The 115,343-nt window shown below is 57.3% G+C and carries 105 protein-coding genes and 5 tRNA genes (1 of these 110 running past the window's edge); 46 read left to right on the plus strand and 64 right to left on the minus strand.

The window, feature by feature from the left end:
- From tuf to M504_RS19270, 6 genes are all read right to left on the minus strand, one after another.
- The gene (gene tuf, locus M504_RS19240) at window positions 1-1,188 is read right to left on the minus strand and encodes an elongation factor Tu (RefSeq protein ID WP_047492748.1); all 1,188 of its coding nucleotides are present in this window, start codon (window positions 1,186-1,188) and stop codon (window positions 1-3) included.
- A gap of 128 nt (window positions 1,189-1,316) precedes the next feature.
- Window positions 1,317-1,625 (minus strand): hypothetical protein, encoded by a 309-nt coding sequence (locus M504_RS19245; protein ID WP_047497476.1) that lies wholly within the window; start codon window positions 1,623-1,625, stop codon window positions 1,317-1,319.
- 32 nt (window positions 1,626-1,657) lie between these two features.
- A tRNA-Gly gene (locus M504_RS19250) sits at window positions 1,658-1,732 on the minus strand.
- A gap of 40 nt (window positions 1,733-1,772) precedes the next feature.
- Window positions 1,773-1,847 (minus strand) — tRNA-Thr (locus tag M504_RS19255).
- Window positions 1,848-2,099: 252 nt separating this feature from the next.
- Window positions 2,100-2,186 (minus strand) — tRNA-Tyr (locus tag M504_RS19265).
- A gap of 35 nt (window positions 2,187-2,221) precedes the next feature.
- Window positions 2,222-2,297, minus strand: a tRNA-Thr gene (locus M504_RS19270).
- 279 nt (window positions 2,298-2,576) lie between these two features.
- Between M504_RS19270 and M504_RS19275 the strand changes: the two genes are divergently transcribed.
- The gene (locus M504_RS19275) at window positions 2,577-3,158 is read left to right on the plus strand and encodes a hypothetical protein (RefSeq protein WP_156994046.1); all 582 of its coding nucleotides are present in this window, start codon (window positions 2,577-2,579) and stop codon (window positions 3,156-3,158) included.
- A gap of 214 nt (window positions 3,159-3,372) precedes the next feature.
- A complete protein-coding gene (locus tag M504_RS19280) occupies window positions 3,373-4,146 on the plus strand; it encodes a hypothetical protein (RefSeq protein WP_047497481.1) in 774 nt (257 codons plus the stop codon).
- Between the two features lie 65 nt (window positions 4,147-4,211).
- Here the strand turns inward: M504_RS19280 and M504_RS19285 are convergent, their stop codons facing one another.
- On the minus strand, window positions 4,212-5,567 hold the full coding sequence (locus M504_RS19285) for a D-arabinono-1,4-lactone oxidase (protein ID WP_047497946.1): 1,356 nt from the start codon (window positions 5,565-5,567) through the stop codon (window positions 4,212-4,214).
- Between the two features lie 133 nt (window positions 5,568-5,700).
- Between M504_RS19285 and M504_RS19290 the strand changes: the two genes are divergently transcribed.
- Window positions 5,701-6,543 carry a hypothetical protein gene (locus M504_RS19290; RefSeq protein ID WP_156994048.1) on the plus strand — a complete coding sequence of 281 codons (843 nt, stop codon included), beginning with the start codon at window positions 5,701-5,703 and terminating at the stop codon, window positions 6,541-6,543.
- A gap of 108 nt (window positions 6,544-6,651) precedes the next feature.
- Complete coding sequence (locus tag M504_RS19295; RefSeq protein WP_052201083.1) at window positions 6,652-7,797, plus strand: acyltransferase; 1,146 nt, start codon at window positions 6,652-6,654, stop codon at window positions 7,795-7,797.
- On the opposite strand, the gene M504_RS19300 is transcribed toward M504_RS19295, so the two are convergent.
- Complete coding sequence (locus M504_RS19300; RefSeq protein WP_198137713.1) at window positions 7,794-8,414, minus strand: TetR/AcrR family transcriptional regulator; 621 nt, start codon at window positions 8,412-8,414, stop codon at window positions 7,794-7,796. The genes M504_RS19295 and M504_RS19300 overlap by 4 nt on opposite strands.
- Before the next feature lie 66 nt (window positions 8,415-8,480).
- Between M504_RS19300 and M504_RS19305 the strand changes: the two genes are divergently transcribed.
- The 9 genes from M504_RS19305 (at window position 8,481) to M504_RS19345 (ending at window position 18,647) form a co-directional block, all read left to right on the plus strand.
- A complete protein-coding gene (locus M504_RS19305; RefSeq protein ID WP_047497955.1) occupies window positions 8,481-9,053 on the plus strand; it encodes an isochorismatase family protein in 573 nt (190 codons plus the stop codon).
- Window positions 9,037-10,425: a DHA2 family efflux MFS transporter permease subunit gene (locus tag M504_RS19310; RefSeq protein WP_047497488.1), complete on the plus strand. Its 1,389-nt coding sequence runs from the start codon at window positions 9,037-9,039 to the stop codon at window positions 10,423-10,425. The genes M504_RS19305 and M504_RS19310 overlap by 17 nt, the downstream gene beginning before the upstream one ends.
- A gap of 42 nt (window positions 10,426-10,467) precedes the next feature.
- The gene (locus M504_RS19315) at window positions 10,468-11,439 is read left to right on the plus strand and encodes a hypothetical protein (protein ID WP_052201085.1); all 972 of its coding nucleotides are present in this window, start codon (window positions 10,468-10,470) and stop codon (window positions 11,437-11,439) included.
- A gap of 16 nt (window positions 11,440-11,455) precedes the next feature.
- Window positions 11,456-12,025, plus strand: a complete 570-nt coding sequence (locus tag M504_RS19320; protein WP_047497490.1) for a GNAT family N-acetyltransferase — start codon at window positions 11,456-11,458, stop codon at window positions 12,023-12,025.
- Between the two features lie 63 nt (window positions 12,026-12,088).
- On the plus strand, window positions 12,089-13,372 hold the full coding sequence (locus M504_RS19325) for a PQQ-dependent sugar dehydrogenase (protein ID WP_047497493.1): 1,284 nt from the start codon (window positions 12,089-12,091) through the stop codon (window positions 13,370-13,372).
- A gap of 152 nt (window positions 13,373-13,524) precedes the next feature.
- Complete coding sequence (locus tag M504_RS19330; protein ID WP_232296378.1) at window positions 13,525-14,514, plus strand: RNA polymerase sigma factor; 990 nt, start codon at window positions 13,525-13,527, stop codon at window positions 14,512-14,514.
- 45 nt (window positions 14,515-14,559) lie between these two features.
- The gene (locus M504_RS19335; protein ID WP_156994050.1) at window positions 14,560-15,363 is read left to right on the plus strand and encodes an anti-sigma factor; all 804 of its coding nucleotides are present in this window, start codon (window positions 14,560-14,562) and stop codon (window positions 15,361-15,363) included.
- Window positions 15,360-16,661: a hypothetical protein gene (locus M504_RS19340; RefSeq protein ID WP_047497497.1), complete on the plus strand. Its 1,302-nt coding sequence runs from the start codon at window positions 15,360-15,362 to the stop codon at window positions 16,659-16,661. Before M504_RS19335 ends, M504_RS19340 begins: the two co-directional genes overlap by 4 nt.
- Window positions 16,662-16,667: 6 nt before the next feature.
- Entirely contained in the window at window positions 16,668-18,647 is a 1,980-nt protein-coding gene (locus M504_RS19345) for a DUF4097 family beta strand repeat-containing protein (protein ID WP_047497499.1), read from the plus strand.
- A 73-nt stretch (window positions 18,648-18,720) separates the two neighbouring features.
- Here M504_RS19345 and ndk read toward each other — a convergent pair whose 3' ends face one another.
- The 4 genes from ndk to sucC form a co-directional block, all read right to left on the minus strand.
- On the minus strand, window positions 18,721-19,137 hold the full coding sequence (gene ndk, locus M504_RS19350) for a nucleoside-diphosphate kinase (protein ID WP_047497502.1): 417 nt from the start codon (window positions 19,135-19,137) through the stop codon (window positions 18,721-18,723).
- Window positions 19,138-19,194: 57 nt separating this feature from the next.
- The gene (locus M504_RS21580; protein ID WP_052201086.1) at window positions 19,195-20,532 is read right to left on the minus strand and encodes a nitrogen regulation protein NR(II); all 1,338 of its coding nucleotides are present in this window, start codon (window positions 20,530-20,532) and stop codon (window positions 19,195-19,197) included.
- A gap of 199 nt (window positions 20,533-20,731) precedes the next feature.
- The gene (sucD, locus tag M504_RS19365) at window positions 20,732-21,604 is read right to left on the minus strand and encodes a succinate--CoA ligase subunit alpha (RefSeq protein ID WP_047497509.1); all 873 of its coding nucleotides are present in this window, start codon (window positions 21,602-21,604) and stop codon (window positions 20,732-20,734) included.
- Window positions 21,604-22,782: an ADP-forming succinate--CoA ligase subunit beta gene (sucC, locus tag M504_RS19370; protein ID WP_047497512.1), complete on the minus strand. Its 1,179-nt coding sequence runs from the start codon at window positions 22,780-22,782 to the stop codon at window positions 21,604-21,606. The genes sucD and sucC overlap by 1 nt, the downstream gene beginning before the upstream one ends.
- 82 nt (window positions 22,783-22,864) lie before the next feature.
- Here sucC and trpD point away from each other — a divergent pair, with 82 nt between their 5' ends.
- Window positions 22,865-23,962 carry an anthranilate phosphoribosyltransferase gene (gene trpD, locus M504_RS19375; protein ID WP_369792923.1) on the plus strand — a complete coding sequence of 366 codons (1,098 nt, stop codon included), beginning with the start codon at window positions 22,865-22,867 and terminating at the stop codon, window positions 23,960-23,962.
- 56 nt (window positions 23,963-24,018) lie between these two features.
- Window positions 24,019-24,798 (plus strand): SDR family NAD(P)-dependent oxidoreductase, encoded by a 780-nt coding sequence (locus M504_RS19380; RefSeq protein ID WP_047497515.1) that lies wholly within the window; start codon window positions 24,019-24,021, stop codon window positions 24,796-24,798.
- Here the strand turns inward: M504_RS19380 and M504_RS21585 are convergent, their stop codons facing one another.
- Entirely contained in the window at window positions 24,799-26,181 is a 1,383-nt protein-coding gene (locus M504_RS21585) for a DUF805 domain-containing protein (protein WP_198137714.1), read from the minus strand.
- A 170-nt stretch (window positions 26,182-26,351) separates the two neighbouring features.
- Here M504_RS21585 and M504_RS19390 point away from each other — a divergent pair, with 170 nt between their 5' ends.
- Window positions 26,352-27,983, plus strand: a complete 1,632-nt coding sequence (locus tag M504_RS19390; protein WP_047497518.1) for an ABC-F family ATP-binding cassette domain-containing protein — start codon at window positions 26,352-26,354, stop codon at window positions 27,981-27,983.
- Window positions 27,984-28,059: 76 nt separating this feature from the next.
- On the opposite strand, the gene M504_RS19395 is transcribed toward M504_RS19390, so the two are convergent.
- Entirely contained in the window at window positions 28,060-29,184 is a 1,125-nt protein-coding gene (locus M504_RS19395; protein WP_084214580.1) for a glycoside hydrolase family 76 protein, read from the minus strand.
- 65 nt (window positions 29,185-29,249) lie between these two features.
- On the opposite strand from M504_RS19395, the gene M504_RS19400 reads away from it, so the two are divergent.
- From M504_RS19400 to M504_RS19410, 3 genes are all read left to right on the plus strand, one after another.
- Window positions 29,250-29,651, plus strand: coding sequence for a DUF2237 family protein (locus M504_RS19400; protein WP_047497521.1), 402 nt, complete (start codon window positions 29,250-29,252; stop codon window positions 29,649-29,651).
- A gap of 318 nt (window positions 29,652-29,969) precedes the next feature.
- Window positions 29,970-33,332, plus strand: a complete 3,363-nt coding sequence (locus M504_RS19405; RefSeq protein WP_232296379.1) for a TonB-dependent receptor — start codon at window positions 29,970-29,972, stop codon at window positions 33,330-33,332.
- Between the two features lie 272 nt (window positions 33,333-33,604).
- Window positions 33,605-35,845: an Ig-like domain-containing protein gene (locus M504_RS19410; protein WP_052201088.1), complete on the plus strand. Its 2,241-nt coding sequence runs from the start codon at window positions 33,605-33,607 to the stop codon at window positions 35,843-35,845.
- Between the two features lie 41 nt (window positions 35,846-35,886).
- Here the strand turns inward: M504_RS19410 and M504_RS19415 are convergent, their stop codons facing one another.
- From M504_RS19415 to M504_RS19425, 3 genes are all read right to left on the minus strand, one after another.
- Window positions 35,887-36,663 carry a methyltransferase domain-containing protein gene (locus M504_RS19415; protein WP_052201089.1) on the minus strand — a complete coding sequence of 259 codons (777 nt, stop codon included), beginning with the start codon at window positions 36,661-36,663 and terminating at the stop codon, window positions 35,887-35,889.
- Between the two features lie 85 nt (window positions 36,664-36,748).
- Entirely contained in the window at window positions 36,749-37,912 is a 1,164-nt protein-coding gene (locus M504_RS19420) for a hypothetical protein (RefSeq protein WP_047497525.1), read from the minus strand.
- 251 nt (window positions 37,913-38,163) lie between these two features.
- Window positions 38,164-39,267: an acyltransferase gene (locus M504_RS19425; RefSeq protein ID WP_047497528.1), complete on the minus strand. Its 1,104-nt coding sequence runs from the start codon at window positions 39,265-39,267 to the stop codon at window positions 38,164-38,166.
- A 186-nt stretch (window positions 39,268-39,453) separates the two neighbouring features.
- Between M504_RS19425 and M504_RS21590 the strand changes: the two genes are divergently transcribed.
- Window positions 39,454-40,581 carry a glycosyltransferase family 1 protein gene (locus tag M504_RS21590; RefSeq protein WP_198137715.1) on the plus strand — a complete coding sequence of 376 codons (1,128 nt, stop codon included), beginning with the start codon at window positions 39,454-39,456 and terminating at the stop codon, window positions 40,579-40,581.
- Here the strand turns inward: M504_RS21590 and M504_RS22675 are convergent.
- On the minus strand, window positions 40,578-41,060 hold the full coding sequence (locus tag M504_RS22675) for an acyltransferase (RefSeq protein WP_052201091.1): 483 nt from the start codon (window positions 41,058-41,060) through the stop codon (window positions 40,578-40,580). The genes M504_RS21590 and M504_RS22675 overlap by 4 nt on opposite strands.
- 261 nt (window positions 41,061-41,321) lie before the next feature.
- Between M504_RS22675 and M504_RS22185 the strand changes: the two genes are divergently transcribed.
- The gene (locus tag M504_RS22185; RefSeq protein ID WP_156994052.1) at window positions 41,322-43,169 is read left to right on the plus strand and encodes a hypothetical protein; all 1,848 of its coding nucleotides are present in this window, start codon (window positions 41,322-41,324) and stop codon (window positions 43,167-43,169) included.
- Here the strand turns inward: M504_RS22185 and M504_RS21930 are convergent.
- On the minus strand, window positions 43,056-44,291 hold the full coding sequence (locus tag M504_RS21930; protein WP_198137716.1) for an MraY family glycosyltransferase: 1,236 nt from the start codon (window positions 44,289-44,291) through the stop codon (window positions 43,056-43,058). The genes M504_RS22185 and M504_RS21930 overlap by 114 nt on opposite strands.
- Here M504_RS21930 and M504_RS22410 point away from each other — a divergent pair.
- Complete coding sequence (locus tag M504_RS22410; RefSeq protein ID WP_198137717.1) at window positions 44,277-44,501, plus strand: hypothetical protein; 225 nt, start codon at window positions 44,277-44,279, stop codon at window positions 44,499-44,501. The genes M504_RS21930 and M504_RS22410 overlap by 15 nt on opposite strands.
- Here M504_RS22410 and M504_RS19450 read toward each other — a convergent pair.
- The 18 genes from M504_RS19450 to M504_RS19535 all read right to left on the minus strand — a co-directional run bounded on the left by M504_RS19450 (window position 44,498) and on the right by M504_RS19535 (window position 64,982).
- Window positions 44,498-45,724, minus strand: coding sequence for a glycosyltransferase family 4 protein (locus M504_RS19450; RefSeq protein ID WP_047497537.1), 1,227 nt, complete (start codon window positions 45,722-45,724; stop codon window positions 44,498-44,500). The genes M504_RS22410 and M504_RS19450 overlap by 4 nt on opposite strands.
- Window positions 45,721-46,317 (minus strand): WcaF family extracellular polysaccharide biosynthesis acetyltransferase, encoded by a 597-nt coding sequence (locus M504_RS19455; protein ID WP_052201092.1) that lies wholly within the window; start codon window positions 46,315-46,317, stop codon window positions 45,721-45,723. Before M504_RS19455 ends, M504_RS19450 begins: the two co-directional genes overlap by 4 nt.
- Complete coding sequence (locus M504_RS21595; protein WP_052201093.1) at window positions 46,314-47,549, minus strand: glycosyltransferase; 1,236 nt, start codon at window positions 47,547-47,549, stop codon at window positions 46,314-46,316. Before M504_RS21595 ends, M504_RS19455 begins: the two co-directional genes overlap by 4 nt.
- Window positions 47,550-47,552: 3 nt before the next feature.
- Window positions 47,553-48,791, minus strand: a complete 1,239-nt coding sequence (locus M504_RS21600) for a glycosyltransferase (protein WP_052201094.1) — start codon at window positions 48,789-48,791, stop codon at window positions 47,553-47,555.
- Window positions 48,775-50,160, minus strand: a complete 1,386-nt coding sequence (locus M504_RS21605; protein WP_052201095.1) for an O-antigen polymerase — start codon at window positions 50,158-50,160, stop codon at window positions 48,775-48,777. Before M504_RS21605 ends, M504_RS21600 begins: the two co-directional genes overlap by 17 nt.
- Complete coding sequence (locus M504_RS21610; protein ID WP_052201096.1) at window positions 50,160-51,476, minus strand: glycosyltransferase family 4 protein; 1,317 nt, start codon at window positions 51,474-51,476, stop codon at window positions 50,160-50,162. Before M504_RS21610 ends, M504_RS21605 begins: the two co-directional genes overlap by 1 nt.
- Entirely contained in the window at window positions 51,473-53,086 is a 1,614-nt protein-coding gene (locus M504_RS19480; protein WP_047497539.1) for a lipopolysaccharide biosynthesis protein, read from the minus strand. The genes M504_RS21610 and M504_RS19480 overlap by 4 nt, the downstream gene beginning before the upstream one ends.
- Window positions 53,086-55,395: a polysaccharide biosynthesis tyrosine autokinase gene (locus M504_RS19485; protein ID WP_198137718.1), complete on the minus strand. Its 2,310-nt coding sequence runs from the start codon at window positions 55,393-55,395 to the stop codon at window positions 53,086-53,088. Before M504_RS19485 ends, M504_RS19480 begins: the two co-directional genes overlap by 1 nt.
- A gap of 39 nt (window positions 55,396-55,434) precedes the next feature.
- Window positions 55,435-56,394 (minus strand): polysaccharide biosynthesis/export family protein, encoded by a 960-nt coding sequence (locus M504_RS19490; protein ID WP_198137719.1) that lies wholly within the window; start codon window positions 56,392-56,394, stop codon window positions 55,435-55,437.
- A gap of 627 nt (window positions 56,395-57,021) precedes the next feature.
- Window positions 57,022-57,098: transfer RNA gene (locus M504_RS19495), tRNA-Arg, on the minus strand.
- A 15-nt stretch (window positions 57,099-57,113) separates the two neighbouring features.
- Window positions 57,114-57,389 carry a hypothetical protein gene (locus tag M504_RS19500; RefSeq protein WP_047497549.1) on the minus strand — a complete coding sequence of 92 codons (276 nt, stop codon included), beginning with the start codon at window positions 57,387-57,389 and terminating at the stop codon, window positions 57,114-57,116.
- Between the two features lie 2 nt (window positions 57,390-57,391).
- Window positions 57,392-58,936: an aminomethyl-transferring glycine dehydrogenase subunit GcvPB gene (gcvPB, locus tag M504_RS19505; RefSeq protein ID WP_047497552.1), complete on the minus strand. Its 1,545-nt coding sequence runs from the start codon at window positions 58,934-58,936 to the stop codon at window positions 57,392-57,394.
- Window positions 58,936-59,427, minus strand: coding sequence for an OsmC family protein (locus M504_RS19510; RefSeq protein WP_047497554.1), 492 nt, complete (start codon window positions 59,425-59,427; stop codon window positions 58,936-58,938). The genes gcvPB and M504_RS19510 overlap by 1 nt, the downstream gene beginning before the upstream one ends.
- 7 nt (window positions 59,428-59,434) lie before the next feature.
- Window positions 59,435-59,779, minus strand: a complete 345-nt coding sequence (locus M504_RS19515; RefSeq protein ID WP_047497557.1) for a hypothetical protein — start codon at window positions 59,777-59,779, stop codon at window positions 59,435-59,437.
- 11 nt (window positions 59,780-59,790) lie between these two features.
- A complete protein-coding gene (gcvPA, locus tag M504_RS19520; RefSeq protein ID WP_047497560.1) occupies window positions 59,791-61,122 on the minus strand; it encodes an aminomethyl-transferring glycine dehydrogenase subunit GcvPA in 1,332 nt (443 codons plus the stop codon).
- Between the two features lie 99 nt (window positions 61,123-61,221).
- The gene (gene gcvH, locus M504_RS19525; RefSeq protein WP_047497563.1) at window positions 61,222-61,608 is read right to left on the minus strand and encodes a glycine cleavage system protein GcvH; all 387 of its coding nucleotides are present in this window, start codon (window positions 61,606-61,608) and stop codon (window positions 61,222-61,224) included.
- A gap of 63 nt (window positions 61,609-61,671) precedes the next feature.
- Window positions 61,672-62,658 (minus strand): hypothetical protein, encoded by a 987-nt coding sequence (locus tag M504_RS19530; protein ID WP_156994056.1) that lies wholly within the window; start codon window positions 62,656-62,658, stop codon window positions 61,672-61,674.
- Window positions 62,659-62,738: 80 nt separating this feature from the next.
- A complete protein-coding gene (locus tag M504_RS19535) occupies window positions 62,739-64,982 on the minus strand; it encodes a GH92 family glycosyl hydrolase (protein ID WP_084214568.1) in 2,244 nt (747 codons plus the stop codon).
- Between the two features lie 104 nt (window positions 64,983-65,086).
- On the opposite strand from M504_RS19535, the gene M504_RS19540 reads away from it, so the two are divergent.
- The 7 genes from M504_RS19540 (at window position 65,087) to glgC (ending at window position 69,914) form a co-directional block, all read left to right on the plus strand.
- The gene (locus tag M504_RS19540) at window positions 65,087-66,070 is read left to right on the plus strand and encodes a VOC family protein (protein WP_047497566.1); all 984 of its coding nucleotides are present in this window, start codon (window positions 65,087-65,089) and stop codon (window positions 66,068-66,070) included.
- 33 nt (window positions 66,071-66,103) lie between these two features.
- Entirely contained in the window at window positions 66,104-66,757 is a 654-nt protein-coding gene (locus M504_RS19545; protein WP_047497571.1) for an alpha/beta hydrolase, read from the plus strand.
- Window positions 66,758-66,776: 19 nt separating this feature from the next.
- Window positions 66,777-67,268, plus strand: a complete 492-nt coding sequence (locus tag M504_RS19550; protein WP_047497574.1) for a MarR family winged helix-turn-helix transcriptional regulator — start codon at window positions 66,777-66,779, stop codon at window positions 67,266-67,268.
- Window positions 67,269-67,386: 118 nt separating this feature from the next.
- Window positions 67,387-67,851: a hypothetical protein gene (locus M504_RS22190; protein ID WP_156994058.1), complete on the plus strand. Its 465-nt coding sequence runs from the start codon at window positions 67,387-67,389 to the stop codon at window positions 67,849-67,851.
- A complete protein-coding gene (locus M504_RS19565; RefSeq protein ID WP_047497583.1) occupies window positions 67,851-68,090 on the plus strand; it encodes a hypothetical protein in 240 nt (79 codons plus the stop codon). Before M504_RS22190 ends, M504_RS19565 begins: the two co-directional genes overlap by 1 nt.
- 139 nt (window positions 68,091-68,229) lie before the next feature.
- Window positions 68,230-68,520, plus strand: coding sequence for a hypothetical protein (locus tag M504_RS19570; protein WP_047497585.1), 291 nt, complete (start codon window positions 68,230-68,232; stop codon window positions 68,518-68,520).
- Between the two features lie 140 nt (window positions 68,521-68,660).
- Window positions 68,661-69,914, plus strand: a complete 1,254-nt coding sequence (gene glgC, locus M504_RS19575; protein WP_047497588.1) for a glucose-1-phosphate adenylyltransferase — start codon at window positions 68,661-68,663, stop codon at window positions 69,912-69,914.
- A 68-nt stretch (window positions 69,915-69,982) separates the two neighbouring features.
- Here the strand turns inward: glgC and M504_RS19580 are convergent, their stop codons facing one another.
- Window positions 69,983-70,690 carry a hypothetical protein gene (locus M504_RS19580; RefSeq protein WP_047497590.1) on the minus strand — a complete coding sequence of 236 codons (708 nt, stop codon included), beginning with the start codon at window positions 70,688-70,690 and terminating at the stop codon, window positions 69,983-69,985.
- A gap of 192 nt (window positions 70,691-70,882) precedes the next feature.
- Here M504_RS19580 and M504_RS19585 point away from each other — a divergent pair, with 192 nt between their 5' ends.
- Both M504_RS19585 and M504_RS19590 read left to right on the plus strand, forming a co-directional pair.
- Window positions 70,883-71,095 carry a twin-arginine translocase TatA/TatE family subunit gene (locus tag M504_RS19585; protein ID WP_047498011.1) on the plus strand — a complete coding sequence of 71 codons (213 nt, stop codon included), beginning with the start codon at window positions 70,883-70,885 and terminating at the stop codon, window positions 71,093-71,095.
- A gap of 126 nt (window positions 71,096-71,221) precedes the next feature.
- A complete protein-coding gene (locus M504_RS19590; protein ID WP_047497593.1) occupies window positions 71,222-72,028 on the plus strand; it encodes a polyphosphate kinase 2 family protein in 807 nt (268 codons plus the stop codon).
- 6 nt (window positions 72,029-72,034) lie between these two features.
- Here M504_RS19590 and M504_RS19595 read toward each other — a convergent pair whose 3' ends face one another.
- A complete protein-coding gene (locus M504_RS19595; RefSeq protein ID WP_156994060.1) occupies window positions 72,035-72,889 on the minus strand; it encodes a hypothetical protein in 855 nt (284 codons plus the stop codon).
- Window positions 72,890-72,907: 18 nt separating this feature from the next.
- Here M504_RS19595 and gcvT point away from each other — a divergent pair, with 18 nt between their 5' ends.
- From gcvT to M504_RS21615, 4 genes are all read left to right on the plus strand, one after another.
- Complete coding sequence (gcvT, locus tag M504_RS19600; RefSeq protein ID WP_047497599.1) at window positions 72,908-74,059, plus strand: glycine cleavage system aminomethyltransferase GcvT; 1,152 nt, start codon at window positions 72,908-72,910, stop codon at window positions 74,057-74,059.
- Window positions 74,060-74,513: 454 nt separating this feature from the next.
- Complete coding sequence (locus M504_RS19605) at window positions 74,514-75,410, plus strand: phosphotransferase enzyme family protein (protein ID WP_198137720.1); 897 nt, start codon at window positions 74,514-74,516, stop codon at window positions 75,408-75,410.
- Between the two features lie 114 nt (window positions 75,411-75,524).
- Window positions 75,525-75,872 carry a PadR family transcriptional regulator gene (locus M504_RS19610; RefSeq protein WP_047497604.1) on the plus strand — a complete coding sequence of 116 codons (348 nt, stop codon included), beginning with the start codon at window positions 75,525-75,527 and terminating at the stop codon, window positions 75,870-75,872.
- Window positions 75,869-77,353 (plus strand): TIGR03435 family protein, encoded by a 1,485-nt coding sequence (locus tag M504_RS21615; RefSeq protein WP_052201097.1) that lies wholly within the window; start codon window positions 75,869-75,871, stop codon window positions 77,351-77,353. The genes M504_RS19610 and M504_RS21615 overlap by 4 nt, the downstream gene beginning before the upstream one ends.
- Window positions 77,354-77,378: 25 nt before the next feature.
- Here the strand turns inward: M504_RS21615 and M504_RS21620 are convergent, their stop codons facing one another.
- On the minus strand, window positions 77,379-78,134 hold the full coding sequence (locus M504_RS21620; RefSeq protein WP_084214581.1) for a TetR/AcrR family transcriptional regulator: 756 nt from the start codon (window positions 78,132-78,134) through the stop codon (window positions 77,379-77,381).
- Here M504_RS21620 and M504_RS19625 point away from each other — a divergent pair.
- Complete coding sequence (locus M504_RS19625) at window positions 78,080-79,246, plus strand: FAD-dependent monooxygenase (protein WP_047497607.1); 1,167 nt, start codon at window positions 78,080-78,082, stop codon at window positions 79,244-79,246. The two genes, M504_RS21620 and M504_RS19625, sit on opposite strands and share 55 nt — an antisense overlap.
- Window positions 79,247-79,308: 62 nt before the next feature.
- Here the strand turns inward: M504_RS19625 and M504_RS19630 are convergent, their stop codons facing one another.
- Window positions 79,309-80,136, minus strand: coding sequence for an oxidoreductase (locus M504_RS19630; RefSeq protein WP_047497609.1), 828 nt, complete (start codon window positions 80,134-80,136; stop codon window positions 79,309-79,311).
- A 102-nt stretch (window positions 80,137-80,238) separates the two neighbouring features.
- Here M504_RS19630 and M504_RS19635 point away from each other — a divergent pair, with 102 nt between their 5' ends.
- From M504_RS19635 to rfbC, 3 genes are all read left to right on the plus strand, one after another.
- Window positions 80,239-80,877, plus strand: coding sequence for a TetR/AcrR family transcriptional regulator (locus M504_RS19635; RefSeq protein WP_198137721.1), 639 nt, complete (start codon window positions 80,239-80,241; stop codon window positions 80,875-80,877).
- A 70-nt stretch (window positions 80,878-80,947) separates the two neighbouring features.
- Entirely contained in the window at window positions 80,948-81,487 is a 540-nt protein-coding gene (locus M504_RS19640) for a hypothetical protein (protein ID WP_047497612.1), read from the plus strand.
- A gap of 236 nt (window positions 81,488-81,723) precedes the next feature.
- Window positions 81,724-82,296, plus strand: a complete 573-nt coding sequence (gene rfbC / locus M504_RS19645) for a dTDP-4-dehydrorhamnose 3,5-epimerase (protein ID WP_047497615.1) — start codon at window positions 81,724-81,726, stop codon at window positions 82,294-82,296.
- Here rfbC and rfbD read toward each other — a convergent pair.
- From rfbD to M504_RS19670, 5 genes are all read right to left on the minus strand, one after another.
- On the minus strand, window positions 82,269-83,195 hold the full coding sequence (rfbD, locus tag M504_RS19650) for a dTDP-4-dehydrorhamnose reductase (protein WP_047497616.1): 927 nt from the start codon (window positions 83,193-83,195) through the stop codon (window positions 82,269-82,271). The two genes, rfbC and rfbD, sit on opposite strands and share 28 nt — an antisense overlap.
- Window positions 83,196-84,071, minus strand: coding sequence for a glucose-1-phosphate thymidylyltransferase RfbA (gene rfbA / locus M504_RS19655; protein ID WP_047497618.1), 876 nt, complete (start codon window positions 84,069-84,071; stop codon window positions 83,196-83,198).
- The gene (gene rfbB / locus M504_RS19660) at window positions 84,068-85,159 is read right to left on the minus strand and encodes a dTDP-glucose 4,6-dehydratase (RefSeq protein WP_047498021.1); all 1,092 of its coding nucleotides are present in this window, start codon (window positions 85,157-85,159) and stop codon (window positions 84,068-84,070) included. Before rfbB ends, rfbA begins: the two co-directional genes overlap by 4 nt.
- Window positions 85,160-85,290: 131 nt before the next feature.
- Complete coding sequence (locus M504_RS19665; RefSeq protein WP_047497620.1) at window positions 85,291-86,175, minus strand: DMT family transporter; 885 nt, start codon at window positions 86,173-86,175, stop codon at window positions 85,291-85,293.
- A 160-nt stretch (window positions 86,176-86,335) separates the two neighbouring features.
- A complete protein-coding gene (locus M504_RS19670; RefSeq protein ID WP_047497623.1) occupies window positions 86,336-87,661 on the minus strand; it encodes a VWA domain-containing protein in 1,326 nt (441 codons plus the stop codon).
- Window positions 87,662-87,815: 154 nt separating this feature from the next.
- Between M504_RS19670 and M504_RS19675 the strand changes: the two genes are divergently transcribed.
- From M504_RS19675 to M504_RS19685, 3 genes are all read left to right on the plus strand, one after another.
- Window positions 87,816-88,850, plus strand: coding sequence for a VWA domain-containing protein (locus tag M504_RS19675; RefSeq protein WP_047497627.1), 1,035 nt, complete (start codon window positions 87,816-87,818; stop codon window positions 88,848-88,850).
- Between the two features lie 129 nt (window positions 88,851-88,979).
- Window positions 88,980-90,146 carry a nitrogen regulation protein NR(II) gene (locus M504_RS19680; protein ID WP_232296380.1) on the plus strand — a complete coding sequence of 389 codons (1,167 nt, stop codon included), beginning with the start codon at window positions 88,980-88,982 and terminating at the stop codon, window positions 90,144-90,146.
- Window positions 90,143-90,592 carry a response regulator gene (locus M504_RS19685; RefSeq protein ID WP_052201101.1) on the plus strand — a complete coding sequence of 150 codons (450 nt, stop codon included), beginning with the start codon at window positions 90,143-90,145 and terminating at the stop codon, window positions 90,590-90,592. Before M504_RS19680 ends, M504_RS19685 begins: the two co-directional genes overlap by 4 nt.
- Before the next feature lie 10 nt (window positions 90,593-90,602).
- Here M504_RS19685 and M504_RS19690 read toward each other — a convergent pair whose 3' ends face one another.
- Genes M504_RS19690 through M504_RS19700 form a run of 3 tightly spaced genes read right to left on the minus strand, consistent with a single transcriptional unit; the run spans window position 90,603 to window position 95,311 of the window.
- A complete protein-coding gene (locus M504_RS19690) occupies window positions 90,603-91,802 on the minus strand; it encodes a hypothetical protein (RefSeq protein ID WP_047497630.1) in 1,200 nt (399 codons plus the stop codon).
- A 59-nt stretch (window positions 91,803-91,861) separates the two neighbouring features.
- A complete protein-coding gene (locus M504_RS19695) occupies window positions 91,862-92,563 on the minus strand; it encodes a HisA/HisF-related TIM barrel protein (RefSeq protein WP_047497632.1) in 702 nt (233 codons plus the stop codon).
- Window positions 92,564-92,602: 39 nt separating this feature from the next.
- The gene (locus M504_RS19700; protein ID WP_047497635.1) at window positions 92,603-95,311 is read right to left on the minus strand and encodes a glucosidase; all 2,709 of its coding nucleotides are present in this window, start codon (window positions 95,309-95,311) and stop codon (window positions 92,603-92,605) included.
- 140 nt (window positions 95,312-95,451) lie between these two features.
- Between M504_RS19700 and M504_RS19705 the strand changes: the two genes are divergently transcribed.
- Window positions 95,452-96,417: a glycoside hydrolase family 43 protein gene (locus M504_RS19705; RefSeq protein ID WP_047497637.1), complete on the plus strand. Its 966-nt coding sequence runs from the start codon at window positions 95,452-95,454 to the stop codon at window positions 96,415-96,417.
- 13 nt (window positions 96,418-96,430) lie between these two features.
- On the opposite strand, the gene hisF is transcribed toward M504_RS19705, so the two are convergent.
- The 9 genes from hisF to hisI all read right to left on the minus strand — a co-directional run bounded on the left by hisF (window position 96,431) and on the right by hisI (window position 103,643).
- Window positions 96,431-97,204: an imidazole glycerol phosphate synthase subunit HisF gene (hisF, locus tag M504_RS19710; RefSeq protein ID WP_047497640.1), complete on the minus strand. Its 774-nt coding sequence runs from the start codon at window positions 97,202-97,204 to the stop codon at window positions 96,431-96,433.
- Window positions 97,205-97,729, minus strand: a complete 525-nt coding sequence (locus M504_RS19715; RefSeq protein ID WP_047497642.1) for a YcxB family protein — start codon at window positions 97,727-97,729, stop codon at window positions 97,205-97,207.
- On the minus strand, window positions 97,730-98,338 hold the full coding sequence (gene hisH / locus M504_RS19720) for an imidazole glycerol phosphate synthase subunit HisH (RefSeq protein WP_047497644.1): 609 nt from the start codon (window positions 98,336-98,338) through the stop codon (window positions 97,730-97,732).
- A complete protein-coding gene (locus M504_RS19725; RefSeq protein ID WP_047497646.1) occupies window positions 98,335-98,757 on the minus strand; it encodes an Imm50 family immunity protein in 423 nt (140 codons plus the stop codon). Before M504_RS19725 ends, hisH begins: the two co-directional genes overlap by 4 nt.
- A 396-nt stretch (window positions 98,758-99,153) precedes the next feature.
- On the minus strand, window positions 99,154-99,843 hold the full coding sequence (gene hisB / locus M504_RS19735) for an imidazoleglycerol-phosphate dehydratase HisB (protein ID WP_084214573.1): 690 nt from the start codon (window positions 99,841-99,843) through the stop codon (window positions 99,154-99,156).
- Entirely contained in the window at window positions 99,836-100,963 is a 1,128-nt protein-coding gene (gene hisC, locus M504_RS19740) for a histidinol-phosphate transaminase (RefSeq protein ID WP_047497652.1), read from the minus strand. Before hisC ends, hisB begins: the two co-directional genes overlap by 8 nt.
- Window positions 100,960-102,225 carry a histidinol dehydrogenase gene (hisD, locus tag M504_RS19745; protein ID WP_047497655.1) on the minus strand — a complete coding sequence of 422 codons (1,266 nt, stop codon included), beginning with the start codon at window positions 102,223-102,225 and terminating at the stop codon, window positions 100,960-100,962. Before hisD ends, hisC begins: the two co-directional genes overlap by 4 nt.
- Window positions 102,226-102,376: 151 nt before the next feature.
- Window positions 102,377-103,252, minus strand: a complete 876-nt coding sequence (gene hisG / locus M504_RS19750; protein WP_047497658.1) for an ATP phosphoribosyltransferase — start codon at window positions 103,250-103,252, stop codon at window positions 102,377-102,379.
- 43 nt (window positions 103,253-103,295) lie between these two features.
- Window positions 103,296-103,643: a phosphoribosyl-AMP cyclohydrolase gene (gene hisI, locus M504_RS19755; RefSeq protein WP_047497661.1), complete on the minus strand. Its 348-nt coding sequence runs from the start codon at window positions 103,641-103,643 to the stop codon at window positions 103,296-103,298.
- A gap of 335 nt (window positions 103,644-103,978) precedes the next feature.
- On the opposite strand from hisI, the gene M504_RS19760 reads away from it, so the two are divergent.
- The gene (locus M504_RS19760; RefSeq protein WP_047497662.1) at window positions 103,979-104,302 is read left to right on the plus strand and encodes a helix-hairpin-helix domain-containing protein; all 324 of its coding nucleotides are present in this window, start codon (window positions 103,979-103,981) and stop codon (window positions 104,300-104,302) included.
- 63 nt (window positions 104,303-104,365) lie between these two features.
- On the opposite strand, the gene pgm is transcribed toward M504_RS19760, so the two are convergent.
- Window positions 104,366-106,030, minus strand: a complete 1,665-nt coding sequence (pgm, locus tag M504_RS19765) for a phosphoglucomutase (alpha-D-glucose-1,6-bisphosphate-dependent) (RefSeq protein ID WP_047497665.1) — start codon at window positions 106,028-106,030, stop codon at window positions 104,366-104,368.
- 251 nt (window positions 106,031-106,281) lie between these two features.
- Here pgm and M504_RS22680 point away from each other — a divergent pair, with 251 nt between their 5' ends.
- Window positions 106,282-110,244, plus strand: coding sequence for a DNRLRE domain-containing protein (locus M504_RS22680; protein ID WP_156994066.1), 3,963 nt, complete (start codon window positions 106,282-106,284; stop codon window positions 110,242-110,244).
- Between the two features lie 69 nt (window positions 110,245-110,313).
- On the opposite strand, the gene M504_RS19785 is transcribed toward M504_RS22680, so the two are convergent.
- From M504_RS19785 to M504_RS19805, 5 genes are all read right to left on the minus strand, one after another.
- Entirely contained in the window at window positions 110,314-110,514 is a 201-nt protein-coding gene (locus M504_RS19785; RefSeq protein WP_047497671.1) for a cold-shock protein, read from the minus strand.
- A 198-nt stretch (window positions 110,515-110,712) separates the two neighbouring features.
- Window positions 110,713-111,411 carry a (d)CMP kinase gene (gene cmk / locus M504_RS19790; RefSeq protein WP_047497673.1) on the minus strand — a complete coding sequence of 233 codons (699 nt, stop codon included), beginning with the start codon at window positions 111,409-111,411 and terminating at the stop codon, window positions 110,713-110,715.
- A gap of 42 nt (window positions 111,412-111,453) precedes the next feature.
- Entirely contained in the window at window positions 111,454-112,317 is an 864-nt protein-coding gene (locus tag M504_RS19795) for a hypothetical protein (RefSeq protein WP_047497676.1), read from the minus strand.
- 168 nt (window positions 112,318-112,485) lie between these two features.
- Window positions 112,486-113,622: a citrate synthase gene (locus M504_RS19800; protein ID WP_047497680.1), complete on the minus strand. Its 1,137-nt coding sequence runs from the start codon at window positions 113,620-113,622 to the stop codon at window positions 112,486-112,488.
- A 125-nt stretch (window positions 113,623-113,747) separates the two neighbouring features.
- A complete protein-coding gene (locus M504_RS19805) occupies window positions 113,748-114,767 on the minus strand; it encodes an FAD-binding oxidoreductase (protein WP_047497683.1) in 1,020 nt (339 codons plus the stop codon).
- A gap of 53 nt (window positions 114,768-114,820) precedes the next feature.
- Here M504_RS19805 and M504_RS19810 point away from each other — a divergent pair, with 53 nt between their 5' ends.
- A protein-coding gene (locus M504_RS19810) for a hypothetical protein (RefSeq protein WP_232296381.1) crosses the window boundary here: on the plus strand, window positions 114,821-115,343 show its 5' portion. Its footprint extends 323 nt past the window's final position; only the first 523 of its 846 coding nucleotides appear in the window; it begins with the start codon at window positions 114,821-114,823; its stop codon lies beyond the right edge, outside the window.

Genomic DNA, 115,343 nt, shown 5'->3' on the forward strand with positions numbered 1-115,343 from the left:
TTACTTAACGATTTCTGAGATAGCGCCAGCGCCTACGGTACGTCCACCCTCACGGATGGCGAAGCGCAGACCCTTTTCCATAGCAACCGGTGTGTGCAGCGTGATCTCGAGAGCCACGTTGTCGCCTGGCATCACCATCTCGGTGCCTTCCGGCAGCTTTGCCGAACCCGTTACGTCCGTCGTACGGAAGTAGAACTGGGGACGGTAGCCGTTGAAGAACGGGGTGTGACGGCCGCCTTCTTCCTTCGACAGAACGTACACTTCGCCCTTGAACACGGTGTGCGGCGTGATCGATCCCGGCTTCGCCAGAACCATGCCGCGCTCCACGTCGTCCTTCGCCGTACCACGCAGCAACAGACCTGCGTTGTCGCCAGCAAGACCTTCGTCCAGCTGCTTCTTGAACATTTCAACGCCGGTCACGGTCGTCGCCTGCGTATCGCGGAAGCCCACGATCTGTGCCGGCTCGCCAACCTTGATGCGACCACGCTCGATACGGCCCGTCACTACAGTTCCACGGCCCGAGATCGAGAAGATGTCTTCGATCGGCATCAGGAACGGCAGGTCGACCAGACGGTCAGGCTGCGGAACGTTGTCGTCCACGGCCTGCATCAACTCGTCGATCTTTGCTTCCCACTGAGCTTCGCCGTTCAGCGCGCCCAGAGCCGAGCCACGGATGACAGGAACGTCATCGCCAGGGAACTCGTACTTGCTGAGCAGTTCACGAACTTCCATCTCGACCAGGTCGATCAGTTCGGGATCTTCCACAGCATCGCACTTGTTCAGGAACACAACGATGTACGGCACGCCAACCTGACGAGCGAGCAGAACGTGCTCCTTCGTCTGGGGCATCGGGCCGTCGGTCGCTGCAACCACCAGGATCGCGCCGTCCATCTGCGCTGCGCCCGTGATCATGTTCTTGATGTAGTCAGCGTGGCCCGGGCAGTCAACGTGTGCATAGTGACGGTTCGCCGTCTCGTACTCCACGTGCGAGGTCGAGATCGTGATACCACGCTCGCGCTCTTCCGGTGCGTTATCAATCGTGTCAAACGAACGGAAGCTGTTCTTCGGGTTGTGCTTCGAAAGAACCTTCGTGATCGCCGCTGTCAACGTCGTCTTGCCGTGATCGATATGACCAATCGTGCCAACGTTTACGTGAGGCTTACTACGGTCAAATTTTTCCTTCGCCATTGCTCTCTTGCTCCTGAGTTGTAAGCCGTTTGCCAGGCGGCTCCAAAGATGGTTTCAGAACGTGGTGCGGGCTGCCGCACGGTGCGGCTCCAAGCCCAGGGAAACTTTTACGGGGATGTCCGTTGGCCTCAGTAGTAGGCGTAGACCTTCAGATACTTCTGGCGATAGGTCGGATCTACCTTCTCCAACGTGGAGAGGTAAAGCTCGCGAATCATGCCCTGGTCGCCGTTGTTCAGGCTGTTGTAGGCCTGTTCTGTGCCGGAACCCAGCTTGCCTGCGCGGAGAACATCTTCGAACTCGCGGATGCGCAGCTTCGAGCGATCGAGCGACTTGAGGAAGTCCGATACCTTTGCCGAAGAGAAAGAGTTGTCGATGGCCGATTTGACGGCGTCGAATGCCTGCTGGTTCTCGACTGCGATGGTTGCTTGCTCGTACATGCCGTGTCCTGGGGACTCCTACTTTAAAACTCTGGAGCGGGAGACCGGGATCGAACCGGCGACCAACAGCTTGGAAGGCTGTGACTCTACCACTGAGTTACTCCCGCGCCCTAAAGCTGTTAGCTGTTAGCTAATAGCTTTGCAATCTGGAGCTGATGGAGGGGATTGAACCCTCGACCTCTCCCTTACCAAGGGAGTGCTCTGCCACTGAGCTACATCAGCCCTACTTCGTTGAAGGCCGTTGGTCGCGCCCTCTTCGAACCGCGCTTTGCCTGCCCAAGAGCACGCGAAACGCGAAAAACCCTAACAACACCCACCCAAGGCTCCGGTATTTTCCGGGTTCCATGGTGAGCCAGACTCCGATGGCGGCTATTGCGATCACCCCAAGCGCGACGTACATTCGCTGCTGTGATCCCGGTCCGTCCATCTTCATCTTTCGAGGTTCTCATACATCTGAGATCCCCTTAAATCTTATGGTGCACAGGGAAGGATTCGAACCTTCGTAACGCGTTGCGTGGCAGATTTACAGTCTGCTGCCATTAACCACTCGGCCACCTGTGCACTTCGCCTGTTGTGTTGCCTGGGAATCGGGATGCTGGAGCTGACGAAGGGATTTGAACCCCCGACCCTCTGATTACAAATCAGATGCTCTACCGGCTGAGCTACGCCAGCCCATCTCTGCCGCCAGCCCACGCGAAGTGTACCGGCCCAAAACAAACGCACGCACAACAAACAACGCTGCCATGACCTGCGCAGCGCTGTCTTTGACTTTAGCACAAATTCCCGGGGTGGGGCGAGGGCGCGCTTGGAAGGCTTCTGAGAGGCAAAACGTGAAAAACGCCACGTGCTCCAGGGCTGATTTTTACGTTGTTGTGAGCGACATTTGTTTCCTTCGCGAAGTATTATTCCGCTGCTTCCCTGAAACCAATTTCCACGAGGATGAACCGTCCGATGAAACCTGTTGCTCTCCTGTCCGTACTAATGTTTGGCGCTACGGCGCTCTATGCGCAGCAACCGGCTGCTCCTGCGGCCCGTCCTGCTCCAGCTCCATTGCAGGTGCCGAATCCGCACTATGTTTCCGTGCCGATGCATATTGATGTGAATGCGCCGGTGGATAAGGTATGGTCGCGCATTGGCAAGTATTGCGACATTGGCGAATGGGGCATTCCCAATTGCAAGATTTTGTCGGGCGAAGGGGATTTCGGCACGGTGCGGTCGATTGGCAACGAAATCCTGGTGGCCAAGACACAGTACAGCTACACCTACACTCAGCCCGTGCGCGAAGGCGTGACGTACAACCTGTACCACGGCACGTTGGAGGCACGGGCGCTGACGCCGACGACCACGCGCATCTTCTACACGCTGCTGTTCGACAACAGCATGCTGGCGGACGACGCGGCGCGGGAGAAGGACATTGCGAATCGCACCGCGCGGTTTACGAAGATGCTGGGGAATATGAAGACGCTGTGCGAGGGCGGCACGCTACCTCCGGGATCATTGGCTGCACCGCCGGTCATCCCGTCGGCTAAATAGCAGTTTCGGAATCGTGTGCGTGCCGCTGAATGGAGGCACGCACCGGTTCCGGCGGACTGATACCTGGTGCCCGGGGAGACCGCTAAAAATCCGAAGAAACGGGCCAAATATTCATTGCACCGTGAAGACCTTGCGGCGTAGCATTCTCCAGAATTCTCAAAAGAAGTCCCTCCCGTTGCTTCGTCGTACTGATCGCTGTATGCAAGGAGCCTCAATGAAGAATTTTCTGGTTGTAACTCTCACTCTCCCACTCTTGGCCGCTCTCCCCGCACTCGCACAAGCCCCGCAAGCTGCCCCCGCAGATGGCATCACGATGGAAATGATGCCCATCACATCGGAACAGATGGCGACTTGCCGCGGACAAGCCAACTCTCAGTTGGCAACCGAGCAGGACACCCTACACAAACGCGAGCATCAGCAGGACAACGACAAGATGAAACAAGGCGCCGTCACTGGCGCGACGGGGATTGCTACAAGCGCAATCTCTCGCAGAGGCGGATGGTGGGGCTATGGGAACAACAATGGCGCCAACACAGCTGCGGCGACCGGCGCAACGCAACGCACTGATCGCAACAGCGACAACGTTGCCAGCACGACCGCTATGAGCCAGCAAGTCGGTACAGACGCCTACTCGCAATGTGTCGCCGGCATCAAGGGACCGGAGTATATCCACTTCCGCCAGACGGGAAAGATTGAAGCGTACACGGGTGCGCCCATGTCCGGAGCACCGCCGGCTCCCGTTGCCGCCGCTGCTACACCTGCGCCCGCGCCACCGGCAGTTGGTAAGTCGCCCGTGCAGGACGAAGGGGATGGGAAGCACTTCGTCCTCACCGCTCCCGGTCAGACGGAGGCGCGTGAGGTCACACGGATCGGCACGACCAACTCGTACCTGGAGGAAGTGTCGGGCGATAAGTACATCGTGATGCCGGACGGATCCGTCACGCGTATTGCCAACCACGCCGCCAAACCTGCAGCAACGAAGAAGTAACGATTACGCACTGTTTCGAATGAAGAAGCCCGGCATTTCGCCGGGCTTCTTTTTGCATCTCAGCCTCAGCCGAAGATGTTGCGATCCAGGTAGGCGTTGCGGAATTTTCCGTTGGGGTCCATCTCCTTGGCGAAGGCGCGGAAGTGGTCGAGTTCCGCGTATTGCTTGTGGAGATAGGTGGGGTCAGTGGTGAAGACCTTGCCCCAGTGAGGGCGTGTGCCAAACGGCTCAAGCGCTTTCTGGATGTCGGGCAGTACGTTCAGTACAGCTTCCGGTTCGGGCTTCCAGGTGAAGTGGATGGCGAGCGAATCACGCTGGTAGGCCATGCTCATGGGCAGGTCGTCTGCCGCGATCGAGCGCAGTTCTGTAATGAACAGATGCGGCGTGATGCGGTCGCGCAGTTTTTCGACGGCGCGGATTGCTTTGTAGCCATCGCTGCGGGCGACGAAGAATTCTGTTTGAATCTCTTCACCGCTGGAGGGCGTGAACTCCATCTTGAAGTGCGGCAGGCGCAGATACCACGGGCCGATGGTGCCCATTTGTTCGGTGCAGGCGTCCGCGGGATGGTCGTCGATGGGGTGCATTTTGCGTTTTTGCAGCGTCGCCCCGTAGAACATAGGCGGCATCTCTTTTTGTGCCGTTGCCTTGTCCTTGATCCACACCTGATTGACGCGGTTCTTCTGCCAGTCTGTGAAGAGTGAGACGGAGTAACCGGAAGCCATGATGGCTTCGAGGTTGTGCTCCAGTTCATTGAATGACAGGTTCTGATAGACGACCTGCGACATGTCGTAACGCGGCAGGATGTCGAGCGTAACTTTTGTGATGACGCCGATGGCTCCAAGGTGGACGATAGCGTAGCGGAAGCGGTCGCCATCGTGGTCGCGGGAGAGATGGACGATGCTGCCGTCGGCTTCGACGATTTCCAATGCACGGACGGCGGAGGAGAGGTTCTTATTGTGTACGCCGGAGCCGTGGGTTGCCGTGGCGATGGTGCCACCAACGGAGATGTGCGGTAGCGAGGCGAGGTTGGCGAGTGCGAATCCGGCTCTGTCGAGGGTGGGTGCGAGTTCGCCATAGGCAATGCCTGCGCCGACGGTGACGGTCTTCGCTGCTGCATCAATGAAGATGCCTTTCACTTCGCGCATGGAGATCTGTGCGGCGGTGGAATCGGCGATGTTGTTGAAGCAGTGGCGCGAACCAAGGCCTTTGAGCTTTGCGTTTGCCTTGACGATCTCCGGCACCTGCGCCGCGTCGGTGGGTGCGTAGACGCGGTTGGTGCTGTAATGCAGGTTCTTGGCCCAGTTGGTGCGCGGTACGGCAGCGTGATCGTTCATGGCATTTCCTTGTCCCATCATCCACCGTGTGGTGCCACCTGTGGCAAGCGCCATGGCTCCTGTTTGCAACAGTTCGCGTCGATTCATGCTCATGCTCCTTCGCGAAGACTGTATACACGGAGGGATTGGTGCGAGTCGAATTGGGACGGTCGTGTACCCGAATAGTGCGGGCGGATCGTCTCTATCTATGTCATTCTGCTTTGCGGAGTCCTTCATCCTGATGCGTCGTTTACTTCTTTCCGCTGTTTTTGTTGTTACGCCACTTTTGTATGCGCAGAGTGGCGTTGAGGGACCGTTGCCGCAATTGTCTGACGGCGGAAAGGTTGCGGCCAAGCAGCATAGTCCCGTGCTGACCAACGACGCCATTGTGAAGATGAGCAGGGCGGGGCTGGAGGACGGCATCATCCTTCAGACGGTGCGTTCGCAGCCGGGCGAGTACAAGACGGGGCCGGACGATCTTGTTGCGTTAAAGGACGCGGGAGTGTCGCAGGCGGTGATCTCTGCGATGTTGGGGAAGAATAGCGGACTGGATACACATCCGGTGGCGCCGGTGGAGGTGACTCCGCTGTCAGTGAATAGCGATGATCCGGGCGTGTATTTCAAGAATGCGCAGGGCCAGTGGGAACTGGTTGGGCCGGAGCTGGTGAAGTATCGCGATGGTGGTGCTTTGAAAAGCGTTCTGACCCACGACATCGTCAAGAAGGATGAGAACGGTGTTGTGACCGGGCCGAAGTCGCACCTGAAAATCTCACCCGGCACGGAGATGATGATCCTTGCGCCGAGCATGCAGGTGGATGCGGTGGAGTACGTGATCCTGCGCTTTCATGAGAAGAGCGACCGTCGTGAATTTCGTGTGAAGACAGGGAACGTCTTCCACGCAGAAACCAATGCGGACCGCGATACCGTGGACATTCCGATTCACAAGGTAAGTTCGCGTCTGTTTGGATTCACCGTGCCGCGCGATTTGCAGAAGGGTGAGTACGGCGTGCTTGCTCCCGGTTCCGCTGGTGCGCCAGGCATTGCGCACGCCGGGAAGATTTATACATTTTCTATTTCGGAATAGAATGGCCCGATTCCCACGACGAGGGAATCCAGTTTGCAACGTATTGCGCGTAACGAAAGTCGATTAGGCTGAAGTTGCTCTGGCACTGATCCGCGGCTGCCCTCACACATGACATCGAACGCCTCAATCTCCCGTCTGCATGGGCTGGATACGCTGCGCGCTTTTGCAGTGCTGGTGGTGGTGCTGTATCACTTGACCATCTTTGGCGAGTTGCCGCAGGCTTTATTGCCGGTGACGTACTACGGCTTCATGGGCGTGGACCTGTTCTTTGTGTTGAGCGGGTTCCTGATTGGGAGGCAGCTGCTGAAGCCGTATCCACGCGGGAAGCGGCCTTCGATTCGTGAGTTTTATCTGCGACGTGCGTATCGCATTCTGCCTGCGTATTTCGTGGTGGTGGCGCTGTACTTTCTAGTGCCTGCCTGGCGCGACTATCCGCAGTTGCCGTCGCTATGGAAGTTTCTTACGTTCACCATGAACTTCGGCTTCACATTCAGCACACGCGCGTTTTCTCATGCGTGGTCGCTGTGTGTGGAAGAGCACTTCTATTTGGTGTTGCCGTGGTTGGTGTTGCTGATGATGCGCAAACCGTCTGTGTCGAAAACCATTTCTCTGATTGCGTTTGTCGTCGCTGGTGGCATTGCACTGCGGTGGTGGTTGGTGCATCAGTATCCCGATGCGGTGTATGAACGTGTGTATTACCCCACGTATACGCGGTTAGATGGGTTGGTTGTGGGTGTGTGTCTTGCGTTGGTAAATGCATTCCGGCCTGAGTGGTGGAGGGCGTGGATGCGACGCGGGCACTTATTGTTTCTTGCTGGGATTGCTTGTGTTTCAGCAGTTATATGGATGTTTCGCGGACAGGATCTGGGGAGTGATTCGGGACCGGCGAAGTGGGGCGTGATTATTGGGTTTCCGCTGCTGTCACTGGGGCTTGGCATGGTGACTGCGTCTGCGATGAGTGAGAAGGGATGGCTTGCGCGTGTACGTGTTCCGGGGGCGGAGATGCTGGCCACGCTGGCCTTTGCACTGTACTTGACGCACAAGCCTGTGGCGCATTTTGTGATGTTGCATGTGCCGAGCATTGCAGAACCGCATGGGCCTGCATCGTGGCTGATGTATGCAGTGGTTTGCCTGGGAGCGGCAGTGGCGTTGCATGTTGTGGTGGAACGGCCTGCGATTTGGTTGCGTGATCGCTCATTACGAGAAAAGCCGAAGGAGTTGGATGCCGAGATGCGTGTCGATCCGGCGCTCTAATTCTGCTTTTCAGCGAAGACGCTTTTGAGATAGAGCGAGAGCACTGTCTTGAATTCAGTGACGACGCGGGGCCGGTCTGCGGTGGTGCTGTCCACGTAGAGCGTGACCATGCCTTTGGTGATTTGCAGCACGGTGTTCGCGCAAAGGTAGGCGCGTGCGTCATCGAGTTGCGGAGCGCAACGTTGCAAAGCTTTTTGCAGCACTACACGGAAGGCATGGCGTGTGGCGGGATCGCGACGGAAGCGCACGGGCGCTGCCTGCAATTGCCAATACGCTGGCTGCTTTGCAGTGAATTCGAGGAAGCTGTCCAGGAAGCGGTCCGCGAATTTCTTTGCGGAGGCTCCTGAAAGTTGCTCAAACTCAGGTTCCCAGTAGGCGCCCAGCGCATCAGCGTATTGCGCAGCTAAAGCGCGTGCCAGCGCGACTTTATCAGGGAAATAACTGTATAGCGCGCCGATGGAAGAACCGGCGCGTTCTGCCACCGCCGTCATGGTGGTGCCTTCGTATCCCTGCTCTACAAAGAGCGATTCGGCAGCGCCAAGAAACGCCTCCACGCGCTTTGTGGCGCGATCTTGCTGCGGGGCGCGGCGTACCGGGATTGACGAAGTTGAGGGCACCCTCATATTCTAGCAATAGCAAAATGTGAGGATGTCCTCATGTTTTGTGAATAGGAGATGACAGGCATGGCGGATAAGACACTTTCACTGGACGCGAAAAAGACGGCGCTGGTTCTGATTGATTTGCAGTACGCCATTGTGGGGCGCGATGTGCAGCCCCATGCGGCGAAGGATGTGGTGGAACGTTCGCGGCGCATGGCAGAGGCGTTGCGGTCGAAGGGCGGCACGGTGGTGTATGTACACGTGAACTTGCAGGACTTCATGCAGCCGCAGGCCGATGAGCCAACCCAGCTTCCGAAGGATATTCCGGCGATGGCCAGCGAGATTGTTCCTGAGGCCGGGAAGCAGGATGGTGACCTGGTGATTGCGAAGCGGCACTGGGGTGCATTTGCGCAGACGAACCTTGAGGCAGAGCTTCGTGCGCGCGGCGTGGAGACGATTGTGTTGGCGGGCATTGCAACGAACATCGGCGTGGAGTCGACGTTCCGGCAGGGCACTGGTCTGGGCTTCGCATTTGTTGTGGTGGAAGATGCGTGCGCCACGTTCAGCGCAGAGATGCAGGACTTTGCGTTTAAGAACATCTTTCCTCGTGCGGGGCTGGTGCGTTCGACGGATGAGGTGATTGCAGCCATTGTCTAGCGTCGTTACAGAACGCGCGGATACGGCGCTGATCTGGAAGGTGGGAGCGGTCGCCGTTATGGGATCGTTCCTGTCGCAGATGGATGCGACGGTGGTGAATGTTTCGCTGCCCACGCTGGTGCGGGATCTGCATAGCAACCTTTCTGTGATGCAGTGGGTGACGAGCGGCTATTTGCTGGCGTTGGCATTCATGTTGCCGCTGAATGGCTGGCTTGTGGACCGCATCGGTGCGCGGCGTTTGTACATGATTTGCCTGTCGACGTTCACAGTGTCCTCAGCGTTGTGTGCAGCCGCGTCGTCCGCGGAGATGTTAGTAGCGTTTCGCGTGCTGCAGGGGCTGAGCGGTGGGCTGTTGGCTCCGATGGCGCAGTTGATGATGGCGCGCGTGGCGGGCAAGAACATGGCACGCGTGATGGGCTATGCGACGTTGCCGATTTTGCTGGGGCCTCTGGTGGGGCCGGTGATTGCGGGCGCGATTCTGCAACATGCGTCGTGGCACTGGCTGTTTCTGGTGAATGTGCCGGTGGGTGTCGTTGCAGTGCTGTGCGCGATGTTCCTGTTGCCGAACGATGAGGCAGAGCGTAATCCGCGGTCGCTGGATCTGTTGGGATTAGCGATTCTTTCCCCGAGTATGGTGCTGTTTCTGTATGGCGCGGACCATGTGCGTGAACGCATGGGGTTGGCGTTATTGTTCGTAGCGACGTTGTGCTTTGTGTTGTTCGTGCGCCGTGCACGGCTTCGCGGAGACGATGCGCTGGTGGATCTGAAGCTATTTCACGGAACGTTTCGCGTCGCTGCGATGACACAGTTTCTATCGAACGGTGCGGTGTATTCGTTCCAGTTGCTGCTGCCATATCTGCTGGTGCGGCAGATGGGGTTGTCACCCGCGAAGGTGGGATGGTTGTTGGTGCCGCTTGGGCTGGGGATGCTGTTGGTGTATCCGTCGAACGGTTGGTTGCAGGAGCGATTCGGGATTCGCAGACTGGCGGTGGTCGGGGCTTCGATTGTTGCGTTGACGACGATTCCGTTTGTGTTGATGCCCATGCGCGGTTTGAGTATTCCTGTGCTGGTGGTTGCGCTGTTTTTGCGTGGCATGGGGCAAGGCGCGATCGGATTGCCTTCGATAACGGCAGCGTATCTTGCGGTGCCGCGCAGAGAGTTGCCAATGGCGACGACATCGATGAACATCGTGCAGCGACTGGGCGGGCCGACGCTCACAACGCTGTGCGCGACGTTGCTGGCATGGGGTATGGAACAGGGAACGCAACCTGTAGCGTTTGCCTGGGTGTTCGGGTTTCTTTGCTTGATCAATCTGGCAGTGGTGGCGGCCACGTTGCGCCTTCCATTGCGTGCTTCGCAAGCCGACGCATAGAAATACGGCGGAAACGTGCCGGTCGCGCTATTCTGCTGTGGAGTGGAACCGCGACGAAAACGCCGGCTGTATTCCCTGGGTATTCCCATTGCGCTGATTGTGGTGCTGATCGTGGCGCTGGTGCTGCGCTTTCATGCGCCGCCTGAGGTGGCGCGTCTGCTGCCGGAATCCGACGCGATTGTTTACATGAGTTTGAAGCCGGTGCGCGCGGCGACCCACTTCGATGAGAAACCCGTTACGCCTTCGCCGGAGTATGCGAAGTTTCTGGACGGCACCGGATTCCACTGGGAACACGATTTGGATCGCATTGCCGTGTCGCTGCATCGCATGCCCGATCCGAATGGGCCGAATGGCGTGGTGGCGTATACGGGCGTGATGGAAGGGCGCTTTGATTCGCGCAAGCTGACGGAGTATCTGCAGAAGAACAGTGTTGCGACGGAGAATTACGCCGGGCATACGGTGTACACCGTTCCCGGCAGTGAAGGCCGCGTGATGCGCGTGAGCGCGCTGGGATACGACATGGTTGTCGCGAGCAACATGCCCACGCCGGAACAGATTCATTCTGTGATTGATCGTTATGCAGGGGGAGCGTCACCGTTCTCGGGATCGTCACTGTTGTCGTTGCGATATCGTGAGGTGCCTTACTTCGCGCTGGCGTGGGGCATTGGTCATGTGGGTTTGCCGTTCAGCGATCGCGGCAATATCCAGGTGTTCGGTGTGACCTTGCCGATGAGCGAGGATACGGACTTCATCGCATCGCTTGCGTTCCGTGGCAGTTTGCAACTGCGGGTGGAGGAGCTTGCTGCTTCTGAGGCGGATGCGATGCAGACAGCGGCGAATCTGGCGACCATTCTGCAAATTGCGCGCGGATTCTCGCAGGGCACGGCGACGCCGCAGGATGCGGCGCTGCACCAGGCGTTTGCTTCGCTTTCGGTGGAGCAGAAGAAGAGTCGCGTGGTGATTACGGGCGATGTTTCGCGTTCGCTGCTGAGTGAAGCGGTGGGCGGGAAGTAATGCTTAGCGGACTGCGATGAGTGCTCGGTTTCACATCCGTGTCGCGACGCTGGAGGACATTCCTGCGCTACACCAGTTGATTGAAGCTTCTGTGCGGCAGTTGCAAACGAACGAGTACACCGCAGAGCAGAGGGATGGCGCTCTAGGGCATGTATTCGGAGTGGACACGCAACTGATCCAGGATCAGACGTACTTTGTGGCATGTCCCGCAGAACAGCCGACGGTGATTGCCGGGTGTGGTGGATGGAGCTTTCGCAAGACGTTGTTTGGAAGCGATCATGGACCGGGGAGGATCCCGGAGGTGCTTGATCCGACAGCCGATGCTGCAAAGATTCGCGCAATCTTTATCCATCCAGAATGGGCGCGACAGGGTTTGGGCTCCTTGATTCTGGAGCACTGCGAAAACGCTGCGCAGAACGCCGGATTTGGGCGATTTGAGATGGGTTCCACGCTGACGGGGGTGGCGCTGTATGCGCTGAAGGGATACCGGGAGGAAGAGCGCATCGAGGTGCCTCTCCCGAACGGCAGCCTGCTTCCGATTGTCCACATGGTGAAGCTTTTGAAGGGTGTCGAAACGACATCTTGAACAGCCGATTCATGGCGTTCGATTGCAGTTGCAAAATGTGTGCGCTGGGCATTTCATTTGGGCATGGACAACTTCCGTCGCGCCGCCGTTTTTTGTTCTGCTGTTTTGTTTGCCTCCACGCTTGCCGCCCAGACGAAGACAGGACAGACCGCCTTTGAAGATGCCGTGGATGAAAAGCCCGGCAATCGCATTCACATTACGCTGGCCGATTTGCCCGCGCCGCATCCGGATGAGACGGTTGCAAATGGGCCGCAGCTCGCCCCACGCAACGGAGCGATCCCGATTGCGAAACCCGGGTATCGCGTGGAACTGTACGCCGAGGGTGATTTCAAGACTCCGAGGCTGATTCGTACAGCTCCGAATGGCGATTTGTTCCTGGCAGATTCGGGGGCGGGATCGGTGATTGTGTTGCGTGGCGTGGGCGTAAATGGCCGGGCGGCACAGCGCGAGGTGTTCGCGACGGGCTTGAACAGGCCGTTTGGCATCAACTTCTGGCCTGCGGATAACCCCAAGTATGTGTATGTCGCGAACACGGATTCCGTGGTTCGTTTCCCGTATAAGAGCGGTGATCTGAAAGCCACGGGCGCGGCCGAGACCGTGGTGACGGGTATCCCTGCGGGCGGCGGCCACTGGACACGCGATGTAGTGTTTGCGAAGGATGGCCAGAGGATGTTTGTGTCTGTGGGGTCAGGGTCGAACGTGGATGATCCTGATACACATCCTGCGGAGAAGAATCGTGCGGATGTGCTGGAGTACAAACCGGATGGCACGTTTGTGAAGGTGTTTGCGTATGGCATTCGCAACTGCGTGGGCGAGGCCATTCAACCGGAAACGGGCGACCTGTGGTGCAGCGTAAATGAACGAGATTTGCTGGGCAATCACCTGGTGCCCGACTACATCACGCATGTGCAGGAGGGTGGGTTCTACGGCTGGCCTTGGTGGTACATGGGAGGCAAGCAGGATCCGCGCCATGCTGGGAAGCACCCGGAGCTGCAGGCTAAGGTGATTACACCGGATGTATTGATGCAGCCGCATAACGGCTCGCTGCAGATGACGTTTTATGAGGGCAAGAATGTACCGGGCATTGCGAAGGGCGACATCTTTGCAGCGGAGCATGGTTCATGGAATCGAAAGGAACGCACTGGATATGAAGTGGCTCGCATCTCGGTAAAAAACGGTAAGGCGCTCGGCGAGTATGAAGACTTTCTGACGGGCTTCACGACGCCCGATGGCAAGGTCTGGGGACGGCCTGTGGGCGTTGCGGTAGCAAAGGATAGTGCCATTATTGTGGTCGAAGATGGGGCGGATACGGTCTGGCGCGTCACGTGGGTGGGGAAACAGAACTAAATCCGTCTGAAATTCAAAGAAACACAGGATTTAGCAAAGAGTGGGACGGATGCTTCGGCGTTCGTCCCACTTTGGTGTCAGAGGCACATTTGCCTGTGAAAAAGAATGCTTCCGTGTGGAACTGAATCGCAACTCCTTGCGTACTGCATTTCATGGGTACGCTGTCCATTGCGATGACGCCGATGTTCCCCGGGATGACGGGCTGGAAGATGCCAGCTGCGCCCCGTTCGGCAAAAGTTCTGTCGCCACTGCCTGTGGTTGAAGCCCCGGTCGCTGCGGCTAAGGAAGTGAAAACGCCGAGGCGTGCGAAGAAGGATTCCGAGGCGAACATTGTTAGTCTGCGCGAGCGGGACCTGCCGGTGATCCGGGATCGCCGCGGTGTGTTAACGGATGTGCCTCTGGAGGCATCGGCAGCGAGCGACTCGCACGGTACACTGTCGCAACTGGCAGAGGGACAGAGTTTGCAGCGTACACCAGAGGAAAGCCGGAATCTGGAGCCGTGGAATGCGGCTGCGCCGTCTGCGCCCGTGATGGACGCGGCGAAGGCGCAGGAACTGGAGGCGTTGCACCGGCTGGTGTACGCGTGCCTGCGCGGCGATTCGTCTGCGTGGCAGCAGCTAGTTGTTGCGCAGCATCGCCGGGTGTACGGCATCTGCTATCGCTTTACGGGATCGCCCACGGATGCGGAAGACCTGACGCAGGATGTGTTCCTGAAGGTTTACAAGAATCTGCCGGGGTTTGATCCGGAAAAAGGCGCGTTTACAACGTGGTTGACCACGCTGACGCGAAACATGCTGGTGGACCACTTCCGCCGCACACGCCTGGATCGCGCCACGGATTCGCTGGACGAAAACCTGCACGACGAAGACGGCCCCACCATGGCGGAGCGTCTGGCCGACACGCGGCCTAACCAGATGGAGCAGGTGGCGCGGCAGGAGATGCGTGTTCGCATCCAGCATGCGCTGAAACAGCTTTCGCCGGAGTTGCGTGAGGCTGTCATTCTGCGCGATCTGCAGGACATGGATTATCGAGAGATTGCCGCGGTTCTGCGTGTGCCGGAGGGCACCGTAAAGAGCCGAATAAGCCGGGGTCGCGCAGAGTTGGCGCGCATGCTCGGACGCACAGAGAGGAAGGTGATGTAGGTGAGCGATGAGAAAGCCAATTCGACAGAGGGAGGAAAGAAGCGCATGAGCCGGCTCACCTGCACGCAGTGCGAGACGATGCTGCTTGACGCCGCGGACGGCGTTCTGCTGGCCGAAGACGATACGCATTTCCGCCTGCACTTGGCCGAATGCCCGTCGTGCGAAAAGCTCTACGAAGAAATTCGCAAGGGCGATGCATGGATGGACATGCTGAAGGAGGAAGAACCGGTTCCCCCAGCGAACATGGTGGCGCGCATCCTGATGCGGACCAGTGGCAATGAAGGTCTGGCCAGCGCGATGGCGGCACAGGTGGCGCATTCGGGGTCTCTGTTCGGGCATAGCCAGGGCGCAAAGGTTCTGCCCTTCCGTGCACCGGAACCCAAGAATGCATGGGCGCGCATGGTGCATACGGTGATGCAACCGCGCTTTGCCATGACGGCCGCGATGGCGTTCTTCTCCATTGCGCTGACTTTGAATCTGTTTGGCGTTCACGTTGGTGCGTTGCGTGCAAGCGACCTGAAGCCTTCTAGTCTTCGCCGCAGCTTCTGGAGCATGAACAGCCAGGTGGTGCGGTATTACGACAATCTTCGCGTGGTGTACGAGTTGGAATCGCGTGTGCGTGAGATGCAGCGAGATACCGACAGCGGAACGCAACGCGGTGTTACCAACCAACCGGAGAAGAAGGACGATTCGGAACAGCGTCCCGTACCCTCTGGACAGCCTCGCAGCAGTTCACCCTTTCCCAGACACGAACTGCACGTCGATTGGCACCACCCGCACTTCCAGGAAGTGCAGAGCAGCAGAGAGACTTCCGCAGTGGATCATCGCGGAAAAGGAGAGCAAGCATGAGCATCCAGGACAACAGCAATCAGCAGGGCTACACTGCGCCGGGTGCTTCCGCGGGTTACGACCCGCAGATGGGTACGCACGGTACGAATTATGACCCGGCAGGGGCAGTTCCTCCGCCTCAGCCACCCTATGCTTATCCTCCACCGCCGGGAACGCATATTCCTAATCCTCTGCTGGCGGGCCTGCTGGGATGCATCCCCGGTGTGGGCGCCATGTACAACGGCCAGTTTGCCAAGGGGTTGGCGCATATCGCGATCTTTGCGATCTTCGTCTCTCTGGCCAATCACGTCAGCGATATATTTGGGATTTTCGTTGCTGGCTGGATGGTCTACATGGCTTTTGAGTCTTACCAGACAGCACTGGCGCGCCGTGATGGTCGTCCGTTGCCAGATCCCTTCGGACTGAACAACATTGGCGAACGCTTTGGGTTTCAGCCGCACTCTCATCCTGACCTGAACCGTACGTGGTCGCAGACCGTGGGCCGTATGCCTGGTGCTGCACCGGCGATGGAAGAGACGCGCTACGATGCAGCGACCGGAGCTAGCTACTACTCACGTACGGATGCAGCTGGAAACACGAGCACCTACCAGGTAGATCCCGCGGGGAACGTGTATTCGCAGAGCTCGACGACGACCGCGCCGCCTGCTGGATACGCGCCTCCGCCTGCGGGTTATGCGCCGCCGTATGACCCGGCAGCGTATGGTGTGCCGCCTGTGCCTCCTCCGGCCTATGGCATGCCTCCCGTCCCTCCTGTTCCGCCGATGCCTATCGTGCCTCCGGCCAAGCAGATTCCTGCCGGTGCGTTCTGGCTCATTGGTCTTGGAATCTTTGCCCTGCTGGGTTCTTTGCGGCCGTTCTCTGGCCTGGAAGGCGAAGCGACCGGCGGCCTGTTCCTGATGGGGTTGGGTGCATTCCTGATCTATCGCCGTCACACGGCACTGCGGTACCTGTATCCCGAAGGTTCGCCCGAGCTGGAGTTCAGCAATGTCCGAGCCTATCGCGGAGCTGCCATTGTGTTTGTCGTCGGACTACTGGTTTTCCTGCAGGGACTGCATGTGTTGCATGGTCAGCTGTTTGGGGCGGTGTTCCTGATTGCGCTGGGTGGGCTCCTGCTGGTGGAACGTGTAACGCAGAGCCGCACCACGACGGGTTATCCGGGCTATCCCGGATATCCGGGACAGCCCGCTCCTCCCGTAACGGAGCCGGTTGCATCGAAGGATGAGCCGGTTTCGATTGTTCCGAAGTACACGCGGCCAGAGAATGATCTGCACATCGGCAACGATGAGGAAGGACGGTAAAGAGCCATGAGCACGACACCTCCAAACCAGCCTCCCTATCCTCCCAGCGGCGATCCGAACGCGCCGTTCGATCCCACTAACGTTAACGACCCACGCTATGATCCCAGCCGTGATCCGCGTTATGATCCACGCTGGCAGAAGGCGCAGCAGCGGTTTTATCGCGATCAGCAGCGGGTGGCCGATCGCCAGGGCCGAGCGCAGCAGAAAGCAGCGGCAGCGGCGTGGAAAATGCAGGCCCGTGTGCAGCGCGATCAGATAAAGATGTACTGGCGCGGTCAGCGGCGGACTTCGCTGATCGGACCGATACTGCTGATTACGATTGGTGTGATCTTCTTCCTGATTCACTCGGACAAGATCTCTGCCGTTGGCTTTTTTAACTGGTACGCACACTGGTGGCCGTTGCTGTTCATCGCGGTAGGTGTGTTGCGGCTGGCGGAGTGGGCCATTGATCGTGCCATGGCTCCTGCGGATGCACCGCCGATGCGTTACAGCATTGGTGGCGGTGTGATTTTCGTACTGGTGGTGCTGGCCTGTGTTGGCCTGGCAACACACACGTTACAGTGGCGCGCAGATAACAACGGCATGCAGTTCTTTGGCTTCAAGGGCGAAGGGATGGAACACTTCTTCGGACAGAAGCACGAGGAAGATGCAGCGCCGATGCTGCGGACGATTCAGGCCGGTGGATCGCTGTCGATCGTGAATCCGCGCGGCGATATCTCCGTCGCGGGAACGAGCGATGACGGGCAGATCCATCTCTCGGTACACAAGTCGGTTTACACCAATTCGGATAACGCGGCGTCGGATCGGATGCGCGATCTTTCGCCAGTGTTTGAAGGTGCGGACGACAACCTGACTCTGCGCGTTCCAACGGTGCAAGGCGGTACGGCTGATGTGACTCTGCTGGTGCCTCCCGCAACGCATCTCCTGCTGAACAGCACCCGTGGCGATGTTCATGTGACGAACATGAAGGCTCCGCTGGTGGTGACATCCGACAACGGCGACGTAGAAGTGGCCGCTATTACGGGACCAGTGCAGGTGCATGGGAATAATCGGCATCACGACATCGGCATACGCAGCGTTGCAGGTGATACCACTGTCGATGGCACGGGCAATGAAGTGACGTTGACCGACATTACGGGTAGCGCCACGATTCATGGTGACTTCTTTGGTGGATCGAATGTACAGCGTGTGAGCGGACCTGTTACCTACAAGAGCAGCCGTACCGATCTGAGCTTCGCGCGGCTGTACGGCAGCTTCTCCATTGATCGCGATGAAATTGAGGCGGACCAGGTGGTTGGGCCTGCGCTGGTTCAGACACGCAGCCGCAATGTGACTCTGGACAAGGTGTCCGGCGAACTGAAGGTAGTAAACAACCACGGTGATGTGCGGGTGGATACAGCGTTGCCAGTTGGTTTGATCACCATCGATAACCAGAATGGCTCTGTGACGCTGACCCTGCCGGATAAGGGCAAGTTCAACCTCCAAGCAGAGACCAGCGATGGTGACGTGCACAGCGAATTCGGTTCCACGAATTCGCCGGGTAAAGGCATTCTGACGGGCAATGTGAATGGTGGTGGACCGCAGGTGAGAATCAACACCTCGCACGGTGACATCTCCGTGAGCCGCAACACGACAGGCGGACTGACACCTCCACCTGCGCCGCAGAAGCTGTCGGGTGTGCCGATTCCTCCGACACCCCCGGATGCCATCACCATCCCCATGCCGGACGTCAATGCGATCACCGCAAATGCGTTGAAGCAGGCGGAGGATGCGCTTGCGGCCAGCCAGAAGTCGCTGGAGGATGCAAAGGACCTGACGCGCGAGCAGCGAGACCAGGCGCGGCGGGAGATGGAGCAGGCCCGGGAAAAGATGAAGGAAGCGCGCGAAAAGCAGAAGCAGGCCGATCAATTGTCGCGCGATGCTGCTCGAAGAGCGAAAGAGCAGGCCGACCAGATGGCACGCGAGGCTCGAAAGCAAGCACCGTAAGACTGTTGCGAATACAAACACTGAGGCCGCTCCGGATGGGAGCGGCCTCAGTGTTTGTACTGCGAAATGGAAACTACTTTACTTCGTAACCGGCGAAGAAGTAGCCGATTTCGAAGGCTGCGGTGTCCTCGGCATCGGAGCCGTGGATCGCGTTCTCTTCGATGGATGCGGCGAACTGCTTGCGGATGGTGCCTTCCTCGGCGTTGGCCGGGTTGGTGGCGCCCATCAGCTTGCGCAGGTCAGCAATTGCGTTGTCCTTCTCCAGAACCATGGGAAAGATGGGGCCGGAGGACATGAACTTGGTCAGGTCCTTAAAGAACGGACGCTCGCTGTGAACGTGATAGAAGCCCTGCGCCTGCTCGTCGGTCAGCGACATCTTCTTGATGGAGACGATCTTGAAACCAGCCTCTTCAATTTTGGCGAGGATGGCGCCGGTGTGACCCTTGCGGACGGCGTCCGGCTTGACGATGGAAAACGTGCGCTGCGACATGGTGCTCCCTAGGTGAGTTTTGATCTCAACCCTACGATTGTACCGTTTTTCGCAGAATCAGGCCGCTCGGGGCGCTCGTTCGTCCTCTAAGGGGCGCAGTTGGGAGTCCACGGCCTCTGGGATGAAGACGGAAAATGTTGTGCCACCATGTCTTCCGCCGCCGGTACGGGAACGTACGGCGATACGGCCACCCATTCGATTGGCGAGCGTGCTGGAAATCCATAGGCCCAGGCCGGAACCCTTAGCGCCCTTGGTGGTGTAGAAGGGGTCGAAGATATGGGCGGAGGTATGGCGTGGCATGCCATGCCCGGTATCGGAGACGAGAATTCGAATGCCAGGTTGCCCCGTTCGTTGATCTCGAGCAGGAGTGGTTCGAAGTGTCAGCGTGCCTCCCTCACTGCCCATGGCATCGATCGCATTGCCCACCAGATTGTTGAGAATCTGGCGCACATCGCCTTCCGCGCAACGAAATATGGGCGAGGGGCGGTGTCTGCGGCGAATCTGGATCCGGCGGTGATGGAGCCGACCCTGATGCAGGGACAAAACGGAGTCAATCAGGGTTTCCGGAATGATTTCGGTAGGTGAGGTTCCAGCGCGCTGAAAACGCAGCGTCTGTGACACGATCTGCGAAACACGCGCGAGTTCCGTCTCTGCCGTGCGCAGGTATTCATTTGATTCTGCGGATATGGACGGGTCATTCCGCACGAGATAGAGCAGATTGGTCACCGCTTCGAGCGGGTTGTTGATCTCGTGGGAGATGGAAGCCGCCAGACGGCCTACTGCGGCCAGCTTCTCCGATTGCAGAAGACGGTCCTCTGCAGCGCGCTGTTGCGCACGAAGCTGTTGCGTGGCGGCTCGTTCGGTGGCCACGGCGATCTCGCGTTGGTGCAGTTCTTTTTCGCGGGCCAGGTCGCGTTCAATGCGGGCGGCGGCGTCGCGTTGGCGCAACACTTCCACTTGCTCGTGCTGAGCGTGTTCCAGACGCTCCTGCAAATGACGCAGCGAACTACCATCTTGAATTGTGATCACGGTGCCTTCGCCGTTGGACAAAGGCAGGGCAGAGCCGAATACTGGGACGGGATCGCCCGATTTGGTCCACAGGACTTCATTCGCGTTGCGAGTCTCTTGCGCTGCTGAGGCACAATTCAGGAACGAACGGGAGCCGGGTTCATAGACATTCCCGCCTGCGTGACCGCCGTGCAAGAGGGAATGCAGATTCGCTCCGACGAGTTCGGGAATTTCATAGCCGAACATCCTTGCCGCAGCGGGATTGACATGGGTACAGATGCCTTTTGCGTCCATCGCAAAGACGCCAACTGTCACCTGCTGGAGAAGATCATTCGCCGTGGCATGTGGAATTTCCTGCGCGTTCTGTCGTCGTTCCGGACTTTCCATGTTGCCTCTCCACAGCAACGAAGCTCCCTCAAGCCACCCTGCTACCAACATGGATGCAAAACAAAGCAGTGTCGTCTTTTACGCATTCAGCGGTTTTTTTGGGGTAACACGGTTCTTTGAGGCGCTGAAAGAAGGACCTGAAACGGCAACAGGGGACGCTGTGTGGCGTCCCCTGTTAGGCAGCTTTGGTTAAGTAATTTTATTTTCCGAGCACCCGCGCCATGGTTTCGCCGATGTCGGCAGGCGATTTCACAACGTGGATGCCGGCAGCAGACATGGCTTCCATCTTGCTTTCCGCCGTGCCTTCGCCACCTGAGATGATGGCTCCGGCGTGGCCCATGCGGCGTCCCGGAGGCGCCGTCTGGCCTGCGATGAAGCCGACAACCGGCTTTTTCACGTGTGCCTTGATGTATTCAGCGGCGATCTCTTCGTTGGTGCCACCGATTTCGCCGATCATGACGATCGCCTCGGTATCGGGGTCGTCATTGAGCATCTTGATGGCGTCAATGTGCTTGGTGCCGATGATGGGATCGCCACCAATGCCGATGGCCGTGGACTGGCCGATGCCGCGCTGCGTGAGCTGGTGGACGGCTTCGTAGGTCAGCGTGCCAGAGCGGGAGACGATGCCCACGTGGCCTTGCTTGTGAATGCGGCCGGGCATGATGCCGATCTTGGCCATGCCGGGCGAAATGACGCCGGGGCAGTTCGGCCCGATGAGGATGGACTTCGAATCCTTCACTACCGTCCATGCCTTCACCATGTCCAGCACCGGAATGCCTTCGGTGATGCAGACGACCAGCGGGATTTCTGCTGCAACGGCTTCCATGATGCCGTCTGCTGCGAACGGCGGCGGCACGAAGATCATGGTGGCGTTTGCACCGGTTGCCTTCACGGCTTCTTCCACGGTGTTGAAGACGGGCCAGCCCTCGTGCGTGGTGCCGCCCTTACCCGGGGTTACGCCGCCGACGACCTTGGTGCCGTATTCCTGGCAGCCCTTTGCGTGATACGTGCCTTCGCGGCCCGTGATGCCCTGCACAATGAGGCGAGTTTCGTTGTTTACCAGTACTGCCATTACTTGCCTCCCTTTGCAGCTTCTACTGCGAGCTTTGCGGCTTCTGCCATCGTTGCGCCAACGGCATACTTCAGGCCGGACTCAGCGAGGATCTTGCGGCCTTCTTCGACGTTGGTACCTTCGAGGCGAAGGATTAGCGGCAAAGTGACGTTCAGGTTCTTCGCCGCGGCGACGACTGCCGTTGCCAGCACGTCGACGCGGAGGATGCCGCCGAAGATGTTGATGAAGATCGCCTTCACGTTCGGGTCGGCGAGCAGGATGGCGAAAGCAGCTTCAATTTGCTGCTGGTTTGCGCCGCCGCCTACGTCGAGGAAGTTGGCAGGCGATCCACCGCTGTACTGGATGATGTCCATCGTCGCCATGGCGAGACCGGCGCCGTTCACCATGCAGGCAATGGAGCCGTCGAGACGGATGTAGTTCAACGAATCCTTGCTGGCTTCCACTTCGAGTGGATCTTCTTCGCTGATGTCGCGGAGTTCCTTCAAATCCTTGTGGCGGAACATCGCGTTGTCGTCGAAGTTGATCTTGCAGTCGAGCGCGAGCAGCTTGCCGTCCTTGGTGGTGACGAACGGGTTGATCTCAAGCAGCGAGCAGTCCGTTTCCACGTAGGCCTTGTACAGGCCCATCATGAAGCTGACGGCCTGGTTGATCTGCGGACCCTCTAGGCCAAGCTTGAATGCCAGGTTGCGTGCCTGCCAGGGCTGGAGGCCGAGCGCTGGTTCGATCGCTTCCTTGTAAATGGCATCGGGATTCTCGTGTGCGACTTCCTCAATCTCCATGCCGCCTTCGCGCGATGCCATGAAGGTGAGCTTGCCGTTGCCGCGATCCAGCGTTACGCCGAGATACAGTTCGCGGTCGATGGCTGAACCCTGTTCGATGAGCAGGCGCTGCACCTTCTGGCCCTGTGGGCCGGTCTGGTGCGTGATGAGTTGCATGCCGAGGATGGCCTTGGAAGCCTCGTTGGCTGCGTCGATGTTCTTGGTGACCTTCACGCCGCCGCCCTTACCGCGGCCACCTGCGTGAATCTGCGCCTTCACCACTACTACTGGATTTCCCGCGCCAAACAGCGTCTTCGCGGCGCGGTCGGCATCTTCCAGCGTGGTGACCATTTCGCCCTCGGGGACGGGGACGCCGTACTTCCGCAGGATCTCTTTCGCCTGGTACTCGTGAATCTTCATGAACTTTAAACAGCTCCGGCGCGGCGTTTTGTACAAGACAAAGCGCTCTTGGTTGCAACACGGCTCATGGTAGCGGAGCGCGATGAACCGCGTAAATGGTTACCGCACGCGTGTTCGGTTATCGTTCATATGCAGTGATCTGCGACGATGGGAAGGCATGGGCGCGAAGGAATTGCTGGCGGAAGTTGTGGATAGTGGGGATGCGCTGAGTTTTGACGAGGCGCAGGAGCTGATGACGTCGTTGTTGCAGGGCAGATTGAGCTCGGACGAGATGACTGCGCTGCTGACGTCGCTGCATGATCGTGGCGAGACTGCCGCGGAGCTTGCCGGATTCAGTGCGGCGATGCGTGCTGCGGCGGTGTTGCTGCCGTTGACTGAGGCCGAACGCGAGCGCGCCGTGGATACATGCGGCACGGGCGGCGATGGCTCGGGGACGTTCAATATCTCTACGGCGGTGGCGCTGGTGGCGGCAGCGGCGGGCGTGACTGTGGCAAAACATGGCAACCGGGCGATCACGTCGCGCAGTGGATCGGCGGATGTTCTGCATGCGCTGGGTGTGGAGACGGAGCACACGCCGGAGTCGGCAGCGGAGTCATTGCGCGCTAACGGTTTTGCATTTCTGCTGGCGCCGCGGATGCATCCGGCGATGAAGGCAGTGGCGCCCGTTCGGAAGTCGTTGCCGTTTCGCACGGTATTCAACCTGCTTGGACCGATGTCGAATCCCGCCGGAACGACACGGCAGGTGCTGGGTGTGTACTCGCCGGAGACAGTGGACATGGTGGCGGAGGCGATGGCCTTTAGCGGTCACATGGAGCATGCGCTGATTGTGCACGGAGACGGCGGCCTAGATGAGTTTTCGCTGAGCGGCGAGAGTGTTGTCGCAGAAGTGCGTGGAGACCAGATTCGTCGTTACACGGTGACGCCGGAAGATGCCGGACTGCAACGCTCGCAGGATGCTCTGTTGGGCGGCGACGCAATCGAGAATGCGGCCATCCTGAGCAGCATCTTTGCTGGTGAGACAGGGCCTAGGCGCGACATTGTGCTTCTGAATGCGGCGGCTGTGTTGCTGGTGGCGGGAGTCGTGAAGAATCTGGCGCAGGGCGTGCGTCGTGCTGCGAGCGTGATTGATTGTGGTGATGTGACGGCGCTTGTGACACGGTTGAACGGCCGCACGCAATAGCCTGCGCACCCTTGGGATGTTTGGCTCCATCTAACGAATCGAAGAGGAGACAGCACATGGATCTGGGACTCAAAGGAAAGCGCGCCCTGGTTACGGGATCGACTGCGGGCATTGGACTGGCGATCGCGAAGGGTCTTGTGGCGGAAGGCGCGACGGTCTGGATCAACGGTCGCACGCAGGAACGTGTTGACGCTGCTCTGAAACAAATTTCCGGTGATGTCCATGGCGTTGCCGCCGACCTGAGCACGGTGGAAGGTACCCCGAAACTGTTTGCCGAGTTGCCGCAGGTGGATGTGCTGGTGAACAACCTTGGCATCTTTGAGACGAAGCCGTTTCTTGAGATTGATGACGCAGAGTGGATGCGTTTTCTGGATACGAATGTACTCAGCGGCGTGCGTGTGACGCGGCAGTACTTACCTGGCATGCTGGAACGCAAGTGGGGACGCGTGTTGTTTGTCTCCAGCGAAAGTGGTGTGCAGATTCCTCCAGAAATGGTGCACTACGGCGTGACGAAAGCGGCGCAGATTGCGTTGGCGCGCGGCATTGCAGAGACGATTCCAGCGAGCGGCGTGACGGTGAACAGTCTGCTGCCCGGCCCCACGGAGAGTGAAGGCGTCACCGCAATGATGGAGAAGATTGCGAAGGAAAAGGGCATCACCGTAGAGCAGGTGGAAAAGCAATTCATCGCGACGGACCGTCCTTCGAGCCTGAATAAGCGATTGGCCAAGGTAGAGGAAGTGGCCGCTATGGCTGTCTACCTTTGCAGTGAGCAGGCAAGTGGAACCAATGGTTCGCCAGTACGCGTGGACGGCGGTGTGGTGAAGAGCGCCTGGTAGCTACGGCGTTGTGGCCACGGTAGTGGCCACTTCAGCCTGTTGTTTCACATGCTGCAATACGCGCATATGAATGCGATGAATAATGGCATCAGACCATGGTCGCCAGTATGCCTGCGGCCAGAAGTAGTCCTGGTACCAGGTAGTGCCTTCCAATAGCGTCTGGTTGGCTGACAGCGCGACCAGACGGAACTGTCCGTGGTGTGAACGAAGGTAATTGCGCTCAATGTGCGGCGTGTGCAGAGGCCCCGCACCAAGCGTGATTTCGGCCATCGCGGCGGGCTGCTCTGCCACGTCAAATGCAAGCAGGTGATTGCGGTCCCACACTGTGATGGGTTCCACAAAGTCGCCCGTGGAGAAGCGACAACGACGCACCGCACCTACGCCCGTGCCGGTGATCGTTGCTCCGGTGGGATACGCGATGCCAGTGCGAAAGACCCATTCGTTGGGCGCTGGCAGCGGAGGGAATGCGACGACGTTGTCCCACACGCGGTCAACGGGAGCATTCACCACAATACTCGTGGTCACGGGTCGGATCCCCGGCTGCGGGGCCACCCCATGTTCCATCAGCATGAGCATTGGAAGAATGCCGACGCACAAAGACAGACTTCCAGTATGAGGCAGTAGTTTCTCTGCGCTGCGCAGCAGGCAGGCTCGAGCCACCATGGCGCCACCGACGGCGAGTGGAACGGCAAGCGGTACTGCCATGATCAGGCAAATCACGCCCTCCAGGCGAAACTGCAGCAGGCACGCACCCACAACCAGCACAGCGGTTGAAGCAACTCCCGAGGTCAGCGTCGATGAACGGACCTTGCGCGCATTCAGGAACCAGGAAGTTACAAAGCCGATGGCGAATGGCACGCCCAGGAACAGCCCCCACGCATACTGCGCCAGAAAACGAGCGGAGAACCACACCAGCACAATCCCCAGGCCAACAGCCAGGGTGAATCCCATCACGGGAGCGTTGGGGCGATAGACGAAAGCTTCGTCCTCTTCCGAGTCGTCCTCGCGTTGCGTAGGCGATAGACAGAGCGTAAGGAATAGCAGGAAGTTGGCGACGGGGATGAAGAACAGCGCCAGCAGCGCGGACGGCAGACCGGCATCGCGAAGACGGCGCAACGTGAGCGAAACGCCCGCCCAGAAGAACGGAATCGCAATCGCCCATAGAAGGGCGAACAGCGCTGGATGCAGATGCATCATGCTGACGCTGTTTACGGTCGACGCTGGCATCACATATGCGGTTATGTGCCAAGGCACGCCGAAATCCGCGGCCACTGCGGAATCAATGCCGTACTTGACCATCACCAGAAGCACTGCAGCTACGGCAAATGGCCGCCGCGCAACGGTTCCTCGGAAGGAGAACAGGAATCGCAGCCATGTCGTCATGCACGCCATCATCGCATGGCAACTTCGGTGGTTACAGTTACTCTTCGTAGCCCTGCGCAAACTGCTGCGCTAGTCCTTAGGCACCGACCCAAAATGGATATTTTGCACCAGAAGAAGGGCGGTGCGGGTAGGGTTTCGTTCGCTATTCGCCACATGAGAGAATTGAAGTGATGATCTCTGTCTCGAATGTCACGATGCGGTACGGCTCGAAGATTCTCTTTGAGGACGTTTCCACGCAGTTTATTGCAGGCCGTCGTTACGGCCTGACCGGTCCCAATGGCGCGGGTAAGTCGACCTTCATGAAGGTCCTTACTGGCGAACTGGAAGCGCAGAAGGGCACCGTTGTGCGTCCGCGCAAGCTTGGCGTGCTGAAGCAGGACCAGTATGCGTTCGACGCGTATCGCGTGATCGATACCGTTATCATGGGCAATGCGCCGCTGTGGGCCGCGTTGGAAGAGCGCGAGATCCTGTACAACAAGGCCGAACTGACCGACGACGACGGCATCCGCCTGGGCGAGTTGGAAGGCGTTGTTGGCGATGAGAACGGCTATGAAGCGGAGGCCGATGCGGCCATCCTGCTGCAGGGCCTGGACATTCCCAATGAAGTGCATGAGCGCAAGATGAGCGAGCTGCAGGGCGGCCAGAAGGTCCGCGTGTTGCTGGCGCAGGCGCTGTTCGGCGAACCAGATGCGCTACTGCTGGACGAACCGACGAACTATCTCGATCTCGAGTCGATCCACTGGCTGCAGGACTTTCTGCTGGCGTATCGCGGAACACTCATTACGATCTCGCACGATCGCCACTTCTTGAACGCGGTCTGCACGCACACGGCAGACATCGATTACCAAACGATCATCACCTACACCGGTGGCTATGACGACATGGTGATGCAGAAGGTCAGCGTTCGCACTCGCATTGAATCGCAGAATGAAGAGCGCGAGAAGAAGATTGCGCAGTTGAACGACTTCATCGCGCGATTCAGCGCTGGTACTCGGTCGTCGCAGGTGAATTCGCGTAAGAAGGAAGTGGAGCGTCTTGCCACGACGGACCTGGCGCGCTCTAACATTCAACGCCCGTTCATCCGCTTTGACATGCTGCGCCCCAGCGGTAAGCATGTGCTGGAAGTGGAAGGCGTGACACACACCTATGACACGCCTGCTCCCGATGGCACGTCAGGACCAGTGTTCAAACCATTCACGTCGCAGTTGATGCGTGGTGAAAAGGTAATCCTGATGGGCCGTAACGGTACCGGCAAAACGACACTTTTGAAATCGTTGCTGAGCGGCATGCCTGATCTGCAGGACAATGATTTCCCGCGCACGCAGGGCGAAGTGAAGTGGGGCCATGAAGCGCAGATTGGTTACTTTGCTCAGGACCATAAGGCTGCCATTCAACACGGAACCACAGTGTCAGAGTGGTTGCACGGCTTCGATCCGAAGAAGTCCACGGAAGAGATTCGCGGCATCCTGGGACAGATGTTGTTCCGCGGTGAAGAAGGTTTGAAGAAGACCGACGCACTCTCCGGTGGAGAGGCTGCACGTCTGCTGTTCTGCAAACTGATGATGCAGAAGCCGAACATCCTGATCCTGGATGAACCGACGAACCATCTCGACCTGGAAAGCATCAATGCGCTGAACCAGTCGCTGCAAAAGTACGAAGGCACTGTCCTGCTCGTCACGCATGATCAGGATCTGATTGAGGAAGTGGGCACGCGTATCTGGCACTTCGAGCATGGCCAGATCACCGATCACAAGGGGCCCTACGAGGAATATCAGCAGCAGCTGGCATTGGACGCGAAGTAGTTCTTTCGCAGCAGGAATGAAGCGGCCACTTTTCAGTGGCCGCTTTCTTTTTGCACGTTGTTTTCTAGCCAGTTTTCTATCGATCACTTGCGGCTGCTACGAGTGCGTCCAACGCGGAAACTTGTGTGCCTGCGTTGAGTTCTGTGGGAGGTCCGTTCCAGGCAACGCCAAGCTGATCCTTTTCGTTGCGCGCATGCTCCCATATGCTGGTTGCGTTGGTGGCAAAGAAGGCACGATAGCGGGGTTCGTGTAGCTCGTGATCGAGAATGCGTAGGTTGCGCACAAAGATGCCCTTGAACTGGTTCGCATCGGCTCTGCACTTGGGCTCGCAGGTGTCATGCAGGATGCCGTTGTTGTCGGTGAGATGCGTGAGCCCGGCATCGGCCAGAGTCCGTGCTTCGGTAAGTGCTGTGGCATCGTGCGTGGCGCGTGAGTACTCCGCTAGTGCTCCGAGTACAACGCCCTGGTTATACGTCCACACGTTGCGTTTGTTGTTGCGGCATGCGCCTGTTGACTTGTTGATCTCAAGGCCATCGTTCACCAGATGGTCGTCGTTGATCATGCCAGAGGACTGGAACCACGCCCACTCCTTCTTTGCCCATGCGAGTGCATCTGCACGATCTGTATGCGTCCCGCGACGTGCAAGCGACGCGCTAACGTCAAAGAAGAGTTCGTTCGCGATGGCATTCTTGTAGTGTCGCTTCTTGCTCCACCAGATGCCGCCACCACAGGTGTCGTCCCATCCGCCCTGCATGTCGTGAAAGATGGACTGCGCCATGGCGAGGTACTGTGGCTTGGATGTGAGGTCATAGGCGTCGATCCACGCGAGCGCCCACCAACCTTCGTCGTCATAGAACTCGTTCAGGAAACCGGTATTGCCGCTCATCTTTGCCAGTTCGCCGGTCTGTTCCGACTTGGGCACAACGATCTGAGCCTGCGTGAAGGTGTTGCTTACGATTGCTTCGTTCGCGTGAGGCAGGCCCGCGTGCATCGCATCCACCAACATGGTGATGGCGTTGGCAGAGTTCCACCATCCGGTGGTCTGATACAACCCCGTGCGTTGCACGTACCAGCGCTGCAGCGCCGTGATGCCGGCTTCTACGCGACGGATCGCTTCTTTGTGCGGGACGGATGGTTGCTGTGCCGAGAGCGAAACCGCGATAAGAGCGAGAGCAGCGAGAAGGAAGCGTCGCAGAAACATGCTCACAGTTGTACCGGCTGTGCGATGGCTCTGTCTCGCTCCTATACTGGAACAAGGAGTGTCGCATGTCTTTTGTGGAACCCGTCAAGGCGGAATCGAAGAACGTATTGGGCCAGCCGATGCAGACATGTGGCTGCGATCCCATGACCGGCTTCTACCGGGACGGATGCTGCGACACCGGTCCGGACGATGTTGGTGTGCACACCGTGTGCTGCGTGGTCACTGAGGAGTTCCTTGCCGCGTCCCAGCGCCTGGGCAACGACCTGAGCACTCCGATGCCGCAGTTTGGCTTTCCGGGCTTGAAGCCGGGCGATCGCTGGTGTGTATGCGCCGCACGTTGGTTGCAGGTTTTTGAGGCGGGTGCGGCATGCCCTGTAGTGCTGGAAGCGACGCACGAAAATACGCTGCGGATAGTTCCGTTTGAACTACTTTTGCAGCACGCTGTTATTCCGGATAAGTTGCATTAGTCGCGACGGCTGAAACAGCCGTAAGCCTATGATTTTTAGGAAATTCGTACATTCTGCCATAGAAGTACGGGTTTTCCTGCGACAACCTGCGTCCGTTCACTTTCTTTTCATAATTCGTGCTTGACATAGGGTGTAAGCCTGCTCGACCGTAGAAATATCACCCTAATTTGCGCTTTCGACTTACTTGAACGGAAGAAAATACTCGATCGAAGCGCAAAAAATCGCCGATGTACGGCGAAAGTTTTTGAACCCGCAGCCGCCTGAAGTGCCGCGGAGATTTGCAAGAAAGTTTGCAGGAGTCGCCAGTTGAAGAACAACATGGGAACAACGAAGCTCTGGGCCACGGCGGTACTCGCCTGTAGCCTCAGCGCCGCAACCGCATTTGCGCAGACAGCCGGTGTGGGTAACATCTCCGGTACTGTGACGGATTCGACCGGTGCCATTGTGCCGAATGCAGCCGTCACTGTCATCAACACCGACACTGGTGTTCGCCGTGATATCACGACCAACAGCAAGGGCGACTACCTGGTGCAGTTTTTGCAGCCCGGTAAGTACGAGGTCATCGCGACCGGCGTCGGCTTTGGCAAGGTAGACCGCAAGGACCTGGTAGTAAACGTCGGCCAGACGCTGACGGTGGACGCGGCGCTTGCTGCAGCCGGTACTTCCACTGAAGTTCAGGTGACGAGCGAAATGCCGATTCTGGACACGGAAAAGACCGAAGTGTCGCAGGTGGTGGACCAGAACCTGATCGGCAACCTGCCGGTGAACAGCCGTAACTGGAGCTCGTTCGTTCTGTTGACACCGAACGTGACGCCAGACGGCGGCAGCGGTCTGGTCAGCTTCCACGGCATCAGCGGCCTGTACAACCAGAACTACGTTGACGGTGGAAACAACAACCAGATGCTGTTCAGCGAAGCGCGTGGTCGCGCTTCGGGTGCTCCGTATGTTTACTCGGTTGACTCCATCAAGGAATTCCAGGCGAACACGTCGAACTACTCGGTTGAGTTCGGTCAGGCTGCCGGCGGACAGGTGAACGCCATCACCAAGAACGGCACCAACCAGATCCACGGTGACCTGTTCTACTACCTGCGCTATCCGTCGCTGAATGCTCTTGATCCGCAGACTAAGTGGACCGCTCTGTACAACACGACGAACACTTCCGCGAAGTCGTTCCTGTTGACGCAGCCTGTACACCAGCAGCACCAGTTCGGTGGTTCGGTGGGTGGACCGATTATCAAGGATCGCCTGTTCTACTTCTTCACCTATGATGGCTTCCGCCGTGTAGGTAAAGCGCTGTACTACAACAACAACACCATCACGCTGACCCCGACCGGCACCACCTCGTCGACGAACATCATTTCGCCGACCCAGTGCTCGCCCTTCATTACGGCGGCACAGTGCACTGCGGCGATCAACTTCGTGAACACCAACGCGTTTGGCGCGCCGACACGTTTCCAGAAGCAGAACCTGTTCTTCCCGCGTATTGACTGGCATATCTCGAAGCACAACGATATGTTTGTCAACTTCAACTGGGCGAACTTTGATTCGACTTACGGTTATTCGACCGCGAACACGTTCAGCGGTTCGTCGCCTTCGACCAACGCACCGACCAGCTATCACGAGCGCTTCCTGGTTGCTGGCCTGACCACGCAGGTAAGCGATCGCAGCGTGAACCAGATTCACTTCCAGCTCGGTCGCGATCTTGAAACCGCAGGTGCGAATGCTCCTGCTCCTTCGGTTGCGATCGGTACCTTCACTTACGGCATGCCGAATGCGCTTCCCCGTACCGCTGAGCCGGACGAAAAGCGCATGCAGATCACGGATGTGTTCTCCACCACGCGCGGCCGTCACACCTTCAAGTTCGGTGGCGACTTCAACCTGGTTCACGAGGTCATGATTAACCTCTTCCAGGGTGGCGGTGTTTACGCTTATTCCGGTTCGACGAATGCGGCAAACTTCGCGAACTACACCTCGGACGTGTTCCACGGTGTGGCAGGCAACACGGATCCGTATGCTGGTTATCACTTCACCACGTTGGTGCAGACCACTGACATCGTGAACAACGCTGCAAACGCTGGTAAGGATGACTTTTATTTCAAGATGTTCGATGCGTTTGTGGAAGATCAGTGGAAGATCACACCGACCTTCTCGCTGAACGCAGGCGTTCGCTGGGATCTTCAGGTTACGCCTCCGCCGATCAAGAACAACCCGAACTACGGCGCGCTTTCCACGTACTACTCGTCGACGATTAAGAATGTGAACCGCTGGTCGCCGCGAGTGGGCTTTGCATGGAACCCGCATCCTGGCACTGTGGTCCGCGGTGGTTACGGTCTGTTCTCCGGTCTGAACCAGGGTTCGACGTACTACGCGATGCGCGTGGAAAACGGCGTGATCCAGGTGAACTACAACTACAACGGTTGCGCCTCTACCTGCACCACTTCATCCGCTGCGGCAACAGGCATTCAGTTCCCGAACCTGCCGTTCACGCCTCCGGGGCCGGATATCTCCGGTCAGCTTCGTCCGTCCGGTGCGCCAGCTCCTGTTGTGGGTGGTTCACAGACGCTCGGTTCGCAGAGCTTCCACGGTCTCGATCCGAACTTCGTTCCGCCGCTCGCGCATGAAGCCAGTCTCTCCGTTGAACAGCAGCTCCCCGCTCACATGAGCCTCTCCGTGGGCTACGTGGGAACGCGCGGTATGCGTTTGCCGGTGTTCCTTGACGCAAACCTCGTAGGACAGACGCCGCATGGTCTTCGTTCCTTCCAGGTGAAGGATGCCAGCAACTCCACGACGCAGGTTCTGACGGTTCCTTACTACCTGGTCTCGGATCGTATTGTTCCGACGCTCACCTCGTACAACACGGGCTTCAGCGTTGCCAATACCTGGTACAACGGCCTGGGCGTGACGCTTCGCCGTCCTTTCCAGAATGGACTTGAAGTCCTGATGAACTACACCTGGTCGCACGCTACGGATACGGGTCAGGTTCAGGGATCGAACGGAACGTTCTATGGTGGCGACACCCCGTTGGATCCGAACAACGTGCGTCTGGAAAACGGCAACTCGGATATCGATATCCGCAACCGCATGACGCTCAGCTTCACCTACCAGCCGCGCATCTTCATGAGCAATGTCTGGGTGAAGCAGATTGTGGATGGCTTCCAGTTCTCCGGTACCGATACCGCGTCGGGCGGGCAGCCGATCTTCCTGGGTATGAGCGGTACCATCACTGGCGGTTCGGGCGGCAACATCTACGGTGGAGCGATGAGCTCCAGCTCGGGTGCAGCTACGACCGGACGTCCGCCGCAGATTGGACGTAACTCGATCTACGGACCGGGATACAACAACTTCGACTTCCGCATTACCCGCGATATCCCGATCTTCGAGCGGATGAAGCTGCAGCTCTCGGCTGAAGCCTTCAACCTGCTCAACCACAAGATCGTTACGGGTGTGAACTCGACCTACTCGCAGTTCATGGCACAGGGAGCCACCCCCACCACTCCCCGTACGGGTGGAACGACCTTCACTTGCCCGACTGTCGCAGTACCGACCGGTTCGACCGCAGCGGGTTGCATTATCCCGTTCGTCGGCTCGAACGATCCGAACAACTTTGGCGCTCAGTCCAGCACGGGTAACACGTTGTATGGACCGCGCCAGATGCAGTTCATTGCGAAGTTCACCTTCTAACTCAAACTCAGCATTGCAATAGAAAGCCCCGGACTCGTCCGGGGCTTTCTATTGCAGGATCTGACGGCCGCCTATGGTTGTACTTACAGATATGTACAGCCAAAATCCACATTTCATAGCTTCGTTGTAAACCAAATCAGATCTTGAAAACTAATATCCGTATCTTCACCTTCGGGAGACACGAGCGCAGTCCATGTCGTATAAATAACGCACTCCCCTGTTGTACTTTGTTTTTCCTGCCTTAGGCCACATTGAGGAGCTGTGCTCGTTCTGTGTTTAGTTTCAGACGGATCACTTGGTGTTTTGGGATTTTAGCGGTCGTAGCAAGCATCGGTTGTATCGCATTTCTGATTCGCGGATTCTTCGAAAAGCCGCGGCTCATTCATGTCTATCCCTTTGCTGACGAAGTCGGTGTTGAGCCGAATACTGCCATCACACTTGCCTTTAGCAAAGAGATGTCCCCCATAACAATAAGTACCGCCACGGTCACGTTGCGTGATGAACATGGCGCTGCAATCTCGGGCTCAGTCAGTTACGACGACACCGCACATACAGCCGTGTTTCTTCCCGATACAGCGCTCCATGAAGGCACGACCTATCGAGCGACTCTTCATGATGGCCAACAGGGGATTGTAGACAAATATGGACATTCGCTCACACAGGAAGTTCAATGGAGTTTCACCACTGGCATCCAGGGTCCTGCATCACTTTCTCAGGGACCAGGCGGTCCTCTCCTGCTCATCACAAGCCAGTCAAACGGATTCAGTCAGTACTACGCTGAAATCCTTCGTAATGAAGGTCTGAATGAGTTTGATACTGCAGACATCGCGGAACTTTCAGGGTCCGATCTTGCGCGACATGACGTTGCGATCGTGGGCGAAATGCCGGTCGATGATGGTCATGCCAAATTGCTCGCCGATTGGGTGAGAGGTGGCGGAAATTTAATTCTGATGCGCCCGTCGAAAAACGTAGCGGGAGAGTTTGGGTACAAGACACAACCAGCAGGGCCAAACGAGCCACTTCAACACGGGGGCTATTTAAAGATCGATTCGAACAAGCCTACTGGAGCAGGACTGGTACGGCAGGCGATCCAGTTCCACGGCGATGCGGATCAACTTGTTGCCGACAATGCAGATGTCTTTGCCACCCTGTACAAAGACGCAAAAACCGCGACGCAATTCCCGGCAGTTAGCTCTGTTCAGTTTGGAACAGGTAAAACCGTCGTATTCAGCTACGACCTGGCGAAATCCATCGTCTACACACGGCAAGGCAATCCAGACTGGTCCGGTCATGAACGAGACGGCCTACTGCCTATCAGGTCAAGCGACCTGTTTTACGGAGCGAGTGAAAGAGATCCTCAGCCAGACTGGGTGGATCCGGAGAATATAGCCATCCCGCAAGCGGACATGCAGCAGAGGCTGCTGGCCAATCTGATCATTACGCTCAATGCGAACAAGAAACCTCTTCCGCGCTTTTGGTACTTGCCGCGGGGGCTTAAGGCAGTGGTCGTCATGACGGGAGACGATCATGGACACGGTGGGACCGCGGGGCGCTTTCGCGACTATCAGCGGAAGAGTGCAAAAGGCTGTTCGTTGGAGAACTGGGAGTGCATCCGAGCGACCTCACATATCTTTGTCGGTTCCATCTCTTCAGAGCAGGCCGCTGATTTGGTGAAGCAGGGTTTTGAGATTGGCCTGCATGTCTACACGGCATGTACGGACTGGCCAACAAAAGTCGTGCGCGGGGAAGACGGCGTTGAAAGACATCTGGTCGATCGCGATTTCGCGGATGCCTTGTATTCCCAGCAACTCGAAGGCTTTGCAATGAAGTACCCCGGGGTTCCTGCACCGGTCAGCAATCGAACGGACTGCATTACCTGGGGCGATTATGATACGCAGCCCCAGGTGGAACTGGACCATCACATCCGGCTCGACACTAACTACTACTATTGGCCCGCCAAGTGGGTAAAAGATAAACCGGGTTTGTTTACCGGTTCTGGATTACCCATGCGCTTCACGCGCCGCGACGGGAGGTTGATTGACGTGTATCAAGCCGCAACGCAAATGACGGATGAATCCGGCCAGACCTATCCGTTCACTGTCGATGCCCTACTCGACAATGCCTTGAGAAGCCCAGAATACTTCGGCGTATTTATGGCGAACATGCACAACGATGAGAGGAAATCGCCCAGTGCAGATGCCATCATCTCCTCGGCACAAAAACGCCATGTTCCGGTGATCAATGCGGAGCAGTTGCTGACATGGCTCGATGGCCGGAACGCGTCACAATTCCGCGATATGAAGTGGTCCAATAACCAACTCTCTTTTTCCATCTGTGCAGGTATCGGAGGGAATGGTCTCGAAGCAATGTTGCCAATTCATTCCGGCGCTGGAGATCTAGCGTCCATTACTATCGATGGGCAGAATGCCAGCTGGGAAAAGCGAACTGTCGCCGGCCTCTCGTATGCATTCGTTCGGGCGCAACCGGGAACATTCGTCGTCAGGTATCACTAACGCCGGTCAATGTCTCTTCCCATGATTCGCCGTAACAAACGTTAGATCGTGGTTCCTTGGGATTCAATTCGATATAGCGAGCACGGATCGAGTGGCGCTGAAAGACCATCGTCTCGATCTTCTTCTGAAATGCCGATCTCTTCGCGGCATATCTTTTGAAAACGAGGGAATTCAGAGAAGACATCCTCATATTCCGGATAAAGATACAGCACATCAATGGGACCCGAAAATTTGTCGCTCTGATGGATGATGCTGTCGAGCAAAGCCTTAAGAACCGGACCCTGGAATGGGTTGTAGAGGTAGATCAAAACTGGTCCTGCAAGAAGCTGAGGAAGCAAGGATGGGCCATCGCCACAGAGAATAGAGACATCCATGGGAATGCTTTCTCGTTCCCTCCACCGTTGCACGTTCTCACTTGCTATCTCAGCGAGATTTGGCTGCAGTTCGATTCCAAAGATATCCCGGAATCCGAATTGCGATGCCAGTAGAATAGCCCGACCTTTGCCGCAACCGACATCGATAAAGCGGTACTGGGAGGCTGTTCGCTGGGTCGTCCGTTGCCAGAGTTCGAACGCATTGGTAAGACGCGATGGTGGTACGCCGAAGTAAGCGGTAATAAATTGATCGTTCTGATGCCCAGAGTGGAGGTCTCGACCGTCTACCAAGCCACTGGTATCTACGCCGTACTTTATGTCAAAGTCATGTTTCGCCTTTACATTTGGCGGCTGAGGCTTACCTAAGAGCCTTCGAAGAGGCCTTTTGACGGCCTCCAATATTCGGCGTGTTGTCGTCGGAGCGGCGGCATCGCTGGTCTTCATGCGGTAGGTCTCCTCACAGCGATCATGTATGCGGTGACATGTACAACTTCAGAGCAAAGAGTTTTTCGTAACTCGACCTATTCTGTTACCGCGAGGCTACAACAGCCCTGTTCTTCTCGACGGAAGATATAGAGTTTTCGTTTCCTTCAATGGAGGTGGAGTCTATCTTTGGTTGTGGCACTTCACCTGGCAAGAGGCTCAGCGATCTATCGTTGCCTATTAGCATCGCCTTCAGACGATTTGAGTCGGGAAGCAGCTTTGCCCAGAGCCGACGGATGAAGCTGAGTCTATACGGGGAACGCATCCATAGAAGATCTGTCACGGTCTCTCGTTGGAAGGCGTTCTGTATCGAGTGTGCCGTGCTGCCATTGAACTGCAACCACTTACAGCCCATTGCAATTTCGTGTTCCGTTTGAAAGTACCGCATGGCGGTGCCGATCGAGATAGAACCGAGGTCAATGCGATTCATCTGCCAATCAATGATGGTCGTGTCACCATAGCGGCGACCTCCAAGCAGGGATAACCATTCCCCGTTCGCTGCGCGCAAGCCACCAACAAAACCTCCCAGAGTATGAGCGCTGTGATATCGCCAGGAGGAGACCCAATCGGGGACCGGGTAGGCGCACACCTGGTTTATCTCGATGAGATTTTCTTCGGATATGTCGCAGTCTGGATAGAAAACCGCACCGAACTCCTTGATTGCGCGCCGAGCAAAGTTGCGAAGATTTCGCCGGCTCCTGGAACCCATCGACGCGAGCGTTTCATCCAACGAGCCCAGCAGTGGCAATGTCCTCCGTAGATCGCGATGGAGGACTGTGATGGGTGGCATGCCCGCAATACGTTCTCCTGTGCCATCAGAACGTGCGACGAGATATACGGCGCGTGCCTGCTTTTGCATTAAGAATGCTGCGGCCTTGCCGGCTGCTGCCGACTGGAGTTCTGGAGCCGCGAGCACGGTGAGATCGCCGTCAGGGTCCATTGGAACGAATATGCCAAGACCTAATTGTTGCCAACGATATTCGAGAATAATTACCGCAGCCGAGAGTTCATTTTCCTGGTCATAGAGCAGGACTGCGTGGGGGATCTTATTCCCGAAGTATGGGACTGTAAGCAGGAAACGCAATCGCGCTTCAATGTTTTCTTGCCCGCATTGACGCCCAATCTCTTCGAGGCGATGTGCAGCGTTCAGCAGGTCAGAAGATCCTGAAATTAGAACGCAGGTCGAGAGTGGTGCGAACTCGGGATTCATAAAGATGGCACCACCACGATGACTTTCAGCAGCAGAACATCTATTTCGAACCAATCAGCCAGGATGGAGCTAGATCCATATATACGCCCCAAATCTGTGTCAAGCCATCAATTTACCGAGCAGCATTTCATCCAGGGATCAGGATGTCAACCGGCGTGTGATGTGACAAACGCCGGAATTGATTTGTTATTGACCGCGTTTTATCTGATGAATGCAAAGCGATATGAGGCGTCTGTACGGGCGGGGACTATCTAGGGCGCGAAGGTCTCGATACGCTCGAACCGCCGTTTCAGCCGGAGGAAGGGTGTTTCGAAATAGCGGTACGAGATTGCGGCGACACCGAAGGTCAGTAGCAATGTCAGGGCCGAGCCGGCCAGACCGTGTACATGCGACGTTACCGCTGCCAGGACTGGTAGGTGAAACACGTATAGGCCGTACGAGATTCTTCCGAAATAGATGAAAGGGCGCGGAGATGGCAGTTGCTGAAAGGCGACGATCAACAGTCCACATGCGATGGCTACAAGAGCGTAACCACTGCATAGTGATGCCGCAGAATCCGCTTTGCTCCCCATGCTTTTCAAGTGGAAATGGCCCGCGGCCAGCATCCACCCACCAATGCAGGCGGCCACAACAAAGAGGCTGACTGGGACGCTCCATCGCGGTAGCGATCGATCCGCAAGTGCCAGCAGAATCCCAGTTGCAAACATTTCGAATTGGACAAAACTGTTGAACCAGATACTGACGTCCGGGTCTGCTTGTATATGTGCCAGATGGATCAAGGTCAGGTTGGACAGAAGAATTAAGATGCATGCAATCACCAGCATGCCGCGCAGTCCAAAGAATCTGCAGGATGCGGGAAAGAAGAGGTAGAACTGCTCCTCAATGGAGATGCTCCACAGATGCGACATGAGGATGGCACCGGGAATTACAAGGTTTCCCGCGAACAGAAGAGCTGCAATGAACCAGGTTTTCTGTTCGTGCAACACACTATGATGGAACGCCCGAGCGACACCGATGGAAAGGCCTAACAGATAGAGTGGCCATATACGCAGAATGCGGCGGACATAGAAGGCGCCCATATTGATGGAGCCGGTGGCCTCATGTTCTCGAGTCAGCAGCAGAGTGATGAGGTATGCACTCAGGACGAAGAACAGGCACAGTCCAAAGCCCATGGAGTCAGCGAATGTTTCGCGAGCGCTCCCTGAACCTGTGCGGGGAATTGCGTGGTGGATAAACACCGCGAGGAAGGCGAAGAAACGAACGACATCCAGTTGAGGCCGGTAAAACGCAGCCGCAGTTTTACGCGAAACGCTGCCTATCTCAACCTGGTCTTCCTGGACTAGATAAAGCGGCACCGCAGACTCCTATGACTCAATCCAATGACTGGTGGCGATCAGGGTAACGGGTGGCCGCAAGTCTACGTCACATGCCGTCAGCACGCAATGAATTTATGTGCCACACTCTCGCCGGCACGGAACGGCCAGTTATTGGGCGAGCCAAAGCTATAATGAGGTCGCTTCTTTTGCGCATCCGGGTGATTGGTGAACATCCTTTCCTACGTCCACCTGCGGAACATCTATCGGTCTACCGGTGTTGGGCGAGTTTCCCGTGAGCTTACAGAACGCCTGCATGCAACACCCGATGTCAATCTGCACGTCCTTGCGGATCCTGCGGACCACGCTCGAGTGATCCCGCTCGTCGGGGACCTGTGGCAATCGTACCAATACCACTTCTTCAAATCAGACACCTCTGCCCAGCAGTTGCGATGGGTGCTGACGAATCGACCCGCCGCCGAGCATTACTGGAGCGAGGTTGATCTGGTTCATTGCACGGCGGAGTCGTATGTGCCGGTACGCAAAGCGCGTCTCGTCGTCACCTGCCATGACGCGCAGCATTTCGAAGCCGGGGCTCATCGTCAGAGCGTATGGCTGATGAAGCAGCGTTTGAAATGGCGTCTGCTATTCGCTCGGCTCGAACGAGAAGTGGATATGCTCCAGATGATTTCCCATTTTGCTGCGGAACGAACAGCTCATTTTTTTCCGAATCTGAGAGACCGATTGTGCGTCGTGCCAAACGCTGCGTCGGACAGCTTTTTTGCGCCTGCGGATGAAGAGGGAAAGGCGATCCTGCATCAGCTTGGGGTAGTGGGCAAGCCATTTGTACTCGTGCCAGGAGGCTTGCAGTTTCGAAAAAATGCTGACCTGATCCTTGATGCGTGGCCAGCTATCGCGGCGGCTGTTCCTGACGTTGTCCTCGTCGTCATCAATCACGTTGACGAGACTTACCTCCCTCGAGCGAAAGTGCTTGGAGACCGGTGTGTGTTAGCTGGCTTCCAGGAAGAGCGACAGCTCGTGGCCCTGTACCAGGCCGCAACACTGGTATGGTTTCCAACGCTCTACGATGGCTTCGGCATGCCGGTGATCGAGGCAATGGCGAGCGGTACTCCTGTCATCAGCAGTGACACAACCGGCATACCGGAAGTTGCAGGCAACGCAGGTGTGCTCCTATCACCTGCCGATGCGGAAGCACACGTCCAAACCATCGTCGAACTGCTTCGCGATGAAAGCGCGCGGGCGGCGCTGGTGGAGCGGGGGCGTGTGCGTGCCGCGGACTTTACCTGGGATAAGTCGACGGCGAAGCTTCTGGCGGCATTCCGGTCGATTGTTTAGCTATTCACGTCTCGCGACTTGATGAACTGGGCTGGAACACCAGCCACGATTGTGTAGGAAGCAACAGATTTTGTAACGACCGATCCAGCGGCAACAATCGCTCCATCTCCAATGGAAACGCCTTTCAAGATGATGCAGTTCGCGCCAATCCAAACGTCTGTGCCGACCTGGATCGGCGACGAAATCTCCTCTTGAAGCTTCATAAGTTTGCCGGCTTGAATGCCATGGTTGTGATCGATGAAGCGACAACCGCTTGCAATCAGGCAGTTCGCACCGATGGAGATACCCTGGATTGCATTGAATTCGCATCCGCTGCCGACAAAGGTGCCATCCCCAAGGGAAATCGCTATACCCGGAGCGTGTGCCCCGGCCGCGTTGAAGTAAATCCCATGCTCGAGGCTAACGCGGCTTCCCAATGAAACACGGTGAGGCCACGTGACGAATATCTGCGACAGTCGTGCGTCTGCACCGATCGTCATCCCGAGAGTCTTCCAATACAGCCTGCGTACTGCACTTAGTACCTTTGGCCGCCAGTGCATCCGCAAATGAAAGAGCAACTTTTGTGATAGCACGAAACCCAAGACATTATTCCTTCGGAACTAAGTATTTGGACACTCGCTTGCTACGTGGTTCGGTAGGTTGCAGAGAGGCTGAACACGCAAATTAAAACAGTACCCTTTTCAGAAGGCTCCATCCTTGTCAATTTGGAATCAAATCGAAAAACAAGATCGGAACTGCTCATGCATTCTCCCCTTCGGATCACCCGCATTCGTCGGGCCATATGCGTTTCGCTGCTTGCCGCTTCGACTCTATGTCATGCACAACTGCTTGTTACATACGGGACGAAAGGGATTGATCGCCTCACGTACAACGGTGTTGTCCTTGCCGACACGAGTCGCTTCCAGCAGGAACGAATCCACATCGGACACATGAAGGTTACCGACCGCTCCGGTCACGTACTTACGACGGACGGTTGGGGTGAGAGTAACCAAGGAACGAACTGGGATGCCGCGTCGAAAACTGAAACCTACAACTTCCGATGGGGAACAATCAAGATACAGTTCTCACAAAAATCTGATGCTTTAGAAATCAATATCAGCGAATGGAATCGTCCAAACTCAGGCGTGATTTTGGACGGAGCATCGGTCTACCCACTTGCCTTGCACTTCCCGACACTGCCCCGCGGGTTCGTGAACGCCAGTTACCCCCAAGGTGGTTCGAATACATCGGCACCTTCCGTTACAGTCGCCGACTTCGGAGCAGGTCAGGTCGTGGACGTCGCACCCGATGCATCGAAGCCTCTGTACAGCATGTTATGGCCGACGGGAACCGGAGACGCTGCATACTCTGTGTTGATAAGCACGACAACGCCAGATAACCTGCCGGAATTTCTCCCACGACACGACCGGCCCGTCTTGCCAGGACAAACAGATTCTTTCCGGATCGCACTGCGTTTTGCGTCGCGCGGGGTCGCAACGAATACGCTGGCAGCCGATGCCTACTCCAACTGGTCGTTACAGTATCCCGCGACAATGAAGTGGACAGACCGACGCGTCATCGGCACCGCATACCTTGCGACTTCGCCAACAGCAGATCAACCGGACAGTGCTGATGGAGCCAATCCTCGTCACTACCTCGGCGCAGGCATGGATCTTCGCACGCCCGAGGGCCAGAGGCTCTTTCAATCGCGCATTCTGACGAAGGCCGCAGAGATTGTGCGCAATCTTAAGAAGCTGAGTGCCCAGGGAGTGATCACCTGGGATATCGAGGGACAGCAATATCCCCACAATACAAGTTATGTCTGCGCTCCAGATCAGATTGCAAAGGCCGCTCCAGAGATGGAGTCGGTCATAACGGATACTGCATCACGTTATGTCGGCAAGAAACTGGATGACGCATACTTCAGCATCCTTCGCGATGCGGGATTCCGGGTCGGTGTGTGCGTTCGCCCACAACGGTTTACCTTGTTGCCGGGAGGCAGTGCACAGCAGGTGCAATTGAGTGCGAAAGACGCGGAAGCGGACATGCTACGCAAGATTCGGTATGCGCACGATCGATGGGGCGCAACGTTGTTTTACCTGGATAGCACCGTCGAGCAGAACGGCCGTCCCCTGGACGCGGCGATGTTTCAACGCCTGGCGGCGGCCTTTCCGGATAGCCTCCTTATACCGGAGCAAAGCACGCCCAGACATTACGCCTACACTGCTCCGTTTAAGTCGTTTCTGTTTCACAACGAGACCGCGACTGACGCTGACGTCAGAAGCTACTACCCGAATGCATTCAGTTGCATCCTTGTGAACGATGCTGAGGCCAAACGTTTGTTGCAATCACGAGCGGCACTGGTCGCCGCCGTTGCGGCAGGAGATATCCTTATGGCCCACGCTGACTATTGGGACCCTGCCAACACAAGTATTGTCACCATGTACGAAGGCGCTGGACGATCGCGCGGCGCGCAAGATCACGATGTCAAACGGTTACGCAGCAGTGTCAAAAACGCGACCGGAAGGGGCGGTAGTCCGGTCCCACTTATCGAGTCCTCGCTGCAAGCGGTCGAGGGCAGCCATCATGATGTTGTTGCCTCCCAATAGATTTGAACGGCTTACGCGAAGATAACCGCATTCGCCCACCGGCAGCGTCATCCACCAATCCCGCTCATCAACCTGTTCCTGCAGAACCGCTTCAAAGTAATGATTTCTGAAGTACATTTCTGCCGTTGCAAACTCCAGCTTCTGGCATGAGTTCTTTACTAAATTCCAGCAATCATCGATGTCCTTCAAATTTGAGAGAGCTATCTCCAGTTCCCTGACATAGATCTCTTCATCAACCTGTCTCCGCATATGTCGAGACGAAAGTACCTCGCGTGCGGCTCGGAACTCAACATAGTCCAGGTAGCGTATGGCGACAAATATCAGAATGGCGAACGTGGCGATGACAACAATCCTGAAACCTCGCGGTGTGACATACGCCAGGAATGACAGCAAGGACGTAACCGCGCATACGGCATACAACAGAAGTGCCGCCGTTCTTGGATGATGTCCACGATCCTGCATTACATGATGAATATGTCCATGGTCCGGTGAAAAAAGCGGTTTGTGTCGAAGGTAACGACGTGCGACAGCAATGCAAACGTCAAGCAAGGGAAGAGCCAGAATACTAATGGGAGCGAACATTCCTAATGTCGGGCCGTCATGGTGTTGCCATGTAAGCGAGATCGCTCCGAGCATAAAGCCGATCGTTAGACTGCCGCAGTCACCAAGGAAAATCGACGCGGGATTGAAGTTGTAGAACAGGAACGCAAGAAGGGCACCCGCCAAAGGCATGGTTGCCACAACCAGGCCAACATTGTGTTGGTACAAACCAACAGCAAGTGTGGCAAATGCGCCCATCAGGCCAACGCCCGATGCTAAGCCGTCCATTCCATCAATGAGATTGATGGCATTTGTGCACACGACCAGCCAAAACGTGCAGATGATAATACTCAGCCAGGGATGGGGAAATGTTCCGAAGGCGAAGCTTTCGGGAGCGTGAATGTAACCAAGAACAGAGGCGGTCACACATCCAACCACCTGTCCGAAAAGCTTGACCAACGGCGTGAGGTCAAACAGGTCGTCGAGTAGCCCCACAAGAAAGATCAGAGCGGCCGGTGGTAACAGTACCTGCAGCAGGCTGTGATGCTGGATATGGATCTTCTCCCCGTGAAGATCGATCATCAGCATGAGTCCAATCGTGCAACCGTAGGCAAGCATGATCGCAACGCCGCCGACTCGAGGCGTGGGCAGCGTGTGCTGCTTGCGTGTTTCGTCGGGTTTGTCCACAAGATTGAAACGCAGCGCGATGTTCCTGCACAAGGGTGTGAACAGGAAGCAGAGAACGAAGCTTACGACACCGAGCAGAAGCGCAAGAGACATACTTTCTCCTAGGGGACGGAGATGGGGGGTACCTGTTCCGCGTACGCGTTATTTGCAGTGCTGTGTTGGTAAGACGTGGTTCCTATAAGCTGATCGATGATGCGAGCCGTGCCGAGAGGTCGATCAAACTCTCGTTCCAGGGCCAGCCGGCCATTCTTCCCGGCTGCTGAAATTTCGTCAGGATGTTCGGCCAGATGTTTAAGAAGGTTAACTAATCCCTCGACAGCGCCGTTGTCTATGTGCCATCCGCAGGCGTGACGGCGCACAATCGATGCTGGAGTCGCAGCTCCCGGACCCACAAACAAAATGGGACGACCAGCCGCGAGCAGGCCGTAGACTTTGCTGGGAACGACAGATCCACAGCAGGCCTCTCTTTGCGTCACGATGCCTATGTCGCCCGCGCTCAGGCTGGAACCAAGCTCGGCTCTCGGAACGTATCCTCGCAGTTCTACAGAGGCGATGTTTTCGGCTTGCAGGAATGATGCAAGCTCAGCGCGCCGCGAACCACCTCCAAGAAAGAGAAAACGAAAGCGTGCATCCTCGCGCAGCTTACGGATGGCTCCGATCAGGGTCTCCACGTCGTGTGCAAGTCCCAGGTTTCCTGAGTAGACCAGAAGCAGGGAATTGCCATCTGCCTTGCGTGCAGCTACAGCGATCTGTGTGCTATCAGCCCAATTCTGTACAACGGCGATCGCTTCGTTCGGGGTACCGCGGGCAAGCAAACGAGTACGCATGCATTCACCAAGCACAATGACCGAATCCGCATTTCTTCGGGACCAGTCCGCCACCACGCCTATAGCCCGATGACTTATTCCACCGACCTTGATGTAGCCAAGGTCAACGGCAACATCCGGATATACGTCCATCTCCCAGATACAGAAACGTGATCCCCTAAACATCTTGAGAAGTGTTCCCACCACGGAAAGAAGCGGAGGAGTGGTTAGGGTGAGTACAGTGTCGGGCTTAGGAACGCGGAATGCTTTCCACGTAGCGCCAATGTAAAAGGAGGCATACGAGAGCATGCGGCCAGCCGTAGACCGTGAAAAGTGAAAACCTCGTATCTGATGAATAACAACATCAGGTTTGGATTCCGGGTCTGTCTCGGCGTACGTTCCACCGCAAATAACATGTACTTCGTGACCAAGCACAACAAGGTCGCGCGCCACATCTGTTAACAGCTGGCTGGTCGCAGCGCTATCAGGCCAGAAGAACTGGTTCATCAAGAGCACTCTCATCCGGCAACCTCCTCCAGCACGCCGTTGCGCACAGGTTGTTCGCGGATCGTGCGATTGCGCACAAACATAGCTGGATTTCCTGCATAAATTTGCCAGCTTGGGATGCTCTTGCTGACAACACTTCCAGCGCCAGCTACAGCACCTTCATCGAGGATGACTCCGGGTAGAACTACGCTTCGAGCACCTGCCCATGCGCTATTACTCAATGTGACGGGAGCTACCATCAAGCCAAAATATGGATCGCGCCAGTCATGATTGCCAGTGCAGATATACACATCCTGAGAGAGGCAGACGTTGTTGCCTAACGTCACCGTTGTGAGATTGTCGATCCATGCACGTTCTCCGATCCAGCAGTGATCTCCAATTCGCAAATGCCACGGATACTTCACAACCACTTCGGAGTGGATGACGACGCCTTCTCCGACACAGGCTCCAAAGGTTCTCAGTAATATGGCGCGGAATCGTGACGATGGAAGTAGCGGAGAACGAAATAGCGGAAGTCCCACTAACATCCACGCTGCACGCCACAGGAAGGAGCGACCTGGTTCGTACCACGAATTGTCATATGACTTCAGATCAATGTGCTGACTCATACGACATCCTCGAGAAACTCGACACGGTCTGGACGGGGGCCACCATTGATCCATTGATAGAGCTGGCCCATGCAATCGGTAACTCTCTTCCAGCTGAAGTTCTGCTGGGCAAGGGCCTCTGCACGTGCGCTCATCACGGCGTATGTTTCATGCGAAATATTCAACGCAGCCGTTAGAGTCCGCGCTATGTCATCCACATCCGTCTTAACCTGCCATCCGGCACCGGCCTCCGTAACCTGCGGGAGATTGCATTGCTCGGAGATGATGACGGGCAAGCCGCAACCGAGTGCTTCCAGGGTCGCAACACTCAAGCCCTCGGAATGAGAGGGAAGTACGAAGTAGTCAGAGGCAGCAAGAGCACTCCACTTCGCAGAGCCTTTCAACATGTCGGTAAACAGAACGCGCGAGGAGATCTTCAACTCAACTGAAAGCCGCGCTACCTTGGCCACAGTTCCCTCTGAATCAGGTCCAGCTATGACCAGCACCACGTCTGGATGCTGGTCGGAGATCTTTGCCCACGCGTGCAGTAGGAGGTCCACTCCTTTTTTGTAATGAACGCGCCCCAGAAAAAGCAGGACACGCTTCCCTTTGATTCGAGGGAAACGAGCGCGGAAGAGAGAGGCGTCACAGCTTGCAGGGATGTCGATGCCGTTTGGGATAATTGCGATTGATCCCTTGAAGCCGAATCTTCTACAGTCCAGGGCTTCTGCGCGAGTCAATGCATGGACACAGGCCGCGCCGTCCAGATTCCGCCGTTCAAACAGCGCGGTGTAAACCAGTTTCTTACGGCGCTTATTCGCAAGCGCCCAAGGTTCCAGCATGCCGTGCGGGGAGATGACATACGGTGTCCGAGTGCGCCGTGCTACCAGGCATGCCGCAAGCGTACTTGCCTCCCACAAACCGTGGATATGAACTCCAATCGATCCTTTTACCGTGGTCTGGAAGCGACTGCGAAGATCGCTGTCAGTGAGCCATTTCGATCGGTTCGGCGGCCATAGTGTGAATGGGACATCAGAATGTAACTCGCGAATTTCTTCTGGCGAACTGAAGGAAGCGATACGCGCGTCATAACCCTCGCGTCTACGTAACTCCTCCGCAAGTTTTGGCACAGCAGCGCTCATACCGCCGAACCGAGGATCGACATGTGACAACACCTGCAACCACAGGCCTTTTGTTGTCGTCTCCTCCGTTGTTGGATTCGGAGCGATTGACACGCGTTCCATGGTCCGCATCGCTTAATCTCCGTTGATCCTGGTGGCCGCGCTCATGATGGTCACCACCTTCGCACTGCGTTCCGGACTGCGCGCAGATCCATCGGCGATGCCTACGATCTGCTGGCCGAAGTTTTGTGGTGTGTAGCGTTCGATGAGTGTGAGTGAAACCTGCCCCATGCGGTTTCGCTCTTGTTCGGAATAAGAGGACATCAGCAACAGTTGGTCAGTAAGAATGTCGGGATTCGACGGATCAAAGACAAAGCCATTTTGTCCGGGGCGAACCAGATCCTCCGAGCATCCACAACGTTTGGAAACAATGACCGGAAGATTGGCAGCCATTGCTTCATTCACAACAAGACCCCAGGGTTCGCGACTGCTCGGTAGAACGAACGTTGATGCAAAGGCGTATACAGGTAATAGCTCTCGCGCACTGCGGTGTCCAAGAAAGCAAACGCGATTTTTGTAGACGCTTGTTTCCAGGCGTTCCTTCAAGGCTGGACCATCTGGACCATCTCCCGCTATGACGAGTGACCACTTACCGCCGCAACTGCAATAGGCAAGCCAGGCATCCAGCAGACCGATAACATTCTTTTCAGGAGCCAGACGACCAACGAAGAGAAAGTAGTGATTGGGAAGTCCATGCTGTAACGGAGAAGAGTTCAGACGGATGTCTGACACTGATTCCTGAATGTGCCTGTTTCCAACCACATCGTAAAAGTGCACGATGCGCCGCTGCGAAAATCCAAGTTGTAACAGGTAGCGGTCATGCGCTGCTCCACCTGTCACCGCCCAATCAAACAACGAGCGAATCAGTAGAGACTTAAACTTCTCGCGCCATTCGTGGCGCACATGATCCGTCGCGGTGGTTTCGGTCATCAGCACGCTAATGCGTCCAGTTGTTTTGCACCATATCGCCGCGGCAATTGCAGGCACCGTGTAATATCCCGGAATCAAGACAAGCTTAGGTCCCAACTTCGAAAGCCGCCGAACCAACGCAATCGACAGGGAAACTTTACTGGCATCATGCCAACCCTTCGTGCTGCACAGAGTTTCGACAGGAAGCCCCTGAACACCTTCGCGAAAGTTGTAGCCCTTGTGAACACCTACTCCACCCACAAGCTCAATGCCGTGAACTTCTCCGTTTACACCGAATGCAGCCTGCAGCCCTTTGAATCGAGCCACGTGGTACGAATACCAGTCGATCCAGATGACGACAGCGCGGCATTTGCTAGCGTCGAATGCTTCAGCTTTCGTTTGCATGGCTGACCTCGAAATCCCGGGTGTTCTGTACAGTTCGCAAACGAAGGAAATGAACTACGGCGAAGTCGTTTCGCTTGTTCAGATGTTTCGCGGCGTGTGTTTCTGCATAGCGCCAAAGCATCCAGCTTGGAATTGATAAAAGAAGCGTTCGAAAGATAACGGCTTCCATGGTTTGCATTACGAGATAAATGGAGATGGCGTTAAGAATGATTGCCTGGCTTATCCAATAGCCGCCTTGGGTGACACTTTTCTTCCACACCCAGCCGTAGAACCATCCCAGGACGCCCATAAAGGGAACAGCGAACCACCAGACTTCAACCCAAAGGTCGGCCACGATTCCCGGAGCGGAGCCGTCTGCTCCCTTCCAGCCCAGGGCATCACCAAATCCTTCTCCCGTGCCGGCATTGTGCAGCAATTCAGGGATGCCAAAGTCCTCGTATTTATTGGGCCAAATCGCACTGGGAATTGGCCGCACCAGAATTTGCGCAAGGTAACGGCGCATCCAGAAGTAGTGTTCGCGCCGTTCGGAACTTAGTACTGTACCGCCGCCGTAAATCCACTCGTTACCTGTGTCCGGCGCTTCAACAATGTTGCTAACATCCGTTTTTACATCCAAATTCGAACCGATATAAATTGAGCTTCGGTTTGTTACGAGAAACAAAACAAGCCAGCCAAGGCAGACGCCGCCCACAGCCAACGCTACGACGGGAGGTCGCTTCTTCCGATTCACGTACCAACTCATGAAAACAAAGACTGCCAACTCGAAAGTCGGACCTCGTCTCGCCATGAGAACGGCAGAAGCCAACCACGGCACTCCAAATATCACCAACATGCAGTACGCGGGTATGCGAGGACCATTCGCACTCCGCGACAGTAGGGCCGTCATCACACCCAGCAGCAGAAGGAGGCTGCCATCGCGGATGTAGCCGCTATCGTCCCATCCCCCGGCATACGACGTGCTAAAGGCGTTAACGAAGCCGCCAACGTTGACAATGGTGATCGCCCAGCAAAGCAGACCTATCGAGCCAGAGATGAATCCGCCAAAGAGTAGACGCCTGGCGACGGTACGCGACGGCCTTCGCTCGATGTTTCTCCGGGGCACGGATCGCACACCCACAGACAAGCAACAGCCAACAAATGCCATCACGCCCAGCAGGTTCAGGGTACCGATGAACAGCAGTTGGTTACTGTCGAAGAAGCGCGATAGGCCGTCATTCTCGTAAAGTTTCCACGGCATCCACGTGTATAGAAATGCCATCATGGGACCGATGAGCACGAGCGGATGAAAAATGTCGTGGCTTCCATCCAACGCGCAGATGGTGCCGATGAGAGCAATTGCGCCGGTGGCAACGAGAAGAGCGACAAACATTATGCTGCCTCCTCGTATGCTGCATTGCTGGCCATAACGTCACGTACGCAGCGCACAACGCCTTCATGAAACCTCGACCACGGAAAGGTCTCTGCACATGACCGTGCCGCCAGTCGCATGGCTAATAATTCCTCGCGGTGGGTTAATGACCATGCAAGGCGCTCAGCGATTTGTTCGGGACTGCGTGGATCGACAACAAAACCCTCCACGCCGTTGTGAATAAGATCTGGCGCCGCGGTGTTGGTTGTGGACAGCACAGGAAGTCCACATGCAAGCGCCTCAAGCAATACTTGTCCAAAGCCTTCAGCAACGGATGGAAGCACGAACAAGTCTGCATCCTGATACGCCTTCACCAACTCTTCGGAACTTACGGATGCGCGAACTGTTACGCGGCGTGCTTCCTGCTTGAACAGCTCAAGACCATCAAGGACGCGACCGCAGACCGTAAGTTCGATTGGCGCATCAGGAAGGAGAGCGAGAGCCTCTAAGAGATACTTAATGCCCTTTCGTTGATTGATACGACCGACGAACAACAGACGTAGTGGTTTCGAGACATCACGCTTCAATGTGAGATCGGGCCGAAATTTCTCAAGGTCAATACCGTATTGCACTACCCGTACGGAATTCGCCTTTACGCCATGCATCAGCAGACTGCGTTTTGTGAACGAAGAAGCCGCCAGAGAAGTATGCGGCATCGTTGTTTCACGTACCAGTCGTTCGAAGTCCTCCGAGGGAAGATTTAGTTCCCATTCCTGTTGAAGCGAGTGAGCGCAATCAGGATGTGCCTCTAACTCAGCTTGCAACAAGGAGCGCATCGTTTCCGGATGAGGGTGCAGTTGAAATAAGATTCCTGCTCGTCCAGCAGCCCGAAACGCATCGAATGCGTAATAGCTATAGCTCAGCAGCTCCGCACCACGACGCGCAGCCGTATTGCCTGCGAGATGCCCCAGACGAGCGTCTGCCTTCCGCGTGAGCCAACGCCGCACATTGAAGGGCACAAAGCGGGCTTTATCCAAAAGAAAACCGCCGATGCCTGCACTGAGACATGTCTTGACTTGCGACTTCGGTAAGCCCGGCGCGCTGCGCTGCCTTAGAATCGCAAGCACCCGCTGCGGCAACAATGCAGCCAACATGCGACCGTACGTGGTCTCTTCAGACCAGAAGAAATCGGTGACCAGGCATTCCAACAATCCTGCTTTTGATAGTGCCAGTGCCACCTGATAGCGGTCTCGTGCGCCGTTATGTACAACGACGACTTTGCCAGATCTGACGCTGCTCGGCTCTACAGGGCCAGGAGTGATGGAGGAGGTCTTCATTGCCTGCCTCCTGCGGTGAAGAGAGGGAGGCGACGTAGGGAAAACAGGATTCGCTGGCGAAGACTTTGCAGCATCGCCTGGCTGGGTAGGCAGGCATGTTTCTTGCCGAGTCGGTACAGCAACACTGTGCAAATTACGACGATGCACAGCATCAGCAAGGACAAGGAAGCGCTGTTCGATGGGTGTGCGACCCGGATCGCGCTTAGTAGTGAAAGAAAGACAATCCCAGCAGTGCTCATGACGAACATCGAAAACATGCCAGGGGGAAGGCGATCGTGGCGTGAAAGTGCAATCAGCACTAACAATGCGATCAGAATATGTGCCGCAAGAAAGACTGCCATGGCCTCAGCAGCGTTGCCCCCATGCAACATAAGGGCCGTTCCGAGAAGCGCAGTCGTTATCGCCCATACTGTATTGAGTACAGCCGTCAGACGAATCGAAACAACGCTGAGGCGGGCTGACGGTGGTGCGTTTCCCATTTGAATGACTGCTACTCCCACCGCAATGCTGACCGCGAGTGCAGCGTTCGCGTAGACCGGCCCATACATCAGTCGCAAGAGAAGTGGAGCAATCACCATAGTGATCGCAGCCACTGCGAAGCTCACGCTCGTTGAGGCAAAAGTGCATACCATCATTACGCGTTGGGCCGTACCCGTTCCTTCGCCGGGTGTGGCCATCGCAGAGAAACTGCCCTCCGTTAATAGTGAGGGGATTAAGCCAATCAGGTTTCTTAGCTGGCTTGCGATGGAGAAGAAGCTGATTTGTACGAGAGTCGAGTCACCACGCGCCACCAGAGCGGTAACCCACCATCCTGCAACGTTTGCGCTAACGAGTCCCGAAAGTTGCACCAGGCCGTAGCTCCACACCTCACGCATCAGGGGGAAGAATGCGATGCCTCCCTGATGACCGGTAGGGGGTTGCAGGTGCAGCCGTGCCGCCATCACGCAGCACAAAAGAACAGCGCCGACGGTCACCGCTCCATGCGATGCCACCATGCTCTTGGCGTTCCCGGTCATGGCCATGGCTGGAATCAGTGCAAGCATGCCAAGTCCGACGAGCAGTGAGAGAACCGCAAGCGCGACCAGGCGTTGTTGCCCGACAAAGAATCCGCGTGCGCATTCCAGCAACACCATGCCCGCTGCAGTGATGCCCGCAATACGCAACAGCCCTGCCAGGTCAGCCCGATGCAAGAGAGTTGCGATAGGCGATGCGCCCAACGACAGTGCCAGTGCTGCCAAAGCAGCAGAGCAGAGTGAGATGGTAGCCATCACCTGCGCGAAGACACGATAGCTGCCGCCATCGTATGGATACTTTCCTGAAAAGCGTGTTGCAGTCGTGCCAATTCCGCCCGCCGCGTATACCGAAATGTTGTTTGCGGTCGTGATGCCTACCGAGTAAGCGCCGAAGGTTGCAGGTCCAGCAAAGCGCACTGCAAGTACGTTCGCTAGGAACGTCGCTCCACGCTCAATGAAGACTGCGGCGCTCAATATAGAAACGCCTTTTACGACGTGTTTCGCGACCTCCGCAGGAATCCCTTTGCGCGCTGCCGTAGGCAACGGCGTGAGCAGCTCTTCGCTAAGAAGGGGTTCCTCTGCGAGCGCATTCGGCATTAAGTAGTCGCCTCGCGATCTGCGCCTGTTCCGCTGTATTCGTAATAGCCTTTGTAGTACTGTCGCTGGCCTTCGCGCTTCGGATCGAAATCGTTCAGAATGCTGCCGGCGATCGTTACACGGTCACGCAGCAACATGTTGCGCACCGTGACGGCATTCGCTCGCTTGGTGACGCCTGAACGGAATACCAGTATGGTGCGGCTGGCGTGACCCGCGAGGATGCGCGCATCTGAGATGTGCAGCACCGGTGGTGAGTCAATCAGAACTACATCGAACGCATTGGATAGTTTTCCAAACAAAACATCCAATTGCGCGGAGTGAAGCAGGTCAGAGATGGATGCCTTACCGGTGCCGGACGGAATGAGAAAGAGGTTCTCGTAACTGGTTTGCTTACAGAACTGGTCCAGCTGCTCCTCGTGAGCTGCTACGCCATCGATCAACAGGTTCCTTAGTCCCTTGTTGTTGTCCACGCCGAGCATTTCATGTAAGCGTGGTTTACGAAGATCGCCATCTACCAGGGCTACACGTAGCTTTGCTTTGCTGAGAGCAATGCCAAGATTCGTTACAACTGTGGTTTTGCCTTCGCTTGCCTCTGGCGATGTGACAACAAAGACACGGGACCGTCGATCTGGTTGTGAGAGCAAAACCGAGAACGTGGTGTTCCGATATGCTTCCGCCACAAGTGCCTCATCCCGCCACACAGTACTGGTACCGCGAGGTGTAGCTCCGGTGCGAAGAGGCGCGAGAGAGAGGGAGAGCGCGTCCTGGAGAGCTGGTTTGTTGCGCGCAGCGAGTTCGAGTTCGGCGTGCGGCGAAGGAATCACGCCGAGTTCGTCCAATTTAATGAACCTGCCGATGTCACCGGGCAAGCGTAGCCGAGGTACTTGCCGTTCCAGAAAGAAGGCGATTGCGAGGCCGACGATAAGGCCGAGAAGCGCTCCAAAGACGGCGTTCATTCCACGCTGTGGATAGATGGAGAACTTGGGAATCCGTGCGGCATCGACGATGCGAATCGTAGACGCAGGCACGGCCGATGCAAAGCCGGCTTCCTTGGCACGCTGCAACAGCGTCTGATAGAGCTGCTGTTCCGATTGCACCTCACGCCGCAGTATTTCGATTTCGGAACTCTTCTCCAGGGTGGACGATACAGTGCCTTCCAGTGTGTGATAACTCGCTCCTAAGAGGTCTTCGCGATGTTTCGCAGCCTGGAATGCTTCCTGCAGTTTCGAGGTCGTGACACTTTTCTCATGTTCCATCGACCGCTGCGTCTCCGCGATCTGAGCATGCAAATGGATCATTTTAGGATTAGCGTCCGTGAGGTTTGACAAAGCCGCTTCCTGCGCCTGGAGGTCGGATAAGTGCGACTTCAGGGCCATGTAAGCTGGGCTATCTGGAGAGGCATCGGCAGAGCCGTCGCGCATCTCGGCCAGCTCCGCCTGTTTTTGCATGCGATCCGCCTGCGCTCGCACTAATTCCGTTTGTAACTCGTGCAGACGTTGTTCGCCCATAGCGTCGGCAGGGGAATTGAGAAGAAGGCCATTGCCACCAGTGGCAATCTCCAAGCGGTGTTGCGACTCTTCGGCCTTCTGTCGAATATCTGCAGCCTGTCGGACAAGCCAATCGCTGATGTGTTTGGCCTGCGTTCCCCTGCTTTCGAGATCGATCTCTTGAAACTCTGAAATCAGAGCATTGCAGTAACGTGCAGCGAACGCGGCATCCCAGGAGCCGCAGGTCACCTCGATTAACTGCGATATGCCAACAGGTTTAACCTTTACGTTTTTGGCCGTGTCCTCAATGAGATCGTCATAGGGGATCTCGCTGCCGGATCGCAGATGAAGCGCTCGTAACAAGCGTGATAGCAAATCGTTCTGCATGACAAGGTCAGGATGGCTCTCCCCCTTGAAAAGCGTCTGCACTCGTTCGGAAAGTGCCTCACTACTAAGTAACTTGATCTGTGTCTGGAGAAGTATGTCGCTTGGTAAAGTCGCGGTGGGCGCGACATTTTTAGCATCCATGAAGTCACTATTCATGGGCTGGATCTCAACGGAGGTACGCGCCTGGTACAGGGGCTGAGTCGTCAGGTGCAGAAGTATGCTGAGCGTTACTCCCGCAAGCATGATGCCAGCGATGAGCCAACGATGGCGCAATACCGTCTGAAGATACTCCGCCGGCATACTCGGTTGATGATGTTCCTCCGACTGAGAGTCGGGCGAATATGGATCATCCTCGGAATTGTGCCAGGAAAGGTCGCGGTTATGTTGCGACCTAAGACGTGTTTCGATTCCGCCTTCGCTGCGTCGTAGTTTCAAGTCTTCCCCCCGCCGCACACCCATGATTGAGAAAGCCAATCAGCGGTAAATCAGGACCCCGGTTGTGACCTGCAGGATCGCTTCTGCAGTTCTCCGCGCGCCGGACTTAACCGCGCTGTTGGGCACGAAGAGAATGTCATCTGCGAATAACATCGGATCGGCTTGCTTGCCGGCCAGTATCTGGCTGATGTTGACCGGAATTTCCTGTCGTTTCTCGCCGTTTGGGTTCACCAGGCGCAGGATCTTGGCATCCTGACTGCGAGCATTGGGAGACAAGCCTTCCGCAAGCGCCAACGCTTCAACCAGGGAAATGCTGCCACTGGAACGAAGCGGAAAGCCGCCAGCACGGTGTACGTTGCCGATCACATACACGAGGCTTCCCTTCGGAATCGAGACGATATCGCCTGCTCGAAGCGGAATGTTATTTTCAGGGGACTTGGACGCTAGAAGATCATCCAGAGACAAAGCGATGCTCGAATGACCGTCGGGCGTTACGATGGCACCCGGTAGCGGTAGTACACCAGACTTAGCATCTCTCGTAAGGATGACCTTGGGACCGGCGTCCGGCCGTATTCCACCTGCCTTCGTGATGGCAGAGACCACTGTTAGAGTCCCGGTAATTTGCTGCACGCTCGGCGAATTTACTTCACCCACCACCGATACCGTCCTGCTCTGGCTGCTGAGCACCGACACAGTGATCACGGGTTGGCGGACATATTTTGAGTAGCGCTCGATCAATCTGGCACGTAATCCGGCGATGGTCAGTCCATCTACCGGTACCAGGCCGACAAGGGGAAGATCGAGATTTCCGTCGGAAGCAATGCGGACATTGAGGTTACGGACCTCGTCCAGATCATCGACATTGACCTGAATTTGGTCTCCACTTGCGACGATCTCGGTGTTGCCATCGACTTTGCTGGTCTGATCAGCGGGAGGAGATGACTGTGGCGTAGAAGATTGACCCCATGCGCACATGGTCGTTGCAAGAATCCAGCTCACAAGAGAAGCGGCTCTCATAACGGACCTTGGGTCGGAATACGGCTTGATCAGCCCGCGTTCGACTATCTTGGGGATTGAAGTCCAGCCTGGGCAGGCAAATTGGGACAAGCAAGCGTTCGACCAATTGGTGCAGCGGCGCCAATAAACGACTCAATAGTTACGAAGTTCGATCAGGTCAACAGGAAAAACTGTCACGTTTTGCACAGCGCCATTTTTGTCCACTGTGCGATGAAAGTTAGAGAAAATGATCAAGAACGTTAATATGCAAGCTTTTGCATGATTTATGCAAAAGCTTGCATATTATTACCCTTTACTGTCCGGTATTGGTCATTACAAAAATGACGACAGTAACGGGCGTCGTGTATGTCCGCCCAGGAAGTCGCGCTGTTCATAGAATGCGTGCAAGGCCATCGGAGTCCGTTCTTATCAAAATCCCAAAACGAGGCAGGAAACTATCCGCTGTCACGGAGCAGGAAACCTATTTCTGCTTCAGACGGAACGGGAAGGTGGTAATCGAAATCGGCTCGATCCCAGGCGCTTAGGTGGGTTTGTTGGGTGAGGGGTGATGCAAACGAAAGATGCTCCACGAGCTGTACCTCTTAGGTCGGCGCGTGGAGCATAAATTTATGGTGCACCCGAGAAGATTCGAACTTCTGACCTACAGCTTCGGAGGCTGCCGCTCTATCCAGCTGAGCTACGGGTGCTCGAGTGCTAGTGTACTATCCCGCGGGCTGAGCGGCTTCTTTCTTCTTGCGGATCTCTTCCATGGAGGAGCCGATGAGTTCCTTGGCGTCGTTGATGCCACGCATGACGGCTTGAATGTCCAGCGCGGGAACCGTTGGATTGCGGTTTGAGGTGCAGTAGACGCCGTGCTGGCCCACGAGGGCCAGCGCGTCTGTCAGTACGTCCATGGCAACGGCCAAACGGCCACGCTCGACGCCCATCATGAACTCGTACTTTTCGAGTTCGTCTTTGTGATCCCAAAAGGCGGACATGGTTACCACTCCTTAGCGGCTGTGTCGGCCTCCACATCTTCCGGTGGGCCTTGCCAGCGGAGGATGGGCTTGCGGGCTGCGGCGGTTTCATCGAGGCGGCGGATGCGCGTAGTGTGCGGTGCAGTCTTTACCAGCTCAGGATTCTCAGCGGCTTCGCGTGCGATCTGCTGCAGCGCGTCGATCAGAAGGTCGAGTTCCTCGCGCGATTCGCTTTCGGTGGGCTCGATCATCATGGCGCCGCTCACGATCAGTGGGAAGCTAACCGTGTAGGCGTGGAAGCCGTAATCGATGAGACGCTTGCCCATGTCGCCAGTCTTAACGCCATTCTTCGCCTGCAGCTTGTCGCTGAACACAACCTCGTGCATTGACTTGGTCTTGTAGGGTAGATCGAAGACACCTTCAAGCTTGGCGCGGATGTAGTTCGCGTTGAGCACGGCATCTTCCGTGGTTAGGCGCAGACCGTCCGGACCATTGGCGAGCGTATAGGCGAGTGCGCGCACGAACATGCCGAAGTTGCCGTAGAACATGCGAACGCGACCGACGGTGTGCGGACGGTTGTATTCGAATGTGAGCGTGCCGTCTGCCTTCTCAACGACGATTGGCGCAGGCAGGAAGGGCTCAAGAATCGCCTTGCATGCAACCGGACCAGAGCCTGGGCCACCGCCCCCATGCGGAGTGGAGAAGGTCTTGTGCAGGTTCAGATGCATCACGTCAACGTCGAAGTCGCCGGGGCGAGTCTTGCCCACGAGCGCATTCATATTCGCACCGTCCATATAGAGCAACGCGCCCTTGGCATGGAGGATGTCCGCGATCTCCTTGATCTGCGATTCGAAGACGCCGATGGTCGAAGGGTTTGTGAGCATGAGCGCAGCGGTGTCTTCATCCACGGCGCGGCGCAGTTCGTCGAGGTCCACGCCACCATCGGCGTTCGACTTGAGGTTCTGGATCTGATAGCCGACGACGGCTGCTGTGGCAGGGTTCGTGCCGTGAGCGGAGTCGGGGATTAGTACCTTCTTGCGGGCGTTACCCTTGCTCTCGTGGTACGCGCGGATCATCAGGATGCCGGTGAATTCACCGTGTGCTCCGGCTGCGGGCTGCAGCGTGATGGCGTCCATACCGGTGATTTCAATGAGGCAGTCCTGCAACTGCTTCATAATGCCGAGCGTGCCCTGTGAGAGCGATTCCGGCTGGTAGGGATGCGCTTCCGCAATGCCTTCCAGGCGTGCAACGGCTTCGTTCACGCGACCGTTGTACTTCATGGTGCAGGAGCCGAGCGGGAACATGCCAAGGTCAATCGCGTAGTTCCACGTGGACAAACGGGTGAAGTGGCGAACGATTTCGATTTCGCTCAGCTCCGGCATCGAACCCAGGTTGTCCGTGCGGACTGCATCGCCGAGCAGGGATGCGGCATCGATTGCAGGAACATCAAGTGCATCGAGGCGATATGCCTTTTTGCCGGGCGAGCTCTTCTCAAAGATCAGGCCTTCGTTCTGGTTGACATGCGTGGTGGCCTTGCGCGGCGTACCAACAAAAGGTGTGTCTGCCATTAGGTGTCCCTCGAATCGTTTGCGGCGTGTGCGCTGGTCGCTTCACACGCAACGGGAAAGTTGACGGAGTTGGCGATAAAACAAAGTTCGTGCGCGCGATGATGCAGCGCGTCAGCTTGTGTAAGGTCGTGTCCTGCGGCGATGGTCACCTGCGGATGCAGCGTGACGGAGGTAAAGTGTCCGGAGCCGTCAGGATTCAACTGCATGGTGCCTTCGGCATTGTCGCTGTACGCAATGACGGAGATGCCTGCGTCGGCACACAGATGCAGATAGCTGAGCATGTGGCATGAGGACAACGACGCGAGCAACATATCCTCGGGGTTCCATTTGCTGGCTTCCCCGCGGAACGTCGCATCGGACGAGCCTGCGATAAGAGGCTTGCCCGACGCGCTCAGATCGTAAGAACGTGCGTAGTCGCGATACGACGAAGTGCCGGTGCCGCGATTGCCCGTCCAGGCGATGCTCGTGTTGTAGTGATGTTCGTTCTTCATAGATTGCCTAGAAGTCGAAAACCTCGCCGTCAATATTGCGGAACGAGCCAGCATCGGCGGCGTCCCGGTCCTCGTCCCGTAGGCTCAACGCCAACAGGGTGCCATTCTCAAACTCCACGGTGAGTGCCGTGTCGTCGTGGAACTGTGACTCGCTGACTGTTTCACCAATCAATGAGCACAGCGCATCGCGATAACCTGCCTGACCATGGCCCACGGAGATGCCATCGGCGTCCGCGACTTCAGGCCAGATGTACAACGTCAGCAAAGCGTCGTCCGCGAAGCGAAGTTGCAGGTGCTTCTCTACAAATTCCACGGCATACAGCTCTTCACCGTGCAGGCTGCTTAAATCCATGTTTTGTCCCGCTATACCTTTGCCAACGCTGTGGCAGCTGTATCGATGTCCTGACGCGTAGTGAGTTCCGTAGCGCACCACAGCGATGCGTTTTCACCGAGTTCGGGATACCACTTCGACAGAGGCAGACCGCCAATGATCTTCTCTTCCAGCAGTGCTGTGTTGGTAGTGTCTGCGGACTTCGGTGTGGTGACGACGAACTCGTTGAAGCGCGGTGCACCTGCAAATAGCAGCTTTGCTCCGTTCTTCTCCAGCGACTGCGCAGTGAAGTGTGCTTTGGCCAGGTTCTGCTCGGCGAGTTCCTGCAGGCCCTTGCCGTAGACGGTGAGGAAGACCGTGACCATCAGCGCGACGAGCGACTGGTTGGTGCAGATGTTGCTGGTGGCCTTCTCCCGGCGGATATGCTGTTCGCGCGTGGAGAGCGTCAACACAAAGCCACGATCGCCATTCTGGTCGACAGTTTGACCGCAGAGACGTCCGGGCATCTGGCGCAGGAACTTTTCCTTCGCTGCGATGACGCCGCAGTACGGGCCACCATAGCCCACGGGAACACCAAAGCTCTGCGCTTCCATGGAGACGATGTCGGCTTCCTTGGGCGGCTTCACGATGCCTAGCGAGACAGCCTCTGCAATGGAGACGATGAGCAGAGCACCCTTCGCGTGTGCGATTTCCGCGATCTTGGCAACGTCTTCAATGGTGCCGAAGAAGTTGGGCGATTGGATGAGCACGCAGGCGGTGTCGCTGGTGATGGCAGCATCCAGAGCGGTATAGTCCACGCGACCATCGGCGGTGTAACCCACTTCGGTCTGCGGGATACCTTGGTGCTGCGCGTACGTCGCGAGCACTTCGCGGTACTCGGGATGCACTGTACGTGCGATGACAGCGCCGTTACGACCGGTGACGCGCACGGCCATCATCACGGCTTCTGCTGCGCCCGTGCTGCCGTCGTACATGGAGGCGTTGGCCAAATCCATGCCGGTCAGTTCGCAGATCATGGTCTGGAACTCAAAGAGTGCCTGCAACGTGCCCTGCGCGATTTCTGGCTGATAGGGCGTGTAGCTGGTGAGGAATTCGCCGCGCGAAACGACTGTGTCAATCAGCACGGGGCGATAGTGGCGATAGGCTCCCGCGCCCAGGAACGACGCATATCCAGTGGCGTTCTGGTTGGCGAAGACCTTGAACGCTTCAATGACTTCGTGCTCAGAGTGCTGGCGGGGAACGTTCAGATCGCGCGTCAGGCGAAATTCTGCGGGGACGGAATCGAACAGGTCGTCGATGGAAGCCGCGCCAATCTCCTGGAGCATGGCGGCCCGGTCGGCGGGCGACTTAGGAAGGTAACGCATGGGAATGTTGCCTCGTCTGGTGTGGGTGCGGAGGGGCGGTGAGCAGAAAGTTCGCGGGCCGCTGCTAAGACGCTGCGGCCCCTTTCGAACAGAACTCGTTTAGTGCGTTTCTTCAGCTACGAAAGCTTCGTATGCAGCAGCGTCAAGAAGGCCGTCCAATTCGGATGCGTCCTTCAGTGTGAGCTTGATGAGCCAGGTGTTGTTCGCGTCTTCATTAATCTTTTCGGGTGCATTGGCAAGCTCTTCGTTTGCCGCGGTCACGGTGCCGGAAACGGGGGCATATACGTCGCTGACAGCCTTTACGCTTTCCACTGAACCGAAGGACGCCTTCTGGGTCAGTTCCGTCCCTGTTTTGGGCAGGTCTACGAAAACAATGTCGCCAAGCAGGCTTTGCGCGTGTTCGGTGATGCCCACGGTGGCTTCGTTGCCGTTGGCCTCAATCCACTCGTGTTCCTTGGTGTAGCGGTAGTTTGCCGGATAGCTCATGGCTTTGATTTTAAAGCCGCGACAACGCTCTGAGAGCGAATATCGCCGGGAAATTGGCTAACGTTAGCTTCCAAGTTTGGGTGAGCCTGCCTCGTCCGGGTGCGATGCCGTTTCGTTCGATGGTTGCGGCTGTACTTTCCAGTCGCCCACGGCAAACGCGGTGGCGGTGCGAGGCAGCTTGGCGCGTCCTCGGGTGAGGAAGTCTGCCGCGATGACGCCCGTGACCTCAGGTTGAAGAATGGCCAGTGGAATGAGGTATTTCTTACTCTTCACCAGCGATTCCGAGACGCCGTCGATATTCCTGCTGCGGGGCATATCACCGGGGACCTGGTGCATTTCGAAGGTTGTTGGATGAAGTTCAGGGTGTTTTTCCCCGAACTTCACCAGCGATTTGGCCGCCCCTTTGGGGGTTGTCATGCCGAAGTCGCCGAAGACGTTGCGATGAATGGCGCCGGGGTAATACGTGTTCAGCACCACGCGCGAGAAATCGGCGCAGTTGTGGAAAAACAGGTTGAAATGGCCTACGTTGCGCTTGTCGTTGAAGATAGCGATGAAACGGTCGTCCTGCTCCTGTGTGGAATGCACGGCGAAGCCAAAGATGGTGCGATCAAACAAAGAGCCGACAAGTTGTGGCCACTCACCACCAGGAGCATTGCCGTTCTTATCAGGAGGGGCCAGTTCCTGGAGATGCGCGCGCCAGTAAGCATCGCGAAGCTGCTGCACTTGTTCTTTGGTGACGCTGGCCGGGATTTGTGACGGATGCTCGACCCCATACAGGTAGGGGACGAGCGGCATGGCGATCCAGTCCTGATGGTGGATCTTGTGATACCTGCTGATGACCGAACCGTATTCACCGGGGCGGCAGCGGCGTAGCTGCGTGGGCGTCTCTGCGCAGATATCGCTGAGGAAGACCGCTGCATGGCCTGTCGGGTTGTACTTGCCGAACTCTCCGTAAGGCTGTTCCATGAGCAATGCAACGTCAGCGTGTGAAACCACGGAACAGGAGAGCGCAAAGAGAAGAGAAATGGCGGCAAAGAGACGTCGAATCATCGCAATGAAACGAGAATATCTTGCCGCCAGCAATCTTCATCCCAGAAAAATGTGTGCGTTGCTACACGTTTTTCATAGGGCTATCGCAATGCTTCCTCAGGGAGCGATGGACGCCATGAAGATGCCCACTTCGATGGCTGTGCACCCATCACAACGTGAAGTGTTGCGCCAGACTGAATCTGCTCCCATGTGATGACGGGCTTATCCAGCGGCTTGTCGTTCAGTGTGGCGGATTGGATGTACACGTTGCTGTGGCTGTTGTTGTCTGCGACGACGGTGAATGCCTTGCCGTTGGCGAGCTTCAAACTCATGCGGCCATACATGGGGCTGCCGATCATGTAATCGCCGCTGGCTGGGTTCACGGGGTACATGCCGAGCGCAGTGAAGAGATACCACGCAGACATCTGGCCGCAATCATCATCACCATCCAGACCTGCGGGCAGGTTGGCGTATTCCTTGTAGGCAATCTCGCGAACTTTGGCCTGTGTTTTCCACGGCTGGCCGGTGAAGTCGTAGAGGTAGCCGTAGTGGTGGCTGGGTTCGTTCTTGTGGACGTTGTGATTGCCCACGAAGTGTTGATCGAGTTGTTTGTTTGCGACTTCGGGTCCGCCCATGAGCTTCTCAACACCCGCAATGTCATGGAAGGGCGACCATGTGTATACCCATGCATCGCCTTCGGTCCATCCGGAGACGCTGCGGTTGCCATCAGTATCGCGGCTACCGCCAATCGGTGCCCACTTGCCGTCGGAAGTTTTGCCGCGCATCAGGTTGAGGCTCTTGTCGAATAGGTTGCGATCGTTCAGCGAACGCTTCAGGAAGAAGCGATAGTCGTCCATGCGGCCAAGTGCTTTGGCCACCTGCGCCACGCACCAGTCGTCGTAGCTGTCTTCCAGTGTGCGGCTGGTGGCTTCGTCGGTCTTATCCGTGGGAATGAAGCCAAGTTGCTTGTAGTAGGTCAGGCCCGCACGCGCTTCGTAAGGAGTGTGTTCTTCACGGTCCAGCCATCGACGCGTGGTGTCACCGTCGGGTGGTGACATGGCGTCTTTGTAGACGGCCTTCCATGCGAGTTCACGATCAAAGCCGTGGAAGCCTTTGCGCAATGCTTCTGCCACCATGCTGTCGGCGTGGGTGCCGATCATGATGTTCGTGTAACTGGGATTGGGCCACTTCGGCATCCATCCGCCTTCTTTGTAATCCTGCAAAAGCGCAGTGATCATGCCGTCGATGCGTTCCGGTGCGACGAGTGTCAGCAGGCTATGTTCTGCGCGGAAGGTGTCCCAGATGGAATAGTCGGTGTACGACGCGCCGTCATGAATGGTGTCGTCAAAAGCGCTGTAATAACGGCCATACTCGGAAAACGTGCGCGGATACAGCAGTGCGTGATATAGCGCGGTGTAGGCAGTGATGCGCTCATCCTGCGTAGCGCCTGCGATGGTTAGGTTACTTAATTTCTGCTGCCAGATGGTGTGAAGTTTCTGGCGTGTGGCAGCGAAGTTCCATGCGGGGATTTCTTTGGTGATGTTCTCGCGCGCCTGATCGATGCTGAGGAACGATGTGCCTACGCGAACTTCAATCACTGTGGGCGCGGACGTTTTCGCAAAGGTGACCGATGCGCCATGCGCGGCGGCTGTGTTCAGACCATAGGAATCGCCGCCGGTGGTGTGTTGGTGGAACTGCGCAACGAAGTAGCCGCTGAAGTTTGGCAGTGCAAAGGGCCCAAGATTGTTGTCGATGCGGTGCGGATTCTGACCGACGATTTCGCCTTTTGCAATGTCCACCGAGGCTTTGCCATTGATACCGGGACGTGATGCTTCCAACAAAACGCGTGGTTCCACGCCAGCAGGGAAGGTGAAGCGCAGGTATGCGCAGCGCTCGGATGCGGTCATCTCGGCATGGATGATCTTGCCGTCCTGCGTCTTCATGTCCACGCTGTAGAAGTCAGGGTGCGTGGTCTCATGCGCGTGATCGTAGGCAAGCGCGCGAGTTTCGGGCGTGGTCTTCAGCGCGCCGATCTCAGGCATCAGGGTGACGTAGCCGAAGTCGCCCATCCAGATGGCGGGCTGGTGTGTGCCCATGAAGCCCTGAATGGTCTTGTCGCCGTATTCGTATGAGGTGACGCTGAGGCGGTTCTGTCGCGTCTGCGCGGTCCAGTTCGTCATGCCAAAGGGCGTTGTCACGAAGGGCATGGTGCCACCGTAGCCGATGGGGCCGTTACCTGTGCCGATGAGCGGATTTACCTCATTAACGGGGTCTTTTTGTGCGACCGCACAGAGAGTGAAGAACAGCGACAGGCAGAAGACGAATCGTTTGCAAAACCAGACCATGGCGGAACGCTATCGTGTTCGCTATTGCGAGGGCAAATGGTGAGAAAGCGGTGGATGAATCTTTTTTTTCGATATCGAATCAATTATTGCGGAGGGTTAAGACAATGGCTAACGAACGGGCGAAGATCCAGGGATTGCATCATGTGACGGCGATTGCTTCCGATCCGCAGCGGAATCTGGATTTCTATACCCAGGTGCTGGGTTTGCGGTTGGTGAAGAAGACCGTTAATTTTGACGATCCGGGCACGTATCACTTTTATTTTGGCGATGATGCCGGTACGCCGGGAACGATCTTGACGTTCTTCCCCTGGCCGGGTGCGCGTCGTGGACTGGCAGGCGCGGGAGAAGTGACTCACACAGCGTTCTCTGTGCCGACAGCTTCCATCCCTTACTGGGAGAAGCGGCTTACGGATGAGGGTGTTCTGGTGGAACACACCGGCTTGCGCTTTAACGGTGTGGAGGACGTGCTGACGTTTGCCGATCCGGATGGCATGAAGCTGGAGATTGTGGGCCATGCCGATGCTCCTGTTGCAGCTAAGGCGCCCCGGTATGCGGACGTTCCTGAGGAGCACAGCATTCGTGGCTTCTTTGGCGTGACCATGCTGCATCGCAGCGAAAAGGCGACGGCGGATACGCTGGCGTGGATGGGCTTTGCGGAAATTGGCCGCGACGGCGACCGCATTCGTTACGCAGCGCCGGAAGGCGCGGCGCTGGGCAACCACATTGATGTGCTGGTGAACCCGAATGCCGGTTATGGACGCAGCGGTGCGGGGTCGGTGCACCACATCGCGTTCCGTACACCGAATGATGACTCGCAGCTTGCATGGAGAGAGGAGATCCTGAAGCATCTGCCGGTTACGACGGTGCAGGATCGCGACTACTTCCACTCCATCTATTTCCGCGAGCCGGGTGGTGTGTTGTTTGAGATGGCGACGGACGAGCCGGGCTTTGCGATCGACGAGCCGATCGAGACACTTGGCGAGGCGCTGCGTGTGCCAAAGATGCACCAGGGACTGCTTGACCAGATTGAACGCCGGTTGATCCCGGTGGAACTGAAGCAGTCGTCGAAGACGGTGGTGACGGCGTAAGGCCGTCATCCCCGCGAAGAAAGGAGATTACGAATGCAAGGACCGCATGATCTGAGTCCGGTTTACACGGCAGGCGAGCCTCTGAAGGAAGCCGCCGGAGTCGTTGTGCTGCTGCATGGCCGCGGCAGCAACGCGGGAGACATTCTTGGACTGTCACGCGCCTTTATGGATATGAAACTGGCATTCGTTGCGCCGCAAGCTGCGGGCAACGTCTGGTATCCGCAGCGATTCATTGCACCGCGCGAGATGAATGAGCCAGATCTTTCCTCGGCTCTAACAAAGGTGAAGCGCATTGTCGATGGACTTGTGGGCAGCGGCATTCCCACGGAGCGCATTGTCATCGCCGGCTTCTCGCAGGGAGCTTGCCTGGCGTCGGAGTTCGTTGCCTCCAACCCGGCGCGGTATGCCGGTTTGATCGCGTTCACGGGAGGCCTGATCGGGCCATTGGGAAGCGATCTGCATCACGATGGCGATCTGGCAGGCACACCCGCATTATTTTTATGCGGCGACCCTGATCCGCACATACCTTTTGTGCGTGTGGAAGAGTCTGTAGAAGAGCTGAAGCGTATGGGCGCGGAAGTTTCATTACATCGTTATCCCGGAAAACCGCACAACGTAAGCGCGGAAGAACTGGAGCAGGCGCGTATCCTTCTCCAGAAGGTTTTTTCGCAGAATTCAACGAACTAGCAGAAGATGGAGAGAGCGCATGCAAACGATGCACGAATCCGAAACGAGCGAAACGCATTTCACATCGGCGGCCAGCCTATGGCTCGTGATGATGAAGGCGTATCGTTCCATGGAAGCGTATATCGAAAGCACCGTTGCGGCGCAGGACATCGGTCTGAGCGACTTCATGATCATGGAGGCCCTGCTGCATAAGGGCCCCATGAGCATGTCGCAGATCGGTGACAAAGTGCTGTTGGCGAATCCTTCCATGACGGCTGCGGTCGACCGGTTGGAGAAGCTGGGGTACGTCTCGCGATGTAGCGGCGCGACGGACAAGCGTGTCCGCACCGTGGATCTGACCAAAGAGGGACGAAAGGTGATCCGCCGTATCTTCGCGCAGCATGAACTGGACTTGGAAGAGGTCATGGCTGGTGTTTGCGCAACGATGCGCGGCCCTGTGCGCGATGCTTTGAAGAAGATCGGGCTGGCCGCCAAGGCGAAGACCGTAGCACGTTCCTTAACAACGGACTGATTGTTTTCCAGTGCGTTCCCTTCGCAACACCCGGGTGTCGCAACATCCGGTGTGATCTCCGTACAATGTCTGTATGGATCGGGAACGTTTTGGACGTGTGCTTGGACGCGGAGCCCGGATGGCGGCGCGAACTGCCTTTGAGGCAGTCGATGCGGCTACTTCTCCGTCGCCGGCGACGCCATCACGCCCAGCTTCGCCACCGCGACCACAAGTGATTCCACCCCGCGCCGAGCCCGGGGAGCCACGGTCAGTCTCACGTCCTGTTGCTGCAGCGCGTCCCGATTTTGCCCATGCGGCTGCGGCTGCCAGGCAAGGTGTCGCAGCTGCCAAACAAGGTGTTGCAGCTGCCAAACAAGGTGTTGCAGCTCCGTTGAAACGTGCATCGCGTGCTCTGTGGCATGAACTCACGGGCAGTTTCTTCGCGCTGTTTGCGCTGTCATTTACTGCGGCCATGTGGAAGACGCGGCACAACGCTGTGAGCGCCGTTGCTGATGACCGTTATCGCTTCTATTTCTTCTGCGTATTGGCTGTGCTGTTCGGATACTTCAGTGTGAGCAGCTTCGTGCGGGCGCGGCGCGCCTAATGGAGACATCGCCTTCTGCTGCCGTGCATCTCATGGATGAAACCGCTGAATCTGATTTGGCGCGTCAAACTGGAGAGACGGGTAAGACCATGGTATTGAAGAAATCATTGTGGGCAATTGGTGGTATTTGCGCCGCTGCAGCAGGATGGATTGTCTTGGGACCGAAGCGCACACAAGCAGTGCAGGATCTGGCCCGCCAACTGGAAACTGCTTGGTCCGATCATCACACCGAGGCATGAAACGGACGACATTTCCTCACGCGATGCGTGATTGCGATGGGAGAGTTGCCCGCGTAAGGTAGAGAACACCGCTCTTGCACGATGGGCCTCTGGATGGGTTCAGGCCGCAATTGAGGACGGTAACGCAGGAGGAGGCGAGATGAACGGACGCATCAAGGAACTGATCCAGCAATTGGGCGAGGCCATTCACGAATCCGTCTCGGAGTCGGAACAGATATCCGGCGTGGTGCGGGAGATCCGTGAAGAGGGATTTGACGTCCTGCTGATGCTGGAGGCGACCATTGGCCTGAACGAAGTCAGTGACGATGAGGACACGGAAGACGTCGCTGAGCCTGGTGAAACGTTCACCCGGAACGATGTCTCGTTCCTGAAGTCGCTGCGCATTTCACTGCCGGACGAACCTGCCGACCCTGAAGAAAACGAATCGTAATCTCAACGCGTTATACTCCTGCCGCGGTTGCTGGATTCTGCATCGAAGGGATTATGGGTGACAGCTTTCGGCTTGCGCAGACAGGTTCTATCTGTCTAATGTTTCGCTGAAGCCTTTGAGGTTCGCCTGGGGATGAGTGAATGAAAGATACGCTTGGAGTACTGCTGGCCGGAGGCGCCGGCGAACGTCTTTTTCCGCTGACCAAGGAACGCGCAAAGCCTGCGGTGCCGTTCGGCGGACAATATCGCATCATCGACATCACGCTCTCAAACTGCATTAATAGTGACCTACGCAAGGTCTACATCATGACGCAGTACAAAGCGCTGAGCCTGAACCGCCACATCCGTGAGGGCTGGGGTTCGGTTGTGGCCAATGAGTTGGGCGAGTTCATTGAGATTCTGCCGCCCATGCAGCGCGTGAATAAGAGCTGGTATCAGGGCACAGCAGATGCGGTGTACCAGAACATTTATTCCATCGGCTCCGAACAGCCAAAGCACGTGATCATCCTCTCAGGCGACCACATCTACAAGATGAACTATGGCCTGATGATGGATCAGCATGTGCAAAGCGGCGCGGCTTGCACCATTGCTACCTTGCCGGTCGATCCGAACGAGGTTGCGGGTTTCGGTGTGGTGGAAGTGTCCAGCAGTGGCGAAGTCATCGGGTTCCAGGAGAAGCCGAAGAGCACCAATATCCGATCGCCGTTCAATCCGGAAAAGGTGGATGCCTCCATGGGCATCTACATCTTCAACACGGACGTGCTGCTGCCGGAGCTAATGGCCGATGCAGAGAAGACGGACTCCAAGCACGACTTTGGCCACAACATACTGCCAGGCTTGCTGGGGCGCTTCAAAGTGTCTGCGTACAACTTCGTGGACGAAAATCGTAAGGAAGCGCTGTACTGGCGCGACGTGGGTACGCTGGATTCTTACTATGAGGCGAATCTCGATATCGCTTCGGTAAGCCCTGTGTTCAATCTCTATGATCGCGATTGGCCAATGCGGACGCGACCCACGCAGTATCCACCGGCGAAGTTTGTCTTCGGCGAGATGGGGCGTACGGGAATGGCGGTTAATTCAGTGGGGTCTCCCGGGTGCGTTATCTCTGGTTCAGCCGTGAGGCAGAGCGTGCTTTCGCAGGATGTGCGCGTGAATTCGTTCTCGGATATCGATTCTTCGGTAATCTTCAACCATGTGAACATCGGTCGTCATTGCCGTATTCGTCGCGCGATCATTGATCGCGACGCACATATTCCCGATGGCACGGTTATCGGCTATGACGCAAATGAAGACCGTAAGAAGTATCACGTTACGCCGAGCGGTATTACGGTGGTGACACGCGACATCACTCCGTATGAAAACCCGGTAAGTCCGGAATTCATGCAGACGAGATAGTGCCGTGCTGAAAATGAACAAGAAAATGCCCGGAGACTCTCCGGGCATTCTTCTTTACTGAAAGTGGCTTAGCGATCGCCGAAGCGATACACCACACCGCCGGAGACGGAGACGAACTCGCGAAGTTCCGTGCCGAAGTGTTCCAACACAAGATCCGGCGAGACGCGGATGGCCCAGCGCGCCGAACGATTGAAGTCGATGCTGGCACCCACAACGCCGTTGAACGCGGTGCGGTTGGTATACAGGCCCGTGACGTTGAAGAATGTATCGGGCGTTACACCAGGGTTGCTGTGGTCAAAATTACCGCTGCTTGCGCCGGCCAACGCGTGGAAGTTAATGCCCGCGCGTTGATTTCCAATCCAGTGATACTGCGCACCACCCATGTAGATCATCTGCGATACGAACGGACGCGTCTGAATCTTCGGGTTGGTGGATTGCGCTGCCGGAAGGGCGGGCGTGGTGCCGCCATCCCAGCGAATATCGGCAGCAGCACCCCATTTTGGCGTGAGCCAGTAGGTGCCCATGACTTCGCCACCAGCCATGTTGTAACGCTTGGGAATGTTCTGTCCGGCCTGACCGTTCAGGTAGTTGAAGCCACCGAAGATTTCATATTTCTCGGTGTAGGTGACTGGAGGTGGTGGACGGAAGGTGTCCTGAGCCCGCGCAGTGGCGGCTGCGGCAAATCCGCAGAGGGCAGCAAGTCCAGCAATGACAACGTTACGGGCAGACACCAAGGACGGCCCGGCAGGACGCCGCCGGGGACGGGAAATAAGCATGTTCCTCCACTGCAGGCAGCCTCCAGGCGGTTCCGCGCGGTCGTACGGCGGCGGTGTGGGACTGCACCCATTCAGGATATACCGTCTGCCGTCGTTCCCGCTTCCGCAATCACGCCAGACACACCGGATTTGTGCGACAATGGGCTGGATCAGGTAACGCCATTGCGCGGCCTGCTTTCGGAGGTTTCTGCCATGCTCAATGACCTGTTCCAGCCCATGCACCTGCTGATCATCGGCCTTATCGTCGTCGTGTTTTTCGGTGGGAAGAAGCTGCCGGAACTAGGTAAGGGACTTGGCGAAGGTCTGAAGGGTTTCAAGGAAGGCCTGAAGGGCGTGACTGAAGATGTGAAGAACGACGCGCACATCGTGACGCCGGAGCCGAAGGAGCCTGCGACCAAGTCGTAGTCCGTTTCTATAGTTCGCGAAGAGGCACAGGACATATCCTGTGCCTCTTTCCTTTGCGACGACTTTCACCTTCTTCAGGAAAGCGGTATCGTGCATCGTACTGCTTATGAAAGGTGAATTTGCCCCTTGAAGATTAAGTCGCCCCATCTGGTAGTTCCCGGTAAGAAAGTCAGCCTGCAAAAGATTGATGCAGCGCAGACTGGCAAGCTCAAGTCGGAAGCCGACGCACAAACCTACCTACAACGCCATCGCAAAGACCTGGATCGGTTGCAGGAGGTGCTGTATGCCGGTGGGGAGCATGGTGTGTTGGTGGTGCTGCAGGGCATGGATACTGCGGGCAAGGATGGGACGATCCGTCACATCTTCTCAGGTATCAACCCGCAGGGATGTGATGTGACGGCGTTCAAGGTGCCAACTCCGCTGGAGGCAAAGCATGACTTCCTGTGGCGGTGCCACAATGCAGTACCGCCGCGCGGCATGATCGGTATCTTCAACCGATCGCACTATGAGGATGTATTGTCGCCGCGTGTGCACGGGCTGATGGATAAGAAGACGGCGCATGCTCACATGGAGCAGATCAACCGCTTCGAGGAGATGCTGACAGAGAATGGCATCGCTATCCTGAAGTTCTTCCTGCATATCTCTGAGGCGGAGCAGAAGCGGCGCTTGCAGGCGCGCATTGACGACAACAGCAAGCACTGGAAGCTATCCGCCGCTGACTTCGCAGAGCGTAAGTTCTGGCCGCAGTATCAAGACTGCTATGAGGACATTCTGCAGCGCACCAGTAAGAAGCACGCTCCGTGGTTCGTGATTCCGTCGGATAACAAGTGGTATCGCAACGTGGCGATCTCCGAGATCCTCGTAGAGACCATGAAGAGCATGAAGCTGCGCTATCCAAAAGCTACGGTCGATGTGTCGCAGCTAACGCTGTAGCTGCGATCAGCGCTTCTTTTTTCGTGTGTCGAGATTCTGACCGGGCGCAACTGTGTCACGGGCTGCCCCCTGCCCCCCGTCTACGGTGAAGTCGTAGGCCAGGGTGTTGCCGGGGGTTAGGGTCTTCTGGATCGGGAGCAGTGCGTACTCTCCCGGTGTCAAGGGGGCCTGCGGGGTGACACGGAGCCAGCCGTCGGGTAGGGACTCGGCGGTGGTGCAGATCACCGGGGCGGTGCATACGGTGGCGCTGTTGACGTCGGTGAACCTGGGGCGGGCGACGGTGCGGTGGCTGTCCGCGACGGGGGCGGAGAGTAGAGCCCATCCCGTTGGCGTGCCGCGTCCACTATCGCCGGAGTTCTCCGTACGGTCACTGGTATGGATGAAGAAGGCTGGTGTCGCGGAGTGCAGTGGTGTGTGCGACGTTGGTCCTTCCAGCGTGCCGCTGGTTGCTGTACCGGTGAGCGGTGTGTGGTGAATGGGGACGAGCACCTGCTTGCCATCGACCGTGTCCAACGCCCAGGGTACGTTGCCGTTGGGAATGCGGAGGCCCGGAGCGACAACGAGTTCCCCGTTCTGGACGCTATAGGAATCTGTGCGGGCTGCGGGAGCCGTTGTGGACGGATTGGATGGTGCCGCGGAACGGTCGGCCGTTTGCGCTACGGCGGCGCCAACCATCACCGGCAGCAGTATAGGGAGAGTGAGGCGCATCGCTGCCAGCATACGCTGCCACTGGTGTGAGAGGACACGATATATGCGGTAGTTACGTGGAATCGTGGAGTGTCCTGGCTCGGTTGCAGGCTGGATCGCGGTATCCTCGGAGATGGGTGTGACAGGCATAAGCACTGCCACCTTAGACCACATTTCCACTCCAGAGGATTCATGGCTGACACAACTTCCGCCGCATCGCTTCGCCGTACCGCACTGTTTGATACCCACAAGTCGCTGAAGGCCAAGATGGTGGACTTTGGTGGATGGGAGATGCCGGTGGAGTACAGCGGCCTAGTGGCCGAGCACAATGCCGTTCGTACCGCAGTGGGCGTGTTTGACGTGTCGCACATGGGCTGCATCCAGTTGCGTGGACCCGGTTCGCTGGACGCGGTGCAGAAGCTCCTGATGAACGATGCCAGCAAGCTGCAGATCGGGCAGGCGCATTACTCGGCGATGCTGACACCGGAAGGCACGTTTGTGGATGACGTTGTCCTGCACAAGCTGTCTGACAACGACTACCTGATCGTGATCAATGCCGGTACGCGTGAGAAGGACATCAACTGGGTGCGCAAGACGATCGGCTCCATGCCGAGCGTCCACATCAACGACTACAGCGACCTGTATACGCAGATTGCCATCCAGGGACCGAAGGCGCAGGAGACACTGCAGAAGCTGACTGACACCGATCTGTCGGTGATCAAGAACTACTGGTTTACGTGGGGCAAGGTTGCGGGGTTCTACAACGTGCTGATTGCTCGCACTGGTTATACGGGCGAAGACGGCTTCGAGATCTATGTGCCCAGCGATGTGGCTACCAGCGAGGCTGCGTGGAAGGCTGTGTTTGAGGCGGGTGCTGAGTTTGGCATTGTTCCCGCTGGTCTGGGCGCGCGCAATACGTTGCGTCTGGAGAGTGCGATGGCGCTGTACGGCCACGAGATCTCTGACGAGATCAGCGTGTTTGAGGCTGGTCTGAACCGTTACTGCAAGCTGGAGAAGGATGCTGACTTCATCGGCAAGTCGACGCTGCTGGCGCTGAGTGCGAATGCTCCGGCGAAGAAGCTGGTTGGTCTGGAGATGGTGGATCGCGGTATTGCTCGCGATGGTTATCCCGTGCGTTCGCTTGCGGGTGAACCGCTTGGCGTGGTGACGAGCGGATCGCCTTCTCCGACACTGAAGAAGAACATTGCACTGGCGTTTGTGCCTCCTGCGGAAGCTGAGCTGGGCAACGAGGTTGCGGTAGAGATTCGCGGGAGTCTGGTGAAGGCGAAGGTGATTCCGACGCCGTTCTATAAGCGGGTTCGCACGCCGAAGCCGACGGTTTAGGGACTGACGGGCGGGTGTGGGGTACCCCCTCCCCCTTGTTTTTGTAAAATCGTCTTTCTATTGGGTTTACGGTTTTGGTGTCGCTAAAATCGTCTGCCCATTGGAGTTAGAGGCAAAATCGTCTTTCTAAAGGGGTTAGAGCAGCGAATCCGCTTCAGTGATTCGCTGCTCTATTTCTATTTTAGAGAACCGAAGGAAATCACATGCCAACTGTATTTCCTTTGGTTTGTTCGGGTTGAGTGGTCATAGGGCTTGACAGGCTTTCGGTAACTTCTCAGCCATGGGCTGGTTCCAAAAGGAAGGGCCTGTTTTGGACTCCGGAACAAACAAACCACTCTGCCAGTCAAAGCAACGGGAATCTTTCAGGTGTGTGGACAGTTGTATGGTGAGTGGCGCGCGATCTGCAGCGGAGATTGTTCGAGATGTTCTGAGAAGACACTGGGAACTGGATGAGATGGCTGTAGCTTCCACGCAAGGTGTGAGCCGCGCCACCTGGAAGATAGGAACGGGATATTGGTTATCTCAAGCTGAGAGCGAGCGATACTCGGCCCTCGCGGAGAAGGCACGCTTCCTGGTGGCTTTTGGTCGATTCCTGAAAGATCAGTCCTGTTCTATTTCGGTTCCGGAATGTGGGAGGACGTTGGATGATCAGCCGCTGGTATTGGATAGCGGTTACGTTTGGGGTTTGACTCGCCACCTGCCGGGTGCTCATCCCAACGCACATGACCCGCGTATTTATCCGAAGATGATTGAGGGATTGGCGCGATTTCATCTTGCGTTGCGCGACTTTCAACAGACGCGCATGTTCGAGGTGCCTCCTGGAGTCTGCGAGAAGACGTGTCGATTGATTTCTCAAATGGAGTGTGAAAGGTTTGTACCTTTCACTTCCGATCCATTGGAAGAAGAGATCGTATGTTCTGCTGCAGAGTGGCTCACGGGCAGGCTTGCCAGCTTTGAATCGCTACCCAGGCAGATAGTACACGGCGATTTCACTCCGCAGAACGTGTTGTTTGGAGGAGACGGCAGAGACGTACTTTCCGCTGTTCTTGACTTCGAAGCCGTTGCTCTTGATCCGGTGCATGTAGACATCGGAAATGTCTGTTCGACCCTGCTTATGTGGTCAAACCTGGAAGATGTTGAAGAGCATATTGCTTCTGCGATGATGACTTACTTCCAGTTCACCGGCACTGCTCTTGATTTGGGAGAGATCCATACAGCGATGGTTGCGCGTTGGTTCTGCCATTACTGGGATTGGCGTGAGCGCTCTGCATTTGGTGAATTCGGCAGGGAAGTGGAACAACGCCTCTGCGCAAGGATTTCTGCAGTGCTTGCTTACGTCACAAACGACTGAAGAGCGCGCCTGTCTGAGCTTTTCAGGTAATTTGTTGTGCCAAAACTTTGTTGAGTAGCTATTTTCATAAAGTTCTTGACGTTGTCTGCTCATTTCTTCTAAATAAGAGAAGAAATGAGCGACCTTCTTTTGAATGCTCCGGACTTGATGATTCTCCTTGCGATTCTTCGTTTGGGTGAAGAGGCGTACGGCGTTCTACTGTGCGACGAGATTTCGTCGCTGACGGGGAAGAGCGCGGCGCTGGCCAGCATCTACAAGACGCTGGAACGGCTTGAGGCTGCGGGATTGATTGCCAGCCGTATGGGCCAGCCGAGCGCAGAGCGAGGAGGACGTGCGAAGCGCTTTGTGCGTGTGACAGATCAGGGGCTGCGTGCGATTGACCACACTCGAACGTCGCTGAATCAGCTTTGGCAGGATGTCCCTACGTTTGCCAATGGTGCGAAGACAAGAGGTGCGCGATGAAACAACAGACCATGTTGCGTGTTGCACTTTGGCTGGTGGAAGCGAGTTCTTCTGGTCCAGAGTCGGAGGGCTTTGCAGGCGATCTGATGGAGCTCTTCGCTGCGGGCCGAAGTGGGTGGTGGTGCCTGGGGCAGGCATTGCGCAGAACAGTTTCAACAGGTGAACAGCGTCTGCGGTCATTGCTGGCGCCGTTCTGGTTTGCTGTCGCGTTCGTTGCTTTGTACCCACTGTGGCAACGGCTCTATGCACCTGCCGTAACTCAGCTACTTACGCAGTATCGCGGAAGCTTTCAGTGGCCAGGTTCAGCGGTGCTTGAGCTTACTGCTGGCTTGCTTCCTGCCATGCTGTTCGTTTGGATGGGTGTTTTCGTTTACGGAGTGCTGCGGCATCGATCACTGAAGATGACTCCTGTGGTGGCGCTGCTATCGCTGAACATAGGAGCGTTCCTGCTTTTCATCTCCATGGTGATGCGACTACGAGCGATGCATAACGAGCTTCGCTTTCTTTCGCAGGCAGACTTTCTCTATCCGTTCGTACATGCACGCTTCAGTCTTCTTCTGTTGCTCAGTTTGTTTGGTGCCGTGGTGGTGTTGCCACGTGAACGTCGCACGATAGGCTCCAGTCGTTTGATTGCGCGGCTACTTTCGCGGTGCGGACTATTGCAGGTCGCACGAACTTTGGGACTTCTTACTCTGCTGGTACCTCAGGTCTGTGCGCAGGGTGTGCGACCTGAAGCGACTCCAAGGCTCATGGGCACGGATGGCAAGCCCATTGAGTTCGATGTGGTCTCCGTCAGGCCCAACCACACGGGCGCTGTGCGAATGGACATAGGCTCGCCTCCGATGAGCGATGCGCTGAGCATTACCAACATGCCGCCGGAGAACATCATTCAATGGGCCTTTGGTATTTTTCTGAGCGATCAGATCGATGGTCTTCCTGACTGGACGCGGCAGGAGCGATATGACGTCGAGGCAAAAGTAAGTGATGCGGACCTAGCTGCTTTTCGCAAAGTGGTTGATCCCATCCAGCGCGCACCCATGCTGCAAAAGATTCTGATTGATCGCTTTGGTATGAAGTTTCACTACGAGACAAGGGATCTCTCCGTCTACGCGTTGACCGTGGGTAAGAACGGATCCCGCCTTACTGAGATTCAACCCGCTATTGGTCCGAACGGTATGAAGGAAGGCGGAGGCAGACAACGAGGACATGGCTCGTATACAAGCATGGGCCAGCCGATGAAGCCGTTCATCAACGAACTTACTGTTCAACTGAAGAGCCCTGTCGTGGACCGTACTGGTCTCACTGGTTTTTATAACTACACGCTGCACTGGACACCGGATGATGGAACTCCAGCAGCAGCGGAGGATGGCCCATCACTTTTTACGGCAGTGCAAGAGCAGCTTGGTTTGAAGCTGGAACGTGTGAAAGCTCCTGTGCAGGTGCTTGTGATCGACCATATTGAGCGACCGTCGTCCAATTGAGCTTGTATGAGCGAATCACTCATCCTCACTTTTGAAGGTTGAACAGGTTTTGAAGAATGTTCCGAACAAGCGTGTTCACGAAGTCCCACTGCTGAAGGTTTTTTGAAAGTTGGGATGTGGAGTGAACCGCAGCATTGATGGCTGAGATTGCGACCCATGTTCGTATCGGGTCGAGTTCCGGAACAGATGCTGTTCCCTTTGTTTGAATCTCTTGTGTGGCACTCTGCGCCGATCCTAATAAGTTCAAGCGTTCGAGGTTTTGATAGACCACGCCTCTGACCTGAGACTCTTCTCGATGGATGGAGATAAGGGCCTCGGTTAGTTCTTCTACAAGAGCGTCTTTCTTCTGTCGGCTTCGCGCGGAGTTTACGAAGATTCGACCGAAGAGTTCTGCATCCTGTTGCATGAAGTTGAGTGAGAGATCGGCGAGGATTGAATCTTTGTTTGGGTAGTACTTGTATAGGGTTCCGATGCTGATGCCAGTCTTCTTCGCAATGTGGTTTGTGGATACTTCGCCGAGGGGCTTTCGATTCAAAAGGTGAGTAGTTGCCTTGAGGATGTCGTGCCTTGTATGCCTGGAACGGTCTTGTTGGGGCGTCTTTCTTGGGCGAATTGTCTTTTTCATTTGTCTCTCAAGGGCTTTCTGAAAGCGAGCAGTAAAGGCGAGTGATTGCTCGCTATTCTTACTAGAATTGAAGCATGAATGCTGTGAGAGTCCAAGATGAAATGACGACGGAATGTGATGTGCTGATTCAGGGTGCTGGTATTGGCGGTTTGGCATTGGGCATCGCTCTGCAGCAACGTGGTTATCGCGTGAGGATTGTGGAGCGCGCAGGCGCACTGTCGGAGGTGGGAGCGGGCATTTGGATGGCAGCCAATGCGATGCAGGTTTTCGCGCAGCTTGGCTTTGCAGAAAAGATCGTTGCAGCGGGTTGGCCTGTGAAGTTGCTGCGGCTTCAGGATTCGAAGTCTGGCGACATTCAGGTGACGGATATGTCGCAGATCGCGCATGAATATGGCTTCGAAACGATTGCGCTGCATCGTGGTGTGCTGCAGCGTGTGTTGTTGGAGCAGCTTCAGGAGGACTCCGTTCGTTTCAATTGCGAAGTGTCCTCAGTAATTCAAAGTGGTGATGGAGTTGTTGCGAAGCTGTCTGATGGTTCGTCGTGTACAGCAGCGGTGTTGATTGGAGCGGATGGATTGCATTCGCAGATTCGTTCGATGGCCGGACTGGATGGGGAGAAGCGATATTCGGGGTCGTCTTCGTATCGCGCTATTGCACGTGGCGCACATGTATTGCCTGTTGGAGCGGAGCACGATGCGTATGAGGTTTGGGCGAGTGGATGTCGTGTTGGTTTTTCGAAGATCAATGCGGATGACTACTACTGGTACATGACGTTCGATTCACCTGCAGGTGAACCTTCGTCCGCGAGTGAGAGGAAGGCTCATGCAGAGATGTTGTTTCGAACTCATTTTCCGCAATGGATATCGCTGCTTGACAGTACCCGAGCAGAAGATATTTTGCGGACGGACATCGGTGATTTGAAGCCTCTATTGCGGTGGTCTTCCGGACGCATTGGATTGGTGGGCGATGCAGCGCATGCGGCTACGCCTAACCTTGGACAAGGCGGAGCGATGGCGGTGGAAGACGCGTTGGCGTTGGCCGAGGCGTTCAGGAAATTTGGGTTGAACGAAAGTGCGTTGAGCCGTTTTGAACAACTGCGGCGAAAGAAGGTGGATTGGACTGTGTCTACATCATGGTCGATCGGGAAGATCTGTCATGTTGGGAATCCGCTGTTCCGCTTTCTGCGCAACGTCGCGTTGAGGAAGACACCGGCGAGCGTTACGCAGAAGCAGGTGCAGCGGATGTATCGGCTTGAATCTTATTCGTGATGCGGGCCTGCGAATCGATAGCGAAGCAGGCCCGCGATTCTGTTGGTGCGATCAGTGATCGATCAGAAGTCTGTGGATAGGGAAAGGTCTTTGTAGAGTGCCGTTTGTTCTGTGACGAAGGCGTTCTTTTTCTCAATGCGTGCGAGGGTATCGCTTCCCAATGGCATGCGAACGGGCGGCTCGTTCATGTTGGCAAGCGTTAGGAGTGCTTGCGCTAGCTTTGCCGGGTCGCCGGGTTGTTGTCCGTTGTGTCCACCTGCAAAGTCGCGCATCTGTCCGACGGTTTCGGCGTAATCGCTGATTCGAGTTTTGGTTTCGATCAAAGAGCTGGCATCGAGAAAATTTGTGCGGAAGAATCCTGGCTCTACGACGGTGACGTGGATGCCCAGTGGCTTTAGTTCGGCGTGCATCGCCTCTGAGATGCCTTCCAACGCGAACTTCGTTGAACCGTAAATACCCCAGCCTTGAAAGCCTGCGTAGCCACCGATGGATGAAATGTTCATGATGTGTCCGGCATGGCGTGCGCGCATGCCTGGCAGCACGGCGCGGACTACGTTCAACAAACCGAAGACGTTCGTGCGATAGACGCCTTCCACTTCTTCAGCACTGCTTTCTTCAACCGCGCCGAGCAGACCATAGCCAGCGTTGTTCACGAGTACATCGATCCGACCGAACTTCGCTAGTGCTTTGCTGACGGCGGCTTTAACCTGCTCTTCATTCGTGACGTCGAGGGCTACTTTCAGAAGATTTTCCGGTGCTCCGAGATAGTCCAACGCTTCGGTCTTGCGAGCTGTGGCGACGAGGGTGTCGCCTGCTGCCAGGATCGCTTTTGCGATTTCTGCACCTAATCCGCGGGAAGCACCCGTAACGAGCCATACTTTGCCATTCATCACATCCTCCTATAACGAAACATATTGTCTCGTTATTCCTTTGGGATATACGATACATTTGGTTCCGTAATGGATGCAGGAAAATTTTCGATGGAGAAAATCTTGTCTACTTCCACAGAAACAGTGTCTCGCCGCGGAAGGCCGAGGAGCGATGAAGCGCATCAGGCGATCCTGAAAGCGGCTCTGGAAGAGGTATTTGAGGTTGGATTTCGGGCGCTTGGCGTGGATGTGATTGCCGCCAAGGCTGGCGTGGGCAAAGCTACGATCTATCGCCGGTGGCCCAATAAAGCGGCAGTTGTGATGGATGCCTTTCTGGCTGAGGTGGGGCCGGGAACCGGATTTCCGCGTGCACCTCGTGCGGTGGACCGCATCCGGATGCAGATGGAGGCCCAGTCGAAAGCTTTTCGGAGCAAGTATGGGGTACTCATTAAATCGTTGCTGGGCGAGGCGCAGTTTGATCCAGAACTTGCGGAAGCTTTTCGGGAGCGGTGGATTATGCCGAGGCGGCGTATGGCTCGTGAGGTGCTCGAGGAAGCGATTCAGCAAGGGGATCTCCGGGCCGACATCGATATCGACGCTGCCATTGACATGCTTTATGCGCCGATTTATTACCGGCTGCAAATGGGGACTGGTCCTATCACGGAGCAGTATGTGGGTGGGGTATTTGAGCAGGTGATGTCCGGGCTGAGGAGTAGCGAGAAGACATCCACTGTTCGATTGAAACGGTCACCAGTGTCGTGAGATGACGTCGCGAGGTAAAGCGAGGTGGTGGCTATACTGCGGCTACTTCTGCTGCTCCTGGACTTTTCCCATGACTGTTGTTTCGCGTGCCTTGCTTGCTGCCAGCCTTGTGGTTGTTCCCGTTCTCGCGTGTGCCGAGAGCCATAACCCTGCCGATTATCCGTTGCGTTTGCATATCTTTGGGCGCAACCAGACGACGTTCTACCAAAATCGGCAAGCAGAAGAGTCGAAGGGCGAAGGCCGCGCGAATCTGTTTGAAAATGGCGAACCGCAGGGAATGGACTTTCAGTTTGAGTGCGATAAGCGGTTGCAGGTGTCGTCGGGGTACGAGACGTTTCCGGCGAAGTGGAAGAAGCCGAACCAGGAGCTGGTAGTGTTGCTACCGCAGTTCGGGAAACCGGGCAGCTATGACACCTGCAGATTCAAGGTGGAGATGAAGGACTTTTCGTATTTCATGCACGATGGGCGAATGGGTTCGGAGCCAACGGCCGTGTTTAAGCAGTGGATGGTGAAGCATGAATATGATCCGGAGCATGGGAAGAATACCCCTGTTGCCACTGCGCCGGCGGCGGCTGGAGGGCCTGCTCCCGCTGGAGCTTCTCAGCCTTAATTTCTTTTGATCGAGATGGTTCCCACAAAATAAGCCCATTGCTTTCTGGGAGATAGGTGAAGTCTGTAGTGAGATCAGCGGAGCTGTTGCTGCTTTGAAGTCATCGTCAATGCCACGTTAGAGCTAGGGTAGTAAAATAAAGGCGAAGGTGGGCTTCTCCAGATCGTTGCTACCAGCGCGCGTTTGCTGGTTTATGCAATCTTGACTGCCCTTCGATCTTTTGGGAGCTCTCATTCGTGCAGGTTTTCGATACTCCGTTGTCTGAAGTGAAGTTGGTACGCCCGGACGTTCACGGAGACGACCGCGGCTGGTTTGCCGAAATTTTCAGTACGCGCACTTTTGCGGAGCATGGCCTGCCAACCCGCTTTGTCCAGGATAATCAATCGTATTCGCGACACGGTGTTCTACGCGGATTGCACTTTCAACTGGGCAACGAGCAGGGCAAGCTGGTTCGTGCCGCTTCTGGCCACATCTGGGATGTGGCTGTGGATCTGCGGCCGGGATCGCCACAGTTCGGTCAGTGGGCGGGATTCCATCTGACGGGTGAAGTGATTGAGTATCTCTGGATCCCTGAAGGGTTCGGACACGGGTTCGTGGTTCTATCTGAATCCGCGAGCGTGATGTACAAGGTCACGAACCTGTATGACTCCAAGATGGAGCGTGCCGTGCGCTGGGATGATCCTACGCTCGGGATTGAGTGGCCGATTGATGGTTTTGAGCCACAGCTCTCCGCGCGTGATGTTGCGGCCCCGCTGTTGAAAGATGCTGAATTGCCGATTGCCTACAAGGAACCCGTCACGCGTAGCTGATCGTATTCCGAGATGACCTGAGCGAGTGACTCGCGCCAATCGGGCATCTGGAAGGCGAGTTTTGTCGCCAGCAGGGAACAGTTCATGCGCGAGTTCGCTGGACGCTTTGCGGGGGTCGGATACGCTTCGGTTGGCACCGGATGCAGTGTTGCGAACTTCACGTTCGGTTCGTAGTGCGCAGCCTGTCGAAGTATTTCTTCGGCGAAGCCAAACCAGGTTGTCTCTCCACCGTTGCAAGCGTGATAGTGACCGCCCAGGTGACGCACAGCGTCTTCTGCGTTTGAACCTGCTTTGTCGATGACGAATAGCGCCAGTCGCGCCAGGTCGCGTGCCCATGTGGGAGCGCCAAACTGGTCAGCGACGATGCTCATAGATTCTCGTTCGCGGGCCACACGCAGGATGGTGCGGAAGAAGTTCTTGCCGGTTGCGCCATAGACCCAGCTTGTTCGAAAGATCATGTACGCAGCGCCGCTGTTTGCGAGGGCCTGTTCGCCTTCCAGTTTTGTGCGCCCGTACGTGCTCAATGGGCCGGTTGCATCCGTCTCTACCCACGGTTTCAGGCCGTCGCCGGCGAAGACATAATCCGTTGAAAAATGGATCACCGGGATATGCAGGATTGCAGCTTCTTCGCCGAGAACGCCCGGCGCGACTGCGTTGATGGCCTCCGCGAGTTCGACTTCCGATTCGGCTTTGTCGACTGCGGTGTACGCCGCGGCGTTGATGATCCACGCTGGCCGATGCTTGCGCACATACGCGCGGATCGCATCGGGTGATGCAAGGTTCATCTCTGTGCTGGTTGGCGCGAGGATTGATTGATTGCGGAGACGGAGGAGGCTGACGACCTCGCCGCCTACCTGACCGGACGCGCCTGTGACAAGAATGGGTGCAGCAGAGGTCACCTAGTAGAACCGCTCTTTCAGGATGCGACGGAGATAGACGGCATACGAACTTTTGCCGATCTTCTGAGCCAGTGCGTCCAGTTGCTCGCTGGTGATCCATTTTTTACGCCACGCAATCTCTTCCGGGCATGCGATCTTGAGGCCCTGGCGACGTTCGATTGCGTGGATGAAGTTTGAAGCTTCCAGGAGGGAATCGTGCGTTCCGGTATCGAGCCATGCGATGCCACGGCCCAGGATTTCAACCTGGAGCTGACCCTTTTCGAGATACCAGCAATTAACATCGGTGATCTCAAGTTCGCCGCGAGGCGAGGGCTTCACACTCTCCGCTGCCTCGATGATCTGGGAATCGTAGAAGTAGAGTCCGGTGACAGCGTAGTTGGATTTCGGATGTTCCGGTTTTTCTTCGAGAGAGATGGCGCGTCGTTGATTGTCGAACTCAACGACACCATAACGCTCAGGGTCGCTGACCGGGTACGCGAATACCGTGGCGCCTTGCTGGCGCTTGGAGGCTTCCATCAGAGTCGGCTGTATATCGTGACCGAAGAAGAGATTGTCGCCGAGAACGAGGCAGCAGCTATCTCCATCAAGAAACTCGCGACCGATAAGGAATGCCTGCGCGAGACCGTCTGGCGAAGGCTGCACAGCATATTGAATGGAGATGCCCCATTGCGAACCGTCACCAAGAAGGTGCTCGAAACGAGGTGTGTCCATGGGCGTCGAGATCAACAGGATCTCGCGAATGCCCGCGAGCATGAGGGTCGACAGCGGATAGTAAACCATCGGCTTGTCGTAAATCGGAAGTAGCTGCTTGGAGACTGGCAGCGTTACGGGGTGGAGACGCGTCCCAGAACCCCCAGCGAGAATGATGCCTTTCACTTCTGTACCTCACGAGCGGAGTAGTTCTGCTCGATCCACTTTCTGTAGTCGCCGCTCGTCACGCCATGGACCCAGTCCTGATTTGCGAGGTACCACTCTACCGTCTTTCGGAGGCCACTTTCAAAACTTTCTGCGGGCTTCCAACCGAGTTCCGTTTCGATCTTTGTCGCGTCGATCGCGTAGCGACGATCATGTCCTGGGCGGTCCTGCACGTGTGTGATCAGCTTGCTGTGCGGGACGTTCTGCGAATCGGGTAAGAGTTCGTCGAGCAACGCACAGATGGTCTTCACCACGTCGATATTGGCGCGTTGGTTGCAGCCGCCGACGTTGTAGGTTTCACCCGGCTTGCCGCGTTCCAGTACTGCGCGAATGGCGGAGCAATGATCCTTTACGAAGAGCCAGTCGCGAACCTGCAGGCCATCGCCATAGACAGGCAGGGGCTTGCCTGCCATCGCGTTCAGCAGGATCAGCGGAATCAGCTTTTCCGGGAAGTGGTAAGGCCCGTAGTTGTTCGAGCAATTGGTGATTGTCGTCGGGAGGCCGTAGGTGTGATGCCATGCACGAACGAGATGATCACTCGCTGCTTTGGACGCAGCGTAGGGGCTGTTTGGAGCGTACTGCGTGGTCTCTGAGAATGCCGGGTCATTGGGTTGCAGCGTCCCGTATACCTCATCGGTCGAGATGTGATGGAAGCGGAATGCGGAACGCTCTTCGCCGGTGAGCGTTTCGTAAAATTCGCGCGCCGCGTTCAGGAGCTGATGTGTGCCACCGATATTGGTGTCAAAGAATACTTTTGGGCCAAGAATCGAACGATCGACGTGGCTTTCAGCAGCGAAGTGAATGACGGCTTGAAAACGATGCTCCCCAAAGAGGCGTTTCAACAGGTCGGCATCGCAGATATCGCCGTGAACGAACGTGTAGTTGGGATTGTCCTTCAACGACTCAAGAGTCAGCGGATTACCGGCATACGTCAGCTTGTCGAGATTGACGAGAGGTGTTCCAACGGTTTCGAACCAGTCGAGTACAAAGTTGGCACCGATAAAACCCGCGCCACCTGTTACCAGCACGGGGGCTTTCTGAAAACTCATACCAACCATCTTATCTTTTGAGCGGCTCTCTCTTGAGTTTTCTGAGTGCCGTTTCCGTGAGCGAATATCCCACGATGAAACTGCGGCAGCTTCTGTGTCTTTCTGTCGGATATTGGCTCTGTTTCGCGACGCTAGATCGTAATCAGCGCGACGGCGGGCAGGGCGAGGAGCATGCCGATGCGCTGGCGACGGGACGTTTTCTCGTGTAGCAGCCAGGCTGCAAGCAGGATGGTTCCTGCGGGGTAGATGGAGGCGAGAACTGCTGCTACGTCGAGGCGTCCGGCGCGGGTGGCGGCCAGGTAGCTGAGGTTGCCACCGGTGTCGAGCAGCGATCCTCCGAGGATGTAAAGCAGCGTCTTGCGATGGCGTGGATCGGGATGGCCCTTTTCGCGGAATCCGACTGCCAGAAGCAAGAGCGAGATGGCCAGTGCGGTGGTGGATGAGCCGATGCGGGCCGACGCCATGCCCCACAGAACGCCCGATTGCCCTGCGAACTTCAGGGCCACGAAGTACATGCCGAACCCGATGCCGCCGAGGATGGAAAGCACCATCGCCTGGCGGGAGGCGGTGTGTGTGGGATCGCTGGTGGTTGCGATCATCCAGATGGCTGCACCGGCGAGGAGGAAGCCGACGAGGCGTGGCAAGCCGGGTGCGCCGTCGAGAAAGGCGGAGACAACGGCGGGGACGATGGCGCAGAGGAGTCCGCTGACGGCGGCTGCCGAGCCCATGTGACCAGTGGACAGCGCGATGTAAAAGGCCACCAGCGAGACGGATGCGATGACTCCGCCACCGATACCCCACCATAGGGTTGTGCCGGTGGGGAAGGGGTTGCCCTGCAAAGTGGCCAGGGTGGCGACGACGGCGAGGCTGACGAGATGGCCGATGAAGACGACCAACAGTGCTCCGCGGACGGTGCTGCCCGCGCGGCGAACGGCGATGGAGCCGGCGAAATCGCCACCACCCCACAGGGCTGCGGCAAGCAGTCCGAAGGCCGCATTTGCCCCTAGGAAGGTCATACTTGATGTTACCCTCTGGGCTTCCTTATGGGTTCCTGATGGCTTTTTGCTGTGCTGGAGGAGTTTGACCGCTGTTGTCTTCGCGGAATGATGATGGCGGATTCTCCTGAGAGAATCCGCCATCGTATGTTCTGAATTGTTTTGTTGCTTTCCCGATTCGTTATTTCTGCGGAGTGGTGGTGGTGCCGCCGGTTCGCATCATGTTTTCTGCGGTGGGGTAATAGCCCTTCTTGGCGACGATATTGAGGTCGGGGCGCGTTACGCGGACTTCCACGGTGCGGAATTTGCCGTCGGTGATGGCCTCGTGGGAGTAGTAGCCGACGGTGTATTGCAGACGGATGTCTTCGGCAACCTTGGCGAAGCTTTCCTCAATGCCCTTGCGGCTCCACTGCGAGACGGCTTCGCCGCCTGTTGCCGTAGCGTACTGTGGCAGGACGTTTTCACGCATTGTGTAGGGGATGTGGTACTTGTCGAGCCAGCCAACATAGGGGGTGGCGGAGTCGCCGACGACCGTGGAGTAGATCGCGATCTTGTTGGTCTGCAGGAACTGAACTACGTCCTTGAACTTGGTTTTGGAGCCGTACTCCTTGCCGTCGCTGACGACATAGATGATGCGGCGGCGCTCGCCGGGACGCTTGGCGAGGGACTTGGCGGCTTCAAAGATGGCGTCGTTGAGCGGGTGCTGTTCCTTGGGCGGCGCCTGGAAGGTGGATGCGGAGTTGCGCACCGGTGCGGTGTTGGGGTCGAACTGGTGGCCGTTGATGTTGGTGGTCTGGGACAGCGGGCCCATGGGCGAAGCGAGGTAGGCTTCGCGGCCGGTGGACTTGGCACGGTCGATGGCGGCGAGGGCGCGGTTGCTTTGCGCGCCGGTGTACTCGGTGACCATCTTGGTGCTGTTGTTGTAGGTGAAGATTGCCATTTCGTCGTAGGGCGTGAAGGCTCCCTTGACAGCCCCGAGGGCGTCGTTGACTCGCTGCATCACGTCAAAAGGCAGTGACTGGTCGACGACGAAGGCAATTGATAGCGGGAAAGGATCGCTGGCGAAGTATTGGAGTTGCTGGCGGATGCCGTTTTCGTAGACGCGGATCTCGCGCCAATCGATTGCGGGAACCAGCTTGCCGGACTTGTCCTTCACCGTGAAGGGAATCTGGACGAAGTTGACGTTTGCATGGATGGTCTGGACGCGACCACCGGGGCCGAGTTCGGCCTTGATGTCCGGAGCGGCCTGGTCGGCTTCGGGGACTTCGTTCTTATGCTGTGAGCTCGGAAGCGACGAACCGGGAACCACGCCGCCGTTGCCACCGTCGTCAGTGCTGGTGCTGGTGGTAATGCCCTTACCGGGTGTAACGCCAGCGGCTTCAGGAATGACGTTGGGACGCGGGCCGTCGGGGATTGCCTGCTGCTGACCCGCCTGTGCGCCTGCTACCGTAACCAGACCCGCCGCCAGACCTGTTGCCAACACCGCTGCCAATCCAAGCTTTACCAAGACAAAACTCCTTCAATTCGAACGCAACTGTCCCACCAAGAGTATCAGCCGAGGGTTTGGCGGCGGAATCTGGCGGTTCCTTTCTGTTGGACGCAATGGAGGGCTGCATCGTTGTCGTAGACTTCAGGGCGTGGTGTACCGTCCAATACTTCGTATGCGCTTTTCTGCTCTCGCCTTAGCTGCCGTGATGTCGCTTGCCGCCTCTGCATGGGCGCAGGATGCTCCTTCGCCCATGGGGCCACCACCGGCGAGCTCGGCTCCGAAGCAGGAAGAAGTGGTTGCCGATGGGCAAACGCTGAAGGTTCAGGTGAACCTGGTGAACACCTACTTCTCCGCGCGCGATAAGGGCGGGTTCCTGACCGGGCTGCACAAGGATGATTGCTCGCTGAGCGAGAACAACGATCCGCAGGTGATCAAGAATTTCACGCAGGAAAAGAAGCTGCCGCTGACGATCGGCATTTTGCTGGACACGAGCGGATCGCAGCAGAATGTGTTGCCACTGGAACAGGAGAGCGGCGCAACGTTTCTGAAGGATGTGCTGACGCCGAAGGATGAGGCGTTTCTGATTTCGTTCGACATCAACGTAGACCTGCTGGCGGACTACACGAACAGTCCGGCTGCTCTACGCAGGGCGATGAACAAGGCGCAGATCAATACGGGGGCTGGCACCGGGTCTGTCACGGGCAACAGCACGCCGAAGGGCACGCTGCTGTATGACGCCGTGTACCTGGCGACGCACGAGAAGCTTCACGATGAAGCTGGGCGCAAGGTCATTGTGATGTTGACCGATGGCGGTGATCAGGGCAGCCAGGTGAAGTTGAAGGAAGCCATTGAAGCGGCGCAGAAGGCGAACACGATTATCTATGTGATCCTGATCAGCGATTCCGGCGGGTTTGGCTTTGGTATGGGCGGGCCGATGTATTCGGTGGGCAATCCTGCAGGCGACATGGACAAGTTGACCAAGGAAACCGGTGGTCGCGTGATCAACGTGGGACACAACGGTAAGAAGCTGGATGATGCCTTTGCGCAGATCAGTGATGAACTGCGGACGCAGTACCTGATCAGCTATACACCGAAGAACCAGAAGTTCGACGGGACCTTCCGAAACATTGCCATCTCGTGCGGTAAGGATGTGAAGATCCAGGCACGCAAGGGCTACTACGCAATGGCGGATTCAAACACCGAATAACTGATAGCTGGTCTGAAAAGGTAGTGCATCCTTTTTTGCGTTAGCGCTATCTTAGGTGGAAACGCTCATAAGTTTTTCCCCGGGGAAGATGCGGTCCAAGGTGTACTTTGTGACCGCCAGGTCTAAGTAGTGACGCAGGACAACGAACGAAGAGAGAAGTCTTCCGGCCATCCGATGCCGGGTGATGCGGCGCAGGCGAATTCGTTGCTGGCGGCGATTGTGGAGTCGTCGGACGACGCCATTATCAGCAAAGATCTGGACGGCACCATTACAAGTTGGAACGCCGCCGCACAACGCATCTTCGGCTACACCCCAGAGGAAATTGTAGGCAAGTCCATCCTGACGTTGATTCCCCCGGATCTTCAGGATGAAGAAAAGACCATCATTGCCCGGTTGCGGAAGGGCGAACGCGTGGAGCACTTTGAGACGACGCGCGTCGCGAAGTCTGGCAAGCTACTGTCGCTGTCGCTGACGATTTCGCCGGTACGGGATGCAAGTGGCCAGGTGGTGGGCGCTTCGAAGATTGCTCGGGACATCTCTGAGCGGCAGGAATTTGAGCGACGGCTGGTGGAGACGGAAAAGATTGTCGCCACGGGGCGCATGGCTGCAACGATCGCGCACGAGATCAACAATCCCCTGGAAGCTGTGGTGAACCTGATCTACCTGGCACGGTTGAGTCCTACCGTGAATGAACAGGTACGCGAGTATCTGCGGCTGGCGGAGCAGGAGATTGAGCGCGTGTCGCTGATTGCGCGGCAGACGCTGGGGTATTTCCGGGAGACGGCCGTGCCGGTGGATTTTCCGGTGAGCGTTCTGCTGGATGAAGTTCTGACGGTATACGGTGCGAAGCTGGCCTACAGCGGCATTGACGTGCATCGTGACTATCATCCGGCGCAGCCGCTGATGATGCGCAAGGGCGAATTGACGCAGTTGTTCTCAAACCTGGTGGCGAATGCGATTGATGCCATGCCGGAGGGCGGCGATCTTTCAGTCACGGTTGGGCCTGAGGGTGTGTCGCCTGCGCATGGTGTGCGCGTGCAGATGGCAGACACGGGCACGGGTATTTCTTCGGAATTGTTGGAAAAGATCTTCGAGCCGTTCTTCACGACGAAGGAACAGCGTGGTACCGGTATAGGATTGTGGCTCTCGCGGCAGTTTGTGGAGGATCACCGCGGTAGTATTGCTGTGACCAGCAAGACAGATTCCGAAGATCATGGCACCACGTTCCACATTTTTCTGCCGTATGAGAATGGCTTGACGCAGACGACTGTGGCCGGTGAGAGAGGCAATGCATGAGTACCCTTCGCCTTCAGGGCGATTCGGCGTTTCCCCCGCCGCCGCATGATGCGGTTGCACAATTTGGTGAACGTTCCGCTCCGCGCAGACGGCGTGTACTGGTGGTGGATGACGAACGGTTGATCGTGGATACCGTGGTGCAGATCCTGAATATCCATGGCTATGACGCGTTTGGTGCGTACTCCGCGAACGACGCGATGAAGCTGGCTGAAAGCTTTCTGCCAGACTTCCTGCTGTCTGACGTGATGATGCCGGGCACGAATGGCATTGAACTGGCCGTAGCGGTGCAGGAGATGCTGCCCGAAGTGCGGGTGTTACTGTTCTCGGGACAGGCAGGTACCAGCCAGTTGATCGAAAACCGTAACCTGCCGTTTGCGCTGGAAGCGAAGCCAATTCATCCGGACAAGTTGATCAAGACGCTGGAGAATCTGGGACGTCGCCGGTAAGTTGCTCGCCTTAGGGTGCGGACGCTTTCTGTAGAAGTATCTCCGCCTGCTGCTGCGGGTTGAGCCAGGCCGGTGTGCCGGTGCCGAACCATGTGACGCGGTTTGCGCTATCCAAAAAAACAAATAAGGAACCGCCGTCGGTAGCGAAGTTCTCCAGCAGTGGCGCGGATGTGTACTGCGCGTGGATGACTGGTTCGTGCGGGTCTCGTTTTGCGCTTGTTAGGGGCGGCGTTCCGATCAAGACCAGGGATGCCTGTTGCCCCGGAGCGAGACGGGTGCGGAGTGAGTCAACCGCAAGCGAGAGCGCGGGAACGTCTGCTGCAGTGGCGTTTTCGATCACCAGTAGCGTGGACTTGGTGCTGGATGGTGGGCGATGCGGCATGGGTGGATACGTGCCGCGCGTGATGGCAAACGCAGGTGCTGTTTGCGAGAGCCATTCGTAACGAGTGCGTGCGCGTTGTGCGGTGTACTGATCCGTTGTGGATAGCGGTGCGGACCTCTGCGCGATGCTTTCCAGTAGTAGTGATTTTTGCGTTTGCTCTTCATCCTTGCGACCGGCAGCGTGCAGAAGCGCGAGCGTGTGCCATGCTTCTGCTTCGCTGATGCCGGGAGTGAGCGTGGTGTTCTTTCCGGCCACTGCGGTGAGCAGGTCGGGCTGGCGAAGCATGGCTGCGGTGATGCCCTGTTCGGGGCGCATGATTTCCAACGCGTTGATGGCGTAGGTGAAGATGCCGTCCGTCTCTGCGGTGTAGGGGAGGCGCTTGTGCATCTCCTGAAGTTCGTCGATGGCGCGGGCGACCTGTTGCAGATTCAGGTCGGCCTGCAGCAGCAGAGCGAAGCCTGCGACGAGATGTTGCGAGTTCGCAGGCAAAGCCTCTCTGCGTGTGTACCAGCGTGCCGCGGAGTATGTGCCATCCCAGTCGCGACCAAGAGCGCAGAGGCGTGCGAGAGCGAGTTCTTCATCGCCTTCGTGCGCGGTGTGTTCAATGCGGTTGCAGTCGTCTTTGGCTTGGACCACCGTGGTCTGGAACGCGGCGAGTTCCACCTCAGACCAGTTCGCCATGTCGGAACGGATGCGATCAAAGAGGGTAAGAGAATCGGAGAGAACGGTGCTGGGCGGCAGGTCGTTGCGTGTGACCGGTGTGGTCTGCTGACCATGCAACGTTGCTGTGACGAGAAACGCGGCGGTCATCCACGCGGAAAAACGCATGGCAGGATTGCACCTGCTCCGCACGGATGTGTCAACCGCGGCGGAGCAGGTGCGTGCGACTAAGCTTCCATGGCTCCGCTGTAGACGGCCATGCCTGCTACGGCGTCCACGCCCATGGCGTCGAGGTCGTCGACTTCCTTCTTTTCCTTGATGCCACCGGCGACGATCAACTGCTTTGCTGTGCAGGCGCGCAGAATGCCGGCGATGTCCATGGGGAAGCCGGACATGGTGCCTTCGGTGTCGACGTGCGTGTAGAGGAAGGCGGTGCAGTCGTTCTCAAGCCACGTGACGGCTTCCTCGGGTGTGAGGTCGACGCTTTCCTTCCAGCCCTTCACTGCGACCTTGCCGTGCTTGGTGTCGACGGAGAAGACGAGCTGATCTTCGCCGAGTGTCTTGTTGAGCGACTCTGCGAAGTTGAGGTTCATTACGGGGTGGCGCTTGCGGTCGGCCTCGTTGTCGCCACCGAAGAGCGTGGAGCCGTAGATGACGCGCTTGGCGCCAAGGTCGAGCATGCGCTGGCCGTCTTCTGCGGTGCGAAGGCCGCCGCCCACCTGGCAGATGAGCTTCGATGTGAACTGCTGGATGAGTGCGCGGTTGTCGCCCTGGCGCATGGCGGCGTCGAGGTCGATCAGTTGCACGAGCGGGTACTTGGAGAAGCGGTCGATCCAGTAATCGAAGTCGTCAAAGGCGAGCTTGAGTTTTTCACCCTGGACAAGCTGGACGATCTGTCCGTTCATGAGGTCGATAGATGGAATGAGCATGACTCTTCTAGTGTCGCAGCTTTGCGGTGGTGACCGCCACTATTGGGCGCGGTTCCGTAGGGCTCGGCGTGTGTACAGGCCGTGGATGAGCGTGGCGGCGAGCGCGGTCCAGCCGGTCTGGTGCGATGCTCCGACGCCGCGGCCTGTGTCGCCGTCGAAGTACTCGCTGAACAGAATGAGGTTCTTCCAGTGGGGATCGTCAGCGTAACGATGTTCGCGACCGTGGCTGGGGCGATAGCCATCCTTGTCCGGAAGGAAGAGATTCACCATGCGGCGGGAGATGTCCTCCGAGATTTCTACGAAGGTCTTTTGTTCGCCGCTGCCGGTGGGGTATTCCATGGTGAAGCTGTCGCCGTAGACGAGGTAATAACGCTCGAGCGCGGTGATGAGCAGCATGTTCATGGGGAACCATACGGGGCCGCGCCAGTTGCTGTTGCCGCCGAACATGCCGCTGTCGCCCTCCGCGGGAACGTAGCGTACGGTGAAGCGTTGGCCGTGGATTTCCGTCTCGAAGGGATGTTCGAGGTGATGACGCGAAAGGCCACGGATGCCGTGTGGCGAAAGGAATTCTGACTCGTCGAAGACGCGGCGGAGGATGCGTTCCATGCGGTCGCGCGGAGCGATGGCGATCCAGCGCGAGTTGTCGATTTCAGGATTGCCGCTCTTCGCGGTGGTCACGAAGTTCTTGAGTTCGGTCTTGTAGTCGAGGAACCAGTCGAGGCGCTTTTTGAAATCGTTCAGGCCTTTGACGGTGCCTTTCTTCAGGATGCAAACGGCGTAGAGCGGTGCGATGCCGACGAGGCTGCGTGCCTTGAGTGCGGTGGAGTTGCTGCCGTCGGTTCTTTCGAGGCGGTCGAAGTAGAAGCCTTCTTCCTCATCCCACAGGCCGTTGCCGCTGCTGGAGTTGATGGCATCGATGATGGAGATGTAGTGCTCGAAGAACTTGTTTGCAATGTCTTCGTATGCGGTGGAGCGGCGGTGCGCAAGTTCGAGCGCCATGGTGAGCATGACGGAGCAGTAGAGACCCATCCATGCTGTGCCATCGGCCTGGTGCAGGAGGGTGTCCTGTGGCAGCGGGATGGAACGGTCGAAGACGCCGATGTTGTCGAGGCCGAGGAAGCCACCGCCGAAGAGGTTGCGGCCGGACTGGTCGTTGCGATTGACCCACCAAGTGAAGTTGAGCAACAGCTTTTGGAACGCGCGTTCGAGGAACTCAATGTCGCCTTCGTTGTTCTTATCAATGCCGAGGCGATAGACGTGCCATACGGCCCATGCATGCACGGGCGGATTGACGTCGCCGAATGCGAACTCGTATGCGGGCATTTGCCCGTTGGGGTGCATGTACCACTCGCGCAGCAGGAGCAACAGTTGGTTCTTTGCGAACTCCGGATCGATCTGCGCCATGGGAATCATGTGGAATGCGGTGTCCCATGCGGCGAACCATGGGTACTCCCACTTGTCGGGCATGGAGAGAACGTCGCGGCAGAAGAGGTGCCGCCACTCCGCAGACTTTTTACTGCGTGGCGGTGGCGCGACTTGTGTGGAGTCACCGCTCATCCACTGCTGCGCGATGAAGTAATAAAACTGCTTGCACCACAGCAGTCCCGCGTATGCCTGGCGCGAGACGTTGCGCTCTTCCTTGGTGGCCTGGAGCGGAATGTGTGTTCCATAAAAATCGTTTGCTTCTGCGATGCGCTGGTCGAAGATGGCTGCGGCCTGTTCGGCTTCAATTCGCGGTGGGTGCGGCATGTCTGCTGTGGGCAGGCGGACAAGGCGCAGGTAGACGTTGCGGCTTTCACCTGCGGGGATGGTGTCTTTGAAGAGCAGCGCGCAGCGTGTGCCCTCTGTGTGTTTCACAGCGTTGGCGTCACCGTGGACGATGAAACGATCGAAGCCGTCTTTGCTGTAATGCGGCTCGCCCTTGTAGTTGGGATCGAGGCGGAAGAAGTTGGTGTCGTTCTCCGTGAAGAGCAGCTCAGCGGGTGTGAGTTGGCTGCCGGTGAGCGCGTAAAAGTTATATGTCCCCAGCATCTTGTGGACGGCGCGGACGCCTGTCTCTGCGCGCTTGCGAATGATGGGGCGCGTTTTGCCGGTGGCTTCAAGATTGCGCCATGACCAGTTGTTGCGAAGGGTCAACGTTGGCAGCATGTAGAGCGGTGCAGCGTCAGGGCCGCGATTGGATGCGGTGATGCGGATGAGCGTGTCTTCATCGTCAGCCTTGGCGTACTCGATGAGGATGTCGAAGTAACGGCTCTCGTCGAAGATGCCGGTGTCGAGCAGTTCGTACTCAAGGTCGTTATAGCCACGACGCTTGTTCTCTTCGCGAAGTTGCTGGTACGGGAAGGCACGTTGCGGATACTTGTAGAGCGCCTTGCAGTAGCTGTGCGTGGGGGTGGCGTCGAGATAGTAAAACTGCTCTTTGACGTCTTCGCCGTGATTGCCTTCCTGGTTGCCGAGGCCGAAGAGGCGCTCCTTCAGGTGTGAGTCCTGGCCGTTCCACAGCGCGGTCGAGAAGCAGACGCGGCATTGACGGTCAGTCCATCCGAGAAGACCGTCCTCACCCCAGCGATAGGCGCGGTACTGCGCCATCTCGTAGGGAAAGCTGGTCCACACATTGCCATCGGCGGAGTAGTCTTCGCGCACGGTGCCCCACTGGCGTTCCGGAAGGTAAGTGCCCCAGCGCTGCCAGTTTTTTTGGCGGGTCCGATTTTCTTCTAAGCGATGTTCTTCGGCGGTGGTGTGTGACATGGGTTCTTTGATGCTCAAGTGTCCGATAGGTCACAAGCTGATTGGGATACCACATTTTTGTTAGTGGATGTTGCAACGTCTGGCTATGGGTTAGTGTATTGGCGCTTGACCGGGCGTGCATGTTGGCTTGGAATTGGCGGATGAAACTTCTTCGTGCGTTGGTGTTGTGTGTTTTGAGTGCGGGTGTTGCGGTGGCGCAGACGAATCCACTACTGGATCATGCGGACCCATTCATTACGCTGCATCCGGTGCAGGGCAAGTATGTGTTGCTGGCGACGACGGGCAACAACATTACGCTTTGGAGCGGCGCTACGGTGCCTACTGCGGCGCAGGAGAGCAAGGTGGTGTTCACTGCTCCTGAGGGAATGGATCAGGTGTGGTCGCCGACGCTGTGGCAGATGCAGGGCAAGTGGTGGATCTACTTTACGGCTCGCATGAACAAGGGCGGCCATGCGATTTATGTATTGTCTTCTGACGCGAAGGATGTGTTTGGCAGTTACACGTTTCATGGAGCGCTGGAGCTGGGAAGACCTTCGATTGATCCGTCGTTGTTGATGGTGAAGGGCGTGCCGTACCTGATGTATGTGACGGTGGATCGCGGTGAGAATGCGATCTGGATGACGAAGCTGTCGTCGCCGTTGCAGCCTGTGGGTGAGAAGGCTTTGATTGCGGAGCCGGAGTATCCGTGGGAGCGTGGTGCGGGGACGACGAAGAATTATCCCGTGAATGAAGGGCCTACGGCGCTGTATCACGCAGGTAAAACGTTTGTTGTGTATTCGGGGAGCGATACGGCTTCGCCGCGGTATTGCCTGGGCTTGCTGACGTTTCGTGGAGGCGATCCGTTGGTGCGTGCGAACTGGGTGAAGACGAAGGAGCCGGTGTTTGAGGCGAATCCTGCGAATGGGATTTATGGGCCGGGGCGTGGCACGTTTGCGCAGGATGCTGGTGGTTGGTGGTTGCTGTATGCGGCGAAGGCTACGGATGATCCAACGTCGCGGAATCGTGCGGTGCGGGCGCAACGATTTGTTTGGAAGGATGGCGTGCCGGTGTTTGGTGTGCCGATGATGGGCCGATCAACTCTCGCTGATCGGCCCTGTTGGTCTTAGAGTTGGTTTTTGTTTACAGGCGGACTGGGACGCCGTGTTGTTGCAGTTCGCGTTTGAGTGCCCAGCTATCGGTGATGCCGAAGTGGAAGATGCTGGCGGCGAGTGCTGCGTCGGCTTTGCCGCGACCGAAGACATCGGCGAAGTGCTGTGCGTTGCCTGCGCCGCCGCTGGCGATGACGGGGATCTGCACGGCCTGCGAGACGCGTGCGGTGAGTTCGTCGTCGAAACCGGTGCGTCGGCCGTCAGAGTCCATGCTGGTGAGCAGGATTTCGCCTGCGCCACGCTGCTCGGCTTCAATGGCCCAATCAACTACTTTCAAGCCCGTGTTTTTGCGGCCGCCGCTTACGTACACTTCGGCGTCGCCCACAGGATCGGATGAGTCCGCGGCACGCTTGGCGTCGATGGCGACGATGACGGCTTGTGCGCCGAAGCTACTGCCGATTTCGCCGATGAGCTCGGGGCGCGCGATCGCGGAGCTGTTGATGCTGACCTTGTCTGCGCCTGCAAGGAAGACCTGTTCCGCGTCTTCTGCGCTGCGGATGCCGCCGCCTACTGTGAAGGGGATGAAGAGTTTGTCTGCGGTGCGTTTTACGGTGTCGAGAAGCGTTCCGCGGCCTTCGTGTGTCGCGGTGATGTCGAGTAGTACGATCTCGTCCGCGCCTGCCGCGGCGTGGCGGTGCGCGAGTTCGGCGGGGTCACCGGCGTCGATGATGTCGACGAATTGAATGCCTTTGACTACGCGTCCGGCACGAACGTCGAGGCAGGCGATGATGCGTTTGGTCAGCATTTACTTCGTCCCCATCTTTCTCTGAGTCAAATCAACCAACTCGTCTCGATCTGAAGGATCAAGCTTCTCAAGCGGAATGAATAGGAATCGCTTCTTGGCGACGTAGATCAACAGCATGTTGTTGTTACTTACGGCTTTGTATAGGCTCGGCCAGAAAAAGCGGCCTTCACTCGCTCCGTGGATACCTGAAATCAAATGCTCATCGTTGGCGCTCAGGTAGCACTCGTGATTCTGGTCGTCTTTCGGAAACATCTGCTTGAACTGTTTCCGAAAGTTATAACGACGTAACAGTGGAACCAAGACGGCCAAGCTAAGCAGCCAGAGACTGGGGATGTATCCCGCGATTGGCCAACGCAAATCTTCATCTGGGACCGTACGCATTGCAGAGAAAAGCATCAGGAGGCCGAGTGCGGGCATGACGAGTGTCCAGAACAGCAGAGAGAAGCGTGTTGTCGGATGCTTCTTCACGTGCAGAGCTTGTGCGGCTAAATAATCTTTGAGCTCGAGACGATAATTCGCTTCCATTTAAAGCTCCACAAAATTGCGAAGTAGCTGCAAGCCGGTGTCACCGGATTTTTCTGGGTGGAACTGGACTCCCATTACGTTGTCGCGTTCTACGGCTGAGGTGAAGGGGCCGCCGTAGCTGGTGGAGGCTGCGGTGTCTTTGCTGATGGGCGCGCGCCAGGAGTGGGTGTAATAGACGAACTCGCCGTTGGTGATGCCGCGCAGCAGTTTGCTGTCGGGGCGGATGTCTTCGAGGGAGTTCCAACCGACGTGTGGGCTTTTGAGTTCGGCTCCGTTGAAGATGGCGGGGAAGCGTTCGCACTTGCCGCCGAAGGCGCAGAGGCCGTCTGTGCTCTCGGCTTCCGTCGAGCCTTGATAGAGCCACTGCAGTCCCACGCAGATGCCAAGGAAGGGCACGCCGCGTGCGATGGCTTCGCGTGTGGCCTCAGTCAATTGCAGGTCGTGTAGAAGCTGTGTGGCACGGAAGTGGCCCACGCCGGGAAGGACGATCTTGTCGGCCTTGCGCACGTCGTCGGGCGATTGCGTGATGTTTGTCTTTGCACCGAGGTAGTTAAGCGCCTTAACCACGCTGGTGAGATTGCCGGCTTTGTAGTCGATTACTTGGATCATGATTTTTCCGAAGCGTAAATGCCATCTTCTGGCACGCCGGGTTTTATTGAGACGGAAACGCGTTGTGAAGCGATGTGACCTTCAACGCCGAAACAATGGCCAAGAAGAATGGTTATTTGTTCTGACGAGAGCTCAATGGAAAGATCAGACAGCACGTTTTGTTGGTTGAACCAGCGGAGTTCCATAGACGAGATTTCTTCAAACGAAAACGTAACAATTGCATGTTTGTTGAGCTTGTAGCGGCTACGTTCATCCACTTCGTTTGTCATCTCGAATGTATGGACGTGAAGGCGGGAACGACCAGCGCGGTGCAACTCAATGTCGACCACCTCTGCATCATGGAAACTCGGCCAACAGCCGAACCAATCCACAATCGCTTCGTGGCCTGTAATGCTTTGGTATGCCAGTTCGTCTGCCATCGTCTTCGCCGATCTCTAGAGCGCGCCTTCAGCGCTTGGTTCTGCTTTGGTTCGTCTACCGAGGCCTTCGGCCTCGGCTAATATGTTGGCGCGCCTTTGGTACTTGTTCTTGTTAGACCGCACCTGATTCGTTCAGCCAAACCAGGCAGCAAACGAGTGCTACGAGCAGTGCAGCAATTCGTTTCCAACCAAAGCCAAACCAGCCGAATATAAGAGCGATCAGCGCTGCAATGGCACCACGACCAACCCAGTTAGACAGGTCATTAACATGACCGTACAGGCCGCCCCAATGTCGGCTCACAACTCTTAAGATCACCATGCAGGCGAGTGAGGCTATATTCGCAATCATCGCGACTGTGAATAGCCAAACTCGCCACTTTGGTGAGGAAGCCATCGTTAGAGCAATCCTTTGGTGCTCGGCAGCAGGTCTTTCATGCGTTCGTCGCGGCTTACGGCTCCGCGCAGGGCTCGGGCGAAGGCTTTGAAGATGGCTTCGATTTTGTGGTGGTTGCTGCGGCCGTACATGGTTTTTACGTGGACGTTGCAGCGGCCGCCGCGGGCGAAGCCGTCGAAAAAGTCGGTGACGAGTTCGGTTTGCATGTCGCCGACGATGGCTACATTGACCTGATCGTCTACGGCGTAGCCGACGCGGCCGCTGATGTCGATGGCGGCGACGGCGAGTGTCTCGTCCATGGCCATGACGAAGTAGCCTGCGCGAAGGATGCCCTTCTTGTCGCCGAGTGCTTTATCGAATGCTTCGCCGAGTGCGATGCCTACATCTTCAATGGTGTGATGCTGGTCGACGTCGAGGTCGCCGTTGCAGACGAGGTCGAGATCGAAGCCGCCGTGGCGCGTGAAGAGTTCCAGCATGTGATCGAAGAAGCGGATCCCGGTGCGGACGTTGTAGGTGCCCTGGCCGTCGAGGTTGAGGCGCAGCTTGATCTTGGTTTCAGTGGTGTTGCGATCAACCTCCGCGATGCGTGGCGATGCGGTGGCAGCCACTGCGGGAGTGCCCGGCTGATTGGCGAACGCTTCGGTGTATGCGGGTGCGGTGTGGAGGTCGCTGCCGTTTTCGGGGTTACTCATAGTCGGGTGTCTCCTTCGGTTGTGTCTCCGGCTTGTTCACTTCGGCGGGCGTCCATCCCATGCCTGCAAGCGTGTCGCGGAGTGCGGCGATGCCGGTGGTGATCTGATCTTCAAGGCCGATGGTGATGCGCACGCAGCCATCGAGGCCGGGGTCGCTGCTGCGGTCGCGGACGAGTACGCCACGTGCGCGCATGCCGTCTACAAATTCCTTGTGGCGCGGGCCAATGTGCATCAGAACGAAGTTCGCGTGCGACTGCCAGTAGGGCACCTTCATGTTGGCCAACGCTTTGTAGATGCGTTCGCGGCCTTCGGTGATCTGCGCGACGTACCAGTCGATGTATTCGGTGTCGTCCACGCTGGCGTTGACGGCGGTGAGTGCGATGCCGTTGACGTTGTACGGCGAGCTGGCTTTGCGGAGATGGTTAATCAGCTTAACTGGTCCGGCAATGGCGCCGACGCGCAGGTTGGCGAGACCGTAGGCCTTGCTGAAGGTACGAGCCATGAGGATGTTGTCCAGTTCGCCACGAACAAGGTCGTCCATGATGGATTCGCCGAAGAAGTGGAAGTACGCTTCGTCGACGAGGATGACCGCGTGTGGCGCGGCTTTGGCGATGGTGCGGATCTGTTCGCGCGTGATGGTGTTGCCTGTTGGGTTGTTCGGCGAGCAGAGGATGATGAGCTTGGTCTTTGGTGTGATGGCTGCGAGCATGCGCTCGTAGGGGAACTCAAGCTTGTCGTCCATCTGGATGCGAACGAGCTTCGCGCCCATCGCCATCGCGTTGACGTCGTACATGAAGAACGACGGCGTTGCGAAGAGGCATTCGTCACCTTCTTCAAGGAAGGTGTAGGTGACGAGGTGAATGCCTTCGTCGGTGCCGTTGGCGAGCAACACCTGCTCTGGCTTGAGGCCGTAGTGTGCGGCGACCTTGGCTTCTACTGGGCCACGCTCGGGATAGATGGTGAAGCTTTCCAGCGAGAGTGTGCTGAGCGCTTCACGTACGCGCGGCGATGGTGCGTGCGTGTTCTCGTTGAAGTCGAGGCGCAGAGCGTCGCGGCCGCCGAGGGGCGGGTGATACTCGGGCATGGCGAGGATGGCGCGGCGGGGTTGAATGTCGCTCATCGTTTGCCTCCTTTTCTGCGGATGCGCACGGAGTTGGCGTGCGCGATGAGGCCTTCGGCCTCTGCGAGTGCGATGGCGTGCGGCGCGAGTGTGGCGAGGCCGCTGCGCGTGTAGTTCTGCACGGTGATGACTTTGAGGAAGTCGTTCACGCTGAGTCCACCACGCATGCGACCGACGCGGCCCGTGGGCAGAACGTGGTTGGGGCCGCTGATGTAATCGCCCATGGATTGCGGCGAGTAGTTGCCGATGAAGACACTGCCCGCGTTGATGACCCACTTGAGGTCCTTGTCGCTATCGACGGTGAGATGTTCGGGTGCGAGGCGATTGGTGATGGTATGTGTCTCTTCGATATCGCCGCAGAGGAACACAGTGCCGCGTGCCTTCAACGAGATTTCGGCGAGCTTGTTGCCCTTGGCTTGCAGCTTGGTTTCCGCAACAACGTCGCGTGCGAGCTGTTCGTTTGCAGTGACGAAGACGGCGAGTGTTTCGGGGTCGTGCTCAGCCTGCGCGACTAGGTCGGCGGCGATGCCTGCGGCGTTGCCTTTTTCGCTGGTGACGACGATTTCCGTGGGGCCTGCGGGCATGTCGATGCCGCACTCTGTGCTGGCGATGATCTTGGCGGCGGTGACGTAGAGGTTGCCGGGACCGACGATCTTATCGACATGTGTGATGGTCTGCGTGCCGTAGGCGAGTGCCGCGATGGCCTGCGCGCCGCCGGTGCGATACATCTCCGTGATGCCTGCAAGGTGCGCTGCGGCGAGTGTTTCGCGTGCTGGCTTGGGCGAGCATACAACGATGCGCTTTACGCCTGCGACGGATGCGGGGATCGCGGTCATCAGCAATGTCGAGGGAAGAGGAAAGCGTCCGCCGGGGACGTAGCAGCCAACGGATTCAAGCGGGCGAACGATCTGGCCTACGGTGACGCCGGGTGTGTTCTGCGTCATCCACTCTTCGGCCTTCTGTTGTTCGGCGAAGCTGCGGATGTTTTCTGCTGCGGTTTGCAGTGCTGCTTTTAGTTCTGGTGATGTTTCATTCCACGCGGCAAGCATTTCTTCCTGCGTTACGCGGATGGGGCCGTTCAGGCTGTCGAACTGCGCTGCGTATTTTAGGAGAGCTTTGTCGCCGTTCTTCTGTACGTCGCGCATGATCTTGCGAACAATGGGTTCGACTTCGGCGGTTTTGACTGCACCGCGGCGCTCGAGTGTGGCGAGGAGTTCGTAGGCGTTGGCTTTGGCGCGGCCTGTGGTCTTGATGAGCTTCATTGGTCGTCCCTTGTTGCATTCCCATGGTGCGAGAGGAATGCAGGTCCTTCGACTTCACTTCGTTTCGCTCAGGGTGACGCACGGTGTGCGTATGAGCTTCGCTGTTCCTCATGCGAGCTTCGTTGTATGAAGCTCGCATGAGGAGGCTGTTCTACAGAACGACCTTGCTCAGCGGATATTCGACGATGCCACTGCCGCCTGCTGCCTTGAGCTTGGGGATCACTTCGCGGACGGTGCTTTCGGGCAGGATGGTGTTCACGGCGACCCAGTTTTCATCCTTCAAATGCGACACGGTGGGCGACGAGAGTGCGGGCAGGATCGACAGGATTTCGTCGAGGTTTGCCTTGGGTACGTTGAGCATGAGGCCGACCTGCGAGAGCGCGTTGATGGCGCCGTTGAGCATGAGCGCCAGGTTGTCGATCTTCTGCTTCTTGAACGGATCGGCGTAGGCAGCCTTGTTGGCGATGAATTGCGTTTCGCTTTCCATCAGAAGGTCGATGACGCGAAGGCGGTTGGCGCGGAGGCTGTTGCCGGTCTCAGTAACTTCAACGATGGCGTCGCAGAGCATGGGCGGCTTCACTTCGGTTGCGCCCCAGGAGAAGTCGACCTTAACGTTGATGTTCTTTTCGGCGAAGTAGCGCTTGGTGTACTCGACCAGTTCGGTGGCGATGACTTTGCCTTCCAGGTCTTCGGGCTTCTGATAGGGCGAGTCTTCGGGAACGCAGAGAACCCACTTTACCTTCTGGCGGCTGGCCTTGGAGTACGTGAGCGACGTGATGCGCTCAACGTCGGAGAGGTTCTCAAGGATCCAGTCGTTGCCGGTAAGGCCTGCGTCGAGCGAGCCGGTTTCCACGTAGCGTGCCATCTCCTGCGCGCGGACGAGCATGCATTCGATTTCGGCATCGTTGATGGAAGGGAAGTAGCTGCGGCCCGAGGGGTCGATTTGCCAGCCAGCGAGTTTGAAGAGGTTGAGTGTGGCGTCCTGGAGGGAGCCCTTGGGGATGCCGAGTTTGAGTTTCTTGCTCACTGTTTTCTCCGAAGTTTGGAAACTTGTTGTCGCGCTGGGCGCGTTACTTGCCGAGTTCGATTTCTTTGGTGAAGCAGCTTACGGTGCCTTCGTGGCAGACCAGGCCGTCGCCTTCCACTTCCACCTGGAAGAGCAGCGTGTCAAAGTCGCAGTCGGTGCGGACGCTGACAATCTTCAGGCGGTTGCCGCTGGTCTCGCCCTTCATCCACAGCTTGTTGCGTGTGCGCGAGAAGAAGGTGACGAAGCCGGACTCGAGGGTGCGGCGGTAGCTCTCTTCATTCAGGAAGCCGAGCATGAGCATCTGGCCGGTGGCTGCGTCCTGCACGATGCCGGGGACAAGGCCGCCTGCTTTTGCGAAATCGATGGTGGGTTGCGGTGCTGCTGTGGTCATACGTTCCTCAAAGTTTCTGTGTGTCGTTTGCGATGAGGCGGACACAACAAAGCCCGCCGGTGAGCATCGCTCGGGCGGGCTGGTGATGAATCGAATCCTGTGCGTTTTGCCTGACTACCGCTTTGCACCGGACACCGCCGCCGTCGCGCTGATGTGCGCGTGGTGATGATGGCCGTGATGATGCGTGCGGACGAGCATTGCAGGTATAAGGCTACCCGCGATGCGGACGGTATGTCAATTATTTCAGTGCGATGAAGAGCTGCATCAGCGGTCTATGCAGCAGCGTTGCGGTGGCGTATCTTCCTTACGGAAGTACTCTTTGGAGGACATTTCGTATGAAGTTTTTCCGCTCGCTTCCCCTTCTTGCACTGGCGCTGACCCTGCTGCCGGTTTCACCCGCGCAGAGCAAGCCGGCAGCCAAGGCTGCTGCAACTGCTCCGACCCCCCCGGCGATGACCATGGGTGATCCGCTGGATATCAATACTGCGTCGCTGGACCAACTGCAGGCTCTGCCGGGCATTGGCCAGGTGTACTCGAAGAAGATCATTGATGGTCGCCCGTACACGGCGAAGAACCAGCTTGTGTCGCGCGGGATTGTTCCCAAGGCGACGTATGACAAGATTTCGTCGCAGATTGTGGCGAAGCAGGTTAAGAAGTAGCTTCGAGTTTCGCGCATGAGAAAGGGGAGCCTCGCGGCTCCCCCTTTCTGTTTGTGCGTTTCGTTAGCCTTTGAGGGCTGCGTTGACCAGTTGCTTGGCTTCGTCCTGAATCTGGCGGAGGTGGTCTTCACCCTGGAAGCTTTCCGCGTAGATTTTGTAGACGTCTTCCGTGCCGGAGGGACGTGCTGCAAACCAGCCGTTTTCCGTGGCGACCTTCAGACCGCCAATGGATGCGCCGTTACCGGGTGCCTTCGTGAGGATGGCAGTGATGGGTTCGCCTGCCAGTTCCTTGGTCGTGACCTGTTCCGGTGACAGTTTGCCGAGTTTGGCCTTCTCTTCCTTGGTGGCTGCGGCGTCAATGCGCTGATAGACCGGGTTGCCGTAACGCGCGGTGAGCGAGTGGTAGAGTTCGCCGGGATCCTTGCCGGTGCGTGCGGTCATTTCGGCGGAGAGCAGGCCCATGATGAGGCCGTCCTTGTCGGTGGACCATGCGCCGCCGTCGAGACACAGGAACGATGCGCCTGCGGACTCTTCGCCGCCGAAGCCGAGTGAGCCATCGGAGAGACCGTTGACGAACCACTTGAAGCCGACAGGCACTTCGAGAACCTTGCGGCCAAGGCCAGCGCCGACGCGGTCAATCATCGACGATGACACGAGAGTCTTGCCGATGGCCGCATCCTTACGCCAGTTGGGGCGGTTGTCGAAGAGGTATTCGATGCTGACGGCTAGGTAGTGGTTGGGGTTCAGCAGGCCGGTGGATTTGGCAACGACGCCGTGGCGATCGTGGTCGGTGTCGCAGGCCCAGCTTACGTCGAAGTGATCCTTGTTCTGGATCATGCCAGCCATGGCGAAGGGCGAGGAGCAATCCATGCGGATCTTGCCATCCCAATCGATGTGCATGAAGCGGAAGGTGGGATCCACGATGGTGGAGAGCACCTGCAGCGGCAGCTTGTATTTGTCTGCGATGCGCTGCCAGTAATAGACGCCTGCGCCACCGAGAGGATCGACGCCGAGCTTGAGGCCGCTGGCGGCAATGGCTTCCATGTTGACGACGTTGGAGAGGCCGTCAACGTACTCGGTGATGTAGTCGTGCTTCGTCGTTGTGGAGGCCTTGAGCGCCTGCTCGAATGCGACGCGCTTTACGTCTGCGAGCTTCGCTTTCAGGATGTCGTTGGCGCGGTTCTGCACCCAGCCGGTGACGTCTGTGTCGGCGGGGCCGCCGTTGGGGGGGGTGTACTTGAAGCCGCCATCCTCCGGTGGATTGTGCGAGGGCGTGATGACGATGCCGTCAGCCAGGCCGTCCTTGCGGTCCTTGTTGTAGTCAAGGATGGCGTGCGAGAGCGCGGGCGTTGGCGTGTAGCCGGGCTGGCCGTTGGTCTCGGGTGTGCCTGCGCCGATGCGCGTGGCAACGCCGTTGGCTGCGAGGACTTCAAGCGCGCTGCGGAATGCGGGTTCGCTGAGCGCGTGCGTATCCATCGCGAGAAAGAGCGGGCCGGTGATCTTCTGGCCTGCGCGGTACTCACAGATGGCCTGTGTGATGGCGAGGATGTGGTCCTCATTGAATGCGCCGTGGAGCGCGGAGCCGCGATGGCCGCTCGTTCCGAAGCTGACCTTCTGCGCAGCATTGTCCGCGTCAGGATGCAGCGTGTAGTAGGCGGAGACGAGGCGGGGCAGGGCGGTCAGACGGGGTGGATCGGGCAGTTTTCCGGCGTTCGGGCTGTTGCTCATCAGTGCGCTTCCTCAAAGAAACAAATTGTTGCAGAACGAACCCTGCGAGTGTATCGCGAGAGTGTTTATTCCCGTTTTGGGATTCCGGAAGCTTGGATGCGGAAATTATGTCTGGCGTGTTGTCGCTGCAGCGAAGTTGGTGGGGTTCTGTCGTTACACTGAAGCTCTCCTAAATAGGCACTCGGACAGCAAACGGCCCTGATGGTATATGGCCTTTTGCATCGTGTGTTGTGAGTTGACGATTACGCCGCATGCGATTGTGTTTGACTCCATTGCGGACTGCGCATAGGCAGTCCGTTACCGCGGCGCTGGCATTTGCGGGCGTGTTGCTGTTGCCGGGGTGTGTCCACGGGCAGGCGGCGACGCTGGCTGCGGATACCGCTGTGGATACTGGTCGCGCGTCCATCAACTTTGGCTCGTTGAGCAATCTGTACATCAACAGCACCAGCACGGCGTTGCTGCGTTTTGACTTGGGAATGTTGCCGTCTGGCACGACCGGATCGCAGATCAGCCGGGCCACGCTGCGGCTCTATGTGAATCGTGTGAATACGCCGGGAGTGGTGGGTGTTGCGCCGGTTTCGGCGGCATGGGCGGAAGGTGCAGTGACCGCGCAGACACTGCCTCCACGGGGCACGGTGGCGCAGGTGTTTGCCGTGACAGATGAGGCGCAGTTTGTGACCGTCGACGTCACGGCGATGGTGCAGGCGTGGGTGAATGCACCGACCACGAATTTTGGCCTCGCGCTTACAGCGTCCACGGCGGATGTGGCGTTGGATAGCAAGGAAAGCGATACGACGGCGCATCCAGCTGAGTTGGAGATTGCGCTGACCAGCGGTGTGGTGGGGCCGGTTGGACCGCAGGGGCCGAAGGGCGATACGGGAGCCACGGGCGCGCAGGGACCGGCTGGGCCTGCGGGTGGTCCTGCTGGCCCGCAAGGGCCTGTTGGACCTCAGGGGCCGAAGGGTGACAAGGGCGATCCGGGGACGAACGCCTCGGGCATGGCCTACAAGGGTGCGTGGGGCCAGACAACCCTGTATGTGGCGGGTGATGTTGTCACGTCGGCCAATGCTGCGTGGGTGTCGCTGGTTGCAGCGAATACGGGGAATGTGCCGAGTACGTTCTCAGCATCGTGGGGGCTGCTGGTTCCTGCCGCGAGTGGCGGGTCGGGTTCGGGAAACGGGCTGCAGTATGCCGGGGCGTACGTGTCCACGACGAACTACAGCACGAACCAGGTAGTGACGTGGCAAAGTGCGGCCTGGGTCTCGTTGCACGATGTCAATCACGGAAATACTCCGGATACTTCGTCGGGTGACTGGTCTGTGCTGGTGCCTGCTTCGACGAATCCAGCCACGATAACGACCATCATCAATGGGTTGCTGTTTGATGGCGCGTACGCGCCTACGACGAGTTATGCGACGAACCATGTGGTGACCTGGCAGAACACAGCCTGGGTCTCGCTGCATGATGCGAATCACGGCAATGCGCCGGATGTTTCGATGAATGACTGGGCCGTGCTGGTGCCTGCTGGCATTGGGATTCAGGGACCGCAGGGCGTCGCTGGGACCACCGGACCACAGGGGCCTCAGGGTGTGAAGGGCGACACGGGTGACATTGGGCCTCAGGGTGACCGCGGTGCGACGGGCGCTACGGGGCGTCCGGGGTTTGTGTATCAGGGTGCGTATGCATCTGCCACGAACTATGCAGCGGGCGATGTGGTGGTGTGGCAGGGCGGGTCGTGGTCTTCACTGGTGGATTCGAATCAAGGGAACACGCCCGATAGTTCGCCAACGTATTGGGGCGCGTTGACCTCGCAAGGGCCTCAGGGTGCCAAGGGTGACAAAGGCGACACCGGAGTTCCTGGACCGCAGGGCCCGGCGGGTATGGTTGGTGCGGCTGGGCAGCAGGGGCCGACCGGGCCTGTCGGATCAACGGGGCCTCAGGGTGCTCCGGGTCGTGATGGTGCCCAGGGAGTGCAGGGTGATCGTGGACCGGTGGGGCCTCAGGGTGATCCGGGGCCCGCGGGGATGACGTGGCGGGGGACGTATGCGTCGTCCACGAACTACGCCGCGAACGATGCCGTCGCGTGGCAGGGACAGACCTGGCTTTCGCTGCATGGGGAGAACCAGGGGAATACGCCGGACAGCTCACCTGCGGACTGGACGCTGTTGGCCGCGGCGGGAGCTACGGGGTCGCAAGGGCCGCAGGGTGTTCAGGGACTTCAAGGGGTGCAAGGGCCAGCGGGTCCCCAAGGTGCGAAGGGTGATACCGGCGATACCGGCGCTCAAGGCTCGCAGGGTATTGCGGGAATGCAGTATCTGGGCGCTTACAACAGCAGCACCAGTTACGCGTTGCATGACGCGGTGACGTATGCGGGCGGGACATGGATTTCACTGCAGGCGACGAACCATGGCAATCCACCGGATTCGTCGGCGCTGTGGTGGCAGCAGATTGCTGCTCCGGGAGCGCAGGGGCCGATGGGTTCGCAGGGTGTTGCAGGGCCACAGGGAGCTGCGGGATCGCAGGGTGTACAGGGTCCGACGGGACCGGCAGGACCGCAAGGACAGCCAGTACGCTTTCTGGGGCCGTGGTCGGCGACAACCGCATACACGACGGGCGATGCGGTGTTTTACGGCGGGTCGGCGTATATCGCTTTCGGTGCGGTTACGGGGAATGCTCCCGGTGTGAGTCCGGTGTGGCAGTTGCTGGCGCAGAAGGGCGATACAGGAGCGGCGGGTTTGCCGGGCACACAGGGAATTCAGGGTCCTCAGGGAAGCCAGGGAGCGTCTGGTGCAACCGGGCCGCAAGGCGCTGCGGGATTGCAGTGGAAGGGCGCATGGAACGCCAGCACCGGGTATGTGACGGGTGATGCGGTTTCGTATGGCGGTTCCGCTTACATCTCCACGTCTGATGTGAATGTGGCGGTGACGCCGGGAACGTCGGCGTTGTGGTCACTGTTGGCGGCTGCGGGTGTCGCGGGGCCTGCGGGGACGAACGGCAACAATGGCACGGATGGTGCTACGGGTGCAGCCGCGACGATTCAGGTGGGGACAGTCACGACTGGCGCCGCCGGTAGCAATGTGGTGGTGCAGAACGCGGGTAGTAGCAATGCTGCTGTTTTGAATTTCACCATTCCGCAGGGAGCGACCGGGGCCGCGGGTTCGCCGGGTTTGACGTACAAGGGAACGTGGCTGAACGGTACCGGATACAGCCTGGGGGACGTGGTTTTCGAAGCGGGTTCTTCGTATGTGTCCCGGCGTAGTACGAATACCGCTGATCCGTCAGTGTCCGTTGCGAACAATACCGGCGATTGGTCATTGCTCGCTTCGCAGGGAAGCCCGGGACCTGCAACCGTTGCGATAGGCACAGTGACCAGCGGTGCAGCGGCTGCTGTTACGAACACCGGGACTTCGAATGCAGCGGTATTGAACTTCACCTTGCCGAAGGGCGATACGGGCTCAACCGGCGCGGTGGGGCTTACGTTTCTGGGTGCGTGGGACAGTTCCATTTCCTACGCGCCGACGAGTGTGGTCACGTACAACGGTTCGGCTTACTTCGCACGTGCTGCCAGTAGCGGGGTTCATCCGGTCGGGGATGCGACGAGTGTGTCGGCATGGGCTCTCCTGGCGGCGGCGGGAGTCGCAGGTGCAGCCGGAGTGGCGCCGTCGATCAGCGTATCTGCCACGCACACCGGAGCGGCGGGAACCTCTGCGATTGTGAAGAACGTGAGCACCGACCCGACGAGCATCCAGCTGGACTTCACCATCCCAAAGGGCGATACCGGCGCGACCGGACCTACGGGTGCGACCGGGCCTACGGGCTCGGGCGGTGGGGGCGGCTCGTTCTTCACGTCAGTCCACGCGGTTGCGAATGGTGTGGCGCAGTATTACAACCCTCTGACGGATGTGAAAAGCGCCACGGAGTTGGGGACAGTGCTGCAGTGGCTACCTTCCACCTGCAATCTGTCCAGCGTCCAAGCGTATTACTACGCGGCCGCCATTACTGGCGGTCAGACGACGAATGCGCAATTGACCATTCGGACAGGCACGCCGGGGAATATGAGCGCGAATCCGTCCACAGCCTGCACCGTGGCACCGAACACCACGACGACATGCACAGGGCCGGGAACTCTGGGGGCCGGCAACTTTGTGTCGCTTTACATCTCGACGATCGCGACGACAACGTCGTACCTGTACACGCAGTTCAGTTGTAATTAGTGCTTGCATGAGAGGGCAGCCATTGTTGCAGGCTGCCCTCTGAATCTGATGGGGTTTCTTGCAGAGACCTTAGAGAGGCGTGACGTCCGACGCCTGCCAGCCCTTGGGTCCCTTCACCACGTTGAACTGCACTGCCTGGCCTTCCTGCAGGCTCTTAAAGCCATTGGACTGGATTGCCGAGTAGTGTACGAAGACGTCCTCGCCATTTTCACGGCTGACGAACCCGAATCCCTTTGCGTCGTTGAACCACTTCACTGTGCCCTGTTCCATAAAGCCCGGTCCCTCTTCTTCTTTGTTCGAGTCTGCCGTTGAATACAAGGGATCAACCGCTTTTTGGCGGGGAAATGACCACTTTGTCTCAATCGATGCGCATAGACTAGCACGAAACCGAAAATTTACTCAGTAAAAACAAGGAATCTGACAATTTCGTGAAAACACGGAAGTCTGGAGACCCTGGTTTCGCTAAAGCTAACGATTGGCGATATTTGCCACGATTGCTGAGGCGCGTTCCAGAACCTGATCCAGTGTCATGCCGGTGGTATCCACCAGAACGGCGTCCTCTGCAGGGCGCAGAGGGCTCTCCGTACGCTCGCGGTCGCGCTTGTCGCGTTCGCGCATGTCACGAAGAAGATCTTCCTTGGATTCGGCTGTTGGCTGCTGTGTGAAGCGGCGATCACCACGTGCTTCCACGCTGGCATCGAGAAAAATTTTGACGTCAGCATCGGGGAATACGACGGTGCCGATATCGCGGCCTTCCATCACCACGCCGGAAGCTGCAGCCAGGCCGAGGGCGCGTTGTGCATTGACCATCCACACGCGTACCGGGCCGTGAATGGAGACCTGCGAGGCGGCCTGCGTTACATCGGGGTTGCGCAGAGCAGCGGTGACGTCTTCACCATCCAGCAGAACGCGGTTGCCGCTGGCACTGGGCTCAAGCGTGATGGTGGTGTTATGTGTGAGCGCGAGGACGGCAGCGCCATCGGTGACAACGACGTTGTTGTGCAGAGCTTTGAGAGCCAGGGCGCGATACATGGCGCCGGTTTCCAGATTGAGCAGGCCAAAGGTGCGCGCCAGATGCGCAGCGACGGTGCTTTTGCCCGCGCCTGCGGGGCCATCAATCGCTACGATCAGGCCGCGGCGGGTTTCGTTCTGAGAAGCAGAAGTCATTCTTTCTATTGTGCCGGATGTACGGGGCCTGCGTGGTTCGTCTTAGCGATCGGTGTCTCTGTGATGAGGATTACGAAGAAGGAGGGTGAAGGCGAATCCAACCGTGTCTTCATGCAGGCGCAGGCCGCGGCTGTAGAAGACCGACCATGTGAGGTGGGGCACCACCGGGACGTCCAGCGAGAGGTTAATGCCGTTGTCTTCGGCAAGACCGTTGGAGCTCTGCGTGGCATCCGGACGCCCGGAATGCGGGTCGACCTGATAGATAGTTTGCGAGCCCATTGGCAGCTGTTCGTAGCCTTCCAGGTAGAGCGTGGAGGCTCGCGGTAATTCCAGGCTGACACCTACGCCGAAGTTGGCAAGTTCACCACGCGACGTCTGCGAACGCTGCACGCGGCGGTTCTGCAGGCGGCTGGTGGAACCGATACCAAGGTCAACGTACGGTGCCAGGAAACTGGCGGATTGCAGATGGTTCGTGACGTTGTAGGTCACCTTGCCTGCGCCGATCCCGTCTTGCACGGAACCGGTGGGCGTAGAGAGGGAGCTGGTCAGGACGTCGTAAAAGTCGCCGAGCTTGCCCATGGTGAAGCTGTTGGAACTCAGGTGGAGCGCCATGGTGGTGTCGCCCGGAAGACCGTGGCGGATCGTGGTGTCCGTGTAGGGCGCGCCGGTGGTCGGTTGCACCACGCGTTGCGAACGCATGTACAGAAAGAGCGGCGTGGCAACGTCGGCGCTGACATAGCGATTGAATCGCCATGCCAGGCTCGGGGTCAGAATGTTGGCCCAGCCGGTGATGGAATCGTATTGCGAACTGGAGATGATGCTGGCGTTGAAGCCCGTGGTGCGCGGCACAATGCCTGTCGGGCCAAGGCTAGTGGCAACGGCGAGTGCTAGCTCCTGGTCAGACATGGTTTTTGTGTTTTGAAGTGCAGGAGCGGCTTGCGGTGTTGCTGTCTGCGCGGGGCATATCCCTGTGACCATCATGGGGAACAGACACCATCGCAAAAAGAAACGCCCTGACCGCATAAGCATAAAGCCTATTTGGACAGGGTGCTTCGTGGCAATTGGACCCCGTAATTACGAACGCTGGGCCATCGGAACGTAGGCCGCGGGATACGCCGGGCCGGTGTATTCGGCGCGCGGACGGATCAGGCGGTTGTTGTCGTGCTGCTCGATTACATGTGCTGCCCAGCCGGAGATGCGGCTTACCGCAAAGATGGGCGTGAACAGATCCATGTCGATGCCGAGCGTGGTGTAGGTGGAGGCTGAGTAGAAGTCCACGTTTGCGTTGAGCTTCTTTTCGCTGCGCACGTAGCCTTCAATTTTTTCGCTCATCTCGTACCACTTGGCATTGCCAGCGGCGGTGCCAAGGTCCTTCGACATGCGGCGCAGGTGGGTAGCGCGCGGGTCTTCCGTCTTGTACACGCGATGGCCGAAGCCGGAGACCTTCACCTTGTTGTTCAGCAGATTCTTCACATACTCCACGGGGTCGGCGCCAGCGGCATCGATCTCGTAAAGCAGCTTCATCACAGCTTCGTTGGCACCGCCGTGTAGCGGTCCCTTGAGCGCGCCGATAGCGCCGGTAATGGCGGAGTGCACATCGCTAAGCGTTGCGGCGATGACGCGTGCAGCAAAGGTGGAGGCGTTCAGTTCGTGGTCGGCGTGCAGGATCAACGCGCAATCGAATGCCTTCTCAGCCTCTGCAATGGGCTTTACGCCCGTGAGCATGTAAAGGAAGTTGCCCGCGTGGGTGAGCGTGGTGTCGGCCTCGACGATGGCCTTGCCCTTGCGGATGCGATCGAAGTACGCCACGATCATGGCAATCTGCGAGGTAAGGCGGAAGCTCTTGCGCACGTTGGCTTCGTGGCTGCTGTCGGTGTCGTCCGGATCGCCAATGCTGAGCAGGCTGACGGTGGTGCGCAACACTTCCATCACATTGGCTTCTTTGGGCAGCGTCTTCAGGAAATCGACGACGTTTGCGGGAAGCGTGCGGGTGGCTGCGAGTTTCTGCTTGAAGTCTTCCAGTTCCGCGGCGGTGGGCAGTTTGCCAAACCAAAGCAGGTACGTTGTTTCTTCAAAAGTGGATTTGGCGGCGAGCTCGTGAATATCAATGCCGCGATAGGAAAGGACGCCCGCCTCACCATCAATCCAGCAGATACCGGAGGTCGTAGCAACAATCCCTTCAAGCCCGCGGGGGGCAACTGCCTGCGACATGGATGAGGACTCCTGAGTAGGTGGACGAAACAGCCTTATAGATCGCCGTTATATCGAAAGGTCTGTGCGGTTGTCATCACGTCTGCGCGAATATCGCGCTAGTGGCCCCGGCGTGGATCCCGACTTCAGGCCGCGTAGTCCGAGAATCGCTGCGGACGGAAGGCCTGCAGATTGAGAACAGGCGGCTCATTGAGGATGAGTTCAGCCATGGCCTGCGCGGTTGCCGGAGCCAGCAGAATGCCGTTGCGGAAGTGCCCCGCAGCGACGAAGGAGTGGTCGCCGGTGCGGCCCATCAGGGGCAGATGGTCAGGGGTGTCAGGGCGCAGACCGGCCCAGCGCTCGACCTCTGGAGCGTCAGCGAGAGCGGGCAGCAGAGCGGCGGCTTCGGCGCGTAAATGCTGGATATCCGTGTCGTGTACGGTGCGGTCGAAGCCTGAGTCTTCAATCGTGGAACCGATCACGATGGTGCCGTCCAGGCGTGGGATCAGGTAGATGTCTCGCGTGCGTACAACGATGTTTCCAAGGCCGCGCGCCGACATGGCTCCCGGAGCGTTCAGGCGCAGCATCTGGCCTTTTGCGGGATGCACGGGCGGCGGACTCCATGCGCCGGTGCAGTCGAGGAACGTGCCGCAGGAGATCACGCTGTCCTTCACTCGGACGTCGATGCCACCTTCACGCTGAAATGCGCCGCGGACGGGTGTGTCTTCCTGGATGGTGATGTCGGACTTTGTCACCGCGTCGCGAAGCGCGTTGAAAAGCTTGCGAGGATCAAGGCTGGGTTCAGCGTGTCGGCGATAACCCGATCCCGCGAGTGCGGCGAGCGTCGTGCGATGGTGACGCCAGCCTTCGGCCTGTTCCAGCACCCATTCCGTTTCGTAGGGCACGCGGGTGCCTCCACGTTCCGCGATGATTTCGAGGTAGTCGCGATAGAGGTTGCCACTGTGCTGCGCCATGGCCACCAGCTCGGGCGGATGCGGATGCGTGGAATCGTCGACCCCGATCATGCCGCCTGCGGCCCAGGAGGCCTGCTGGCCTGCGCGCCCACGCTCCACCACGGTGACGGCCACGCCTGCCGCTCGCAGCTCCAGGGCGCATGAGAGGCCAATCAGTCCGGCACCAGCAATGACAACATCGGGGGATCGCATGCGTCTATTCTAAGTTCGCACCATGCGTGATTCGAAATCTGCAGCGTCAGATAATGAGTTCGCAGAGTATCCGTGGAGGAACCGTGGACGATCAGACTTCCCATACCGAAGGACAGCGCTCTTATGCAGCACTGCTTCCCGCCGCTGTTGCATTTTCTCTTCTGCTAGCGATTGGCGGCCTCGTGTGGTCGTTCATGCTGCAGAGCCGTCTGCAGAAGGCCGAAGAAAAACTGGCCATGGCCGATGAGCGCGCTGGCACGCTGCAACAGCGTATCTACGCCTCTGATGCGCGGTCTCGTGCAGCGTCGGACACGTTCGCACAGAAGTTGGGCACCACGCAGGCGCAGTTGGATGCGAAGGCTGCGGCCATCATGAAGCAGCAGAATGTCGACAACGCGAGGCGCGAAGAAGCGGAAGCGAAGTTGAATGAAAATGTCACGTCCGTGAAGACGGATCTGGGAGCCACGAAGACAGACCTGGGCTCCACGAAGACGGACGTTGCTGCAACGAAGGCCGATCTGGCCGATACGAAAACACAGTTGCAGCGCACCATGGGCGACGCGGGCGTGATGAGCG

Source organism: Terriglobus sp. TAA 43, from assembly GCF_000800015.1.
Classification (GTDB): domain Bacteria; phylum Acidobacteriota; class Terriglobia; order Terriglobales; family Acidobacteriaceae; genus Terriglobus.

Bases quoted from the DNA above. Each gene is read 5' to 3' on its own strand.
- tuf (WP_047492748.1), bottom strand. From the start codon at position 1,188: ATGGCGAAGGAAAAATTTGACCGTAGTAAGCCTCACGTAAACGTTGGC.
- M504_RS19245 (WP_047497476.1), bottom strand. From the start codon at position 1,625: ATGTACGAGCAAGCAACCATCGCAGTCGAGAACCAGCAGGCATTCGAC.
- M504_RS19275 (WP_156994046.1), top strand. From the start codon at position 2,577: ATGAAACCTGTTGCTCTCCTGTCCGTACTAATGTTTGGCGCTACGGCG.
- M504_RS19280 (WP_047497481.1), top strand. From the start codon at position 3,373: ATGAAGAATTTTCTGGTTGTAACTCTCACTCTCCCACTCTTGGCCGCT.
- M504_RS19285 (WP_047497946.1), bottom strand. From the start codon at position 5,567: ATGAATCGACGCGAACTGTTGCAAACAGGAGCCATGGCGCTTGCCACA.
- M504_RS19290 (WP_156994048.1), top strand. From the start codon at position 5,701: ATGCGTCGTTTACTTCTTTCCGCTGTTTTTGTTGTTACGCCACTTTTG.
- M504_RS19295 (WP_052201083.1), top strand. From the start codon at position 6,652: ATGACATCGAACGCCTCAATCTCCCGTCTGCATGGGCTGGATACGCTG.
- M504_RS19305 (WP_047497955.1), top strand. From the start codon at position 8,481: ATGGCGGATAAGACACTTTCACTGGACGCGAAAAAGACGGCGCTGGTT.
- M504_RS19320 (WP_047497490.1), top strand. From the start codon at position 11,456: ATGAGTGCTCGGTTTCACATCCGTGTCGCGACGCTGGAGGACATTCCT.
- M504_RS19325 (WP_047497493.1), top strand. From the start codon at position 12,089: ATGGACAACTTCCGTCGCGCCGCCGTTTTTTGTTCTGCTGTTTTGTTT.
- M504_RS19330 (WP_232296378.1), top strand. From the start codon at position 13,525: ATGGGTACGCTGTCCATTGCGATGACGCCGATGTTCCCCGGGATGACG.
- M504_RS19335 (WP_156994050.1), top strand. From the start codon at position 14,560: ATGAGCCGGCTCACCTGCACGCAGTGCGAGACGATGCTGCTTGACGCC.
- M504_RS19340 (WP_047497497.1), top strand. From the start codon at position 15,360: ATGAGCATCCAGGACAACAGCAATCAGCAGGGCTACACTGCGCCGGGT.
- M504_RS19345 (WP_047497499.1), top strand. From the start codon at position 16,668: ATGAGCACGACACCTCCAAACCAGCCTCCCTATCCTCCCAGCGGCGAT.
- ndk (WP_047497502.1), bottom strand. From the start codon at position 19,137: ATGTCGCAGCGCACGTTTTCCATCGTCAAGCCGGACGCCGTCCGCAAG.
- M504_RS21580 (WP_052201086.1), bottom strand. From the start codon at position 20,532: ATGGAAAGTCCGGAACGACGACAGAACGCGCAGGAAATTCCACATGCC.
- sucD (WP_047497509.1), bottom strand. From the start codon at position 21,604: ATGGCAGTACTGGTAAACAACGAAACTCGCCTCATTGTGCAGGGCATC.
- sucC (WP_047497512.1), bottom strand. From the start codon at position 22,782: ATGAAGATTCACGAGTACCAGGCGAAAGAGATCCTGCGGAAGTACGGC.
- trpD (WP_369792923.1), top strand. From the start codon at position 22,865: ATGAACCGCGTAAATGGTTACCGCACGCGTGTTCGGTTATCGTTCATA.
- M504_RS19380 (WP_047497515.1), top strand. From the start codon at position 24,019: ATGGATCTGGGACTCAAAGGAAAGCGCGCCCTGGTTACGGGATCGACT.
- M504_RS21585 (WP_198137714.1), bottom strand. From the start codon at position 26,181: ATGACGACATGGCTGCGATTCCTGTTCTCCTTCCGAGGAACCGTTGCG.
- M504_RS19390 (WP_047497518.1), top strand. From the start codon at position 26,352: ATGATCTCTGTCTCGAATGTCACGATGCGGTACGGCTCGAAGATTCTC.
- M504_RS19395 (WP_084214580.1), bottom strand. From the start codon at position 29,184: ATGTTTCTGCGACGCTTCCTTCTCGCTGCTCTCGCTCTTATCGCGGTT.
- M504_RS19400 (WP_047497521.1), top strand. From the start codon at position 29,250: ATGTCTTTTGTGGAACCCGTCAAGGCGGAATCGAAGAACGTATTGGGC.
- M504_RS19405 (WP_232296379.1), top strand. From the start codon at position 29,970: ATGGGAACAACGAAGCTCTGGGCCACGGCGGTACTCGCCTGTAGCCTC.
- M504_RS19415 (WP_052201089.1), bottom strand. From the start codon at position 36,663: ATGAAGACCAGCGATGCCGCCGCTCCGACGACAACACGCCGAATATTG.
- M504_RS19420 (WP_047497525.1), bottom strand. From the start codon at position 37,912: ATGAATCCCGAGTTCGCACCACTCTCGACCTGCGTTCTAATTTCAGGA.
- M504_RS22675 (WP_052201091.1), bottom strand. From the start codon at position 41,060: ATGACGATCGGTGCAGACGCACGACTGTCGCAGATATTCGTCACGTGG.
- M504_RS22185 (WP_156994052.1), top strand. From the start codon at position 41,322: ATGCATTCTCCCCTTCGGATCACCCGCATTCGTCGGGCCATATGCGTT.
- M504_RS21930 (WP_198137716.1), bottom strand. From the start codon at position 44,291: ATGATCGATCTTCACGGGGAGAAGATCCATATCCAGCATCACAGCCTG.
- M504_RS19450 (WP_047497537.1), bottom strand. From the start codon at position 45,724: ATGAGAGTGCTCTTGATGAACCAGTTCTTCTGGCCTGATAGCGCTGCG.
- M504_RS19455 (WP_052201092.1), bottom strand. From the start codon at position 46,317: ATGAGTCAGCACATTGATCTGAAGTCATATGACAATTCGTGGTACGAA.
- M504_RS21595 (WP_052201093.1), bottom strand. From the start codon at position 47,549: ATGCGGACCATGGAACGCGTGTCAATCGCTCCGAATCCAACAACGGAG.
- M504_RS21600 (WP_052201094.1), bottom strand. From the start codon at position 48,791: ATGCAAACGAAAGCTGAAGCATTCGACGCTAGCAAATGCCGCGCTGTC.
- M504_RS21605 (WP_052201095.1), bottom strand. From the start codon at position 50,160: ATGTTTGTCGCTCTTCTCGTTGCCACCGGCGCAATTGCTCTCATCGGC.
- M504_RS21610 (WP_052201096.1), bottom strand. From the start codon at position 51,476: ATGAAGACCTCCTCCATCACTCCTGGCCCTGTAGAGCCGAGCAGCGTC.
- M504_RS19480 (WP_047497539.1), bottom strand. From the start codon at position 53,086: ATGCCGAATGCGCTCGCAGAGGAACCCCTTCTTAGCGAAGAGCTGCTC.
- M504_RS19500 (WP_047497549.1), bottom strand. From the start codon at position 57,389: ATGTCCGCCTTTTGGGATCACAAAGACGAACTCGAAAAGTACGAGTTC.
- gcvPB (WP_047497552.1), bottom strand. From the start codon at position 58,936: ATGGCAGACACACCTTTTGTTGGTACGCCGCGCAAGGCCACCACGCAT.
- M504_RS19510 (WP_047497554.1), bottom strand. From the start codon at position 59,427: ATGAAGAACGAACATCACTACAACACGAGCATCGCCTGGACGGGCAAT.
- M504_RS19515 (WP_047497557.1), bottom strand. From the start codon at position 59,779: ATGGATTTAAGCAGCCTGCACGGTGAAGAGCTGTATGCCGTGGAATTT.
- gcvPA (WP_047497560.1), bottom strand. From the start codon at position 61,122: ATGCGTTACCTTCCTAAGTCGCCCGCCGACCGGGCCGCCATGCTCCAG.
- gcvH (WP_047497563.1), bottom strand. From the start codon at position 61,608: ATGAGCTATCCGGCAAACTACCGCTACACCAAGGAACACGAGTGGATT.
- M504_RS19530 (WP_156994056.1), bottom strand. From the start codon at position 62,658: ATGATTCGACGTCTCTTTGCCGCCATTTCTCTTCTCTTTGCGCTCTCC.
- M504_RS19535 (WP_084214568.1), bottom strand. From the start codon at position 64,982: ATGGTCTGGTTTTGCAAACGATTCGTCTTCTGCCTGTCGCTGTTCTTC.
- M504_RS19540 (WP_047497566.1), top strand. From the start codon at position 65,087: ATGGCTAACGAACGGGCGAAGATCCAGGGATTGCATCATGTGACGGCG.
- M504_RS19545 (WP_047497571.1), top strand. From the start codon at position 66,104: ATGCAAGGACCGCATGATCTGAGTCCGGTTTACACGGCAGGCGAGCCT.
- M504_RS19550 (WP_047497574.1), top strand. From the start codon at position 66,777: ATGCAAACGATGCACGAATCCGAAACGAGCGAAACGCATTTCACATCG.
- M504_RS22190 (WP_156994058.1), top strand. From the start codon at position 67,387: ATGGCGGCGCGAACTGCCTTTGAGGCAGTCGATGCGGCTACTTCTCCG.
- M504_RS19565 (WP_047497583.1), top strand. From the start codon at position 67,851: ATGGAGACATCGCCTTCTGCTGCCGTGCATCTCATGGATGAAACCGCT.
- M504_RS19570 (WP_047497585.1), top strand. From the start codon at position 68,230: ATGAACGGACGCATCAAGGAACTGATCCAGCAATTGGGCGAGGCCATT.
- glgC (WP_047497588.1), top strand. From the start codon at position 68,661: ATGAAAGATACGCTTGGAGTACTGCTGGCCGGAGGCGCCGGCGAACGT.
- M504_RS19580 (WP_047497590.1), bottom strand. From the start codon at position 70,690: ATGCTTATTTCCCGTCCCCGGCGGCGTCCTGCCGGGCCGTCCTTGGTG.
- M504_RS19585 (WP_047498011.1), top strand. From the start codon at position 70,883: ATGCTCAATGACCTGTTCCAGCCCATGCACCTGCTGATCATCGGCCTT.
- M504_RS19595 (WP_156994060.1), bottom strand. From the start codon at position 72,889: ATGTGGTCTAAGGTGGCAGTGCTTATGCCTGTCACACCCATCTCCGAG.
- gcvT (WP_047497599.1), top strand. From the start codon at position 72,908: ATGGCTGACACAACTTCCGCCGCATCGCTTCGCCGTACCGCACTGTTT.
- M504_RS19605 (WP_198137720.1), top strand. From the start codon at position 74,514: ATGGCTGTAGCTTCCACGCAAGGTGTGAGCCGCGCCACCTGGAAGATA.
- M504_RS19610 (WP_047497604.1), top strand. From the start codon at position 75,525: ATGAGCGACCTTCTTTTGAATGCTCCGGACTTGATGATTCTCCTTGCG.
- M504_RS21615 (WP_052201097.1), top strand. From the start codon at position 75,869: ATGAAACAACAGACCATGTTGCGTGTTGCACTTTGGCTGGTGGAAGCG.
- M504_RS19625 (WP_047497607.1), top strand. From the start codon at position 78,080: ATGACGACGGAATGTGATGTGCTGATTCAGGGTGCTGGTATTGGCGGT.
- M504_RS21620 (WP_084214581.1), bottom strand. From the start codon at position 78,134: ATGCCAAACCGCCAATACCAGCACCCTGAATCAGCACATCACATTCCG.
- M504_RS19630 (WP_047497609.1), bottom strand. From the start codon at position 80,136: ATGAATGGCAAAGTATGGCTCGTTACGGGTGCTTCCCGCGGATTAGGT.
- M504_RS19640 (WP_047497612.1), top strand. From the start codon at position 80,948: ATGACTGTTGTTTCGCGTGCCTTGCTTGCTGCCAGCCTTGTGGTTGTT.
- rfbB (WP_047498021.1), bottom strand. From the start codon at position 85,159: ATGAGTTTTCAGAAAGCCCCCGTGCTGGTAACAGGTGGCGCGGGTTTT.
- M504_RS19665 (WP_047497620.1), bottom strand. From the start codon at position 86,175: ATGACCTTCCTAGGGGCAAATGCGGCCTTCGGACTGCTTGCCGCAGCC.
- M504_RS19675 (WP_047497627.1), top strand. From the start codon at position 87,816: ATGCGCTTTTCTGCTCTCGCCTTAGCTGCCGTGATGTCGCTTGCCGCC.
- M504_RS19685 (WP_052201101.1), top strand. From the start codon at position 90,143: ATGAGTACCCTTCGCCTTCAGGGCGATTCGGCGTTTCCCCCGCCGCCG.
- M504_RS19690 (WP_047497630.1), bottom strand. From the start codon at position 91,802: ATGCGTTTTTCCGCGTGGATGACCGCCGCGTTTCTCGTCACAGCAACG.
- M504_RS19695 (WP_047497632.1), bottom strand. From the start codon at position 92,563: ATGCTCATTCCATCTATCGACCTCATGAACGGACAGATCGTCCAGCTT.
- M504_RS19700 (WP_047497635.1), bottom strand. From the start codon at position 95,311: ATGTCACACACCACCGCCGAAGAACATCGCTTAGAAGAAAATCGGACC.
- M504_RS19705 (WP_047497637.1), top strand. From the start codon at position 95,452: ATGAAACTTCTTCGTGCGTTGGTGTTGTGTGTTTTGAGTGCGGGTGTT.
- hisF (WP_047497640.1), bottom strand. From the start codon at position 97,204: ATGCTGACCAAACGCATCATCGCCTGCCTCGACGTTCGTGCCGGACGC.
- M504_RS19715 (WP_047497642.1), bottom strand. From the start codon at position 97,729: ATGGAAGCGAATTATCGTCTCGAGCTCAAAGATTATTTAGCCGCACAA.
- hisH (WP_047497644.1), bottom strand. From the start codon at position 98,338: ATGATCCAAGTAATCGACTACAAAGCCGGCAATCTCACCAGCGTGGTT.
- M504_RS19725 (WP_047497646.1), bottom strand. From the start codon at position 98,757: ATGGCAGACGAACTGGCATACCAAAGCATTACAGGCCACGAAGCGATT.
- hisB (WP_084214573.1), bottom strand. From the start codon at position 99,843: ATGAGTAACCCCGAAAACGGCAGCGACCTCCACACCGCACCCGCATAC.
- hisC (WP_047497652.1), bottom strand. From the start codon at position 100,963: ATGAGCGACATTCAACCCCGCCGCGCCATCCTCGCCATGCCCGAGTAT.
- hisD (WP_047497655.1), bottom strand. From the start codon at position 102,225: ATGAAGCTCATCAAGACCACAGGCCGCGCCAAAGCCAACGCCTACGAA.
- hisI (WP_047497661.1), bottom strand. From the start codon at position 103,643: ATGACCACAGCAGCACCGCAACCCACCATCGATTTCGCAAAAGCAGGC.
- M504_RS19760 (WP_047497662.1), top strand. From the start codon at position 103,979: ATGAAGTTTTTCCGCTCGCTTCCCCTTCTTGCACTGGCGCTGACCCTG.
- pgm (WP_047497665.1), bottom strand. From the start codon at position 106,030: ATGAGCAACAGCCCGAACGCCGGAAAACTGCCCGATCCACCCCGTCTG.
- M504_RS22680 (WP_156994066.1), top strand. From the start codon at position 106,282: ATGCGATTGTGTTTGACTCCATTGCGGACTGCGCATAGGCAGTCCGTT.
- M504_RS19785 (WP_047497671.1), bottom strand. From the start codon at position 110,514: ATGGAACAGGGCACAGTGAAGTGGTTCAACGACGCAAAGGGATTCGGG.
- cmk (WP_047497673.1), bottom strand. From the start codon at position 111,411: ATGACTTCTGCTTCTCAGAACGAAACCCGCCGCGGCCTGATCGTAGCG.
- M504_RS19795 (WP_047497676.1), bottom strand. From the start codon at position 112,317: ATGTCTGACCAGGAGCTAGCACTCGCCGTTGCCACTAGCCTTGGCCCG.
- M504_RS19800 (WP_047497680.1), bottom strand. From the start codon at position 113,622: ATGTCGCAGGCAGTTGCCCCCCGCGGGCTTGAAGGGATTGTTGCTACG.
- M504_RS19805 (WP_047497683.1), bottom strand. From the start codon at position 114,767: ATGCGATCCCCCGATGTTGTCATTGCTGGTGCCGGACTGATTGGCCTC.